This window comes from Streptomyces sp. NPDC048353, assembly GCF_055587165.1.
In genome coordinates this window covers 1-114106 of record NZ_JBVJGU010000010.1, presented here as the reverse complement: position 1 = coordinate 114106, position 114106 = coordinate 1, and the positions used below count along the sequence as shown (strand labels likewise).

101 protein-coding genes (1 of these 101 cut by a window edge) are annotated in these 114106 nt (G+C 72.3%); 73 read left to right on the top strand and 28 right to left on the bottom strand.

What is annotated here, in order from left to right; translation table 11 throughout:
- On the top strand, positions 1-44 hold the end of the coding sequence (locus tag ACZ6RC_RS29835; protein WP_469589056.1) for a flavodoxin family protein. 541 nt of this gene lie to the left of the window's left edge; the window shows 44 of its 585 coding nt (coding positions 542-585); its start codon lies beyond the left edge, outside the window; its stop codon occupies positions 42-44.
- A 70-nt stretch (positions 45-114) separates the two neighbouring features.
- On the opposite strand, the gene ACZ6RC_RS29830 is transcribed toward ACZ6RC_RS29835, so the two are convergent.
- Positions 115-1053, bottom strand: a complete 939-nt coding sequence (locus ACZ6RC_RS29830) for a CAP domain-containing protein (protein WP_469589053.1) — start codon at positions 1051-1053, stop codon at positions 115-117.
- Positions 1054-1222: 169 nt separating this feature from the next.
- On the opposite strand from ACZ6RC_RS29830, the gene ACZ6RC_RS29825 reads away from it, so the two are divergent.
- From ACZ6RC_RS29825 to ACZ6RC_RS29810, 4 genes are all read left to right on the top strand, one after another.
- Complete coding sequence (locus tag ACZ6RC_RS29825; RefSeq protein ID WP_391138859.1) at positions 1223-1504, top strand: acylphosphatase; 282 nt, start codon at positions 1223-1225, stop codon at positions 1502-1504.
- Between the two features lie 403 nt (positions 1505-1907).
- Positions 1908-2123, top strand: coding sequence for a hypothetical protein (locus ACZ6RC_RS29820; protein WP_391138857.1), 216 nt, complete (start codon positions 1908-1910; stop codon positions 2121-2123).
- A 172-nt stretch (positions 2124-2295) separates the two neighbouring features.
- Complete coding sequence (gene smc / locus ACZ6RC_RS29815) at positions 2296-5847, top strand: chromosome segregation protein SMC (protein WP_469589048.1); 3552 nt, start codon at positions 2296-2298, stop codon at positions 5845-5847.
- A 201-nt stretch (positions 5848-6048) separates the two neighbouring features.
- On the top strand, positions 6049-7476 hold the full coding sequence (locus tag ACZ6RC_RS29810) for a sugar porter family MFS transporter (RefSeq protein ID WP_391138852.1): 1428 nt from the start codon (positions 6049-6051) through the stop codon (positions 7474-7476).
- A gap of 49 nt (positions 7477-7525) precedes the next feature.
- Here the strand turns inward: ACZ6RC_RS29810 and ACZ6RC_RS29805 are convergent, their stop codons facing one another.
- Positions 7526-8497 carry an LLM class flavin-dependent oxidoreductase gene (locus ACZ6RC_RS29805; RefSeq protein ID WP_469589044.1) on the bottom strand — a complete coding sequence of 324 codons (972 nt, stop codon included), beginning with the start codon at positions 8495-8497 and terminating at the stop codon, positions 7526-7528.
- 62 nt (positions 8498-8559) lie between these two features.
- Positions 8560-10038 carry a cytosine permease gene (locus ACZ6RC_RS29800; protein ID WP_469589040.1) on the bottom strand — a complete coding sequence of 493 codons (1479 nt, stop codon included), beginning with the start codon at positions 10036-10038 and terminating at the stop codon, positions 8560-8562.
- Between the two features lie 85 nt (positions 10039-10123).
- On the opposite strand from ACZ6RC_RS29800, the gene ftsY reads away from it, so the two are divergent.
- Positions 10124-11356 carry a signal recognition particle-docking protein FtsY gene (gene ftsY, locus ACZ6RC_RS29795; RefSeq protein ID WP_391138846.1) on the top strand — a complete coding sequence of 411 codons (1233 nt, stop codon included), beginning with the start codon at positions 10124-10126 and terminating at the stop codon, positions 11354-11356.
- Positions 11357-11704: 348 nt separating this feature from the next.
- Here the strand turns inward: ftsY and ACZ6RC_RS29790 are convergent, their stop codons facing one another.
- The gene (locus ACZ6RC_RS29790; RefSeq protein WP_391138844.1) at positions 11705-12358 is read right to left on the bottom strand and encodes a bifunctional DNA primase/polymerase; all 654 of its coding nucleotides are present in this window, start codon (positions 12356-12358) and stop codon (positions 11705-11707) included.
- Positions 12359-12752: 394 nt separating this feature from the next.
- Here ACZ6RC_RS29790 and nsdA point away from each other — a divergent pair, with 394 nt between their 5' ends.
- From nsdA to ffh, 5 genes are all read left to right on the top strand, one after another.
- Positions 12753-14252, top strand: a complete 1500-nt coding sequence (nsdA, locus tag ACZ6RC_RS29785) for a transcriptional repressor NsdA (protein WP_469589036.1) — start codon at positions 12753-12755, stop codon at positions 14250-14252.
- A 342-nt stretch (positions 14253-14594) separates the two neighbouring features.
- Positions 14595-15938: an ammonium transporter gene (locus ACZ6RC_RS29780; RefSeq protein ID WP_391138840.1), complete on the top strand. Its 1344-nt coding sequence runs from the start codon at positions 14595-14597 to the stop codon at positions 15936-15938.
- Entirely contained in the window at positions 15935-16273 is a 339-nt protein-coding gene (locus ACZ6RC_RS29775) for a P-II family nitrogen regulator (protein ID WP_006127894.1), read from the top strand. The genes ACZ6RC_RS29780 and ACZ6RC_RS29775 overlap by 4 nt, the downstream gene beginning before the upstream one ends.
- Positions 16274-16295: 22 nt before the next feature.
- Positions 16296-18818, top strand: coding sequence for a [protein-PII] uridylyltransferase (locus ACZ6RC_RS29770; protein ID WP_469589029.1), 2523 nt, complete (start codon positions 16296-16298; stop codon positions 18816-18818).
- A gap of 109 nt (positions 18819-18927) precedes the next feature.
- Positions 18928-20481, top strand: a complete 1554-nt coding sequence (gene ffh / locus ACZ6RC_RS29765) for a signal recognition particle protein (protein WP_469589027.1) — start codon at positions 18928-18930, stop codon at positions 20479-20481.
- A 126-nt stretch (positions 20482-20607) separates the two neighbouring features.
- Here the strand turns inward: ffh and ACZ6RC_RS29760 are convergent, their stop codons facing one another.
- Both ACZ6RC_RS29760 and ACZ6RC_RS29755 read right to left on the bottom strand, forming a co-directional pair.
- On the bottom strand, positions 20608-21399 hold the full coding sequence (locus tag ACZ6RC_RS29760) for a sulfite exporter TauE/SafE family protein (RefSeq protein ID WP_469589024.1): 792 nt from the start codon (positions 21397-21399) through the stop codon (positions 20608-20610).
- 277 nt (positions 21400-21676) lie between these two features.
- Entirely contained in the window at positions 21677-22426 is a 750-nt protein-coding gene (locus tag ACZ6RC_RS29755) for a class I SAM-dependent methyltransferase (RefSeq protein WP_469589021.1), read from the bottom strand.
- A gap of 393 nt (positions 22427-22819) precedes the next feature.
- Here ACZ6RC_RS29755 and ACZ6RC_RS29750 point away from each other — a divergent pair, with 393 nt between their 5' ends.
- From ACZ6RC_RS29750 to ACZ6RC_RS29670, 17 genes are all read left to right on the top strand, one after another.
- Positions 22820-23413: a hypothetical protein gene (locus ACZ6RC_RS29750; RefSeq protein ID WP_391138830.1), complete on the top strand. Its 594-nt coding sequence runs from the start codon at positions 22820-22822 to the stop codon at positions 23411-23413.
- A 228-nt stretch (positions 23414-23641) separates the two neighbouring features.
- Positions 23642-24082, top strand: a complete 441-nt coding sequence (gene rpsP, locus ACZ6RC_RS29745) for a 30S ribosomal protein S16 (protein WP_391138828.1) — start codon at positions 23642-23644, stop codon at positions 24080-24082.
- Between the two features lie 2 nt (positions 24083-24084).
- The gene (locus ACZ6RC_RS29740; protein ID WP_033266910.1) at positions 24085-24324 is read left to right on the top strand and encodes an RNA-binding protein; all 240 of its coding nucleotides are present in this window, start codon (positions 24085-24087) and stop codon (positions 24322-24324) included.
- Between the two features lie 100 nt (positions 24325-24424).
- On the top strand, positions 24425-24988 hold the full coding sequence (gene rimM / locus ACZ6RC_RS29735) for a ribosome maturation factor RimM (RefSeq protein WP_391138825.1): 564 nt from the start codon (positions 24425-24427) through the stop codon (positions 24986-24988).
- Positions 24985-25806: a tRNA (guanosine(37)-N1)-methyltransferase TrmD gene (gene trmD, locus ACZ6RC_RS29730; RefSeq protein WP_469589016.1), complete on the top strand. Its 822-nt coding sequence runs from the start codon at positions 24985-24987 to the stop codon at positions 25804-25806. Before rimM ends, trmD begins: the two co-directional genes overlap by 4 nt.
- 127 nt (positions 25807-25933) lie before the next feature.
- Entirely contained in the window at positions 25934-26284 is a 351-nt protein-coding gene (gene rplS / locus ACZ6RC_RS29725) for a 50S ribosomal protein L19 (protein WP_215066458.1), read from the top strand.
- Between the two features lie 431 nt (positions 26285-26715).
- Positions 26716-27378 (top strand): signal peptidase I, encoded by a 663-nt coding sequence (gene lepB / locus ACZ6RC_RS29720; protein ID WP_469589259.1) that lies wholly within the window; start codon positions 26716-26718, stop codon positions 27376-27378.
- Entirely contained in the window at positions 27371-28435 is a 1065-nt protein-coding gene (gene lepB / locus ACZ6RC_RS29715; protein ID WP_469589256.1) for a signal peptidase I, read from the top strand. The genes lepB (ACZ6RC_RS29720) and lepB (ACZ6RC_RS29715) overlap by 8 nt, the downstream gene beginning before the upstream one ends.
- The gene (lepB, locus tag ACZ6RC_RS29710; RefSeq protein WP_469589252.1) at positions 28350-29315 is read left to right on the top strand and encodes a signal peptidase I; all 966 of its coding nucleotides are present in this window, start codon (positions 28350-28352) and stop codon (positions 29313-29315) included. The genes lepB (ACZ6RC_RS29715) and lepB (ACZ6RC_RS29710) overlap by 86 nt, the downstream gene beginning before the upstream one ends.
- 63 nt (positions 29316-29378) lie before the next feature.
- Positions 29379-30113, top strand: coding sequence for a signal peptidase I (lepB, locus tag ACZ6RC_RS29705; protein ID WP_469589012.1), 735 nt, complete (start codon positions 29379-29381; stop codon positions 30111-30113).
- Positions 30110-30694, top strand: a complete 585-nt coding sequence (locus ACZ6RC_RS29700; RefSeq protein WP_469589009.1) for an NUDIX hydrolase — start codon at positions 30110-30112, stop codon at positions 30692-30694. Before lepB (ACZ6RC_RS29705) ends, ACZ6RC_RS29700 begins: the two co-directional genes overlap by 4 nt.
- Positions 30695-30749: 55 nt before the next feature.
- On the top strand, positions 30750-31058 hold the full coding sequence (locus ACZ6RC_RS29695) for a DUF2469 domain-containing protein (protein ID WP_005311352.1): 309 nt from the start codon (positions 30750-30752) through the stop codon (positions 31056-31058).
- A gap of 250 nt (positions 31059-31308) precedes the next feature.
- On the top strand, positions 31309-31674 hold the full coding sequence (locus tag ACZ6RC_RS29690; RefSeq protein WP_391138816.1) for a YraN family protein: 366 nt from the start codon (positions 31309-31311) through the stop codon (positions 31672-31674).
- Positions 31674-33287: a YifB family Mg chelatase-like AAA ATPase gene (locus ACZ6RC_RS29685; RefSeq protein WP_469589007.1), complete on the top strand. Its 1614-nt coding sequence runs from the start codon at positions 31674-31676 to the stop codon at positions 33285-33287. The genes ACZ6RC_RS29690 and ACZ6RC_RS29685 overlap by 1 nt, the downstream gene beginning before the upstream one ends.
- Positions 33284-34606: a DNA-processing protein DprA gene (dprA, locus tag ACZ6RC_RS29680; protein WP_469589003.1), complete on the top strand. Its 1323-nt coding sequence runs from the start codon at positions 33284-33286 to the stop codon at positions 34604-34606. Before ACZ6RC_RS29685 ends, dprA begins: the two co-directional genes overlap by 4 nt.
- 260 nt (positions 34607-34866) lie before the next feature.
- Positions 34867-35703 (top strand): RNA polymerase sigma factor WhiG, encoded by an 837-nt coding sequence (gene whiG, locus ACZ6RC_RS29675; RefSeq protein ID WP_391138810.1) that lies wholly within the window; start codon positions 34867-34869, stop codon positions 35701-35703.
- Positions 35704-35756: 53 nt separating this feature from the next.
- Entirely contained in the window at positions 35757-36314 is a 558-nt protein-coding gene (locus ACZ6RC_RS29670) for a TetR/AcrR family transcriptional regulator (RefSeq protein WP_453618678.1), read from the top strand.
- 82 nt (positions 36315-36396) lie between these two features.
- On the opposite strand, the gene ACZ6RC_RS29665 is transcribed toward ACZ6RC_RS29670, so the two are convergent.
- A complete protein-coding gene (locus ACZ6RC_RS29665) occupies positions 36397-36864 on the bottom strand; it encodes a M23 family metallopeptidase (protein WP_469589000.1) in 468 nt (155 codons plus the stop codon).
- Positions 36865-37119: 255 nt separating this feature from the next.
- Here ACZ6RC_RS29665 and rpsB point away from each other — a divergent pair, with 255 nt between their 5' ends.
- The 5 genes from rpsB (at position 37120) to ACZ6RC_RS29640 (ending at position 41666) form a co-directional block, all read left to right on the top strand.
- Positions 37120-38040 carry a 30S ribosomal protein S2 gene (rpsB, locus tag ACZ6RC_RS29660; protein ID WP_391138806.1) on the top strand — a complete coding sequence of 307 codons (921 nt, stop codon included), beginning with the start codon at positions 37120-37122 and terminating at the stop codon, positions 38038-38040.
- A gap of 122 nt (positions 38041-38162) precedes the next feature.
- Positions 38163-38999 carry a translation elongation factor Ts gene (gene tsf, locus ACZ6RC_RS29655; RefSeq protein ID WP_391138804.1) on the top strand — a complete coding sequence of 279 codons (837 nt, stop codon included), beginning with the start codon at positions 38163-38165 and terminating at the stop codon, positions 38997-38999.
- Positions 39000-39157: 158 nt separating this feature from the next.
- Positions 39158-39922: a UMP kinase gene (pyrH, locus tag ACZ6RC_RS29650; RefSeq protein ID WP_147979912.1), complete on the top strand. Its 765-nt coding sequence runs from the start codon at positions 39158-39160 to the stop codon at positions 39920-39922.
- A 101-nt stretch (positions 39923-40023) separates the two neighbouring features.
- On the top strand, positions 40024-40581 hold the full coding sequence (gene frr / locus ACZ6RC_RS29645; RefSeq protein ID WP_391138801.1) for a ribosome recycling factor: 558 nt from the start codon (positions 40024-40026) through the stop codon (positions 40579-40581).
- Positions 40581-41666: a phosphatidate cytidylyltransferase gene (locus ACZ6RC_RS29640; protein ID WP_469588997.1), complete on the top strand. Its 1086-nt coding sequence runs from the start codon at positions 40581-40583 to the stop codon at positions 41664-41666. Before frr ends, ACZ6RC_RS29640 begins: the two co-directional genes overlap by 1 nt.
- 83 nt (positions 41667-41749) lie before the next feature.
- On the opposite strand, the gene ACZ6RC_RS29635 is transcribed toward ACZ6RC_RS29640, so the two are convergent.
- Positions 41750-43318: a phytoene desaturase family protein gene (locus ACZ6RC_RS29635; protein ID WP_469588994.1), complete on the bottom strand. Its 1569-nt coding sequence runs from the start codon at positions 43316-43318 to the stop codon at positions 41750-41752.
- A gap of 5 nt (positions 43319-43323) precedes the next feature.
- Positions 43324-43845 carry an SRPBCC family protein gene (locus ACZ6RC_RS29630; RefSeq protein ID WP_469588991.1) on the bottom strand — a complete coding sequence of 174 codons (522 nt, stop codon included), beginning with the start codon at positions 43843-43845 and terminating at the stop codon, positions 43324-43326.
- Positions 43846-43934: 89 nt separating this feature from the next.
- Between ACZ6RC_RS29630 and ACZ6RC_RS29625 the strand changes: the two genes are divergently transcribed.
- Positions 43935-44822 carry a short-chain dehydrogenase/reductase gene (locus ACZ6RC_RS29625; RefSeq protein WP_469588987.1) on the top strand — a complete coding sequence of 296 codons (888 nt, stop codon included), beginning with the start codon at positions 43935-43937 and terminating at the stop codon, positions 44820-44822.
- Positions 44823-44918: 96 nt separating this feature from the next.
- Here ACZ6RC_RS29625 and ACZ6RC_RS29620 read toward each other — a convergent pair whose 3' ends face one another.
- Positions 44919-45179, bottom strand: coding sequence for a hypothetical protein (locus tag ACZ6RC_RS29620; protein WP_391138791.1), 261 nt, complete (start codon positions 45177-45179; stop codon positions 44919-44921).
- A 177-nt stretch (positions 45180-45356) separates the two neighbouring features.
- Here ACZ6RC_RS29620 and ACZ6RC_RS29615 point away from each other — a divergent pair, with 177 nt between their 5' ends.
- The gene (locus ACZ6RC_RS29615; protein ID WP_391138788.1) at positions 45357-46247 is read left to right on the top strand and encodes an AraC family transcriptional regulator; all 891 of its coding nucleotides are present in this window, start codon (positions 45357-45359) and stop codon (positions 46245-46247) included.
- A 386-nt stretch (positions 46248-46633) separates the two neighbouring features.
- Here the strand turns inward: ACZ6RC_RS29615 and ACZ6RC_RS29610 are convergent, their stop codons facing one another.
- Complete coding sequence (locus ACZ6RC_RS29610) at positions 46634-46966, bottom strand: hypothetical protein (protein WP_469588985.1); 333 nt, start codon at positions 46964-46966, stop codon at positions 46634-46636.
- On the opposite strand from ACZ6RC_RS29610, the gene ACZ6RC_RS29605 reads away from it, so the two are divergent.
- The 6 genes from ACZ6RC_RS29605 (at position 46949) to ACZ6RC_RS29580 (ending at position 55297) form a co-directional block, all read left to right on the top strand.
- Positions 46949-47881 (top strand): hypothetical protein, encoded by a 933-nt coding sequence (locus ACZ6RC_RS29605; protein ID WP_469588983.1) that lies wholly within the window; start codon positions 46949-46951, stop codon positions 47879-47881. The two genes, ACZ6RC_RS29610 and ACZ6RC_RS29605, sit on opposite strands and share 18 nt — an antisense overlap.
- 175 nt (positions 47882-48056) lie before the next feature.
- Positions 48057-49970 carry an FG-GAP-like repeat-containing protein gene (locus tag ACZ6RC_RS29600; RefSeq protein WP_469588978.1) on the top strand — a complete coding sequence of 638 codons (1914 nt, stop codon included), beginning with the start codon at positions 48057-48059 and terminating at the stop codon, positions 49968-49970.
- Between the two features lie 171 nt (positions 49971-50141).
- The gene (gene rlmN / locus ACZ6RC_RS29595) at positions 50142-51248 is read left to right on the top strand and encodes a dual-specificity RNA methyltransferase RlmN (RefSeq protein ID WP_391138782.1); all 1107 of its coding nucleotides are present in this window, start codon (positions 50142-50144) and stop codon (positions 51246-51248) included.
- A gap of 226 nt (positions 51249-51474) precedes the next feature.
- A complete protein-coding gene (locus tag ACZ6RC_RS29590; RefSeq protein WP_469589249.1) occupies positions 51475-52554 on the top strand; it encodes a thiamine ABC transporter substrate-binding protein in 1080 nt (359 codons plus the stop codon).
- Between the two features lie 98 nt (positions 52555-52652).
- Positions 52653-54266 carry an ABC transporter permease gene (locus ACZ6RC_RS29585; RefSeq protein ID WP_469589246.1) on the top strand — a complete coding sequence of 538 codons (1614 nt, stop codon included), beginning with the start codon at positions 52653-52655 and terminating at the stop codon, positions 54264-54266.
- A complete protein-coding gene (locus tag ACZ6RC_RS29580) occupies positions 54266-55297 on the top strand; it encodes an ABC transporter ATP-binding protein (protein WP_391138780.1) in 1032 nt (343 codons plus the stop codon). Before ACZ6RC_RS29585 ends, ACZ6RC_RS29580 begins: the two co-directional genes overlap by 1 nt.
- 57 nt (positions 55298-55354) lie before the next feature.
- Here the strand turns inward: ACZ6RC_RS29580 and ACZ6RC_RS29575 are convergent, their stop codons facing one another.
- Positions 55355-56287, bottom strand: coding sequence for a DMT family protein (locus ACZ6RC_RS29575; RefSeq protein ID WP_453618540.1), 933 nt, complete (start codon positions 56285-56287; stop codon positions 55355-55357).
- Positions 56288-56402: 115 nt separating this feature from the next.
- Here ACZ6RC_RS29575 and ACZ6RC_RS29570 point away from each other — a divergent pair, with 115 nt between their 5' ends.
- Entirely contained in the window at positions 56403-57509 is a 1107-nt protein-coding gene (locus tag ACZ6RC_RS29570; RefSeq protein WP_469588974.1) for an NUDIX hydrolase, read from the top strand.
- A 54-nt stretch (positions 57510-57563) separates the two neighbouring features.
- Here the strand turns inward: ACZ6RC_RS29570 and ACZ6RC_RS29565 are convergent, their stop codons facing one another.
- The 5 genes from ACZ6RC_RS29565 to ACZ6RC_RS29545 form a co-directional block, all read right to left on the bottom strand.
- Positions 57564-58670, bottom strand: coding sequence for an LOG family protein (locus ACZ6RC_RS29565; RefSeq protein WP_469588970.1), 1107 nt, complete (start codon positions 58668-58670; stop codon positions 57564-57566).
- A 184-nt stretch (positions 58671-58854) separates the two neighbouring features.
- Positions 58855-59994 (bottom strand): hypothetical protein, encoded by a 1140-nt coding sequence (locus ACZ6RC_RS29560; protein WP_453618534.1) that lies wholly within the window; start codon positions 59992-59994, stop codon positions 58855-58857.
- Positions 59976-60704, bottom strand: a complete 729-nt coding sequence (locus tag ACZ6RC_RS29555) for an ABC transporter ATP-binding protein (protein ID WP_391138770.1) — start codon at positions 60702-60704, stop codon at positions 59976-59978. Before ACZ6RC_RS29555 ends, ACZ6RC_RS29560 begins: the two co-directional genes overlap by 19 nt.
- A gap of 224 nt (positions 60705-60928) precedes the next feature.
- Positions 60929-62308: an aspartate aminotransferase family protein gene (locus tag ACZ6RC_RS29550; RefSeq protein WP_391138768.1), complete on the bottom strand. Its 1380-nt coding sequence runs from the start codon at positions 62306-62308 to the stop codon at positions 60929-60931.
- The gene (locus tag ACZ6RC_RS29545) at positions 62293-62799 is read right to left on the bottom strand and encodes an Lrp/AsnC family transcriptional regulator (RefSeq protein WP_365720598.1); all 507 of its coding nucleotides are present in this window, start codon (positions 62797-62799) and stop codon (positions 62293-62295) included. Before ACZ6RC_RS29545 ends, ACZ6RC_RS29550 begins: the two co-directional genes overlap by 16 nt.
- A 178-nt stretch (positions 62800-62977) precedes the next feature.
- Between ACZ6RC_RS29545 and ACZ6RC_RS29540 the strand changes: the two genes are divergently transcribed.
- The 3 genes from ACZ6RC_RS29540 (at position 62978) to ACZ6RC_RS29530 (ending at position 66353) form a co-directional block, all read left to right on the top strand.
- Positions 62978-64414, top strand: coding sequence for a gamma-aminobutyraldehyde dehydrogenase (locus tag ACZ6RC_RS29540; protein ID WP_391138765.1), 1437 nt, complete (start codon positions 62978-62980; stop codon positions 64412-64414).
- 117 nt (positions 64415-64531) lie between these two features.
- Positions 64532-65716: an extracellular solute-binding protein gene (locus ACZ6RC_RS29535; protein WP_469588965.1), complete on the top strand. Its 1185-nt coding sequence runs from the start codon at positions 64532-64534 to the stop codon at positions 65714-65716.
- Positions 65717-65789: 73 nt separating this feature from the next.
- Positions 65790-66353 carry a hypothetical protein gene (locus ACZ6RC_RS29530; protein WP_391138760.1) on the top strand — a complete coding sequence of 188 codons (564 nt, stop codon included), beginning with the start codon at positions 65790-65792 and terminating at the stop codon, positions 66351-66353.
- Between the two features lie 44 nt (positions 66354-66397).
- Here the strand turns inward: ACZ6RC_RS29530 and ACZ6RC_RS29525 are convergent, their stop codons facing one another.
- The 3 genes from ACZ6RC_RS29525 to ACZ6RC_RS29515 are packed head-to-tail and all read right to left on the bottom strand — an operon-like array spanning position 66398 to position 68917.
- Positions 66398-67183 carry an SAM-dependent methyltransferase gene (locus tag ACZ6RC_RS29525; RefSeq protein ID WP_469588961.1) on the bottom strand — a complete coding sequence of 262 codons (786 nt, stop codon included), beginning with the start codon at positions 67181-67183 and terminating at the stop codon, positions 66398-66400.
- Entirely contained in the window at positions 67180-67872 is a 693-nt protein-coding gene (locus ACZ6RC_RS29520; RefSeq protein WP_391138756.1) for a glycerophosphodiester phosphodiesterase, read from the bottom strand. The genes ACZ6RC_RS29525 and ACZ6RC_RS29520 overlap by 4 nt, the downstream gene beginning before the upstream one ends.
- 19 nt (positions 67873-67891) lie before the next feature.
- Positions 67892-68917, bottom strand: a complete 1026-nt coding sequence (locus tag ACZ6RC_RS29515; protein ID WP_453618526.1) for an adenosine deaminase — start codon at positions 68915-68917, stop codon at positions 67892-67894.
- Between the two features lie 74 nt (positions 68918-68991).
- Between ACZ6RC_RS29515 and ACZ6RC_RS29510 the strand changes: the two genes are divergently transcribed.
- The gene (locus tag ACZ6RC_RS29510; RefSeq protein WP_391138752.1) at positions 68992-69702 is read left to right on the top strand and encodes a DUF4190 domain-containing protein; all 711 of its coding nucleotides are present in this window, start codon (positions 68992-68994) and stop codon (positions 69700-69702) included.
- A 174-nt stretch (positions 69703-69876) separates the two neighbouring features.
- On the opposite strand, the gene ACZ6RC_RS29505 is transcribed toward ACZ6RC_RS29510, so the two are convergent.
- Positions 69877-70419 (bottom strand): NADAR family protein, encoded by a 543-nt coding sequence (locus ACZ6RC_RS29505; RefSeq protein WP_469588957.1) that lies wholly within the window; start codon positions 70417-70419, stop codon positions 69877-69879.
- Positions 70420-70594: 175 nt separating this feature from the next.
- Here ACZ6RC_RS29505 and ACZ6RC_RS29500 point away from each other — a divergent pair, with 175 nt between their 5' ends.
- From ACZ6RC_RS29500 to ACZ6RC_RS29475, 6 genes are read left to right on the top strand one after another with little or no spacing between them, the layout of a single operon-like run.
- Positions 70595-72109, top strand: coding sequence for a gamma-aminobutyraldehyde dehydrogenase (locus ACZ6RC_RS29500; protein WP_469588955.1), 1515 nt, complete (start codon positions 70595-70597; stop codon positions 72107-72109).
- 49 nt (positions 72110-72158) lie between these two features.
- Complete coding sequence (locus ACZ6RC_RS29495) at positions 72159-73406, top strand: ABC transporter substrate-binding protein (RefSeq protein WP_453618520.1); 1248 nt, start codon at positions 72159-72161, stop codon at positions 73404-73406.
- A gap of 42 nt (positions 73407-73448) precedes the next feature.
- Positions 73449-74600: an ABC transporter ATP-binding protein gene (locus ACZ6RC_RS29490; protein WP_391138744.1), complete on the top strand. Its 1152-nt coding sequence runs from the start codon at positions 73449-73451 to the stop codon at positions 74598-74600.
- Positions 74597-75529, top strand: a complete 933-nt coding sequence (locus tag ACZ6RC_RS29485) for an ABC transporter permease (RefSeq protein ID WP_391138742.1) — start codon at positions 74597-74599, stop codon at positions 75527-75529. Before ACZ6RC_RS29490 ends, ACZ6RC_RS29485 begins: the two co-directional genes overlap by 4 nt.
- The gene (locus ACZ6RC_RS29480; RefSeq protein WP_453618515.1) at positions 75529-76323 is read left to right on the top strand and encodes an ABC transporter permease; all 795 of its coding nucleotides are present in this window, start codon (positions 75529-75531) and stop codon (positions 76321-76323) included. Before ACZ6RC_RS29485 ends, ACZ6RC_RS29480 begins: the two co-directional genes overlap by 1 nt.
- Positions 76324-76360: 37 nt before the next feature.
- The gene (locus ACZ6RC_RS29475; RefSeq protein WP_469588949.1) at positions 76361-77782 is read left to right on the top strand and encodes an NAD(P)/FAD-dependent oxidoreductase; all 1422 of its coding nucleotides are present in this window, start codon (positions 76361-76363) and stop codon (positions 77780-77782) included.
- 12 nt (positions 77783-77794) lie between these two features.
- Here the strand turns inward: ACZ6RC_RS29475 and ACZ6RC_RS29470 are convergent, their stop codons facing one another.
- On the bottom strand, positions 77795-80089 hold the full coding sequence (locus tag ACZ6RC_RS29470) for an MMPL family transporter (protein WP_469588946.1): 2295 nt from the start codon (positions 80087-80089) through the stop codon (positions 77795-77797).
- Positions 80090-80369: 280 nt separating this feature from the next.
- On the opposite strand from ACZ6RC_RS29470, the gene ACZ6RC_RS29465 reads away from it, so the two are divergent.
- Complete coding sequence (locus ACZ6RC_RS29465) at positions 80370-80840, top strand: bifunctional DNA primase/polymerase (protein WP_453618512.1); 471 nt, start codon at positions 80370-80372, stop codon at positions 80838-80840.
- 67 nt (positions 80841-80907) lie between these two features.
- Positions 80908-82713: a chitinase gene (locus ACZ6RC_RS29460; RefSeq protein WP_469588941.1), complete on the top strand. Its 1806-nt coding sequence runs from the start codon at positions 80908-80910 to the stop codon at positions 82711-82713.
- 95 nt (positions 82714-82808) lie between these two features.
- On the opposite strand, the gene ACZ6RC_RS29455 is transcribed toward ACZ6RC_RS29460, so the two are convergent.
- Both ACZ6RC_RS29455 and gabT read right to left on the bottom strand, forming a co-directional pair.
- A complete protein-coding gene (locus ACZ6RC_RS29455; RefSeq protein WP_469588939.1) occupies positions 82809-83579 on the bottom strand; it encodes a phosphatase PAP2 family protein in 771 nt (256 codons plus the stop codon).
- A gap of 96 nt (positions 83580-83675) precedes the next feature.
- Positions 83676-85010 (bottom strand): 4-aminobutyrate--2-oxoglutarate transaminase, encoded by a 1335-nt coding sequence (gene gabT / locus ACZ6RC_RS29450; protein WP_391138728.1) that lies wholly within the window; start codon positions 85008-85010, stop codon positions 83676-83678.
- 226 nt (positions 85011-85236) lie between these two features.
- Between gabT and ACZ6RC_RS29445 the strand changes: the two genes are divergently transcribed.
- The 12 genes from ACZ6RC_RS29445 (at position 85237) to ACZ6RC_RS29390 (ending at position 103432) form a co-directional block, all read left to right on the top strand.
- Positions 85237-87657: a type IV secretory system conjugative DNA transfer family protein gene (locus tag ACZ6RC_RS29445; RefSeq protein WP_469588936.1), complete on the top strand. Its 2421-nt coding sequence runs from the start codon at positions 85237-85239 to the stop codon at positions 87655-87657.
- Positions 87658-87845: 188 nt separating this feature from the next.
- Positions 87846-89513, top strand: a complete 1668-nt coding sequence (locus ACZ6RC_RS29440) for a PucR family transcriptional regulator (RefSeq protein ID WP_469588932.1) — start codon at positions 87846-87848, stop codon at positions 89511-89513.
- 293 nt (positions 89514-89806) lie between these two features.
- Entirely contained in the window at positions 89807-90778 is a 972-nt protein-coding gene (locus tag ACZ6RC_RS29435) for an EamA family transporter (RefSeq protein ID WP_469588930.1), read from the top strand.
- 230 nt (positions 90779-91008) lie between these two features.
- Entirely contained in the window at positions 91009-92454 is a 1446-nt protein-coding gene (locus tag ACZ6RC_RS29430) for an aldehyde dehydrogenase family protein (RefSeq protein WP_391138720.1), read from the top strand.
- A gap of 322 nt (positions 92455-92776) precedes the next feature.
- Positions 92777-94702, top strand: a complete 1926-nt coding sequence (locus ACZ6RC_RS29425) for an acyl-CoA dehydrogenase family protein (RefSeq protein ID WP_391138718.1) — start codon at positions 92777-92779, stop codon at positions 94700-94702.
- A gap of 116 nt (positions 94703-94818) precedes the next feature.
- The gene (aroA, locus tag ACZ6RC_RS29420; protein ID WP_391138716.1) at positions 94819-96057 is read left to right on the top strand and encodes a 3-phosphoshikimate 1-carboxyvinyltransferase; all 1239 of its coding nucleotides are present in this window, start codon (positions 94819-94821) and stop codon (positions 96055-96057) included.
- 34 nt (positions 96058-96091) lie between these two features.
- On the top strand, positions 96092-97351 hold the full coding sequence (dxr, locus tag ACZ6RC_RS29415) for a 1-deoxy-D-xylulose-5-phosphate reductoisomerase (RefSeq protein WP_391138714.1): 1260 nt from the start codon (positions 96092-96094) through the stop codon (positions 97349-97351).
- Complete coding sequence (locus ACZ6RC_RS29410) at positions 97348-98652, top strand: M50 family metallopeptidase (protein WP_469588924.1); 1305 nt, start codon at positions 97348-97350, stop codon at positions 98650-98652. Before dxr ends, ACZ6RC_RS29410 begins: the two co-directional genes overlap by 4 nt.
- A gap of 102 nt (positions 98653-98754) precedes the next feature.
- Entirely contained in the window at positions 98755-99912 is a 1158-nt protein-coding gene (gene ispG, locus ACZ6RC_RS29405; RefSeq protein WP_453620119.1) for a flavodoxin-dependent (E)-4-hydroxy-3-methylbut-2-enyl-diphosphate synthase, read from the top strand.
- Between the two features lie 168 nt (positions 99913-100080).
- Positions 100081-100926, top strand: coding sequence for a GNAT family N-acetyltransferase (locus tag ACZ6RC_RS29400; RefSeq protein WP_469588920.1), 846 nt, complete (start codon positions 100081-100083; stop codon positions 100924-100926).
- A 182-nt stretch (positions 100927-101108) separates the two neighbouring features.
- Positions 101109-101669 carry a GNAT family N-acetyltransferase gene (locus tag ACZ6RC_RS29395; RefSeq protein ID WP_391138705.1) on the top strand — a complete coding sequence of 187 codons (561 nt, stop codon included), beginning with the start codon at positions 101109-101111 and terminating at the stop codon, positions 101667-101669.
- Between the two features lie 68 nt (positions 101670-101737).
- Positions 101738-103432, top strand: coding sequence for a proline--tRNA ligase (locus ACZ6RC_RS29390; protein ID WP_469588916.1), 1695 nt, complete (start codon positions 101738-101740; stop codon positions 103430-103432).
- Positions 103433-103769: 337 nt separating this feature from the next.
- On the opposite strand, the gene ACZ6RC_RS29385 is transcribed toward ACZ6RC_RS29390, so the two are convergent.
- The 4 genes from ACZ6RC_RS29385 to ACZ6RC_RS29370 are packed head-to-tail and all read right to left on the bottom strand — an operon-like array spanning position 103770 to position 106803.
- Positions 103770-104789, bottom strand: a complete 1020-nt coding sequence (locus ACZ6RC_RS29385; RefSeq protein WP_469588913.1) for a slipin family protein — start codon at positions 104787-104789, stop codon at positions 103770-103772.
- 52 nt (positions 104790-104841) lie between these two features.
- On the bottom strand, positions 104842-105741 hold the full coding sequence (locus ACZ6RC_RS29380; RefSeq protein ID WP_469588910.1) for an aminoglycoside phosphotransferase family protein: 900 nt from the start codon (positions 105739-105741) through the stop codon (positions 104842-104844).
- Positions 105742-105775: 34 nt separating this feature from the next.
- Positions 105776-106204, bottom strand: a complete 429-nt coding sequence (locus ACZ6RC_RS29375; protein ID WP_453620115.1) for a DUF4439 domain-containing protein — start codon at positions 106202-106204, stop codon at positions 105776-105778.
- The gene (locus ACZ6RC_RS29370; protein WP_469588905.1) at positions 106201-106803 is read right to left on the bottom strand and encodes a hypothetical protein; all 603 of its coding nucleotides are present in this window, start codon (positions 106801-106803) and stop codon (positions 106201-106203) included. Before ACZ6RC_RS29370 ends, ACZ6RC_RS29375 begins: the two co-directional genes overlap by 4 nt.
- 159 nt (positions 106804-106962) lie before the next feature.
- Between ACZ6RC_RS29370 and rimP the strand changes: the two genes are divergently transcribed.
- From rimP to truB, 7 genes are all read left to right on the top strand, one after another.
- Positions 106963-107460: a ribosome maturation factor RimP gene (gene rimP, locus ACZ6RC_RS29365; RefSeq protein ID WP_453620113.1), complete on the top strand. Its 498-nt coding sequence runs from the start codon at positions 106963-106965 to the stop codon at positions 107458-107460.
- 2 nt (positions 107461-107462) lie between these two features.
- Complete coding sequence (gene nusA / locus ACZ6RC_RS29360; RefSeq protein ID WP_391138690.1) at positions 107463-108470, top strand: transcription termination factor NusA; 1008 nt, start codon at positions 107463-107465, stop codon at positions 108468-108470.
- Positions 108471-108591: 121 nt separating this feature from the next.
- Complete coding sequence (locus ACZ6RC_RS29355) at positions 108592-108870, top strand: YlxR family protein (RefSeq protein ID WP_391138688.1); 279 nt, start codon at positions 108592-108594, stop codon at positions 108868-108870.
- A gap of 147 nt (positions 108871-109017) precedes the next feature.
- On the top strand, positions 109018-112119 hold the full coding sequence (gene infB, locus ACZ6RC_RS29350) for a translation initiation factor IF-2 (RefSeq protein ID WP_469588902.1): 3102 nt from the start codon (positions 109018-109020) through the stop codon (positions 112117-112119).
- 140 nt (positions 112120-112259) lie between these two features.
- On the top strand, positions 112260-112553 hold the full coding sequence (locus ACZ6RC_RS29345; RefSeq protein ID WP_019889861.1) for a DUF503 domain-containing protein: 294 nt from the start codon (positions 112260-112262) through the stop codon (positions 112551-112553).
- Positions 112554-112582: 29 nt separating this feature from the next.
- Positions 112583-113035: a 30S ribosome-binding factor RbfA gene (gene rbfA / locus ACZ6RC_RS29340; RefSeq protein WP_391138683.1), complete on the top strand. Its 453-nt coding sequence runs from the start codon at positions 112583-112585 to the stop codon at positions 113033-113035.
- Positions 113035-113931, top strand: coding sequence for a tRNA pseudouridine(55) synthase TruB (gene truB, locus ACZ6RC_RS29335; protein WP_469588898.1), 897 nt, complete (start codon positions 113035-113037; stop codon positions 113929-113931). Before rbfA ends, truB begins: the two co-directional genes overlap by 1 nt.
- Positions 113932-114106: the final 175 nt, after the last annotated feature.

Sequence of the window (114106 nt, the reverse complement as noted above, 5' to 3'; positions counted from 1 at the left end):
CCAGCGTCGCCCGCACCCTCACCGCGGGCCGCGCCGCCGCCTGACCGCCGGTAGGCGAAAGGGCCCCGTCACCGCAGGGTGACGGGGCCCTTTCGCCTACCGGTCAGGCGTGGCTCAGAAGCCGAAGTCCTGGGTCCACCACGGGCCGCCGGACGCGAAGTGGGCACCGACGCCCACCGTCGTGTAGTCGCAGTTCAGGATGTTGGCGCGGTGGCCGTCGCTGGCCATCCAGGACGCCATCACGGCCGCCGCGTCCGCCTGGCCGCGGGCGATGTTCTCGCCGCCCAAGCCGGATATGCCCGCCTTCTCGGCGCGTGCCCAGGGGGTGGCGCCGTCCGGGTCGGTGTGGTCGAAGAAGCCGCGCTCGGCCATGTCCGCGCTGAACGCGCCGGCCAGCTTCGCCAGCTCGGCGTCCGAGCGCACCGGGCTGCAGCCCACCTTCGCCCGCTCCTCGTTGACCAGCCGGACGACCTCCGCCTCGGCGGCCGCCTCGCGGTCGACCGGTGCCGGGGCCTTCGTCGGCGGGGCCGGCTTCGCGGTCGTCGGGGCAGGCTTCGGCGCCGCGGGCCGCTTGGTCCGGGGCGGTGCCTCCACCGTCTTCGACGGCTTCGCGGTCCTCGACGGAGGGGCGGACGGCTTCTTCGGCTTCGGGGCGGCGGTCGTCCTGGAGGGGGTGGGCGTCGGCTTCGCGGACGGCGTGGCCGTCTTCGAGGGGGTGCCGGTGCCCGGCCGCGCCGTCTCCGGGGTGGAGGCGCGGTCGGACGGGGTCGCCGAGGCGCCGCCCTGCGTCGTCAGCCGCGGAACCTGCGGGGATTGCGGCTGCGACCGGGTCTCGCCCGAGCCGACGCTGCCGACGGTGTGGGTCTCCCCGCCCGGAAGCAGGCCGGAGGCGACGGCGACCGCGCCGACCGCCACCGCGGCCGAGACGCCGAGCAGCCCGGTACGGACGGGCCCGCCCCGCTTCTTGCGGCGCGCACCCTGGTGCCGACGGTCCGCGCCGGCCGCGTACTCTTCTGCGGCGGGCGCGGCGCCGGAGCGACGATGGCGTCCCATCTGCTCTGCCTTCCTGACGACCTGTGCTGTGCTCTTTGCTGATCTTTGCTTCTGTGGATCATTCGAACGGGCCGCACTCGTATGGGTGAGCCTCATTCCGTCGGGACTGTACGCCATGCGGCGTGGGGGCGGTGGGCTCCTGCGGCGATTGGTTCGTTAGCGTTCAGTCATGAACGAAGACGTACGGCTCACCGCCTGGGTGCGCGGCCGAGTACAGGGAGTGGGCTTCCGCTGGTTCACCAGGGCAAACGCTCTGGAGATCGGAGGCCTGGTCGGCTTCGCCCTCAATCTCGACGACGGCCGTGTGCAGGTCGTGGCGGAAGGGGCGAGTGAGAATTGCCACCGCCTGCTCGACTGGCTCCGCTCGGCCGACACACCCGGGCGCGTGGACGGAGTCACTGAGATCTGGGACACGCCGCGCGGCGGCTACGACGGCTTCGCCATCCGCTGAGCCAGCCCGGAGCCCTTCGGCGACCCTCCGCCCGGCGGCCCGTGCGCCCACCGGGCGGACGTTCGAGGAACGGCCCGTGAAGGGGAAATGACCTGGTCGTTGCCGAGAAGCTCTTGCCTTGTCCGGCCGGCCGAGGAAGGATGATCTCGACAGCCCCCGAGGCACCGGGTCGAGAGGCGCCGCCGCATGGTCCGCGGCCGCTGCCCGCCGGTTGCCCCTTGATGAGGGGCGTGATCGTGTTGACCGTCAAACTTTTTGGTGAGATTCTGGAAGCCCCGCGCACCTGAGCTGTTCGGCAGTGAGAACGGGCACGACAAGCAGTACCGCCGAGCACCGCGGGTGCGAAATCCCTCACGACCCACACCGCAATCGGTCGGTCACTCAGTGTGGAGGACCATCCATCATGGCAAAGGCGCTTCTCGGTTACGTCGGCGGCTCCGACCCGCGACTCCTCGCCGAGATGCGACGGCTGCAGCAGCGCGTCCAGGACCTCGAGTCCGAGCTTGTACGGATTCAGTCCGAGAACGACGCGCTCAACGCGGCCGCCGCACATCACGGAGACTCGCTGCTTCACGGCATCGACCTCGACGTACCCCAGGCGGAGCCTGCGCTCACCTGACGCGACAACCCGCAAGGGTGAGGTGAGAGACACTCTCGCTGGCACAGCCAGATATGCAAGGGACGCTTCGGCGTCCCTTCTTTCTTGCCTCCCCCAGGGCCCTCTCCCTGAGGGGGGATCTGCCCTTCGCCTTCACCGGTGAAACGCGTGTGCACCGGTAGAGTCCCGGGGCGTGCATCTCAAGGCCCTGACCCTTCGCGGTTTCAAGTCGTTCGCGTCCGCCACCACGCTGCGGTTCGAACCGGGGATCACCTGCGTCGTGGGCCCCAACGGATCCGGCAAGTCCAATGTCGTGGACGCGCTCTCCTGGGTCATGGGCGAGCAGGGCGCCAAGTCGCTGCGCGGCGGCAAGATGGAGGACGTCATCTTCGCCGGCACGACCGGGCGGCCCCCGCTCGGCCGCGCCGAGGTCTCGCTCACCATCGACAACGCCGACGGCGCCCTGCCCATCGACTACGCCGAGGTCACGATCACCCGGATCATGTTCCGGGGCGGCAGCAGCGAGTACCAGATCAACGGCGACACCTGCCGGCTGCTCGACATCCAGGACCTGCTCTCCGACTCCGGCATCGGCCGCGAGATGCACGTCATCGTCGGCCAGGGACAGCTGGACTCCGTCCTGCACGCCGACCCGATGGGCCGCAGGGCCTTCATCGAGGAGGCGGCCGGTGTACTCAAGCACCGCAAGCGCAAGGAGAAGGCGCTGCGGAAGCTGGACGCGATGCAGGCCAACCTCGCGCGCGTGCAGGACCTCACCGACGAACTGCGCCGCCAGCTCAAGCCCCTCGGCCGGCAGGCCGCGGTCGCCCGCCGCGCCGCCGTCATCCAGGCCGACCTGCGCGACGCCCGGCTCCGGCTCCTCTCGGACGACCTCGTACGGCTCCGGGAGGCGCTGAGCGCCGAGGTCGCCGACGAGGCCGCGCTGCTCGCCCGGAAGGAGAGCGCCGAGACGGAGCTGCGGGCCGCGCTCGCCCGGGAGGCCGGCCTCGAGGACGAGGTCCGGCGGCTCGCCCCACGCCTCCAGCGCGCCCAGCAGACCTGGTACGAACTCTCCCAGCTCGCCGAGCGGGTGCGCGGCACCGTCTCGCTCGCCGACGCGCGCGTGAAGAGCGCCACCGCCCAGCCGCCGGAGGAGCGCCGGGGGCGCGACCCCGAGGACATGGAGCGCGAGGCCGCCCGGATCCGGGAGCAGGAGGCAGAGCTGGAGGCGGCTCTGGAGGCCGCCGAGCGGGCCCTGGAGGACACGGTCGCCCATCGCGCCGAACTGGAGCGCGAACTGGCGGTCGAGGAGCGCCGCCTCAGGGACGTGGCCCGCGCCATCGCCGACCGGCGCGAGGGGCTCGCCCGGCTGCACGGTCAGGTCAACGCGGCCCGTTCGCGCGCCGCGTCCGCGCAGGCCGAGATCGACCGGCTGGCCGCCGCCCGCGACGAGGCAGGGGAGCGGGCCGTCCTCGCCCAGGAGGAGTACGAGCAGCTCAAGGCCGAGGTCGACGGGCTCGACGCGGACGACAGCGCGCTGGGGGAGCGGTACGAGACCGCCCGCCGGGACCTCGCCGAGGCGGAGGCGGCGCTCTCCGCCGCCCGGGACGCCGCCGCCGCGGCCGACCGCTCCCGGGCGGCGACCCGGGCCCGCCACGAAACCCTGGCCCTGGGCCTGCGCCGCAAGGACGGGACGGGGGCGCTGCTGGCCGCCCGCGACGACCTCACCGGCCTCCTCGGCCCCGCCGCCGAACTCCTCACCGTCACCCCCGGACACGAGGTCCCGCTCGCCGCCGCCCTCGGCGCCGCGGCGGACGCGGTCGCCGTCTCGGGCCCCTCCACCGCGGTCGAGGCGCTGCGCCTGCTGCGCAAGCAGGACGGGGGCCGGGCGGCGCTGCTGCTCACCGGGGCGCAGGCCCCGGCCGAGACCCCGGTGCCCCCGGAGGTCGCCCGGGCAGCCTCCTTCGTGCGCGGCCCCGAGGAGCTGATGGGCGCGGTACGGCGCCTGCTCGACGGGATCGTCGTCGTCGGAACCCTGGAGGAGGCCGAGGAGCTGGTCCGCGCGCACCCGGGGCTCACCGCCGTCACCGCCGAGGGCGACCTGCTCGGGGCGCACTTCGCGCAGGGCGGCTCCGCGGGGGCGCCGAGCCTGCTCGAAGTGCAGGCGTCCGTCGACGAGGCCGCGGCCGAGCTCGGGGAGCTGGCCGTGCGCTGCGAGGAGCTGGCCGGCGCCCAGCACGAGGCCGGCGAGCGCCGCCGGACCGCCGCCGCGCTCGTCGAGGAGCTGGCCGAGCGCCGCCGCGCCGCCGACCGCGAGAAGTCCGCGGTCGCCCAGCGCCTGGGCCGTCTCTCGGGACAGGCCCGTGGCGCGGCGGGGGAGGCCGAGCGGACCGCCGCGGCCGCCGCCCGCGCCCAGGAGGCCCTGGAGAAGGCGCTGGAGGAGGCCGAGGAGCTGGCCGAGCGCCTGCTCGTGGCCGAGGAGACCCCGGCCGAGGAGGAGCCCGACACCTCCGTGCGCGACCGGCTCGCCGCCGACGGAGCCAACGCCCGCCAGACGGAGATGGAGGCCCGGTTGCAGCTCCGTACCCACGAGGAGCGGGTCAAGGGCCTCGCCGGGCGGGCCGACTCCCTCGACCGGGGCGCCCGCGCCGAACGTGAGGCACGCGCGCGTGCGGAACGCCGCCGTGCCCGGCTGCGTCACGAGGCGGAGGTCGCCCGCGCCGTCGCCGCGGGAGCCCGGCAGCTCCTCGCCCACATCGAGGTCTCCCTGGTCCGCGCCGAACAGGAGCGCGTCCTGGCCGAGTCCGCGAAGGGCGCCCGCGAGGAGGGCCTGGCCGCCGCCCGCGCCCGTGGCCGTGAGCTGAAGGCCGAGCTCGACAAGCTCACCGACTCCGTACACCGCGGTGAGGTGCTCGGCGCGGAGAAGCGGATGCGGATCGAGCAGCTGGAGACCAAGGCCCTGGAGGAGCTGGGCGTCGAGCCGGCCGGCCTGGTCGCGGAGTACGGCCCCGACCAGCTCGTACCGCCGTCGCCGCCGGCGGAGGGCGAGACGCTGCCCGAGGACCCGGACCATCCGCGCAACCGGCCGCGGCCCTTCGAACGCGCGGAGCAGGAGAAGCGGCTCAAGGCCGCCGAACGGGCGTACCAGCAACTCGGAAAGGTGAATCCGCTCGCTCTGGAGGAGTTCGCGGCGCTGGAGGAACGCCACAACTTCCTCTCCGAGCAGCTCGAAGACCTGAAGAAGACCCGGGCCGACCTCCTCCAGGTGGTGAAGGAGGTCGACGTCCGCGTCGAACAGGTCTTCACCGAGGCGTTCCGGGACACCGCCCGCGAGTTCGAGGGCGTCTTCTCGCGGCTCTTCCCCGGCGGCGAGGGACGGCTCGTCCTCACCGACCCCGACAACATGCTGACCACCGGCGTCGACGTGGAGGCCCGCCCGCCGGGCAAGAAGGTCAAGCGGCTCTCGCTGCTCTCCGGCGGGGAGCGTTCGCTGACCGCCGTGGCGATGCTCGTCTCCATCTTCAAGGCGCGCCCCAGCCCCTTCTACGTCATGGACGAGGTCGAGGCGGCGCTGGACGACACCAACCTCCAGCGGCTGATCCGGATCATGCGGGAGCTGCAGGAGTCCTCGCAGCTGATCGTGATCACCCATCAGAAGCGGACGATGGAGGTCGCGGACGCGCTGTACGGCGTTTCCATGCAGGGCGACGGGGTATCGAAGGTCATCAGCCAGCGGCTGCGATAGACCACCTCATTCAAGACTTGTACACAGTGGGGATCAATCACGGCCTCAATTCACAAGAGGGCAAGCCTTGACTTCGAAACTTGAAGGCATAGTCTCTGCAGCGTTACTTTTACCTTCAAGTGGTGGGCGGCGTGAAGTTGTGCGCCACTGGAAGGGCTCGCCCCCCACGCCCCGGCGAAGCCGGAGCCTCCAGGAGTCCATGTGACCAGCACCGCGCAAGCGCCCCCGCCCTCCGAAGGCCGAGCCGCCCACCCGGACCACCTCGGCCACGTCATCTTCATCACGGCGTCCGCCGCGATGGGCGGCTTCCTCTTCGGCTACGACAGCTCCGTCATCAACGGCGCCGTCGAGGCGATCCGGGACCGCTACGACATCGGATCCGGCACGCTCGCCCAGGTCATCGCGATCGCCCTGATCGGCTGCGCCATCGGCGCCGCGACCGCCGGACGGATGGCCGACAAGATCGGCCGCATCCGGTGCATGCAGATCGCCGCCGTGCTGTTCACCATCAGCGCCGTCGGGTCGGCGCTGCCGTTCGCCCTCTGGGACCTCGCCTTCTGGCGGATCGTCGGCGGCTTCGCCATCGGCATGGCCTCCGTGATCGGCCCCGCCTACATCGCCGAAGTCGCCCCCGCCGCCTACCGCGGCCGCCTCGGCTCCTTCCAGCAGGCCGCGATCGTCATCGGCATCGCCATCTCCCAGCTGGTCAACTACGGCATCCTGCAGCTCGCCGACGGCGACCAGCGGGGCGAGATCGGCGGCCTGGAAGCCTGGCAGTGGATGCTCGGCGTGATGGTGGTCCCCGCACTCCTCTACGGCCTGCTCTCCTTCGCCATCCCGGAGTCCCCCCGCTTCCTCATCTCCGTCGGCAAGATCGGCAAGGCCAAGGAAGTCCTCTCCGAGGTCGAGGGCAAGGGCGTCGACCTCGACCACCGCGTCAGCGAGATCGAGCAGGCCATGCGCCGCGAGCACAAGTCCACGATCAGGGACCTGTTCGTGAACGGCAGCCGCTTCAAGCTGCTCCCGATCGTCTGGGTCGGCATCGGACTCTCCGTCTTCCAGCAGCTCGTCGGCATCAACGTCGCCTTCTACTACTCCTCGACGCTCTGGCAGTCGGTCGGCATCGACCCCTCCAGCTCGTTCTTCTACTCGTTCACCACGTCGATCATCAACATCATCGGCACCGTGATCGCGATGGTCCTGGTCGACCGGGTGGGCCGCAAGCCGCTCGCCCTCGTCGGCTCCGTCGGCATGGCGATCGCCCTCGCCGTCGAGGCCTGGGCCTTCTCCGCCGACCTCGTCGACGGCAAACTCCCCGAGACCCAGGGCGTCGTGGCCCTCGTCGCCGCCCACGTCTTCGTGCTCTTCTTCGCCCTCTCGTGGGGCGTGGTGGTCTGGGTCTTCCTCGGCGAGATGTTCCCCAACCGGATCCGCGCCGCGGCCCTCGGCGTCGCCGCCTCCGCGCAGTGGATCGCCAACTGGGCCATCACCGCGAGCTTCCCGTCCCTCGCGGACTGGAACCTCTCCGGCACCTACATCATCTACACGGTCTTCGCCGTGCTCTCCATCCCCTTCGTACTGCGGTACGTCAAGGAGACGAAGGGCAAGGCGTTGGAGGAGATGGGCTAAACCCCGCTGCCCCGCTCCTCGAACACGGATACTGCCCCGGCTCAGGGCCCTATGCCCTGAGCCGGGGCAGTACGTCGTCCCCGAACAGCCGCAGCCCGCGCCACGCCTCCTCGACCGGCATCCCGCCGCACAGCGGATGCAGGACCACGCTCTCCAGACCCAGCGCCACGCACTCGTCCGGCGTCACGATCCGGTACACCCCCTCCGCCCGCAGCTCCTCGACCGTCGAGGCCGCCGACCGCACCGCCGACCGGATGTCCTTCGACTGCCAGGAGGCGTAGGTCCGCGCCTCGTGCAGGAAGTGCTTGCCGTAGAGCGCCCAGCACCGGTCCGGATCCTCCGACAGGTGCAGCAGCGGGGTCTCCCGCGCCGGCATCATCGTCCAGCCCTCCGTGCCGTACTCCGCGCACAGCCGCCGGTAGTGCTCCTCCAGCTCCGGCAGGTGCGCGCTCGGGAAGAACGGCAGGCCCAGCCGGGCCGCCCGCCGCGCCGCCGCCTTCGAGGACCCGCCCACCAGCAGCAGCGGATGCGGCTGGGTGAAGGGCCGCGGAGTGATCCGTACCGTACGGCCCTCGTAGGTGAACGGCTCCCCGGTCCACGCCCGCAGCAGGGTCTCCAGGAGCAGGTCCTGGAGCTTCCCGCGCCGGCCCCAGTCGACCCCGCGCTCCTCGTACTCCTCCGGGCGGTAGCCGATGCCCGCCACCGTCACCAGCCGGCCCCCGCTCAGCAGATCGAGGACCGCGATCTCCTCGGCCAGCCGCAGCGGGTCGTGCAGCGGGCCGATGGCGGCGGACACGGTGACCGCGATCCGCCGCGTCGCCCCGAACACGGCGCCGGCGAAGGCGAAGGGGGAGGGGAGCCAGTTGTCCGCGACACCGTGGTGTTCCTCGGTCTGGACGGTGTCGACCCCCCGCTCGTCGGCGTAGGCCGCCATGGCCAGTGCCGCGCGGTAGCGCTCCGAGAGGGACTCGGGGGTCGCGTCCGGATCGACGAGGTTGAACCGTACGACTGTGAAGGGCATGGCGAGTCCCCCTCCGCGGGCTCGGGAAGCCGGTGCGAAGGGGGACGGTATCTGACGTGACGTCAGATGGAAACAGTCTCGGAGGCGCTCTCCGGAACGGCCCCGCGGGCCCCGGCCGACCCGACGGCCTCCCGCGCGGGCGTCCGCGGCAGCACGGCGTACAGCACACCCGCCACCACGATCGTCGCCGCCCAGCCCAGCCCGTTCTCACCGATCCAGGTGGACGCCAGCGGACCGGAGAACCAGTCGACCTTCGTGAACAGCAGGCCGGCGATCAGCGCCACGGCCCACGCCGTCATCGCCTGCCAGGCGAAACCGCCCCGGTACCAGTACGCACTGGTCCGCGTGGTGTCCATCAGCGCCACCCCGTCGTACGACCGCCGCCGCAGCATGTCGACGCCGAAGACGCCGATCCAGGCGGAGAACGCCACCGCGAGCAGCGTGAGGAACGAGATGAACGAGCCGATGAAGCTCGTCGCCACCACCATCAGCAGGAAACCGAAGACCAGGCTGATCACGGCGTTCACGCTGACCGCCGCCGCACGCGACACCTTGATGCCGAGCGTCTGCGCGGTGAACCCGGCCGAGTACATCGACATGGAGTTGATCAGCAGCATCCCGATCAGCGCGATCACCAGGTACGGCACGGAGATCCAGGCCGGCAGCAGCTCGCCGATGAACGACACCGGGTCCTGCGCCGAAGCCAGACTCGGCGTCCCCACCGCCATCACCGCGCCCATCAGGACCATCGGCAGCACGACGATCCCGGCACCGCCGACCGTCGAACCGACCATCGCCCGGGACGACGCCGTACGCGGCAGATACCGCGTGAAGTCCGGCCCCGACGGCACCCAGCTGATGCCGCCCGCCGCGATGGTGCCGATGCCCGCGATCATCATCGCCGTCGAACCGGCCGGCTTGTCGAAGACCGCCGACCAGTCGGTGTCGGCGACCAGATAGACCAGCACGAGCACGGAGAACGCGCCGAAGAGGTACGTCGACCACGTGCTGCACACCCGCAGCGCGTTGATGCCCAGACCCGAGACCAGGAACGTGCAGGCGACGAAGAGGAGCAGCGTCACCACGATCAGCGGCGTGCTCGACTCCACCCCGAAGAGCAGATCGAGCACCGTCAGCACCGCATAGGCGCCGGTCACCGCGTTGATGGTCTCCCAGCCCCAGCGGGCCACCCAGATCAGCGAACCGGGGAAGAGATTGCCCCGCTGCCCGAACACGGCCCGCGACAGCGCCATGCCCGGCGAACCGCCGCGCTTCCCCGCGATCGAGATCAGACCGACGATGCCGTACGACAGCACCGGAGCCGCGATCGCGACGACCAGGACCTGCCAGAAGTTCAGGCCGTTGAAGACGATCAGGCCGGCGCCCATCGTGAGAAGAAGCACACTGATGTTGGCGGCGACCCAGGTCGGGAAGAGCTCGCGCGCACGGCCCGTGCGCTCGCTGTCGGGGACGGGCTCGAGACCGCGGGTCTCCAGGGTGCCGTCGCTCGTCGCGCCTTCGGCTTCGGAGGCGTGGGGCATGGGGGTACTCCGTACAGATGTGGGGGGACGCACCCACCCTACGTGCTCTCCCAACCGCCGGGTCGTGGCCGATACTGGACGGGTTATGGAACTCATCCTTGCTGTAGTCATCGCTCTCGTCGTCGCGGTCGTCGTGACCAGCGGGCTCGTGATCAGCGGCCGCAAGAAGAAGCAGCTGCCGCCGGCCGAGGCTCCGACCACCCCACCGACCATCACCGCTCCGCCTGCCGAACCGCATGTCGGTGACGAGGCGGAGACACCGCGGGACGAACCACGCCGCACGATCGAGGAGGTCGGCCTCCCGACCGCCGAGGAGGCCGTCGAGACCCCGGCCGCCCTCGAGGACCCGGTCGTCGCGGAGGCGCCCCCCGCCCCCGTGATCGAGGTGCCCGAGCCGACCGCGGGCCGTCTCGTACGCCTGCGGGCCAAGCTCGCCCGCTCGCAGAACTCCCTCGGGAAGGGGCTGCTCACGCTGCTGTCCCGCGAGCACCTCGACGAGGAGACCTGGGAGGAGATCGAGGAGACCCTCCTCACCGCCGACGTCGGCGTCGCCCCCACCCAGGAGCTGGTCGACCGGCTCCGCGAGCGCGTGCGGGTGCTCGGCACCCGCACCCCGGACGACCTGCGCACCCTGCTCCGCGAGGAGCTCGTCACCCTGCTCGGCGACTTCGACCGCTCGGTGAAGACCGAGAGCGCCCCCGGCACCCCCGGCGTCGTCATGGTCGTCGGCGTCAACGGCACCGGCAAGACCACCACCACCGGCAAGCTCGCCCGGGTCCTGGTCGCCGACGGCCGCACGGTCGTCCTCGGCGCCGCCGACACCTTCCGCGCCGCCGCCGCCGACCAGCTCCAGACCTGGGGCGAGCGCGTCGGCGCCCGCACCGTCCGCGGACCCGAGGGCGGCGACCCGGCGTCGATCGCCTTCGACGCCGTCAAGGAGGGCATCGCGGAGGGCGCCGACGTCGTCCTCATCGACACCGCCGGCCGGCTGCACACCAAGACCGGTCTCATGGACGAGCTCGGCAAGGTCAAGCGCGTGGTCGAGAAGCACGGCCCGCTCGACGAGGTGCTGCTCGTCCTGGACGCCACGACCGGTCAGAACGGGCTCATCCAGGCCCGGGTCTTCGCCGAGGTCGTCGACATCACCGGCATCGTCCTCACCAAGCTCGACGGCACGGCCAAGGGCGGCATCGTCGTCGCCGTCCAGCGCGAGCTGGGCGTCCCCGTCAAGCTGGTCGGCCTGGGCGAGGGCCCGGACGACCTGGCGCCCTTCGAGCCCGGCGCGTTCGTCGACGCCCTGATCGGCGACGGCGCCTGACTCTCCCCTCGCACCGCGCCCCGACGGCTCGGGCCGGACCTCCTCAGGGGGCCCGGCCCGAGCCGTCTGCCGTGCGGCCCCGCTCGGCGCGCGAGCAGGACCGGCGGCCTAGGGCGTGTTTCGAAAGTCCCGTCTGGCCGGGGACGCCTGGCACGCACTCCCCCGTAGCCCTTCGGGCACGGGAGGTGCCCCCACGCTGCGTTGTCGGTCGTCGGCGCAGCCCGCTGCGCTCTCTCCCCCTGCGCCTGGCGGCGCGGGAGGTGCCCCCATCCTCCGCCTTGCGATCGCACGCACCAGACGCCCCCTGCCCCGCCCTGCGGGCGGACGACGCTACTTCCGAAACACGCCCTAGAAGTGGGTGCGGTGGCAGATGTACGCCAGGGTCCCGAGCAGCAGCCGGGCCTGCGGCGGCGCCCCCGCCGTGTCCAGCGTCGGCGGCCGCAGCCAGCGGACCGGCCCCAGGCCGCCGAGATCCGACGGCGGGGCGGTGAGATACGCGCCGGCACCCACGCCGTGCAGGTCCAGATCGGCGTCGTCCCAGCCCATTCGGTACAGCAGGCCCGGCAGCTCCGCGGCCGCGCCCGGCGCCACGAAGAACTGCGCCCGCCCCGTCGGCGTCGCGCACACCGGGCCCAGCGGCAGCCCCATGCGCTCCAGCCGGACCAGCGCCCGGCGGCCCGCCGTCTCGGCGACCTCGATCACGTCGAAGGAGCGGCCCACCGGGAGCAGCAGCGCCGCCCCCGGATACCGCGACCACGCCTTGGTCGCGTCGTCCAGGCCCGCGCCCGCCGGGACCGCCTCGGCGAACGGGAGCGGATGCGCCCCCGGGGCCGTACACGACCGGTCGCCGCAGGAGCACTGGCCGGACACGGCCCGGGTGCCGGGGAGCACGTCCCAGCCCCACAGTCCGGTGTACTCGGCCACCGCCGTGCATTCACTGGTGCGGAAGCGGCGGCGCGAGCCGGACCGCATCTCACGCATGCCGCCGATCGTGAAGCCCATGCCCCCTCCAACGGGTCGGACGCGCCGGTGGTTACGACCCGGAACCCCTCCGTCACGCTCCGTCGCGGCCGGCTGGCGCGCGGTGGTGGGTGAGGTGGTGCGGACCGTCGCGCGCGCCTCCTCGCGCTTCGCTCCGCCGACCCCGGTTCGTCGCATGTCAAGTGAATCGTGTTCGGCGGCAGGCGAGTTCATTCGAAGGGGTGGCGAATGGTGGCGTTTCTTGAATCGCCCTCGCCGGACGGGTGATCGTAGGATTACTTTCGGTGCACGAGCCCAAGAGTTCCTTGCGCGCACGGGTATGCCGGAGGCAACTCGGTTTCCTGTTCGAAGGGGTGCAAGTCCCGGACGGAGGACTCGACCGACGGCATTCTGGTAAGGGTTCGCGCAACAAGTCATGGATGAGGATGGGGGCGTTCCCGTGGGCGGCAACGGCGAAGACGGAACGACCGCCGGCAAGCGCCCCAACGAACAGCTGAGTTCGTGGTTCGTGCGCAGCGGCTGGTCGAAGGGCGAGCTCGCACGCCAGGTGAACCGCAGGGCCCGCCAGATGGGCGCGCACCACATCAGCACCGACACCTCGCGGGTACGCCGCTGGCTCGACGGCGAACAGCCCCGCGAACCCATCCCGCGGATCCTCTCCGAGCTGTTCTCCGAGCGGTTCGGCTCCGTCGTCGCCGTCGAGGACCTCGGACTGCGCACCGCCCACCAGGCCCCGTCCGTCTCCGGCGTCGACCTGCCCTGGGCCGGCCCCCAGACCGTCGCCCTGCTCAGCGAGTTCTCCCGCAGCGACCTGATGCTCGCCCGCCGCGGCTTCCTCGGCACCTCCCTCGCGCTCGCGGCCGGACCCGCCCTCATCGAGCCCATGCAGCGCTGGCTCGTCCCCACCCCCGCCGTCGAGACCGACCGCCCTGAGCCGGCCCTCGACACCCGCCGCCCGAACCGGCTCTCCACGGGCGAGCTGGACCTCCTCGAATCCACCACCGCCATGTTCCGCCAGTGGGACGCCCAGTGCGGCGGCGGACTGCGCCGCAAGGCGGTCGTCGGCCAGCTCCACGAGGTCACCGACCTGCTCCAGGAGCCCCAGCCCGCCGGCGTCGCCCCGCGCCTCTTCAAGTGCGCCGCGGAACTCGCCGAACTCGCCGGCTGGATGAGCTACGACGTCGGTCTGCAGCCCACCGCCCAGAAGTACTTCGTCCTCGCCCTGCACGCCGCCAAGGAGGCCGGGGACAAGCCGCTCGGCTCGTACATCCTCTCCTCGATGAGCCGCCAGATGATCCACCTCGGCCGGCCCGACGACGCCCTCGAACTCATCCACCTCGCCCAGTACGGCAGCCGCGACTGCGCCACCCCGCGCACCCAGGCCATGCTGTATGCGATGGAGGCCCGCGCCTACGCCAACATGGGCCAGCCCAGCAAGTGCAAGCGGGCCGTGCGGATGGCCGAGGACACCTTCGCCGACGTCGGCCTGGACGGCGAGCCCGAACCCGACTGGATCCGCTTCTTCTCCGAAGCCGAACTCAACGGCGAGAACTCGCACTCCTACCGCGACCTCGCCTACGTCGCCGGACGCTCCCCGACCTACGCCTCCCTCGCCGAACCCGTCATGGAGCGCGCCGTCCAGCTCTTCGAGAAGGACCCCGAGCACCAGCGGTCGTACGCACTCAACCTCATCGGCATGGCCACCGTGCACCTCCTCAAGCGCGAGCCCGAGCAGTCCGCCCGCCTCGCCGAGACGGCGCTCGTGGTCGCCCGCAAGGTCCGCTCCGAGCGGGTCAACACCAGGCTCCGCAAGACCGTCGACACCGCCGCCCGCGACTTCGGGGACGTCGCCGAGGTCGTCCAGCTCACCGACCGGCTCACCGCCCTGCTGCCCGAGACCGCCGAGGCGGTCTGACCCCCCGCCGGCGCGGCCCCCGACCGCCGCCCCGGCCCCCCGACCCCGGCCGCGACAGCCATCCCGTAACGCCCGACTCGGCTCCCCCGCCGCAAGGTCACACGGATGCTGTCGCGGCCGGCCTCACACCGCCCGGCGGCCCCCGCGCGTTACACGACCGTGACCCGGCGGTTCACAGTCGCGTAACACGCCCCACCCCTTCGTCACTGCGCCGAAACATCGTGCGGCATCGACGGAAACGGCGCTGCGCCAACCTCATGGCGCATAACCGGCCACCCCTCAGGCCGAGCCGCTCTCCGGCCCCGCCCCCGCACAGGCCGCACCGACGACGAGGAGACGCCGATGGCACCAGCCATCACGACCCTGGCAGCAGACGCCCCCGAGCTGTCCGCCGCCAACACCGGGTTCATGCTCATCTGCTCCGCCCTGGTCATGCTGATGACCCCGGCACTCGCCTTCTTCTACGGAGGCATGGTCCGCGTCAAGTCCACCCTCAACATGCTGATGATGAGCTTCATCAGCCTCGGGATCGTCACGATCCTCTGGGTGCTCTACGGCTTCAGCATGGCCTTCGGCACCGACTCCGGATCGCTCATCGGCTGGTCCTCCGAGTACGTCGGCCTCAGCGGCATCGGCGTCACCGAGCTGTGGGACGGCTACACCATCCCGGTGTACGTCTTCGCCGTCTTCCAGCTCATGTTCGCCGTCCTCACCCCGGCCCTCATCAGCGGCGCCCTCGCCGACCGCGTGAAGTTCACCGCCTGGGCCCTCTTCATCGCCCTGTGGGTCACCGTCGTCTACTTCCCCGTCGCCCACTGGGTCTGGGGCTCCGGCGGCTGGCTCTTCGAGATGGGCGTCATCGACTTCGCCGGCGGCACCGCCGTCCACATCAACGCCGGAGCCGCCGCCCTCGGCGTCATCCTGGTCATCGGCAAGCGCGTCGGCTTCAAGAAGGACCCGATGCGCCCGCACAGCCTCCCGCTGGTCATGCTCGGCGCCGGCCTGCTCTGGTTCGGCTGGTTCGGCTTCAACGCCGGCTCCTGGCTCGGCAACGACGACGGCGTCGGCGCCGTGATGTTCGTCAACACCCAGGTCGCCACCGCCGCCGCCATGCTCGCCTGGCTCGCCTACGAGAAGATCCGCCACGGCTCCTTCACCACCCTCGGCGCCGCCTCCGGCGCGGTCGCCGGCCTCGTCGCCATCACCCCGGCCGGCGGCGCCGTCAGCCCGCTCGGCGCGATCGCCGTCGGCGCCATCGCCGGACTCGTCTGCGCCCTGGCCGTCGGCCTGAAGTACAAGTTCGGCTACGACGACTCCCTCGACGTCATCGGCGTCCACCTCGTCGGCGGCGTCATCGGCTCCCTCCTCGTCGGCCTCTTCGCCACCGGCGGCGTCCAGTCCGACGCCAAGGGCCTCTTCTACGGCGGCGGCCTCGAACAGCTCGGCAAGCAGGCCATCGGCGTCGTCGCCGTCCTCGCCTACTCTCTGATCGCCTCCGCGATCCTCGCGCTCCTCATCGACAAGACGATGGGCATGCGGGTCAGCGAGGACGACGAGGTCTCCGGCATCGACCAGGTCGAGCACGCCGAGACCGCGTACGACTTCAGCGGAGCCGGTGGCGGCGCCTCCTCGCGCTCCACCGCCCCCGCCCCCGCCGTCACGCAGCCCAAGAAGGTGGACGCATGAAGCTCATCACCGCAGTCGTCAAGCCGCACCGGCTCGACGAGATCAAGGAAGCCCTCCAGGCCTTCGGAGTCCAGGGCCTGACGGTCACCGAGGCCAGCGGCTACGGCCGCCAGCGCGGGCACACCGAGGTCTACCGCGGCGCCGAGTACACCGTCGACCTCGTCCCCAAGATCCGCATCGAGGTCCTCGTCGAGGACGAGGACGCCGAACAGCTCATCGAGGTCGTCGTCAAGGCCGCCAGGACCGGCAAGATCGGAGACGGCAAGGTGTGGAGCGTGCCCGTCGACACCGCCGTACGCGTCCGCACCGGCGAACGCGGTCCGGACGCACTGTAGACAACGGACAGGGAGCTGCTGGGTGACGACCGTCGATGTGAGTACGCGAGCGGAAGAGCCGGGACCCAGCGGCTACGCGGCGGCCCGACTGCGCCTCCTCGAGGAGAAGGCGCGGTCCGGGCCGCCGCGCCGTACCGCCCTCGCCCGGCTCACCGACACCTGGCTGACCGGCCTCTTCGACGGCGCCCGCCCGCCCCGAGGGGTGGCGCTCGTCGCCGTCGGCGGCTACGGACGCGGCGAGCTCTCCCCCCGCAGCGACCTCGACCTGCTCCTCCTCCACGACGGCTCCACCGACCCCGGCACCCTCGCCACCCTCGCCGACCGCGTCTGGTACCCCGTCTGGGACCTCGGCCTCGCCCTCGACCACTCCGTCCGCACCCCCGCCGAAGCCCGCAGGACCGCCGGCGACGACCTCAAGGTCCAGCTCGGACTCCTCGACGCCCGGCATATCGCCGGCGACCACGCCCTCGCCGCCGACCTGCGCACCACCGTCCTCGCCGACTGGCGCAACCAGGCACCCCGACGCCTCCCCGAACTCCACGAACTCTGCCGCGAGCGGGCCGAACGCATGGGCGAACTGCGCTTCCTCCTCGAACCCGACCTCAAGGAGGCCAGGGGCGGCCTCCGCGACGCCCAGGTCCTGCGCGCCGTCGCCGCCTCCTGGCTCGCCGACGCACCCCGCGAAGGCCTCGACGACGCCCGGCGCCGGCTCCTGGACACCCGCGACGCCCTCCACCTCGCCACCGGCCGGGCCACCGACCGGCTCGCCCTCCAGGACCAGGACGCCGTCGCCGAGCACCTCGGCCTCCTCGACGCCGACACCCTGCTCCGCCAGGTCTACGAAGCCGCCGGCACCCTCTCGTACGCCACCGACGTCACCTGGCGCGAGGTCAACCGCGTCCTCAAGGCCCGCTCCGCCCGCCCCCGGCTGCGCACCCTCCTCGGCGGCCGGGCCGGCGGCGGAAAACCGCCCGTCGAACGCACCCCGCTCGCCGAGGGCGTCGTCGAGATGGACGGCGAGGTCGTCCTCGCCCGGAGCGCCCGGCCCGAACGCGACCCCGTCCTGCCCCTGCGCGCCGCGGCCGCCGCCGCCCAGTCCGGCCTCCCCCTCTCCCCGCACGCCGTACGCCGCCTCGCCGCCACCGCCCCACCGCTGCCGGTGCCCTGGCCCGCCGAAGCCCGCGAGGAACTCGTCACCCTCCTCGGCGCCGGCGAACCCACCGTGCCGGTCTGGGAGGCGCTGGAGGCCGAAGGACTCGTCTCCCGCTTCCTGCCCGACTGGGAACGGGTGCGCTGCCGCCCCCAGCGCAACGCCGTCCACACCTGGACCGTCGACCGCCACCTCGTCGAGACCGCCGTCCGGGCCTCCTCCCTGACCCGCCGCGTCGGCCGCCCCGACCTGCTCCTGGTCGCCGCACTGCTCCACGACATCGGCAAGGGCTGGCCCGGCGACCACTCCGTCGCCGGCGAGACCATCGCCCGCGACGTCGCCACCCGTATCGGCTTCGACCGCGCCGACGTGGGCGTCGTCGCCACCGCCGTACGCCACCACCTGCTGCTCGTCGACACCGCCACCCGGCGCGACCTCGACGACCCGGCCACCGTCACCTCCGTCGCCACCGCCGTCGGCACCCTCGGCACCCTGGAGCTGCTGCACGCCCTCACCGAGGCCGACGCCCTGGCCACCGGACCCGCGGCCTGGTCCTCCTGGCGCGGCTCGCTCGTCGCCGACCTGGTGAAACGGGTCGCCGCCGTCCTCGCCGGCGAGCCCACCCCACACCCCGAGGCCGCCGCGCCCAGCGCCGAACAGGAACGACTCGCCATCGAGGCCCTCCGCACCGGGGAGCCCGTACTCGCCCTGCACACCCGGCCCGAACCGGCGGAAGCCCCCGACCGGACCGACAGCGCGGCCGACCCGGAGCGCGCCGCCGCCGGCCCCTCCGAGGCACCCCCCGGGGACACCGACGGCTCCGAGCCGGTCGGCGTCGAACTGCTCATCGCCCTCCCGGAACGCCCCGGCGTCCTGCCCGCCGTGGCCGGCGTCCTCGCCCTGCACCGCCTCACCGTCCGCGCCGCCGACCTGCGCGCCGTCGAACTCCCGACGGAACTCGGCACCGGCCAGGTCCTCGTCCTGAACTGGCGGGTCGCGGCGGAGTACGGCTCCCTGCCCCAGGCCACCCGGCTCCGCGCCGACCTGGTCAGGGCGCTGGACGGCTCCCTGGACATCCCCGCCCGCCTCGCCGAACGCGAGGCCGCCTACCCCCGGCGGCGCGGGGTGACCGCCCCGCCCCCGCGCGTCACCGTCGCCGCCGCCGACTCCCGCCTCGCCACCGTCATCGAGGTCCGCGCCCAGGACGCCCCCGGCCTCCTCCACCGCATCGGCCGCGCCCTGGAAGGCGCGACGGTACGGGTCAGGAGCGCCCACGTGTCGACCCTCGGGGCCAACGCCGTGGACACGCTGTACGTCACCCGCCCCGACGGCACCCTCCTCCCCGACGCGGAGGCCGCGGACCTGGCGCGCGCCCTGGAGAACGCCCTGCGCTGAGCGGCCGGGACGGGGTCGGGGGAATCGCCGCCCGGGCCGCGCGCCGCACCCGATACCCTGGAGGGCAATCCGTCCACCCGTCCCCGAGACCCGAGGATCCGCGACCGCCGTGTTCGATACCCTCTCCGACCGCCTTGCAGCGACCTTCAAGAACCTCCGCGGCAAGGGGCGCCTGTCCGAGGCGGACATCGACGCCACCGCGCGCGAGATCCGTATCGCCCTCCTCGAGGCGGACGTCGCCCTGCCCGTCGTCCGGGCGTTCATCCGACAGGTCAAGGAGCGGGCGACCGGCGCCGAGGTCTCCCAGGCGCTGAACCCGGCCCAGCAGGTCATCAAGATCGTCAACGAGGAGCTCGTCGGCATCCTCGGCGGCGAGACCCGGCGCCTGCGGTTCGCCAAGACCGCGCCCACCGTGATCATGCTGGCCGGCCTCCAGGGTGCGGGCAAGACCACCCTCGCCGGAAAGCTCGGTCTCTGGCTCAAGGGCCAGGGCCACTCCCCGCTGCTCGTCGCCTGCGATCTCCAGCGCCCCAACGCCGTCACCCAGCTCGGCGTCGTCGCCGACCGCGCCGGCGTCGCCTTCTACGGCCCGCAGCCCGGCAACGGCGTCGGCGACCCGGTCCAGGTCGCCAAGGACTCGATCGAGTACGCGCGCGGCAAGCAGTACGACATCGTGATCGTCGACACCGCCGGCCGCCTCGGCATCGACGCCGAGATGATGCAGCAGGCCGCCGACATCCGTGACGCGGTCAGCCCCGACGAGGTCCTCTTCGTCGTCGACGCCATGATCGGTCAGGACGCGGTCAACACCGCCGAGGCCTTCCGCGACGGCGTCGGCTTCGACGGCGTGGTGCTCTCCAAGCTCGACGGCGACGCCCGCGGTGGTGCCGCGCTCTCCATCGCGCACGTCACCGGCAAGCAGATCATGTTCGCCTCCAACGGCGAGAAGCTGGACGAGTTCGACGCGTTCCACCCGGACCGCATGGCGTCCCGCATCCTCGGCATGGGCGACATGCTCTCGCTCATCGAGAAGGCCGAGCAGACCTTCAGCCAGGAAGAGGCCGCCAAGATGGCCTCCAAGCTGGCGTCCAAGAAGGGACAGGAGTTCACGCTCGACGACTTCCTGGCCCAGATGGAGCAGGTCCGCAAGATGGGCTCCATCTCCAAGCTGCTCGGCATGCTGCCCGGCATGGCGCAGATGAAGGACCAGATCAACAACATCGACGAGCGCGACGTCGACCGCACGGCCGCCATCATCAAGTCGATGACCCCCGGCGAGCGCCATGACCCGACGATCATCAACGGCTCGCGCCGGGCCCGTATCGCCAAGGGTTCGGGCGTCGAGGTCAGCGCGGTCAAGGGGCTCGTCGAGCGGTTCTTCGAGGCCCGCAAGATGATGTCCCGCATGGCCCAGGGCGGCGGCATGCCCGGCATGCCGGGGATCCCCGGCATGGGCGGCGGCCCGGGCCGGCAGAAGAAGCAGATCAAGCAGGCCAAGGGCAAGCGCAAGAGCGGCAACCCGATGAAGCGCAAGGCCGAGGAAGAGGCCGCCGCGGCGCGCCGCGAGCAGGCCCAGGCGGGCGGCGCCTTCGGCCTGCCCGCCGCCGGCCAGGGCCCGCAGGACTTCGAGCTCCCGGACGAGTTCAAGAAGTTCATGGGCTGACCGTTCGACGGCCCCGCCGCTCGGCGGGCTTGAGCGTGTGCGGGTGAGGGGCCCGGGACGGCTGTACGCAGCCGTCCCGGGCCCCTCACCGCTGTCCGGCCCCGTCCTTGCCCGGGGCGGCTCCCGTCAGGCGAGCACCTGGAGCGCGTACGTCGCTCCGACGGCGGTGGCGAGGACGCCGAGGAGGAGCCGCAGGGCGGTCTCGGGCAGGCGGGGCTGGAGACGGGCGCCGAGATAGCCGCCGATCAGCCCGCCGACCCCGCAGGCCAGGCCCAGCCACCAGTCCGGGGCGATGTCGCCCGAGCCGACGAGCGACAGCAGCGCGAACGCGGCGGCGCCGGCCACGGAGGTGACGAACGTGGTCGCGAGCGCCGCCGGGGCGACCAGGGCCATCGGGAGCCCGCGGGCCGCGAGGACCGGCCCGATGAGGGACCCGCCGCCGATGCCGTAGATCCCGCCCACCACCCCGACCGACAGCGCGAGGGCCGTCAGCGCCGCCGGGGACGGCTCCGCCGCCGATCCGGACGGGCCTGCGGAGCGACGGGGGAGGAGGGTGCGGACACACAGCCACAGCCCGAGCGGCAGGAGCAGACCAGCGATCAGCAGCCGGAAGACCCCCGGCCCCGGAAGGACGTGGACACGGATCGCGGCGCCGAGGACCACGCCGGGGAGCGTGCCGGCCACCAGCCGCCGCGTCAGGCCCCCGCGCAGCGCGCCGTCCCGGCGGTACCGCCAGAGCGCCCCGGGCCCCGCCACCACGTTGAACAGCAGGTTCGTCGGAGTGACGGCGGGGTTGGGCACCCCGAAGACGCTCAGATGGACCGGCAGCAGGAACACCGCGCCCGAGACACCGACCGGGGCGGTCACCAGCGCGATCAGCAGACCGGCCACCAGTCCCGCGCCCACCGTCCACTCCACCCGTACCCCTGTCTCCGACCGCGACCGCCGCTGTCTCCGCTGCCTCCGCTCTACGACCGCGGCGCGGTCAGTATGAGGGCCGCCGGGGCGTGGGCGCGTACCGGCAACACAGTGTTCACGCAGCGGCGGCCCGCGTACGGCGCAGGCGCGCCCGGGGCCGCGAGACGCGGCCCCGGGCGGGAGCGAGACGTACGAACCCCGGGCGGGAGCGAGACGTAGGCGCCCCGCGGTCTCCGGTCGCCCGACCGGCACCCGCGGCGGCGACGGTCAGGTCAGGTCAGGGCACGCGGGCGATGAGATAGCGGAAGACGTTCGGCATCCACACCGTCCCGTCCGCGCGGACGTACGGGTCAAGGGCCTCCAGGATCTCCTTCTCCACCTGCGCCGCTTCCGTCGCGCGGATCGCCGCGTCGAAGTCGCCCGTCGAGAGCAGCCCGCGGACCGCGCTGTCCGTGTCCGCGTAACCGAACGGGCACGACACCCGGCCCGAGCCCTCCGGCCGCAGCCCCGAGCGGGAGACCACCTCCTCCAGCTCGTCGCGCGGCGCCGGACCCCCGCCGGCCAGCCGGGCCGCGACCCGCAGGACCGACGCCGTCGCACACCGCTCGGGCGGCCCCCAGCCCGCGAGCACGACCGCCGCGCCCGACTGGGCCGAAGGAGTGACGGCGACCAGCTCCCGGCCGGTCCCCTCGGACGGGTGGAAGGCGGTGATCACGTCGTACGACGGTCCGGACGGATCCCCGGCCTGCGCCGGATCGCCCTCCACGATCGCGTGCCCCCCGCCCGCGGCGAGCCGCTCCCTGGCCAGCTCCACGCGCGCGTGGTCCCCGTCCACGCCGGTGACCCGTGCGCCCCGCGCGGCCGCCATCAGCAGCGCGAGGCCCGAGCCGCAGCCGAGCCCGAGGACCTGGGACCCGGGGCCCAGGCCGAGACGGTCGTACACCGCCTCGTAGAGCGGGACCAGCATGCGCTCCTGGATCTCGGCCCAGTCACGCGCGGGGTGGTGCGGGACGAGCGTAGGTGTCATGGAATGCGCCCCAATCAGTGCCTCGTCGACAGCCCCCGTGTCCAAGTTGCTCCCGCATCCCCCCGTATGCCAGGGAACTGCGCTTCCGTGCCCGCGTCCAGTGCTCGGGCCGCATCACTTCCCTTCGGGTGACGACTTCCCCCACGGGGTGGTGCGCCGTCGCATCCCGGTACCCGGTACTGTCCTGCCAGGCCCCCCGGGCGCGTACGCGACCCCTACGCGCCGGGGCGTATGCGCCGCTACGCACCAGCTTGGCGCCCACTGCGCGGCTTCTCCGCAGTTCGGCGCACTGGCCCTCCTCCGGACGCATGAGCGGCAACTGACGGGTACGTGCAAATTATTTGGGATGCCCCGGAATGGAACCCGGGGGCGTCTCGGCTCGTTGTACGCGACGTGAGCACGACACCACCTGTTCTCGCCGCAGAGCTGGCACAGGCGTGGGCCGACATTCAGCGGCACCACCCCGAGCTGCCCGATCTTGCCGCGCCCGAGTCCCTGATCGGAGAGTCCTCGTCCGCCTGTGGCGCCGAACTCTCCTTCGAGCGACTGCTTCACGAAGCAGTCCACGGCATCGCAGCCGCCCGAGGAGTCCGAGACACCTCGCGCGCCGGCCGCTACCACAACCGCAGATTCCTGGCGATCGCCGAGGAGATGGGCCTCGACCACCCCGAGGAGCCGCACGCGAGCAGCGGCTTCTCCCTGGTCACGCTCAACCCCGAGGCCCGCAGGCGCTACCGCCCCACCATCGAGCGGCTCCAGCGGGCCCTCAAGGCGCACACCGTCGCCACGGCCGCCGACACCAAGCGGTCCTTCCGAGGCCCGGCCGCCCGCCACGGCTCCTCCGGCGGAGGCGTCCGCGTCAAGGCCGTCTGCGACTGCGGGCGCAACGTCCGCGTCGTCCCCTCCGTCCTCGCCCAGGCCCCCATCATGTGCGGCGGCTGCGGCAAGCCCTTCCGCATCCCGGAGACCGTCGGCGCGACCGGCTGAACGAAGGCGCAGGCCGCCTTCCGTGGGCGCGCCCGCGCCGGGTCCGGGTGCTGCCCCTGGCCGGGGTCCGGCGCGCCGCGCGCGTGTGGCACAATGGCTAGCTGTACTCGACAGCCGCATAGGACCCCTCTCTCCTCCGGCTGACGCGTCCATCGGGCACCCGAGTACCGCAACCCCACGTGGCATCTCATGTGCCCAACCACGTCAAGACCAGGAGACACCACTCCAGTGGCAGTCAAGATCAAGCTCAAGCGCCTCGGCAAGATTCGCCAGCCGCACTACCGCATCGTCGTCGCCGACTCCCGCACCCGCCGGGACGGTCGTGCGATCGAGGAGATCGGTCTGTACCACCCGACGTACAACCCGTCGAAGATCGAGGTCGACTCCGAGCGTGCGCAGTACTGGCTGTCCGTCGGCGCCCAGCCGACCGAGCCGGTCCTCGCCATCCTGAAGCTCACCGGCGACTGGCAGAAGCACAAGGGCCTCCCGGCCCCCGCGCCGCTGCTGCAGCCGGCGACCAAGGAGGACAAGCGCGCCTCCTTCGACGTGTTCGCCAAGACCCTCGAGGGCGACGACGCCAAGGGTGAGGCCATCACCCCGAAGGCGAAGAAGGCCGACAAGAAGGCGGACGAGGCCGAGGCCGCGTCCACCGAGTCGACCGAGGCCTGAGCATGCTCGAGGAGGCTCTCGAGCACCTCGTGAAGGGCATTGTCGACAACCCCGACGACGTGCAGGTCGCCTCGCGCACCCTGCGCCGTGGCCGCGTCCTGGAAGTCCGGGTCCACCCGGACGACCTCGGCAAGGTGATCGGCCGTAACGGCCGCACCGCGCGTGCGCTGCGTACCGTCGTGGGCGCCATCGGCGGCCGTGGCATCCGCGTCGACCTCGTCGACGTGGATCAGGTCCACTGACAACAGTCGACCGTTCCACAGAAGATGCGCCGGCAACGGGCCGGGGAGGGCATGACGCCCACCCCGGCCCGTCGTCGTCCGACAGGAGAGTGTGTACGTCGTGCAGCTGGTAGTCGCGCGGATCGGCCGCGCCCACGGGATCAAGGGCGAAGTCACCGTCGAGGTGCGTACCGACGAGCCCGAGCTCAGGCTCGCCCCCGGAGCCGTCCTGGCCACCGACCCGGCCTCCGCCGGTCCGCTGACCATCGAGACCGGCCGCGTCCACAGCGGACGGCTGCTCCTCCGCTTCGAGGGCGTCCGCGACCGCAACGGCGCCGAGGCCCTGCGCAACATCCTGCTCATCGCCGACATCGACCCCGACGAGACGCCGGAGGAGGACGACGAGTACTACGACCACCAGCTCATGGACCTGGACGTCGTACTCGCCGACGGCACCGAGATCGGCCGGATCACCGAGATCTCCCACCTGCCGTCCCAGGACCTCTTCATCGTCGAGCGGCCGGACGGCGTCGAGCTGATGATCCCCTTCGTCGAGGAGATCGTCACCGAGATCGACCTGGAGCGGCAGCGCGCCGTCATCGACCCGCCGCCCGGCCTCATCGACGACCGCGCCGAGATCGTCTCCACCCGGGACGAGGACGCCTCCGGGGACGGCGACGCATGAGGCTCGACGTCGTCACGATCTTCCCCGAGTACCTCGACCCCCTGAACGTCTCCCTCGTCGGCAAGGCCCGCGCGCGTGGACAGCTCGACGTCCACGTGCACGACCTGCGCGCCTGGACCCACGACCGGCACAACACCGTCGACGACACCCCCTACGGCGGCGGCCCGGGCATGGTCATGAAGACCGAGCCCTGGGGCGAGGCCCTGGACCAGACCCTCGCCGACGGCTTCGAGGCGGGCGCCCACGGCCCGGTCATGGTCGTCCCCACCCCCAGCGGCCGCCCCTTCACCCAGGAACTGGCCGTCGAACTCTCCGAGCGGCCCTGGCTGATCTTCACGCCCGCCCGCTACGAAGGCATCGACCGCCGGGTCATGGACGAGTACGCCACCCGCATGCCGGTCTACGAAGTCTCCATCGGCGACTACGTCCTGGCCGGCGGCGAGGCCGCCGTCCTCGTCGTCACCGAGGCCGTCGCCCGCCTGCTGCCCGGAGTCCTCGGCAACGCCGAGTCCCACCGCGACGACTCCTTCGCCCCCGGCGCCATGGCCAACCTCCTCGAAGGCCCCGTCTACACCAAGCCCCCGCAGTGGCGCGGCCACGGCATCCCCGACGTCCTCGTCAGTGGACACCACGGAAAGATCGCGCGCTGGCGGCGCGACGAGGCGTTCCGGCGTACGGCGGCCCACCGCCCCGACCTGATCGAGCGCTGCGACCCGTCCCTCTTCGACAAGAAGGACCGGGAGATCCTCTCGATGATGGGCTGGGCCCCCGAGCCCGGCGGCCGATTTTGGCGCAGGCCCAGCGGCGTGGAAGAATAGGCCGCTGCTGTCTGCCCGGCGTGCGCCCCTGCCACAGGGGGAACGACGCCCGCCCGGCGCGACGGCGCTCCATTCACTTCGAACGTACCGCTGATGACCTGTGGCATCAGCGAGGAAAGAGACCTCCATGGCCTCCCTGCTCGACTCGGTCACCGCGGGTTCGATCCGCACCGACCTCCCCGCCTTCCGCCCCGGCGACACCGTGAACGTCCACGTGCGCGTCATCGAAGGCAACCGCTCCCGTATCCAGCAGTTCAAGGGCGTCGTCATCCGCCGCCAGGGCTCGGGCGTCAGCGAGACCTTCACGGTCCGCAAGGTCTCGTTCTCCGTCGGCGTCGAGCGCACCTTCCCGGTGAACAGCCCGATCTTCGAGAAGATCGAGCTCGTCAGCCGCGGTGACGTCCGTCGCGCCAAGCTCTACTACCTCCGTGAGCTGCGCGGCAAGGCTGCCAAGATCAAGGAGAAGCGCGACAACTGAGCCTCGGCTCACCGTTCGCGCGGAGCTTCGGAACACTGACGCACAGGGCGGCCGGATAGGCTCTGCCCCCGATGGACACCGAAGCACAGCACACGGAGCGCAGCCGCTCCTCCGAGACGGAGGAGCGGCTGCGCTCCGCGCGTATGCCGGGGGACAGGGTGGAGAACGGCGCCGCCGACGGCCCGGAGCAGCGGACACGGAGCGGCCACGCCCGCTCCGCCGGCCGGTCGCCGGAGCCCGCGGCGGGCCATGCCGCGGGGGACGCCGCAGGCGCGGAGACGCGGAGCACGGACTCCGCGGGGAGCGGGAGAGGCGCGGAGACGCGGAGCGGGGACGTGGAGACGCCGATCGGGGACGTCACGGGGGAGGAGCGCTTCGCCACGGCAGGTTCCGCGGCGGACGCGGGGGAGCCGGACGGCCGCGGCGCCGGCCTGTCCTGGCGGCGGACGGGAATCGTCGGCGGCCTCTGCGTCGTCTTCGTCCTGCTGCTCAGCCACTTCGTCCTGCAGCCCTTCCTGATCCCCAGCAGATCCATGGAACCGACCCTCCAGGTCGGCGACCGCATCCTCGTCAACAAGCTGGCGTACCGTTTCGGCGGCGAGCCGCGCCGCGGCGACGTCGTCGTCTTCGACGGCACCGGCTCCTTCCTCCAGGAAGCCCCCGAACAGAACCCCGTCACCGGCCTGCTGCGCGACGCCGGCGCCGCCCTCGGTCTCGCCGAGCCCGCCGAGACCGACTTCGTCAAGCGGGTGGTGGGCGTGGGCGGCGACCGCGTCGTCTGCTGCGACAAGGACGGCCGCCTCACCATCAACGGCGTACGGGTCGAGGAGCGGTACGTGATGCTCGGCGACGCGCCCTCGAAGGTGCCGTTCGACATCGTCGTCCCGCAGGGGACCCTGTGGGTGATGGGCGACCACCGCAGCCAGTCCAGCGACTCCCGCGACCACCTCGGGCAGCCCGGCGGCGGCATGGTGCCCGTCGGCCGGGTGATCGGGCGCGCCGACTGGATCGGCTGGCCGTTCGGACGCTGGTCGGAGGTGCCGGAGAGCGGCGCCTTCGACGCCGTACCCGCGCCGGCCGGTGGCCATGGGTAACCGGGGCAGGCCGCCCGGGCAGCGCGGCGACGCCCGGCTGCCCACCGGCACCCGCCCCACCGACGGCGCGGGCCGCCCCATGCCCGGCCGGGCCGAGCGGCGCAGGCTGGCCCGCAAGGTCAAGCGCCGCAGACAGCGCTCCGCCGTCAAGGAGATCCCCCTCCTGATCACGGTCGCCCTGCTCATCGCCCTCGTCCTGAAGACCTTCCTCGTCCAGGCGTTCGTCATTCCCTCCGGCTCGATGGAGCAGACGATCCGGATCGACGACCGCGTCCTGGTGGACAAGCTCACGCCCTGGTTCGGATCCAAGCCGCAGCGCGGCGACGTCGTCGTCTTCCGGGACCCCGGCAACTGGCTCCAGGACGACGCCGCGCCGACCGCCGACGACCCCGTCGGCGTCAAGCAGGTCAAACAGGCCCTGACCTTCATCGGACTGCTGCCCTCCGCCGACGAGCAGGACCTGATCAAGCGGGTCGTCGCGGTCGGCGGCGACACGGTCGAGTGCTGCGGCAAGGACGGCCGGATCACCGTCAACGGCGTACCCCTCGACGAGCCGTATCTGCACCCCGGGAACGCGCCGTCGACCATCCCCTTCAAGGTGCGGGTCCCGGCCGGACGGATCTTCGTCCTGGGCGACCACCGGTCGGATTCCGCCGACTCCCGCTTCCACCTCAGCGAGAAGGACCAGGGGACGATCTCCGAGGAAGAGGTGGTGGGGCGGGCCGTCGTCATCGCCTGGCCCGTCGGGCACTGGCGACGGCTGGAGGAACCGGAGACCTTCGCCGCCGTCCCCGACCGGCCCGCGGGATCCACGACCGCGCTCGGTGTGTCGCATAGTGTGTCCTCGCGGAATCTGAACGGATTGCCCTGGCTCCCGACCCCTGCGGAACTCCCGCTCGTTATGGGAGTGGTGGGCCTGTCCCTGTTCCGGGACGGGCGATCGCACGGACTGAGGAGTGGATGTGGGGGATTTGGCCGTCGGGGCACGATCCGGACACGACGAGCCCGACAAGCGGCCGGAGAGGCTCGGGGAGTCGTCGGTCGCCATGACGGATGACTCCGCGGACCGCCGGGACGCCGACCCCGGGGATGCCTCCCCCTCGGACGACACCGGGGAGCGCGGAGGGGGCGCGAAGAAGCCGCGTTCCTTCTGGAAGGAACTGCCCCTGCTGATCGGCATCGCGCTCGTCCTCGCGCTGCTGATCAAGACCTTCCTGGTCCAGGCGTTCTCCATCCCCTCCGAATCGATGCTCAACACCCTGCAGAAGGGTGACCGCGTCTTGGTGGACAAGCTGACCCCGTGGTTCGGCTCGGAGCCGGAGCGCGGCGAGGTCGTCGTCTTCCACGACCCCGGCGGCTGGCTGGAGGACCAGCCCGCCACCGATCCCAACGTGGTGCAGAAGTTCCTCAGCTTCATCGGACTCATGCCGTCCGCGGAGGAGAAGGACCTCATCAAGCGCGTCCTCGCCGTCGGCGGCGACACCGTCTCCTGCAAGGAGGGCGGCAAGGTCGTCCTCAACGGCAAGGAGCTGGACGAGACCGCGTACCTCTACCCGGGCTCCGTGCCCTGCGAGAAGTCCTTCGGACCGATCCACGTGCCCCAGGGCAGCATCTGGGTCATGGGCGACAACCGCCAGAACAGCCTGGACTCACGCTTCCACCAGGAGCTTCCCGGCGGCGGCACCGTCTCCAACGACCAGGTCGTCGGACGCGCCATCGTCGTCGCCTGGCCGCTGACCCGCTGGGCGACCCTCCCCGTGCCGGCCACCTTCGACCAGCCCGGCCTCGACAAGGCCCTCGGCACCACCCCGGACGCCCCGACCCCGGCACCGGCCGCGGACGCCGCGGCGGCCCCGGCCGCGATCGGACTCGTCGGCGCGCTGCCGCTGGTGCTGTGGCGCCGGAAGCGGCTCACGGCTCGCCGTACCGCCGAGTAGCACCCCCCGGGTAGGGTGCCGTCCCAGATCGTCGAACCGACCTTCGAGGTGGGGAGCGCTGGGATGAGCGGGACCATACGTACGGAAGACGGCCGCGGCCGTCTCGGCAGCGTGCTGTCGGGACTCGTCGTGGCCGTCGGCTGTGTGCTCTTCCTCGGCGGCTTCGCCTGGGGAGCCGTCCTCTACCAGCCGTACACCGTGCCCAGCGACTCGATGACCCCCACCCTCCAGGTCGGCTCCCGCGTCCTCGCCCAGCGGATCGACGGCGACGAGGTGCGCCGGGGCGACATCGTCGTCTTCAACGACCCCCTCTGGGGCGACATGCCCATGGTCAAGCGGGTCGTCGGCATCGGCGGCGACACGATCGCCTGCTGCGGCGCCGGCGGACGGATCACCATCAACGGCGAACCGATCGAGGAACCGTATCTGCTCCCCGGCTACCCGGCCTCGGGACAGAAGTTCTCCGCCACCGTCCCCGAGGACAGCCTCTTCCTCCTCGGCGACGAACGGCACAACTCCCTGGACTCCCGCGTCCACCTCCAGGAAGCCGGACAGGGCTCCGTCCCGCGCAGCGCGGTCACCGCCAGGGTCGACGCCATCGCCTGGCCCCTGGACGGCGTCCTGGAACGCCCCGCACCCTTCGCGGAACTCCCCGGCGGCGTTTCCCGGCCCGGCCCCGTCAGGCCCCTCTTCTACGCGATCGTCGGCGGGTGTGTACTGGTCCTGGCCGGAGCGGCGTACGGCCCACTCGCACGACGCACGACCGCACGGCCTCGGAAGGACACGGTGGGCGTATGACGGACGGCATCGAGCGCACGGACGCGGCCCAGGGGGCCCCGTCGGGGGCCGGCGGCGGCCTCGCGGACGGCACCGCCCTCCCCGAGGACGTACGGGACCCCGACCTGCGGCGGGTCGCCCGGGTCGTCCTCCTCGACCCCGACGACCGCATCCTCCTCCTCCACGGCTACGAGCCCGACGCCCCCGAACAGACCTGGTGGTTCACGCCCGGCGGCGGCCTGGAAGGCGACGAGTCCCACGCGGAGGCCGCCCTGCGCGAACTGGCCGAGGAGACCGGCATCACCGACGTCGACCTCGGCCCCGTCGTCTGGCAGCGGATCTGCTCCTTCCCCTTCGACGGCCGGCGCTGGGACCAGGACGAGTGGTACTACCTGGCACGAACCACCCAGACCGCGACCTCACCCCGAGGCCTCACCGAGCTGGAGGAGCGCAGCGTCGCGGGGCTGAGGTGGTGGACCTCCGCCGAACTGTCGGCAGCGCGTGAGACGGTGTACCCGACCAGACTCGCCGAGCTGCTCCACACGCTGCTCGACGAGGGACCTCCGAGTGCCCCGGTGGTTCTCGCCCCGGAAATCGTCTAGGGGTGCGAATGGCTGGCGCACAATGGGGGGACGCACGGCTGAAGGGGAACATGCCATGAGCGCCGAGGACCTCGAGAAGTACGAGACCGAGATGGAGCTGAAGCTCTACCGGGAGTACCGCGACGTCGTCGGCCTGTTCAAATATGTGATCGAGACCGAGCGGCGGTTCTACCTCACCAACGACTACGAGATGCAGGTGCACTCGGTCCAGGGAGAAGTCTTCTTCGAGGTCTCCATGGCCGACGCCTGGGTCTGGGACATGTACCGGCCGGCCAGATTCGTGAAGCAGGTCCGCGTCCTCACGTTCAAGGACGTGAACATCGAGGAGCTCAACAAGAGCGACCTGGAGCTTCCGGGGAGCTGAACCGCCCCCGCGAGACGGGCGGGCGCCGGGGAAAGGCGAGCGCTGGTGATCGGCGGGTGCCGATGATCGGCGGCCGGGGGGGCCGGTGGCCGGGGCCGAGGCCGTGGAGCGGCGGGGCGAGGCCGTGGAGCGGCGGGGCGGCGCCGCACCACCCGCACGGGTGACGGAGTTATCCACAGACCGCCGCCCCTCCCCAGCCCCCGGCACGGAGGGTCGCCAGGCGACACAGTCGGTGCCGGAGGTGGTACCGATGAACGCCACGAAAGCCCTCGGACGGTACGGAGAGGAACTCGCCGTCCGCCGACTTACCCAGACCGGCATGACCGTCCTCGCCAGGAACTGGCGCTGCGGGCGGACCGGAGAGATCGACATCGTCGCCCAGGACGGCGACACCGTCGTCATCTGCGAGGTCAAGACCCGTCGCGACGGGGCCTACGAACACCCCATGGCCGCCGTCACCCCCACCAAAGCCGACCGCCTCAAACGCCTCGCCGCTTGCTGGCTCGACCGCCACGGCACCCCACCGCCCGACGGCGGCATCCGCATCGACCTCATCGGCGTCCTCCTGCCCCGCCGCGGCGCACCTCGCCTCACCCACGCCCGCGGGGTGGCCTGATGGGATTCGCCCGCACCTGCTCCGTCGCCCTCGTCGGCGTGGAAGGCGTCGTCGTCGAGGTCCAGGCCGACCTCGAACCAGGAGTCGCCGCCTTCACCCTCGTCGGCCTCCCCGACAAGAGCCTCACCGAGAGCCGCGACCGCGTCAGGGCCGCCATCGTCAACTCCGGCGCCGAATGGCCCCAGAAAAAGCTCACCGTCGGACTCAGCCCCGCCTCCGTCCCCAAAGGCGGAAGCGGATTCGACCTGGCCGTCGCCGCCGCCGTCCTCGGCGCCGCCGAACGCATCGACCCCCGGGTCATCGCCGACCTCGTCCTCGTCGGAGAACTCGGACTCGACGGACGCGTCCGCCCCGTGCGCGGCGTCCTGCCCGCCGTCCTCGCCGCCGCCGAAGCCGGCTACACCCAAGTCGTCGTCCCCGAACAGACCGCCGGCGAAGCCGCACTCGTCCCCGGCGTCTCCGTCCTCGGCATCCGCACCCTCCGCCAGCTCATCGCCCTCCTCACCGACGAACCCGTCCCCGACGAGGAACCCCCCGAGGCAGGCCGCCCCGACGCCATGCTGGCCGGACTCCTCGTCCCCGGCGCCGGCGTCGGCACCGGCCTCGCCGCCGACCCCACCGACGGACCCGACCTCGCCGACGTCGCCGGACAGCACGGCGCCCGCCGAGCCCTCGAGGTCGCCGCCGCCGGCAGCCACCATCTGCTCCTCTCCGGACCACCCGGCGCCGGCAAGACCATGCTCGCCGAACGGCTCCCCGGCATCCTCCCGCCCCTCACCCGCAAGGAATCCCTCGAAGTCACCGCCGTCCACTCCGTCGCCGGCATCCTCCCCCCGGGCGAACCCCTCGTCCGCCGCGCCCCCTACTGCGCACCCCACCACTCCGCCACCATGCAATCCCTCGTCGGCGGCGGCAACGGACTCCCACGCCCCGGCGCCGTCTCCCTCGCCCACCGAGGCGTCCTCTTCCTCGACGAAGCCCCCGAGTTCTCCGGCAAAGCCCTCGACGCACTCCGCCAGCCCCTCGAATCCGGACACGTCGTCGTCGCCCGCGCCGCCGGAGTCGTACGCCTCCCCGCCCGCTTCCTCCTCACCCTCGCCGCCAACCCCTGCCCCTGCGGACGCCACACCCTCCACGGCGCCGGATGCGAATGCCCCGCCTCCCTGATCCGCCGCTACCAAGCCCGCCTCTCCGGCCCCCTCCTCGACCGCGTCGACCTCCGCGTCCAAGCCGAACCCGTCACCCGCTCCGACCTCCTCGCCCAAGGCGGCCGCGGCGAACCCACCGCCGCCGTCGCCGACCGGGTCCGCGAAGCCCGCGACCGCGCCGCCGCCCGCCTCGCCGACACCCCCTGGACCGTCAACAGCGAAATCCCCGGACACGAACTACGCACCCGTTACACCCTCGTCCCCGGCGCCCTCGCTGCCGCCGAACGCGACATCGAACGCGGCATGCTCACCGCCCGCGGCCTTGACCGGGTCCTCCGCGTCGCCTGGACCGTCGCCGACCTCGCCGGACGCGACCGCCCCGACGCCCACGACGTCGACCTCGCCCTGGAACTGCGCACCGGCATCGCCCGCGGCGTGCCCGTGGGAAGCGGAGACCGACCATGACCCCGGACCACGAGCGCCTCGCCCGCGCCGCCCTCACCCGCGTCGTCGAACCCGGCGACGAACACGCCGGCCGCTGGCTCCGGCAGTACGGAGCCACCGGCTTCCTCCACCGCCTCACCGACCCGGACCACGACAAGGGACACCCCAGGGACCAAGACCAGGACAAGGACCGTGCCCCGGACCACGGCGCGGGGGAGGGGCTCGGCCGGGGCGACGGACCAGGGCCGGGGCCCGAAGGAAACGGCACCACGACGGCCACCCTCCCCGGCACCGACGCCCCGACCGCGCCCGACGCCCCCGGCACCCCGTTCCCCGGGACCGGCGCGAAACGGGTCGACAGCTGGCGCCGCCGCGCCGCCCAAGCCGACCCCGAGCGGGACCTCGACGCCATCACCCAGCACGGCGGACGGTTCGTCATCCCCGGCGACACCGAATGGCCCCGCCAACTCGACGACCTCGGCGACGCCCGCCCCCTCGGCCTCTGGCTCCGCGGCCCCGCCGACCTGCGCACCTGGGCGCTGCGCTCCGTCGCCCTCGTCGGCGCCCGCGCCTGCACCCCCTACGGCGCCCACACCGCCACCACCCTCGCCTCCGACCTCGCAGAACGCGGCTGGGTCGTCGTCTCCGGCGCCGCCTTCGGCATCGACGGCGCCGCCCACCGCGGCGCCCTCGCCGTCCAGGGCGCCACCGTCGCCGTCCTCGCCTGCGGAGCCGACGTCCCCTACCCCCGAGGACACGCCCGTCTTCTCAGCCGCATCGCCGAACAAGGCCTCGTCCTCGGCGAACTACCCCCCGGCGCCCACCCCACCCCCAGCCGCTTCATCCTGCGCAACCGCGTCATCGCCGCCCTCACCCGGGGCACCGTCGTCATCGAAGCCGAATACCGCAGCGGCTCCCTCGTCACCGCCCGCCACGCCCAACGCCTCGGCCGCCACACCATGGGCATCCCCGGCCCCGTCACCAGCGGCCTCTCCGCCGGAGTCCACGAACTCCTCCGCGGTGAAGCCACCCTGGTCACCGACGCCGCCGAGGTCGTCGAACTCGTCGGCGACATGGGCCAGCTCGCCCCCGCCCGCCGCGGACCCGTCCTTCCCCGCGACCTCCTCGCCGCCGACACCGCCCGCGTCCTCGAAGCCCTCCCCGCCCGCCACCCCACCCCCCTGACCGAGATCGCCGGACGCGCCGGCACCGCCCCCGACGACACCCTCGCCCGGCTGTACGAACTCCACTCCCTGGGCTACGTCGAACGGAACGGAGGCAACTGGCAGTTGACGAACAGGCACGCCGAAGGGTCGAACGCGCGGCGAGGCGGTCCTTGACCCGGAGCATTCGGGTGAAAAGGTGAGGCGGATGAACGAGGGACTCCTTCCGGCCACACCCGAGGGGCCGGCACGCGCCACCGCACGGGTCCGAAGACATGCCGCCGGGTTTCGAAGATGTGGCCGACCCCGCCCACCCCGACCGGCGCGAACCACCGATGTTCGCGCACCGCGACATCCCAGTCACGCTACGCTCACCAGGATTCCTTACCGGCCACGCTTCCCGACCCACCCCACAGCAGAACGGCTCAAGGCAACGCATGCCCCAGCACACCTCCGGGTCTGACCGCGCTGCGGTGCCCCCAGCAGCCCGGGGCACCGTGCGACCGCCCGCACCGACATCGCTCGACGAGCTGTGGCGGTCGTACAAGGACACCGGCGACGAGCGGCTGCGGGAGCAGCTGATCCTCCACTACTCCCCGCTCGTCAAGTACGTCGCCGGCCGCGTCAGCGTGGGCCTGCCGTCCAACGTGGAACAGGCCGACTTCGTCTCCTCCGGCGTCTTCGGCCTCATCGACGCCATCGAGAAGTTCGACGTCGAACGGTCCATCAAGTTCGAGACGTACGCCATCACCCGCATCCGCGGCGCGATGATCGACGAGCTGCGCGCCCTGGACTGGATCCCCCGCTCCGTCCGCCAGAAGGCGCGCAACGTCGAGCGGGCCTACGCCACCCTCGAAGCCCAGCTGCGGCGGACCCCCACCGAGACCGAGGTCGCCGCCGAGATGGACATCGGCCTGGAGGAACTGCACGCGGTTTTCAGCCAGTTGTCCCTCGCGAACGTCGTCGCGCTCGAAGAGCTCCTCCACGCCGGCGGCGAGGGCGGCGACCGACTGTCGATCATGGACACGCTCGAGGACACCGCCGCCGACAACCCCGTCGAAATCGCCGAGGACCGCGAGCTGCGCAGGCTGCTGGCCCGGGCCATCAACACCCTCCCCGAGCGGGAGAAGACGGTCGTCACCCTCTACTACTACGAAGGCCTCACCCTCGCCGAGATCGGGCACGTCCTCGGCGTCACCGAGAGCCGGGTCAGTCAGATCCACACCAAGTCCGTCCTCCAGCTGCGCGCCAAGCTGGCCGATGTAGGACGCTGACGCCGCGGAGCCGGTCGTACAGTGGAGCCGTGCCCAGGATTCGAGCGGCCTCGGTGGCCGAGCACCGGACGATGCAGCGCGGCGCCCTGCTGGACGCCGCGCGATCCCTGCTGTCCGAAGGCGGTACGGAGGCGTTGACCTTCCCCGCCCTCGCCGAGCGCACGGGCCTCGCCCGCTCCTCGGTGTACGAGTACTTCCGCTCCCGCGCGGCCGTGGTCGAAGAGCTGTGCGCCGCCGACTTCCCCCTCTGGGCCGCCGAGGTCGAAGCGGCGATGGCCCGGGCCGAGACGCCCGAGGGCAAGGTCGAGGCGTACGTCCGCAAGCAGCTGGAGCTGGTCGGCGATCGCCGGCACCGGGCGGTCGTCGCGATCTCCGCGAGCGAGCTGGACGACGGGGCCCGCGAGAAGATCCGCGCCGCCCACGGCGGCCTCGTCGCCATGATCGTCGAAGCCCTCGGACAGCTCGGCCAGGAACAGCCCCGCCTGGGCGCGATGCTCCTCCAGGGCGTCGTGGACGCCGCCGTGCGCCGGATCGAACTCGGAGCGGCCGAGGAGCCGGACCGGATCGCCGAGGCGGCGGTCTCCATGGCCCTGCGCGGCGTCGGGGGCTGACCCCCCCCGCCCCCTCCCCCCCCGCCCCCCTCCCTCCCCCCCCGGCCCCCGCCCCGCTACGGCCGTCGTTCTGCGCCCGTGGCTAGGGGACTCCTGTCACCGGGAGCAGGCGGCTCGGGCCGGGGTGGAGCAGGCGTAAGGGGTTGAGGTAGGTGTCGCCGCGCAGGAGGCCCCAGTGGAGGCAGGAGCGTGGGCAGTGGGGTGTCGTGCGGGCGGGAACGGTGAGGGTGGCGATCGGTTGGCCGCGGGTGACGTGGGTGCCGACGGGGACGAGCGGGGTCACCGGTTCGTAGGTGGTGCGCAGGGGCGGGGTGCCCGTGCCAGGCAGGGTGAGGGTGAGGACGCCGCGGCCGCCGACGGGGCCCGCGAAGGTGATCACGCCGGCCGCGGTCGCGTGGACGGTGGTGCCGGGTTCGGCGGCGAGGTCGAGGCCGCGGTGGCCGGGGGCGTACGGTCCGGCGGGCGGATCCCAGTCGCGGACGATCTCGGGCGGAGGCGGGCCGACGGGCCAGGCCAGGGTGAGGGCGAGGAGCAGGGTCGTCAGGTGCATGGGGGTCACGCTTCCGCAGATCACGCGGCTGTGCCGGTCATGGGCGTGGTCTGTGGACGACGGGCCGGTTGTGGACAGCGCCGTCACCCGGTGGCCCCCGGGTCCCGTACACTTCCTATGGCGATCCGGGTCACCGGGTCGACTTCGCACGCCCCGCCATCACCCTCACCGGTCGTGGCAGCGCCTTTTCGGTCCCTTGTGGCACGGCGCGTCGGGGCGTCAGGACATAACCGAGAAAACCAAGGAGATACGGCCATGGCCGTCGTCACGATGCGGGAGCTGCTGGAGAGCGGCGTCCACTTCGGTCACCAGACCCGTCGCTGGAACCCGAAGATGAAGCGCTTCATCTTCACCGAGCGCAACGGCATCTACATCATCGACCTGCTCCAGTCGCTGTCGTACATCGACCGCGCCTACGAGTTCGTCAAGGAGACCGTCGCGCACGGCGGCTCCATCATGTTCGTCGGTACGAAGAAGCAGGCCCAGGAGGCCATCGCCGAGCAGGCGACGCGTGTCGGCATGCCGTACGTCAACCAGCGTTGGCTCGGTGGCATGCTCACCAACTTCTCCACCGTCTACAAGCGTCTGCAGCGCCTCAAGGAGCTCGAGCAGATCGACTTCGAGGACGTCGCCGCCTCGGGTCTCACCAAGAAGGAGCTCCTGGTCCTCTCGCGCGAGAAGGCCAAGCTGGAGAAGACCCTCGGTGGTATCCGCGAGATGCAGAAGGTGCCGAGCGCCGTCTGGATCGTCGACACCAAGAAGGAGCACATCGCCGTCGGTGAGGCGCGCAAGCTCCACATCCCGGTCGTCGCGATCCTCGACACCAACTGCGACCCCGACGAGGTCGACTACAAGATCCCGGGCAACGACGACGCGATCCGCTCCGTCACCCTGCTCACCCGCGTGATCGCCGACGCCGTCGCCGAGGGCCTCATCGCCCGTTCCGGTGCCGCGACCGGTGACTCGAAGCCGGGCGAGAAGGCCGCCGGCGAGCCGCTCGCCGAGTGGGAGCGCGACCTGCTCGAGGGCGAGAAGAAGGCCGACGAGGCCGAGAAGCCCGCCGAGACCGAGGCCGCCGCCGAGACCGAGGCGCCCGCCGCCGAGGCCCCGGCCGCCGAGACCGAGGCGCCCGCCGCCGAGGCCGAGGCTCCGGCCGCCGAGGCCGAGCAGGCCTGAAGCGACGGCCCGACCCTCACGGGTCCGGTTGTTTCGGACATCGGATGAAGACGGCGGGGGCGCTCGTTGCCCCCGCCGTCCACCCGTAGATCTTTCAGACTTCGAGAGAGAAACTCAGACTCATGGCGAACTACACCGCCGCTGACGTCAAGAAGCTCCGTGAGCTCACCGGCGCCGGCATGATGGACTGCAAGAAGGCGCTGGACGAGGCCGACGGCAACGTCGACAAGGCCGTCGAGGCGCTGCGCATCAAGGGTCAGAAGGGCGTCGCCAAGCGCGAGGGCCGTTCGGCCGAGAACGGTGCCGTGGTCTCCCTGATCGCCGACGACAACACCTCCGGTGTCCTCGTCGAGCTGAAGTGCGAGACGGACTTCGTCGCCAAGGGTGACAAGTTCCAGGCCGTCGCCGCCGCGCTCGCCGCGCACGTCGCCGCCACCTCCCCGGCCGACCTCGAGGCGCTGCTCGCCTCCGAGATCGAGGCCGGCAAGACGGTCCAGGCGTACGTCGACGAGGCCAACGCCAACCTCGGCGAGAAGATCGTCCTCGACCGCTTCGCGCAGTTCTCCGACGGCTTCGTGTCGGCGTACATGCACCGCACCATGCCCGACCTGCCCCCGCAGATCGGTGTTCTCGTCGAGTTCGACAAGGAGAACGCCGAGATCGCCAAGGGTGTCGCGCAGCACATCGCCGCCTTCGCGCCGAAGTACCTCACCCGTGAGGACGTTCCGGCCGAGGTCGTCGAGACCGAGCGTCGCGTCGCCGAGGAGACCACCCGCGCCGAGGGCAAGCCCGAGGCCGCGCTCCCGAAGATCGTCGAGGGTCGCGTGAACGGCTTCTTCAAGGACGCCACGCTCCTCGGCCAGCCGTACGCGCTGGACAACAAGAAGTCCGTCCAGCAGGTGCTGGACGAGGCCGGCGTCACCCTGAAGCGCTTCTCGCGCATCAAGGTCGGCATCTGAGTCCGTACGCAACGGACACCGGACCCCGGTAGGGTCTGAAGCAGTCGTCCGCGTTCGCGTAGGACGACCGCAGATCTGACGAGGAGGCCATTGCCGTAGGGGAAACCGCGAGGACCCACCGGCAATGGCCTTCGTCGTATGTGCACGAGGAGATCTCCATGAACCAGGGCGCCGCACAGGGCGACGACATCCACGGCAAAAAGGCCGGCCGCTTCATGCTGAAGCTGTCCGGTGAGGCGTTCGCCGGCGGCGGCGCACTCGGCGTCGATCCCGACGTCGTGCACAAAATCGCGCGCGAGATCGCCGCCGTCGTCCGCGACGGCGCCGAGATCGCGGTCGTGATCGGCGGCGGGAACTTCTTCCGCGGCGCCGAGCTGCAGGTACGCGGCATGGACCGGGCGCGCTCCGACTACATGGGCATGCTCGGCACGGTCATGAACTGCCTCGCCCTCCAGGACTTCCTGGAGAAGGAGGGCATCGACTCCCGTGTCCAGACGGCCATCACCATGGGCCAGGTCGCGGAGCCGTACATCCCGCTGCGCGCCGTGCGGCACCTGGAGAAGGGCCGCGTGGTCATCTTCGGTGCCGGCATGGGCATGCCGTACTTCTCCACCGACACCACGGCCGCTCAGCGTGCCCTGGAGATCGACGCCGAGGCCCTGCTCATGGGCAAGAACGGCGTGGACGGGGTCTACGACTCCGACCCGAAGACCAACCCCGACGCGGTCAAGTTCGACGCGCTGGAGTACGGCGAGGTGCTCTCCCGCGACCTGAAGGTCGCCGACGCCACCGCCATCACCTTGTGCCGTGACAACACCCTCCCGATCCTCGTCTTCGAACTGCTCGCCGAGGGCAATATCGCGCGCGCGGTCAAGGGTGAGAAGATCGGCACTCTCGTGAGCGACCAGGGCACCCGGGCCTGAGCCTCGGCTCGAACCGGGCACCGCCCCGCGAGGGGATGGACAGAGCCCTGCCGGTCGTACACCGTGCAGGACAAAGACGCGACGACACGCAGGAGCAACTGGTGATCGAAGAGACCCTCCTCGAGGCCGAGGAGAAGATGGAGAAGGCCGTCGTGGTCGCCAAGGAGGACTTCGCCGCGATCCGCACCGGCCGTGCGCACCCGGCGATGTTCAACAAGATCGTGGCGGACTACTACGGTGCCCTCACGCCCATCAACCAGCTGGCGTCCTTCTCGGTGCCGGAGCCGCGCATGGCCGTGGTGACCCCGTTCGACAAGACCGCGCTGCGCAACATCGAGCAGGCGATCCGCGACTCGGACCTCGGCGTCAACCCGAGCAACGACGGCAACATCATCCGTGTGGTGTTCCCCGAGCTCACCGAGGAGCGCCGCCGCGAGTACATCAAGGTCGCCAAGGGCAAGGCCGAGGACTCGAAGATCTCCATCCGCTCCGTCCGCCGCAAGGCCAAGGAGACCATCGACAAGCTGGTCAAGGACGGCGAGGTCGGCGAGGACGAGGGCCGTCGCGGCGAGAAGGAGCTCGACGACACCACCGCGAAGTACGTCACGCAGGTGGACGAGCTGCTCAAGCACAAGGAAGCCGAGCTCCTCGAGGTCTGATGAACGACTCTTCCTGGGGGGCCCCGGCCGCAGCCGGCTTCTGGGGGCCCGCCCAGGGACCTGCCCCGGCGGGTCCCGCATACGATGGAGTGAGGGCGGCGCAGACTCGGCCCATGCCCATCGTTCCCGACGTCCCCGCCGGCGACCACCAGGACGATCATGATCGGGGGGCCGCTCCGCGGAGCGGTCCCCCGTTCCGTGACGAGATGCCGCACGAGCACCCGCAGGAGCCCATGTCCAGCCCGCCCCAGCCCGCCGGCCCGCAGAAGAAGAGTGCGGGGCGGGACCTGGGCGCGGCCATAGGGGTCGGGGTCGCGCTCGGCGCCGTCATCATCGCGTCGCTGTTCATCTGGAAGGCCGCGTTCGTCGGCGTCATAGCGGTCGCCGTCGTCGTCGGCCTCTGGGAGCTCACCTCCCGCCTCCAGGAGCGCAAGGGCATCAAGGCGCCGCTCGTCCCGCTCGCCGTCGGCGGGGCGGCGATGATCGTGGCCGGGTACGTCCGCGGCGTCGAGGGGGCCTGGGTCGCGATGGCCCTGACCGCCCTCGCCGTGCTCGTGTGGCGGATGACGGAGCCCCCCGAGGGCTATCTGAAGGACGTCACGGCGGGCATCTTCGCGGCGTTCTACGTCCCGTTCCTCGCGACGTTCGTGGCGCTCATGCTCACCGCCGACGACGGGCCGTGGCGCGTGCTGACGTTCCTGGTGCTGACCGTGGTCAGCGACACCGGGGCGTACGCGATCGGCTGGCGCTTCGGGAAGCACAAGCTGGCGCCGCGCATCAGCCCCGGAAAGACCCGCGAAGGGCTGCTCGGCGCGGTCACCTTCGCGATGGCGGCGGGCGCGCTCTGCATGCAGTTCATGATCGACGACGGGACCTGGTGGCAGGGGCTGCTCCTCGGTCTCGCGGTGGCGGCGAGCGCGACGCTCGGCGACCTCGGCGAGTCGATGATCAAGCGGGACCTCGGCATCAAGGACATGGGCACGCTGCTCCCCGGACACGGCGGGATCATGGACCGGCTCGACTCGCTGCTCCCCACCGCGCCGGTGGTGTGGCTGCTGCTCGTGGTCTTCGTCGGAACGACCTGACCGCACCCGGGCCCGGCCCCTGCGGTACGTACGGAAGGGCTCGCCGTCCTCGGACGGCGAGCCCTTCGGCGTCCTCCCACCCCCTAGGTGCGGCGGATCAGACGGCCGCGCAGCGCCGCACGGGCCGCGTTGGCGCCGGGGGCGCCGTGGACACCGCCGCCCGGGTGGGCCGAGGCCGAGGCGAGATACAGGCCCCTGACCGGCGTCTCCGGGCGGCCCGTGCCGGGCGTGGGACGGAACACGAGCTGCTGGTGCAGCGCGGCCGTACCGCCGTTGAGGGCGCCGCGGCGCAGGTTAGCGTCCATCGACTCCAGGGTCGGCGGGGTGAGCACGCGGCGCGCGCGGATGCGGTCGCGGAAGCCGGGGGCGTAGCGCTCCACCTGTGCCTCCACGCGGTACGCCATCGCCTCGCTCTCCCGCTCGTCCCACCGGCCGGTGATGCCGTCGGGGCCCGCGTCGCCGCGGATGCGCTGGGGAAGATGCGTGTACGCCCACGCGGACTCGGTCCCGGCCGGTGACCGCCCGGCGTCCGCCGTGGTCATCTGCCCGAAGAGGACGAACGGCTCCTCCGGGACCAGCCCCGTCGCGATCTGCGCGGCGAAGCGCGTGAGGCCGTCGACGCCGTCCGCCAGGTGCACGGTCCCGGCCTGCGACGCGGCCCGCGCCGTCCACGGCACCGGGGCGTCGAGCGCCCAGTCGACCTTGAAGGTGGCGAAGTCCCACTGGAAGCGCCGGAGGTCCCGCAGCAGACGGTCGGGCAGATGCGCCGGGTCGACCAGGCGCCCGAAGAGCGCCGGGGCCGACACGTCGGCGAGGACCGCGCGCCGGGCCGGTACCCCCTCTCCGGCCGCGGTGCGGACTCCCACCGCGCGGCTGTTCCGTACGACCACCGACGCGACCCGTTCCCCGCACCGCACGGCCCCGCCGCGGCTCTCCAGGCGCCGGACCAGCGCGTCGGTCAGGGCCCCGGCGCCACCGACCGGCACCGGGAATCCGTGGCTCTGGCCGAGCATCGACATCAGCCAGCCGTAGCCGCCGCTCCCCGCCGCCTCGGGGGCCAGATCGGCGTGCAGGGCGTTGCCGGCGAGCAGCAGGCGCCCCCCTTCGCCGTGGAACTCCTCCTCGCCCAGGCGGCGCACGGGAAGGGCGAGGTTCCGGGCCAGGCGCAGCGCGGCGGGCGGGGTCAGCCGGGTGGCGAGGCGCAGGGCGGAGCGCACCGGCGGGAACGGTGTGAACAGCGCGCGCAGGATGTCCCCGCCGATGCGGTCCCACATCCGGCACATGCCCTGCCAGGCCTCCCCGTCACCGTCGGCGAACGCCTCCAGGCTCGCCGCCGTGCCGGCCGCGTCGCGGGCCAGTACCGCGCACCGCCCGTCGCGCAGCGGGTGCGCCAGCACATGGGGGGCGTGGCTCCAGCGCAGCCCGTGGCGTGCCAGGTCGAGGCCGGCCAGTACCGGGGAGGCGGCGGCCAGCGGGTAGAAGGAGCTGAAGAGGTCGTTGACGTAGTCGGGATGGACGCCGCGGTCGCTGCGTACCGCACCGCCGGGCTCGGGCTGTTCCTCCAGGACCTCCACGCTCCAGCCGGCGTCCGCGAGGAGGTTGGCGGCGACGAGGCCGTTGGGGCCGGCCCCGATCACCACGGCGTCCGGCACGGCGGTCACACCGCCCGGGGCCGGGGGCGGCCCGCGCGCCCCTCGCCGTGCGCCTTCGCGCCCTTGGCGTCCTCCGCCTCCGTGTCCTTCGCTTCCGTACCGTTTTCGACGGTCCGGGCGAGGCGGGCGAGCATGTCCCGGTGGCGGAGCTGGATCACCGCGTCCGAGAGGGTGTTGTGCCAGCGCCCGCCGAGGCCGCGCAGCGGGTGTTCGTCGCAGACGACCAGGGACTCCTCGCCCCAGGGGCGGACCTCCAGGGCGATCCGCGCGGTGCCGAGGGCGCCGGCGACGGCCTCCAGTTCCAGGACCTTCCCCGGTTCGCAGAGGCGCACGATCGTCTCACCGTCGCCGGACCACGGCCCGATCCGTACGGTGTACCGCAGGCGGGACCCCACCTGCGGCCAGTCGTCGTCGAGGGGGTCCGAGTCGGAGGTCCCCACCACCCAGTCGCTGTAGCGTGCGGGGTCGGCGAGGACCGCCCAGACGGCCTCGGGCCTCCGGCGGATCAGCTGGTGTCGTACGGCCATGGGGTCCTCCGTGTGAGAAGTGGGTCTCCCGCCTGCGGGTTCCCCGTCGCGCGCGGGACATCCGCCCCCCATGTGCCTACCGTGGACCCATGGGCGGAGTCTCACCACTGCACGGCCGGACGGCGGTCGTCACGGGCGCGGCCCGGGGCGTGGGGGAGCGGGCGGCCCTGGCGCTCGCCCGGCGGGGGGCGCGCGTCGCCCTGCTGGGGCACGAGGAGGCGGAACTCGCCCGCGTGGCCGACCGCTGCCGGGAGGCCGGGGCCCCGGCCCACGCCTGGCCGGCCGACGTGACCGACGACGCCCGGATGGCGGAGGTGGCCCGGGACGTCGAACGGCGGATGGGGCCCGCGTCGGTCGTCGTCGCCAACGCCGGGATCGCGGCCGCCGGACCGTTCGAGCGGACCGCCCCCGACAGCTGGCGGCGGATCGTCGAGGTCAACCTCGTCGGCAGCGCCGTCACCGCCCGCGCCTTCCTGCCGGCGCTCCTCGCGACCCGCGGCTACTACCTGCTCGTCTCCTCCCTCGCGGCGCTCTCGCCGGTGCCGCTGATGACGGCGTACGGGGCGTCGAAGGCGGGCGCCGAGGCGTTCGCGGCGGGGCTGCGGGCGGAGCTCGCCCACCGCGGGGTGGCGGTGGGCGTGGCCAGGCTGAGCTGGTACGACACCGACCTGATCCGGGCGGCCGACGACCACCGGGTGATGCGCGAACTACGGCGCCACCTGCCGTGGCCCGCCGACCGCGTCCATCCGGACGACCGGGTCGGCGAACTCCTCGCCCGGGGCGCCGAGCGCCGCCGCCCCGTCCTGCACCTCCAGCCCTGGCTCCGCCTGGTCCCCGCGCTCGGACCGCTGCTGCCCGCCGTGGTCGCCCGCGGCGCCCGGCAGGCCCTGTCCCGCCTCGACGAGGACGAGACGATCCTCGCCCCCACCGGCCTCCTGGGGCCGGGCGGCGAAGCGGACGAGGCCGCGGGGGCCTGACGCCCCGCTCGTCACCGGTCCCGCTCGTCACCGGTCCCGCTCGTCACCGGTATCGCTCGTCACCGGTCCCGCTCGGTCGTCGGCGGTGGTGCGGAGTCAGGCCGCGCCCGCCGCCCGGTCCCGGTCGCCTCGCGCCGCCGCCCGCTCGGCCCGTACCAGCTCGCGCAGCTCGGCCCGGCCGGCCGTGGGGAGGGGAAGGCGCCAGTACGGGTGGAAGCAGATCTCCGCCGAGAGCCGCAGCAGCCGTCTGCGCAGCGGGGTGGGGCGGTCCTGGCCGGGGCGGGCGAGTTCTTCGTAGGTCGCGGACCAGGAACGCTGGGCGGTGACGAGGTCGTCGGGGAAGGGGTGGTGCCTCATGGAACGATTAGAGCACTTGTTCGAATATCTGCGCCAGGTCGACTGCCCGGTGCCGCGCGGCGGGACCGGCTCCACCCGGCCGACCGGCTCCACCCGACCCGATCGGGCACAGGATGTCGGGTCCGGCAGGATGCCCGCTGCCTAGCGTGGAGACCGTCAAGAGGAAGGGGACCGGGAGTGCTGGACCGTCTGAACGAGGCCCTGGAGTACATCGAGCAGCGTCTCGACCAGCCCGTCGACAACGCCGAGCTGGCGCGGGTCGCGGCCACCTCGGAGTACCACCTGCGCCGGATGTTCTCCGCGCTCGCGGGGCTGCCGCTGTCGGAGTACGTCCGCCGGCGCCGGCTCACCGTGGCGGGTGCCGAGGTGCTCGACGGGAGCGCGTCCCTGCTGGACGTCGCGGTGCGGTACGGATACGGCTCGGGCGAGGCCTTCGCGAGGGCGTTCCGCGCCATGCACGGCGTCGGGCCCGGCGAGGCCCGGCGTACGGGCGCCGCGCTCGTCTCCCAGCCCCGGTTGACCTTCCGTCTCACTGTCGAAGGGAGCAGCAGTATGCGTTATCGCGTCGTGGACAGGCCGGACTTCACCGTCGTCGGCTTCAAGGCACGGGTCCCGCTCGTGCACGCGGGGCCGAACCAGGCGATCATCGATTTCGTCCGCGGGATCGACCGGACGCTCGTCGAGCGGCTGGCGAAGCTGTCGGACCAGGAGCCGCACGGGATCGTCGCGGTCTGCGACGACCTGGACCCCAGCCGGGCCGAAGGCACCGAACTCGATTACCTCCACGCGGTGATCACGTCGGCGACGGCCTCGGACGGGCCGCCGGAGGGCGCGCCCGAGGGGGTGGCGGTGCTCCCGGTGCCGGCCGGTACGTGGGCGGTGTTCACCGCCTCGGGTCCCGTACCGCAGGCCATCCAGGAGCTGTGGCGGGACGTCTTCACGGAGTGGTTCCCTTCGAACCCGTACCGCAGCCGTCCCGGGCCGGAGATCCTGCGGACCCGGATGTCGGCGGAGATGACCGAGGCGGACGCCGAGTTGTGGCTGCCGGTGGAGCGGGAGCTGGGCTGAGCGACGGGCGGCGCGCCACGCGCCGCCCGCCGTTGTCCCCCGTGGCGTGCGGGCGTTCGCCCATGGTGCGCAACGGAAGTGACGGCTCGTCGCGGTGAGGGGTCGGCGGGCGTGCCGTCCTGCCTCCGCATGGAGAGCCCTGTTGAACGCTGAAGCAACTGCACCGCGTTAGAAGCCGAGTTGCGGGACGCGTCGAAGGGGCGAAGAATTTTGTGTGGAATGCCAGTGCACCGTCGAGCCGTGCGGCTCCGGTGGCCAAGGACCCGCTCACGGGTCACGCCCACGAGGCAGAGCGATACACCACGAGCGCATCTGGAATCGTCATGGCCAAACTTGCCCGACGAAGGATCTCCCGCATGCTCGGCGCCTCATGTCTGGCCGCGTCACTAGCGGTTCCGGTCGGCATGGGAACGGCGGCGGTGGCGTCGGCCGATGCGCCCACCCAGGCCACGGCGGCCGGCCCGCTCGATCCCCCCGACCCGCCGCCCCAGCAGGAGGAACAGCAGCCGCCGGAGCCGCAGCCGGAGGAAGAGCAGCCGCCGCAAGAGGAACAGCCTCCACAGGAAGAGCAGCCGCCGCCAGAGGAACAGCCTCCGCCGGAGGAGCAACCGCAGGAGGAGCAGCAGCCCCAGGAGGAGCAGCAGCCCGAGGAACAGCAGCAGGAACCCCAGCAGGAACAGCAGGACGGGCAGCAGCAGTTCGTGACGCCTCAGCAGCAACAGCAGGTCAAGCAACAGGCCGCAAAGGCGCCCGAACAGGTGAAGGCCGAGCTGAACGCGGTCCTGGCCGAGGCGCTGAAGGTGATCAACAGCCCGACCGCGTCCGCCGACGACAAGGCGATCTACGGCTACATCGTGGCGGACATCAGCAGGACGTTGAACGCCATCGACAGCCCGGATACGTCCCCGGAGGACAAGGCCACCTACACGAAGTTCCTCCAAGGGATCACCGGAGCGCTGAAGATCGCTCAGGACCCGACCAAGTCGACGAACGAGCGGCTCGCCTACCGTGACATCGCCGATGACCTCGCCGCGTACGTGTCGATCATGCAGAATCCCAATGTGTCGCCGGCGGACAAGGCGTACTACAAGGCGAACGTGGAACTGCTGAGTGACGCGATGATCGCGCTCTCGAAGCCGAAGGGCCCGCCGAAGCCCCCGGTGGAGCAGAAGAAGATCGAGAAGGGCGTGAAGAAGACCCTCGGCGCCCTGAAGTCGATGCAGAACCCGAACACCAAGCCCAAGGACGCGAAGGACCAGGCCCAGATCAAGCAGATCATCGACACCAACAGCAAGGCGCTGGTGACGGTCCAGAACCCGGACGCCTCCGAGCAGCAGAGGAACGACGCGCAGAAGACGGTCGACTCGCTCGACAGCGCCACGCAGAACCCGCAATACAAGGAGTTCCTGCAAGAGGTGAAGCGCCTCGGCGCGCCCGCCGCTTGTGTGAACTCGATCCAGGACCGCACGAACGAGGCCGGCTGGCCCGAGGGATCGCTCTGGGGTCTCTCCGCCTCGTCCTGTGAGGACACGGTCGCCGCGGGCGCCGACGACGGCAGCAAGTGGTCCCCGGTGTTCGACTGCGTGGCCAACAAGCCGTTCTCCGAGTGCGTGGCGACCATCCCCAAGGACTGACCCCGGGGACTCCCACCCTCCGAACCCCCGACGGACCGCACACGGCCCCCGCGACGAGGACGCGGGGGCCTTCCCCTGCGCCGGACTGCCCACGAGGCGGCACCGACAGCCGAGGCGATCACCTGTTCGAGTAACGTTCGTCTTTCTTTCATGTCACCCATCAGGGGGGGGTTCCATGCGAACATCCGGGCTGTTCAAAGCCCTGTTGGCCACTCTGGCCTTCCTGTGCGCGGCCACACTGCCGACCGCGCCCCCGGCGCGGGCGGACACGGTGACGCCGTCGGCCGCACCGCCCGTCAGGACGTACACGTACAACCTCTGCGGCAGCGGCGGCACGACGGGATGCCTGGTCACCGCCGCGGAGAACAAGGCCCGCGTCGACACGATCGTGGCGGAGACGGGGGGCGCCTGGAACGCCGACTACATCTTCCTCGTCGAGGTCTGCCGCTATCAGTACGACGACCTGAACGCCGCTCTCAAGCCCCGTGGCTACACGGGCCGGTACGTCCAGACCGTCGCCCAGAGCGCCCTCAAGGGCTCGAACGGCCGGCAGCTGTGCGTCGACACCGGCGGCAGCACCACGCCCAGCTACGGCATGGCCCTGTTCGTCCGGGGGTACCACGTCGAAGGGGCCGACCTCACCCTGGACACGAAGGCCGCCATCCAGGACACCGTCGACGACGTGGCGATCGGACCGGTCGGAGCCGAGGACATCAAGGCCCCCTGCATCAAGGCCTGGGTCCAGAACCGGCTGACGTGGTCCTGCTCCGTGCACCTGTGGTGGGGCACGCCGAACGCCCCCGTCCGCCCCACGCCCCCCGCCCCGCCGGCCACCCCCGAGCAGACCGCGAAGTACAACGCCGATCTCGCGACGTACAAGGACCGGGCGGCGCGCCACCAGGTCATGGTCCGGGAGGCCAAGGTCCTCACCGACAAGGCACGGGAGTGGGAGGACGCCGGCATCCCCGTGATCCTCGGCGGTGACTTCAACTCCTCGCCGTGGGGAGACGTGCTGAACGGCTTCTACGCGGCGCCCACCGGCGACGGCGCGCACGGCGGGTTCATCGAGGCCGACGAGACCGACATCAGCCGCACCGCCGGCTTCGGCAACTGCCAGACCCCGGGGATCACGCGCTGCCGCATGGGCGCGCTCACCATGTTCGACGCGGCCCATCAGAACCGGGTGCAGAAGCTCGACTACACCTTCTTCAGCTCCCGCTTCTTCCGCGGCGCGGTCGGCGACGTGCCCGCCGAGCCCACGACCCCGACCGGTCAGTGGATCTCCGACCACCTGCCCCTGCGGGCCGCCGCCTACTGGTCGGACTGCGGCCCCTACGGTGACACCCCCGGTGCCGTCCACCGGCGGGACGCGGCCGGCGGTCTGTACCGCTACGAGGGCCGGGCGAACGGCGACAGCGCCGCTCTGGCCAAGCCCTGCAAGGTCGGCTCAGGCTGGACGGGCATGAAGCACGTCGCCCGGCACGGCACCACCCTCGCCGCCGTCGACGCCGCCGGAAACCTCTGGCACTACCCGGCCGCCGCGGTGGACGGCTCGTACTCCGGCGGCACCCGCCGCCTGGCCGGTACGGGCTTCCAGGACGACACCCTGCTCCTCGCCCCGGGCGACTTCGACGGCGACGGAACCGCCGACCTGATCACCCGGGACACCACGGGCGGCCTCTGGCTCCACCACGGCACCGGCCCGGACGGCTACGCCCCGCGTACGCCGCTCGCCGCCACCAGCGGCGACTGGGTCATGTACCCGTCGGTGATCGCCGGGGACTTCGCCCATTCCGAGGGCACGGACCCGGGGACCCCCGACCTCATCGCCATCGACGAAGTCGGCTCCCTCTGGCTCCAGGAGGGCACGGGCCACGGCACCCTCACCGAGCGCCGGCAGATCGGCCACGGCTGGGGCGTCTACGACACCCTCGCCGCCCCGGGCGACCTGAACGGCGACGGCAAGCCCGACATGGCCGCCCGCGAGGCCGGCGGCGACCTCTACTACTACAAGGGCGACGGCGCCGGCGGCTACGCGCCCCGCGTGAAGATCGGCTCCAGCTTCCCCGCTGGAGAGCTGCTCTTCTGACGCGAGCCTGAGGGAAACCCGCACGGAGAAGGCCCGGGGGAGACGCACGGATCCCCCGGGCCGTCCCCGGGCCGTCCCCGCGCCCCCGCCGGAAGCCATCCGCGCCCCGCCCTTGGGCCGTCCCGTGACCGCCCCAGGCCACCGCCCCGCGTCTGCGACACTGGTAGAACCATGCCCAAGCCCGGAGAACTCACTTTCGTCGCCCCCCGCGGAGCCAAGCAGCCCCCGCGGCACCTCGCCGACCTCACGCCCGCCGAGCGCAAGGAAGCCGTCGCCGCGATCGGCGAGAAGCCGTTCCGCGCCAAGCAGCTGTCCACGCACTACTTCGCGCGGTACGCCCACGACCCCGCCGAGTGGACCGACATCCCCGCCGGCTCCCGCGAGAAGCTGCAGGGCGAGCTGCTGCCCGACCTGATGTCCGTCGTCCGGCACATCTCCTGCGACGACGACACCACCCGTAAGACCCTGTGGCGGCTGCACGACGGCACGCTCGTCGAGTCCGTGCTCATGCGCTACCCCGACCGAGTCACCATGTGCATCTCCTCACAGGCCGGCTGCGGGATGAACTGCCCGTTCTGCGCCACCGGCCAGGCCGGTCTCGACCGGAACCTGTCGACCGCCGAGATCGTGCACCAGATCGTCGACGGCATGCGCGCCCTGCGCGACGGCGAGGTCCCCGGGGGCCCGGCGCGGCTGTCCAACATCGTCTTCATGGGCATGGGCGAGCCGCTCGCGAACTACAAGCGCGTCGTCGGTGCGATCCGCCGGCTGACCGACCCCGAGCCGGACGGTCTCGGGCTCTCCCAGCGCGGGATCACCGTCTCCACCGTCGGCCTCGTGCCCGCGATGCTGCGCTTCGCCGACGAGGGCTTCAAGTGCCGGCTCGCCGTCTCCCTGCACGCCCCCGACGACGAGCTCCGCGACACCCTCGTGCCCGTCAACACGCGCTGGAAGGTCCGCGAGGTCCTCGACGCCGCCTGGGAGTACGCGGAGAAGTCCGGCCGCCGGATCTCCATCGAGTACGCCCTCATCCGGGACATCAACGACCAGGCCTGGCGGGGCGACCTGCTCGGACGCCTCCTCAAGGGCAAGCGCGTCCACGTCAACCTGATCCCGCTCAACCCCACGCCCGGCTCCAAGTGGACCGCCTCGCGGCCCGAGGACGAGAAGGCGTTCGTCGAGGCCATCGCCGCCCACGGCGTGCCGGTCACCGTCCGTGACACCCGCGGCCAGGAGATCGACGGCGCCTGTGGACAGCTCGCGGCCACGGAGCGCTGACCTTGTAGTCTGAGCTCGAACACATCTCCATATTCCGACAGGGGAGCGCCACAGCGCTGAGAGTGCGGTCATCGGACCGCAGACCCTCTGAACCTCGCCCAGGTCATTCTGGGTAGGAAGTTCGGGCGTTACTCGAGCTGTTGCGCCCTGCCCACCCCCCGCGGGGTGGGCAGGGCCGCGTCTCTTCCTGGTCATACCCAGGAGGAATCCAGTGAGCACCAAGAAGATGGGCGCCGCCGCGCTCGTCGCCGCGCTGGGCGTCACCGCCCTCACCGCGTGCGGCACCGACGACGTCAGGGACGCGGCGGGCAAGAGCGGCGATCCCGCGCCGAAGACCGTGACCCTCGTGAGCCACGACTCCTTCAACGCCTCCAAGGAGGTCCTGGCCCAGTTCACGAAGCAGACCGGCTTCACCGTCAAGGTCCTCAAGAGCGGCGACGCCGGCGTCGCCGTCAACAAGGAGATCCTGACCAAGGGCTCCCCGCAGGGCGACGTCTTCTTCGGCGTCGACAACACCCTCCTCTCCCGCGCGCTCGACAACGGCATCTTCGTGCCGTACGAGGCGAAGGGCCTGGACGCGGTCGCCGACGGCGCGAAGGTCGACAAGGAGCACCGGGTCACCCCGATCGACACCGGCGACATCTGCGTCAACTACGACAAGAAGTACTTCGCCGACAAGAAGCTCAGCCCCCCGCAGACCTTCGACGACCTGGCCAAGCCGGCGTACAAGGACCTGCTCGTGGTCGAGAACCCCGAGAAGTCCTCCCCGGGCCTCGGCTTCCTGCTCGGCACCGCCGCGCGGTACGGCGACGACGGCTGGCAGGACTACTGGAAAAAGCTCAAGGCGAACGGCGTGAAGACCGTCGACAGCTGGGAGCTCGCCTACAACCAGGAGTTCTCCGGCTCCGCCGGCGGCAAGAAGGCCAAGGGCGACCGGCCGCTGGTCGTCTCGTACGCCTCCAGCCCGCCCGTCGAGGTCCTCTACTCCGAGCCGCAGCCGAAGGACGCCCCCACCGGCGTCGCCACCGGCACCTGCTTCCGGCAGATCGAGTTCGCCGGACTGCTGAACGGCGCGAAGAACCCCGAGGGCGGCAAGGCGCTGATCGACTTCCTGATCTCCCAGCGCTTCCAGGAGGACATGCCGCTGCAGATGTTCGTCAACCCGGTCACCGACGGCGCCCGGCTGCCCGAGCTGTTCACGAAGCACGGGGTCGTGATCGACAAGCCGCTGACCATGGCGCCCGAGAAGATCGCCGACAAGCGCGAGCAGTGGATCCAGTCGTGGTCCTCGACCGTCCTGAGGTAGACCGCGAGCACCGCCACGGCGGTGCCGGCGGCGTACGGGGCGCAGACCCCGTACGCCGCCGGTGGGACGTGCGGGGAAGCGCGGCGCGACTCGGCCTGATGGCCGTGCCCGTCGCCTTCTTCGCGCTCTTCTTCGCCTGGCCCGTCGCCTCGATCGTCGAGCGCGGGCTGCGGGTGGACGGCGCCTGGCACCTCGGCCGCTTCGCCGAGACGCTGAGCCGGCCGGAGATCCTCGACGTCCTCTGGTTCACGCTGTGGCAGGCCCTCGCCTCCACCGCGCTGACCCTGCTGGTCGCGCTGCCCGGCGCGTACGTCTTCGCCCGCTTCGACTTCCCCGGCAAGGCGCTGCTGCGTGCCGTCGTCACCGTCCCCTTCGTGCTGCCCACCGTCATGGTCGGCACGGCCTTCCTCGCGCTCGTCGGCCGCGGCGGGCTCCTCGACGAACTGTGGGGCGTCCGCCTGGACACCACCGTCTGGGCGATCCTCCTCGCGCACGTCTTCTTCAACTACGCCGTCGTCGTGCGGACCGTCGGCGGCCTGTGGGCCCAGCTCGACCCGCGCCAGGAGGAAGCGGCCCGCGTCCTCGGCGCCTCCCGCTGGACCGCCTGGCGGACCGTGACCCTGCCCGCCCTCGGCCCGGCCGTCGCCGCCGCCGCGCTGATGGTGTTCCTCTTCACCGCCGGCTCCTTCGCGCTCGTCCAGATCCTCGGCGGACCGACGTACTCCACGCTGGAGACGGAGATCTACCGCCAGACCGTCAACCGCTTCGACCTCACGACCGCCGCCGTCCTCACGCTCACGCAGTTCGTCGCCGTCGGCGCCGTCCTCGCCGTCCATGCCCGGACCGTGCGGCGACGGGAGACGGCCCTGCGGCTCGTCGCGCCCGAGCGGACCGCGCACCGGCCCAAGGGCCCCGGCCAGTGGGCGCTCCTCGGCGGGGTGCTCCTCTCGGTCGGGCTGCTCCTCGTGCTGCCCCTCGCGGTCCTCGTCGAGCGCTCCTTCGACACCCCGCGGGGGTACGGGCTCGACTACTACCGGGCCCTGTGGACCGTGGACGCCTCCGGCACCTTCCTCGTCCCGATGGCCGACACCATCGGGAACTCCCTGCGGTACGCCCTCGTCGCCACCGCCATCGCCCTCGTCGTCGGGGGGCTCGCCGCGGCGGCGCTCACCCGGCGCGCCGGGCGGTTCGTCCGCGGTTTCGACGCCCTGCTGATGCTGCCGCTGGGCGTCTCCGCCGTCACCGTCGGCTTCGGCTTCCTCATCACCCTGGACGAACCACCGCTCGACCTGCGGGCGAGCTGGATCCTGGTCCCCCTCGCGCAGGCGCTGGTCGGCGTGCCCTTCGTCGTCCGGACGATGCTGCCCGTGCTGCGGGCGGTCGACGAACGGCTCCGGGAGGCGGCCGGCGTCCTCGGCGCCTCGCCGCTGCGGGCCTGGCGCGAGGTCGACCTGCCGCTCGTGTGGCGGGCGCTGCTCATCGCCGCCGGGTTCGCCTTCGCCGTCTCGCTCGGCGAGTTCGGCGCGACCGTCTTCATCGCCCGGCCCGACAACCCGACGCTGCCGGTCGCCGTGGCGCGCCTGCTGTCCCGGCCCGGCGAGCTGAACTACGGCCAGGCCATGGCCCTTTCGACGATTCTGATGGTGGTGTGCGCGGCGGCTCTGCTGCTGCTCGAACGGCTGCGCACCGACCGGACCTCCGGGGAGTTCTGATGCTGACGCTCGAGGACGCGACCGTACGGTTCGGGGAGCGCGCCGTGCTCGACTCGGTGGACCTGGAGGTCACCGAGCACGAGATCGTCTGCGTCCTCGGCCCCAGCGGCAGCGGCAAGTCGACCCTGCTGCGGGCCGTCGCCGGGCTGCAGGCCCTGGACGGCGGGCGGGTGCTGCTCGGCGGCGCCGACCAGGCCGGGGTGCCGGTCCACCGCCGTGGGGTCGGCCTGATGTTCCAGGACCACCAGCTCTTCCCGCAGCGGGACGTGGCCGGGAACGTCGCCTTCGGGCTGCGGATGCACGGCGTCGGCCGCGCCGAACAGGCCGCCCGCGCCACGGAGCTGCTGGAGCTGGTCGGACTGCCCGGCGCGGGCCGGCGGGCCGTCGCCTCGCTCTCCGGCGGCGAGCAGCAGCGGGTCGCGCTCGCCCGGGCGCTCGCCCCGCGGCCCCGGCTGCTGATGCTGGACGAACCCCTCGGGCAGCTTGACCGGGGGTTGCGGGAGCGGCTCGTGGTCGAGCTGCGGCAGCTCTTCGGACGGCTGGGTACGACGGTCCTCGCCGTCACCCACGACCAGGGCGAGGCGTTCGCGCTGGCCGACCGGGTCGTCGTCATGCGGGACGGCCGGATCGCCCAGTCCGGCACACCGCTGGAGGTCTGGCAGCGGCCGGCCTCGGAGTTCGTGGCGCGCTTCCTCGGCTTCGACAACGTGGTGGCCGCGACGGTGAGCGGCGCCGCCGCCGACACCGCGTGGGGGAAGGTCCCCGTCCCGTACGGGACCCCGCAGGGCGCGGCGCGCCTCCTCGTCCGCCCGGCCGGCGTGCGCCTCGGCGCCCCGGCGGACGGCCTGCCCTGCGTCGTCGAGGCCCGCACCTTCCGCGGCAGCCACGTCGCCGTCCTCCTGCGCCCCGCCGACGGCCCGCCCCTGGAAGCCGAGTGCCCCCTCCGCGACGCCCCGGCCGAGGGCGCGACGGTGGGCGTGACGTTCACCCCGTCGGACGTGGTGGCGCTGGCGGGGGAGGAGCGGGGCTGACGGGGGGCGCCGATCGTTCCGGCCGCCCCGCGGTCCGGGCGGGCGCTCCGGGCGCCCCTACGGCAGGCCGGCCGGCTCCGGCTTCTCCTCGCGTACGGGAGTCTCCCGCGCGGGATCGGCGGCCGGGTCGCCCTCCGGGGCGCCGAACCAGGCCACCGCCACCGCGCCCGCGACCGCGAGGAGGAAGCCGGTGACCGCGAGCCAGCCGAAGCCGGGACGGGAGGCGTCGCCGAGCCACCAGACGCCGATCATGCCCGGGAGGACGGTCTCGCCGACCACCAGCGCCGCCGTCGCGCCGTTCACCGAGCCGATCTGGAGCGCGACCGTGTGCAGGTACATGCCGCCGACCCCGGCCACCAGGATCGCGTAGAGCGCCGGGTCCCCGAGCAGCGCGGCCGGGTCGAAGGGGTCGATGCCGTTCAGGATCCGCACGCCGACGCCGAGCGCGCCGAAGCCGAGGCCGGACAGCAGGCCCGCCAGGATCGCGGCGCGCGCGCCGAGGAGCCGTACGACGACCGTGCCGCCCACCATCAGCAGCAGCGAGACCGCGAGCAGCCACCAGTGCGTGGCGATCGGGGTGTGGCCGCTGCCCTCCGGGCCCGCCGCGCTCGCCAGCAGCACCAGCGCCGAGCAGACCACGCCGATCGACGTCCACTCCGCGCGGGTCAGCCGGATGCCGAGCAGCCGCACGCTCAGGACGGCCGTGACGACGAGATTGGCGCTGATCACCGTCTGCGACAGGAACAGCGGAAGCAGCCGCGCGGCCAGCGCGCCGAGCCCGAAGCCGACGAAGTCCAGGATCGTGCCGACCACGAACTCCCACGTCATCGCCGCCTTCGCGGTCGACGACAGGCTCGGGCCGCCCCGCTCCGTCACCATCCCGGCCGCCGCCTCGCGGCGCGCGGACTTACGGGACCCGACGGCCTGGAGCACCGAGCCCGTGCCGTAACAGATCGAGGCGACGACGGCGGTCAGCAGTCCTATGAGCACCGGGAGGCTCCGTTCGGGTTCCTGGGGATTCGTTCCGTCTGCCAGACGAGGATTCGACCGCCGAAGTTGCCTCTCCCACCCCGCGGCGTTGATCAACTGCCCTACGCTGGCGCGGGTGAGCGGAATAGACGTGGGCAACGGCGTGGTCGGCGCCATCCTGGGCGTGGTGTTCGCCACCCTGTTCCAGCAGTGGACGCAGGACGTGTGGTTCCGGATCCGGCGTCGCTCGGCGGGCGTGGTCCGCAGCCTCACCTTCCGGGCGCAGGCCGGGCCGGCCTGGTCCACCTTCTCCCTCGGGCCCCTGCACACCTCCGCGCTCATCGTCGAGGGCGACGGCGACCGCGCCATCGCCGCCGAGTCGATCCACGTCCAGGTCCTCGACGGCGAGGTCGCGCTGCCGGACCACATGGCGGATTGGCATGCGGAGATCGAGGCCGAGGAGGCCCGTGCCCGGGAAGAGGGCGACCGGGCCCCGGTGTGGAACGGCCCCCGCTACGCGGTGGAGAGCCTGGAGGTCTCGCGGACCGCCCTCGACGAACAGTCGGAGGTCCATCTGCGGCTGCGGCCGACCGACTACTACACCTTCCTCGCCGCCCAGCAGCTGGACCGGCGCCTCCCGGACGGCTCCACCCCGCGGACCCGCTACCTCGACCCCGAACAGCCCCTCGCCGCGCCCGCGTTCCTCCAGTGCAGCTTCGCCGTCAACGTCGCCGTCGTGACCGCCGACCACCTGCTCGTCGTGAGCCGGCGCAGCAACCGGGTCCGCATGGCGCCGGGCGTGTGGAACTCCTCCGTCAACGAGGGGCTCTCCCGGCACATCGACTCCTCCGGCCGCAACGCCCCCGACCTGCACGCGGTCGCCCGGCGGGGCATGCGGGAGGAGATGGCCCTGGAGCCGAACGAGTACACGCTCTCCCTGCTGGCCTTCGTCCTCGACGTCCACAAGCGCCACTGGAGCGCCCACTTCTACGCCCGGCTCACCGACATGACGGGCGACCGGCTGCGGGACCGGATGGGCAGGGGCGTCGCCGACCGCTGGGAGCACGACAGCGTCGAGTACGTCCCCTTCCGCTCGGCCGACGTCTCCCGGTACCTCCTGCGGCCGGACCGGATCCACCGCTGGGCGCCGCTCGCGCCCGCCCTCTTCCACCTGGCGCTCGTGCACGTCCACGGCAGGGCCTCCGTGGAACGGGCGGAGGCGCAGGCCGTCCGCAGGCTGTAGCGGCCGCTCAGTGCGCGGAGGCTGCCGAACCGCGGCCGGCAGGGACCCGTGCGACTACCGCGCGGCCGTCAGGCGACGCAGCGCCTCCGGGGCCTCGTCGATGGAGTCGACCAGGGCGATCCGGGCCGCCATCGGCCGGTCCGCCGCCAGGGCGCACAGCAGCGGCCAGGCGGGCAGCCGCTCCGTCCAGTGGGCGCGGTCGACCAGCACCATCGGGGTCGGCTCGCCCCGGGACTCGTAGTAGTTCGGCGTCGCGTCGTCGAAGATCTCCTGGACCGTGCCGGCCGCGCCCGGCAGGAAGACCACCCCGCCGCCGCACCGCGCGAGCAGCCCGTCCTCGCGGGTGGCGTTGGCGAAGTACTTCGCGATGTGACCGGCGAAGGCGTTCGGCGGCTCGTGGCCGTAGAACCAGGTGGGGATGCCGACCGAGTCGCCGCCCCGCGGCCACCGGGCCCGCACCTCGAACGCGGCCCGCGCCCACTCCGTGACCGACGGCGTGAACGACGGTGCCTTCGCGAGGAGTTCGAGCGCCTCGTCGAGGACGGGGTCGGCGAGCGGCGCGGTGTACGCCCCCAGGTTCGCGGCCTCCATCGCGCCGGGGCCGCCGCCGGTCGCCACGGTGAGGCCGGTGCGGGCCAGCGCCCGCCCGAGCCGGGCGGCCCCGGCGTACGCGTCCGTGCCCCGGGCCATCGCGTGGCCGCCCATCACCCCGACGACCCGGGCGCCGGCGAGGAGCTCGTCCAGCGCGTCGGAGATCGCGTCGTCGTGGATCGCGCGCAGCATCGACGCGAAGACGTCGCCGTCCGCCTTCGTCCGCTGGAACCACGCGTACGCGAGGGCGTCGGGGGTCGCCTCGTACCCCTCCTCCTCGACGCCGGCGAAGAGACCGTCGGGGGAGTAGAGCCGCGCGCGGTACGGGTCGAACGGGAGGTCCGGTACGGGCGGGAAGACCAGGGCCCCTTCCGCGCGGACCTTGGCGGCGGCGTCGGGCCGCATCGGGCAGCCGAGGAAGACCGCGCCCGTGGCCGGGACGGACAGCAGTGCGGCCGTCTCCCCGGTCAGGTCGAGCGACTGGATCCGGTGGCCGACCAGGGAGCCGCGCGCGACGGCGTCGGCGAACTCCCGGTGGTCGTGGATCTCGAGCGAGTGGGGACGGGCCATGGCCCCACGATAGGCGGGCCCACCCGGCGCTCTCCCCGGGGCCCCGCCGCACCCGTACGGGGAACGCCCGGACCACGCCCGTACGGGGAAACCCCGGGACCGCGCCCGTACGGGACCCCGCACCCCGCCCCCCCCGGCAGGAACGATTACTCGGGTTCCCCGGACGTCGGGCGCGCCGCCGGGGTCACCGCAGCGGGACCGCCGCCAGTTCGGCGATCAGCCAGGTCAGGGGGAGGAACACCGCGAGCAGGACGCCCGCGCGGAGCAGTGCCGCCGTGCGGAGCACCGTCGGCGGGGCGCCGAGGCGCAGCAGGGCCGCGGTCGTGTGGGCGCGGCACTGCTTGGACTCGAGGGCAGCCGTCAGCAGCGTCGCCGTCGTGCAGGCGATCACGAGGCCGGCGCCCAGGCCCGTGAGCAGTCCGAAGTCGCCCGTGCCCGCGTCGTACAGCGTGGCCGCCGCGAGGCCGCCGGAGCCCACCGCGCAGACCACGCCCAGCGGCCGCCCGATCCGGCGCGACTCGTCCATCAGGACCCGGCCGGCCAGCAGCCGGACCGCGCCCGGGCGGACGGACTGGAGGAGCCGGCCGCACCAGTGGGTGATGCCCGGTCCCGCCATCGCCAGGCCGACCGCGGTGAGGATCCAGCCGGCGAGCACGCCCCCGGGGCTGCCCTCGAAGCGTCCGGGCAGGGGGAACGCCCGGTCCCCGTCGCCCTGCCCGGCGTACGTCTCGACCGCGAGGCCCACGGCGAGCAGCGCCACGCCCCAGGGCAGGCCGGACGGCGCCGTCCTCGGCGCGCCCTCCGTGACGACCTCCTTCCTCGGCCGCAGGGCCAGCGCGGCCGCCGTCGAGGCGGTCACCGGCAGGATCGCGAGGAGGGTGAGCGCGGCGGCCACCGGGAGCGGCTGCCCGGCGGCCAGCAGGTCGGCGGCCGCCCCGTCGAAGGGCAGCCCGGTGATGTCGCCGCGCAGGTGCAGGAAGAACAGCAGCGCGACCGCCGAGCCCAGCGTGCAGGCGACCGCCGTCGACGCGGCGGCCACGGCCGTCAGCCGGGCGGGGCCGAGCCCGATCGCGGAGAGTCCGGGCCGGGGCCGGGTGCTGGGGTCCGTACGCGCCACCGCCACCGCGAAGTACACGGTCGCCGCCAGGGGGATCACGCACCACAGCAGGCGCAGGGTGGAGGCGGCCGAGTCGGCGGGGTGGCCGAGGGCGTACCCCAGCGTGCACAGCAGCAGGAAGCCGACGCCCGCGGACGCGGCGGCGACCAGGAGCCGCCGCAGCAGGACGACGGGGTGCGTTCCGCGGACTAGACGGAGAGCGAGCACGTGGTGACGCCCTCCGCCCCGGTCGTGGGCTCCGCGCCGTTCACCCGGCGCCCGTCGAGGAGGGCGACCGAGCGGTCGGCGAGGGCGGCCACCTCGGTGTCGTGGGTGGCGAGCAGCACGGTGATGTCGTGCGAGCGGGCCGCCGCCGTCAGGGTGCGCAGCACCTGCGACCCGTCGGCCTGGTGCAGGGCGGCGGTCGGCTCGTCGGCGAAGAGCACCGAGGGGATGGTGACCAGGGCCCGGGTGATGGCGATCCGCTGGCGCTGCGACTGGGTGAGGGCGTGCGGGCGCTTGCGCGCGCACATGCCGATGTCGAGCCGCTCCAGCCACTCCAGGGCGGTGGTCCTGGCCGTCCGGTGCGAGACGCCGCGCAGCAGCAGGGGCAGGGCGGCGTTCTCCCAGGCGGTGAGCTCGGGGACCAGGCCGGGCTCGGGTCCGATCCAGCCGAAGCGTTCCCGCCGCAGCCGCTCGCGCTGGGCCTGGTTGAGGGTGTGCACGGGGCTGCTGTTGAACCAGACCTCGCCCTGCTGGGCGACGGCCTGGCCGGAGAGGCAGTGCATGAGGGCCGTCTTGCCGCTGCCGCGCGGGCCGACCAGGGCGAGGATCTCGCCCTCGCGGACCCCGAGGGAGACGCCGCTGAGCGCGGTGGAGCCTTCCAGGGAGTAGTGCAGGGAACGCGCCCAGAGCACGTCGTTGTCCGGTGGGGCCATCGCGTACACCTCGAGGTCGATCGAAGTCGGATCTGATGTCTGGTCCCCCGTGTTCCCCCGTACGGGGGAACGAAAGGACGGCCTTCGGGTCACTGGGCACCGTAAGGATTCAGATCCGTTTGTACGGACAGCACGCGGCCCGGGCCGCCGCCATCCACTCGGATGGCGGCACGCCCGGGCCGGAGGTCACGCCGTGAGGGCGGCGTGAGGTCCCGCGGGGAGGCTCAGAGCTTGGTCCAGGCCTCGGTGAGCACCGCGCGCAGGATGCCCTCGATCTCGTCGAAGGTGCCCTGGTCGGCGATGAGCGGCGGGGCCAGCTGGATGACCGGGTCGCCGCGGTCGTCGGCCCGGCAGTACAGGCCGTTCTCGTAGAGCGCCTTGGAGAGGAAGCCGTAGAGCACGCGCTCGGTCTCCTCGTCCGTGAAGGACTCCTTGGTGGCCTTGTCCTTCACGAGCTCGATGCCGTAGAAGAAGCCGTTGCCGCGGACGTCGCCGACGATGGGCAGGTCGTGCAGCTTCTTCAGCGTGTCGAAGAAGTTGCCCTCCTGGTCCAGCACGTGCTGGTTCAGGCCTTCCTTGTCGAAGATGTCGAGGTTGGCGATCGCGACCGCCGACGACACCGGGTGGCCACCGAAGGTGTAGCCGTGCAGGAAGGTGTTGTCGCCCTTGTAGAACGGCTCCGCGAGGCGGTCCGAGACGATGCAGGCGCCGATCGGGGAGTAGCCCGAGGTCATGCCCTTGGCGCAGGTGATCATGTCCGGGACGTAGCCGAACTTGTCACAGGCGAACATCGTGCCGAGGCGGCCGAAGGCGCAGATCGTCTCGTCGGAGACGAGGAGCACGTCGTACTGGTCGCAGATCTCGCGGACCCGCTGGAAGTACCCGGGCGGCGGCGGGAAGCAGCCGCCGGCGTTCTGCACCGGCTCCAGGAAGACGGCCGCGACGGTCTCGGGGCCCTCGAAGAGGATCTGCTGCTCGATCTGGTCGGCGGCCCAGCGGCCGAAGGCCTCGGGGTCGTCGCCGTGGATCGGGGCGCGGTAGATGTTGGTGTTCGGCACCTTGTGCGCGCCGGGGACCAGCGGCTCGAAGGGGGCCTTCAGGGCCGGCAGGCCGGTGATGGACAGGGCGCCCTGCGGGGTGCCGTGGTAGGCCACCGCGCGCGAGATGACCTTGTACTTGGTGTGCTTGCCCTGCAGCTTGAAGTACTGCTTGGCGAGCTTCCAGGCGGTCTCGACGGCCTCGCCGCCACCGGTGGTGAAGAAGACCTTGTTCAGGTCGCCCGGGGCGTAGTGCGCCAGCCGCTCGGCGAGCTCGACGGCCTTGGGGTGCGCGTACGACCACACGGGGAAGAACGCGAGCTCCTGGGCCTGCTTGTACGCGACCTCGGCCAGCTCCTGGCGGCCGTGTCCGGCGTTGACCACGAAGAGGCCCGCGAGACCGTCGAGGTAGCGCTTGCCCTTGTCGTCGAAGATGTAGGTGCCCTCACCACGCACGATGGTGGGGACGGGCGAGTTCTCGTACGACGACATGCGGGTGAAGTGCATCCACAGGTGGTCGTACGCGGTCTTGGAGAGGTCCTTGCTCACGGCTATCGGGTTCCCCACATATAGGTCTGCTTCTTGAGCTTGAGGTAGACGAAGCTCTCGGTGGAGCGCACGCCGGGGAGGGTGCGGATGCGCTTGTTGATCACATCCAGCAGGTGGTCGTCGTCCTCACAGACGACCTCCACCATCAGGTCGAAGGAGCCCGCGGTCATCACCACGTACTCGCATTCGGCCATGGCAGTCAGCGCGTCGGCGACCGGATCGAGGTCGCCCTCGACGTTGATGCCGACCATCGCCTGCCGCCGGAACCCCACGGTGAGCGGGTCGGTGACGGCGACGATCTGCATGACGCCCTGGTCGAGCAGCTTCTGGACGCGCTGCCGGACGGCCGCCTCGGAGAGGCCCACGGCCTTGCCTATGGCGGCGTACGGACGGCGACCGTCCTCCTGGAGCTGCTCGATGATCGCCAGGGATACGGCATCGATCGTCGGGGACGAACCGGATGCGGTCCTGGAGTTCGTGCTTTGACTGGCCACAACCTCACTGTGCACCGAGACTCGTCTGTCTGGCAAGCCGTGAGCGATGTAATTCGTTGTTTCGACTTGCGCAAGGCACTGAATCCGAAGTTGCGAGCGGGTGGGCCTGTCGAAAGCGTCCGCCGAGCGACTACTGTGGTGGTGTCTCATCCATCGGGACAGATCGAACTCTGAACGACAGGAGGGGTGGCAAGTGACCACCGAGCTGCGCCGGCTGCGTAACTACATCAACGGGGAGTTCCGGGACGCCGCCGACGGGCGGACCATCGAGGTGGTCAACCCGGCCACGGGCGAGGCCTACGCCACGTCCCCGCTCTCCGGTCAGGCGGACGTCGACGCCGCCATGGAGGCCGCCGCGGCCGCGTTCCCGGCCTGGCGCGACACCACGCCCGCCGAGCGCCAGAAGGTCCTCCTCAAGATCGCGGACGCCTTCGAGGAGCGCGCCGAGGACCTGATCGCCGCCGAGGTCGAGAACACCGGCAAGCCGGTCGCCCTCACCGCGAGCGAGGAGATCCCGCCCATGGTGGACCAGATCCGCTTCTTCGCGGGCGCCGCCCGGCTGCTCGAAGGCCGCTCGGCCGGCGAGTACATGGAGGGTCTGACCTCCATCGTCCGCCGCGAGCCCGTGGGCGTCTGCGCCCAGGTCGCGCCGTGGAACTACCCCATGATGATGGCCGTCTGGAAGTTCGCCCCGGCGCTCGCCGCGGGCAACACGGTCGTCCTCAAGCCGTCGGACACGACCCCCGCGTCGACCGTCGTCATCGCCGAGATCATCGGCAAGATCGTCCCCAAGGGCGTCTTCAACGTCGTCTGCGGCGACCGCGAGACCGGCCGCGCGATGGTCGAGCACCCGACCCCGGCGATGGCCTCCATCACCGGTTCGGTACGCGCCGGCATGCAGGTCGCCGAGTCGGCGGCCAAGGACGTCAAGCGGGTCCACCTGGAGCTGGGCGGCAAGGCCCCGGTCGTCGTCTTCGAGGACACCGACATCGCCAAGGCCGTCGAGGACATCTCCGTGGCTGGCTTCTTCAACGCCGGCCAGGACTGTACGGCCGCGACCCGCGTCCTCGTCCACGAGTCGATCCACGACGAGTTCGTCCAGCAGCTCGCCAAGGCCGCCGCCGACACCAAGACGGGGCAGCCGGACGACGAGGACGTGCTGTACGGCCCGCTGAACAACGCCAACCAGCTGAAGCAGGTCTCCGGCTTCATCGACCGCCTCCCGGCCCACGCCAAGGTCGAGGCCGGCGGCCACCAGGTCGGCGACAAGGGCTACTTCTACGCCCCGACCGTCGTCTCCGGCCTCAAGCAGGACGACGAGATCATCCAGAACGAGGTCTTCGGCCCGGTCATCACGGTGCAGTCCTTCCGTGACGAGGAGCAGGCCCTGGAGTACGCCAACGGCGTCGAGTTCGCCCTCGCCTCCTCGGTCTGGACGAAGGACCACGCGCGCGCCATGCGCATGTCCCGCTCGCTGGACTTCGGCTGCGTCTGGATCAACACCCACATCCCGCTCGTCGCGGAGATGCCGCACGGCGGCTTCAAGAAGTCCGGCTACGGCAAGGACCTCTCGGCGTACGGCTTCGAGGACTACACGCGCGTCAAGCACGTGATGACGTCCCTGGGCTGATCGTCACGATCCCGGCCCGCGGCCCCGGCACCCCGATCGACAGGGTGTCGGGGCCGCGGTCGTTGTGTCGACGGACCGTCCATTGTTCCGCCGGGGCCCGCCCGCGATGCTGCTCGGATGAGAGCGACAGCGAGGAAGAACGTGTCCCGCCGGTCCGTGCTGCGCGGGATGGGCGGCGTCGGAGCCGGGGCCCTGCTCGCCGGATGCGGGGTGCCGTCCGCCTACGTCGAGCCGGGGGAGCGGGCCGGCCGGGACCTGTCCGCGCGCGACCGCTCCCTGGACTTCGCCAACTGGCCGCTCTACATCGACACCGAGGACGGCACCCAGCGGCGGCCCACCCTCGACGCCTTCTCCGCGCGGACCGGGATAGCCGTCCGGTACACCGAGGAGATCAACGACAACGACGAGTTCTTCGGCAAGATCGGCCCCGCCCTGATGAACCATCAGGAGACCGGCCGGGACCTGATCGTCGTCAGCGACTGGATGGCCGCCCGCTTCGTCCGCCTCGGCTGGGCGCAGCGGATGGACCGGGCGAAGCAGCCGAACGTCTCCGCGCACCTGGACCCGCAGCTGCGTTCCCCCGCGTTCGACGAGGGCCGGCTGCACACCGTGCCCTGGCAGTCCGGGATCACCGGCATCGCGTACGACCGCAGGAGGCTCGGCCGGGAGATCCGGTCCACGAAGGACCTGTGGGCCGACGACCTGCGGGGCAAGGTCACGCTCCTCTCCGGGCTCGACGAGTCCTTCGCGCTGCTGATGCAGGGGAACGGCGTCGACGTGACCCGCTGGACCGGCGACGACTTCCACGCGCTCTGCGAACAGGTCGAGGGGCTGCTACGCAGGAAGCACATCCGGCGCTTCACCGGCAACGACTACATCAAGGACCTCTCCAGCGGGGACGTCCTGGCCTGCCAGGCGTACTCCGGCGACGTCGTCCAGCTCCAGGCCGACAACCCCGACATCGAGTTCGTCGTCCCCGAGGAGGGTGCCGAGCTGTGGGCGGAGTCCCTGCTGGTCCCCAACCTCGCCGCGCACAAGGCCAACGCCGAGGCGCTGATCGACCACTACTACCGGCCCGAGGTCGCCGCCGAACTCGCCGCCTGGGTCAACTACGTCTGCCCGGTCCCGGCGGCCCGCGACCTCCTCGCCGACTCCGGCGACGAGGAACGGGCGGCCCTCGCCGAGGACCCGCTGATCTTCCCCGACGACGCGATGCGGGCGCGGCTCGCGATCGCCCGGGACGTCACCTCCGAGGAGCGGTCGGAGTTCGCGAAGCGGTGGAACGCGATCGTCGGCCTCTGAGGGGCCGCCGTCGCGCCGGGGCGACCGGTCACCCCGTTTTTGAACGCGTTCATGGCGGGCGTAGGGTGTTGTCATGAACGAGGCCAAGGGACCGAGAGCCCTTCTCAGGCGTATCCGTGTGTGGCTGGTCGTCTTCATCGTCTGCCTGGTGCTCAGCGGGCTCACCGCCTTCCCGCTCGTCACCGAACTCCGCCTGGCCGAGGAGGCGCTGACCTCCTGGGCGGCGCCGGTCGCGGAGCTCTTCCCCGGGCTCCTGGAGTGGATCCAGCGCGTTCGGGACGGGCTCGACGCCGCCGACGCGGCGTACCCGTTCCTGCTGTACGGCACCGACTGGCTGGCCTTCGCACACCTCGTCATCGCCGTCGCGTTCTACGGCCCTTACCGCGATCCCGTACGGAACATCTGGGTGATCGAGTTCGGGATGATCGCCTGCGCGGGGATCATCCCGCTCGCCCTGATCTGCGGCCCCGTCCGGGGCATCCCCTTCTGGTGGTCGGTCATCGACATGGCCTTCGGGGTGTTCGGTGTGATCCCGCTGCTCGCCGTACGAAGGATGATCAAGCGCCTCGAAGCGGCGCAGGCGGCGCAGGCGGGGGCGGCCGGGGCCGAAGCGCCTCAGGCCGTCGGCGCTCCGTAGGCCGCCACCAGCAGGGCCGAGGCGCTCCCCGTCCCCCCGCCCCCCTACGGCTTGCGGCCCACCGCGCCGAACTGGGCCACCTCGCTCGCCGGGGCGAAGCGCCAGCTCGCGCACGAGACGATGCCGGGCTCCAGGATCTCCAGGCCGTCGAGGAAGGAGGCGAACTCGGCGCGGGTGCGGGCGGTGATCGGCGGGGTGGCGTTCTCGTTCCAGAACTCCATCGCCGCCGCGTTGCCCTCGCCGCCCAGCTCCGGCTCCAGGGTCGGGTGGGTCAGCACGAGATGGCTGCCCGACGGCATCGCGTCCATCAGCGTCCGGACGACGCTCCGCGCCTCGTCGGTGTCCAGGACGAAGTTGAGGATTCCGAGCATCATCACCGCGACCGGCTCACCGAGGTCCAGCGTCCTCGCCGCCGCCTCCAGGATCCGCTCCGGCTGCCGGGCGTCCGCGTCGACGTACTCGGTGGCGCCCTCAGGGGAGCTGGTCAGCAGCGCCCGGGCGTGCGTGAGCACGATCGGGTCGTTGTCGACGTACACCACCCGGGCGTCCGGCGTCAGCCGCTGGGCGACCTCGTGGGTGTTGTCGGCGGTCGGCAGCCCCGTACCGATGTCGAGGAACTGGCGCACCCCCGCGTCGGTGGCCAGATGGGTCACGACCCGGCCGAGGAACGCCCGGTCGGCGCGCGCCACTTCGCCGATGCCGGGATAGAAGCCGGTGACCTGGTCGCCGACCGCGCGGTCCACCGGGTAGTTGTCCTTGCCGCCCAACCAGTAGTTCCACACCCGGGCGTTGTGGGCGATGTCCGTACGGATTCTCTCGATGCCGGTCACCTGGGGGCATCCCTTCGCAGTTCGGCGGCGAGCGCGTCCACACGGTTCGTGGTGATCGAGTCCACGCCGTGGGCGATCAGCTTACGCATGCTGCGCCGGGTGTCCGCGGTCCAGGCGGAGACGAGGTGGCCGTTCCGGTGCACCGCGTCCACCAGCTCCCGACTCACCAGGCCGAAGCGGAAGTTGAGCCAGCGCGGCGTGACCGCTTCGAGCAGGGCGGGGCGCGGCGGGGCGAGCGAGTTCCAGGTCAGCGCGATTTCGGCGGACGGGTCGGCGGCCCGCACCTGGAGCATGGCGACCCCGCCCGCGCAGTAGTAGACGCGCTCGGCGGCGCCGCACTCGCGGACCGTGCCGACGATCGTGCGGACCGAGGCCTCGTTCCCGCCGGGCAGATCGAGCATCAGCCGGTGCGGCCCGGCCGCGATCAGCGCCTCGCGCAGGGTCGGGACCCCGTCGGCGGTCAGCTCGCGCAGCTCGGCGTGGGAGAGCGCGGAGAGCGGCCGGTCGTGCCCCCACAGCCGCTTGAGGGTGTCGTCGTGCAGGAGGACGGGGACACCGTCGCCGGTGAGCCGTACATCGATCTCGACGGCGTCCGCACCGGCCTCGATCGCCGAGACGATCGAGGGCACGGTGTTCTCGCGGACGCGGTACGGGTCGCCCCGGTGGCCTACGACAGTGACGTGATCCATGGGCCCATTGTGGCGGCTGTCAGCGCCCCAGCCAGGTGGCGGTGTACGTGTCGATCTCGGCGCTGATCCGGGCCTTGCCGGCCGCGTCGAGGAAGGACGCCTCCACCGCGTTCTTGGCGAGGGCGGCCACCCCGCGCTCGTCGAGTTCGAGGAGCCGGGCGGCGACGGCGTACTCGTTGTTCAGGTCGGTGCCGAACATCGGCGGGTCGTCGCTGTTGATCGTGACGAGGACGCCGGCGGCCACCATCTCCTTGAGGGGGTGCTCGTCCAGGTGCGCGACGGCGCGGGTCGCGATGTTGGAGGTCGGGCAGACCTCCAGGGCGATCCGGTGCTCGGCCAGGTGCGCGAGCAGCGCCGGGTCCTTCACCGCGCTGGTGCCGTGGCCGATGCGCTCGGCGCGCAGGTCGTTCAGGGCGTCCCAGATCGTCTGCGGTCCGGTCGTCTCGCCCGCGTGCGGGACGGAGTGCAGACCGGCCGCGATGGCGCGGTCGAAGTACGGCTTGAACTGCGGGCGCGGCACGCCGATCTCCGGGCCGCCGAGACCGAAGGAGACCAGGCCCTCCGGGTGCAGGTCGACGGCGAGCCGGGCGGTCTCCTCGGCGGCGGCGAGGCCGGCCTCGCCGGGGATGTCGAAGCACCAGCGCAGGACGACGCCGAGCTCGGCCTCGGCGGCCTTGCGGGCGTCCTCGATCGCGGCCATGAAGGCCTTCTCGTCGATCCCGCGGCGGGTGGAGCTGTACGGCGTGATCGTCAGCTCGGCGTACCGGATGTTCTGCCGGGCCATGTCGCGGGCGATCTCGAAGGTCAGCAGCCGGACGTCCTCGGGGGTGCGGACGAGGTCCACGACCGAGAGGTAGACCTCGACGAAGTGCGCGAAGTCGGTGAAGGTGAAGTAGTCGACGAGCGCCTCGGGGTCGGTGGGGACCTTGGAGTCGGGGTGGCGGGCGGCCAGCTCGGAGACGATCCGCGGGGAGGCGGAGCCCACGTGGTGGACGTGCAGCTCGGCCTTGGGGAGCCCGGCGATGAAAGGATGCAGGTCGGTCATCGGATCATCGTAGGCGGGCCGTTCCGCGGTCGACGCGAGGTCGTAGCATGGCGGCACCACGATGGGGGAGGCCCATGTCTGACAACAGCGACCAGCCGCAGGGCGGGTACGACCCGGCGGACCCGTGGGCTCCGCCGAACCGCGACGGTGTGGAGCTGGGCAAGCCGGCCACCCCGCCGGTGCACGACCGTCCGCCGGTCCACGACCAGCCGACGATGACGGCGATGCCGACGGGGGAGGACGGCGCCGGACAGGTGCCGCCGCCTCCGGTCGCGCCCGGCGGTCCCGCGGCCGCGCCCGGGACGTACGGCTACCCCACGGCGCCCACCCCGCCGACGGCCCCCGGCGGCACGGCCGCGTACGGCTACCCGGCCTACCCGGCGTACGGCTCCACCGGCTACGGCCAGACCGCCTACGGTCAGGCCCCGTACGGCGCGGGGCCCTACGGCGCGACCGGCTGGCAGCAGGCCCCTTCCAACGGCATGGGCACGGCGGCGCTGGTGCTCGGCATCATCTCGGTCGTCGGGATCTGTCTGTACGGCATCCAGGGCATCCTCGGCATCCTCGCGCTGATCTTCGGGATCATCGGCGTGAAGAAGGCGGGCCGGGGCGAGGCGACCAACCGGGGAATGGCGATCGCGGGCATCGTGCTCGGCTCGATCGGGATCCTGATCGCCGCGGCCTTCCTGGTCTTCTTCGTCTGGGCGATCCAGCAGGACCCCTCGACCTTCGAGGAGGACCCGTCGGACCCGTTCGCGACCAGCCTGGTGACCGACGGGCGGTAAACGCGGGGCGGGCCCGGTACGGGCGCGGCACAGGGGCGGCTCCCACCGGGGGCCGCCCCCGCCGCGTTCCCGCCCCCGCCGCGTTCCCGGCCCCGCCCCCTCCCGCGCCGCGGCTTCCCCCGCCCGCGGCGCGTCCCGGCCCCCTCCCGCGCCTGCCTCGGCGCGTCGGGCCCCTCAGGCCAGCCGGTCGCGCGCCTCCATCAGGGCGAAGCCCAGCAGGTTCAGCCCGCGCCAGCGGGACGGGTCCTGGGCGCGGGCGTCGTCGGCGGCCAGGCCGATGCCCCAGATCCGGTCCAGCGGGCTCGCCTCGACCAGCACCCGCCCCCGCGTGCCCAGCAGGAACCACCGCAGCCGGTCGTCGGAGGAGAACTTGTGCACGCTGCCCTCCACGACGATCCCGAAGCGCTCCCGCTCCCACACCGCGTCGTCGAAGCCGCGCACCAGGCGCCCCGCCTTCTTCGCCTCGGCGGGCGTGGCGGCGGCCAGCGCGGCCCGCTCGGCGTCCGCGTCCCCGAAGAGCCTCGCCTTGGCGGCCATCATCCAGTGCTCGGCGGTGGCGTACCGCACCCCGTCGACCTCGAAGGGTGACGGCCACCACTGACTCAGACAGCTCGCCGAGAGCTCCCCGTCCGGCCTCGGCCGGTGCCCCCAGAAGTGCAGCCACTTCACCCGGTCACCACTGCTGACCTGCTGTGTCAATTCCTCGATGGTCCCCATGCATGCGAGTCTGGCAGTCGCCACGGACATTCCGTACGGGTATTCCCCGGGTCCCTCGACACATGGTCGACCGATTCCGTCGCGTAACCAAAAGGCAACAACGGAATCCCTTGTTGGCTACGTAGTCCTCTGTCAGGATCGGCACTCAATTCGAGCTGGAACAACGGAGAGCGTCATGGGCAACCGCTTCCAGGTGACGGACCGCTTCGCGGCCGGCGCACAGTACATCGGCGGGCGACTGCGGCCCGGAACCTCGGGCGAGGAGCACAGCGTCGTCGACCCGGCCACCGGCGAGAGCGTGTACACCTACGCCCTCGCCTCCACCGCGGACGTCGACGCCGCCGTCGCCGCCGCCAAGGACGCCTTCCCCGGCTGGGCGGGGGCCACCCCCGGCGAGCGCTCCGACGCGCTGCACCGCTTCGCGGGCGTCCTCGCCGAGCGGGCCGAGGAGATCGCCCACGCCGAGTCCCTCCAGTGCGGCAAGCCGATCAAGCTCTCCACCGAGTTCGACGTCCCCGGCACGATCGACAACACCGCCTTCTTCGCCGGGGCGGCCCGCCACCTCCAGGGCCAGTCCGCCGGCGAGTACAGCGGCGACCACACCTCGTACGTACGGCGCGAGCCCATCGGCGTCGTCGGCTCCATCGCCCCCTGGAACTACCCCCTCCAGATGGCCGCCTGGAAGGTTCTGCCGGCCATCGCCGCCGGCAACACGATCGTCCTGAAGCCGGCCGAACTCACCCCGCTCACCTCGCTGATGTTCGCCCAGGCGGCGAGCGAGGCCGGCATCCCCGACGGAGTCGTCAACATCGTCACCGGCGCCGGACGGACCGCGGGCGAACACCTCGTCGGCCACCCGGACGTGGCCATGACCTCCTTCACCGGCTCCACGCCGGTCGGCAAGCGGGTCGCCGAGATCGCCACCTCCACCGTGAAGCGGCTTCACCTCGAACTCGGCGGCAAGGCCCCCTTCGTCGTCTTCGACGACGCCGACCTGGAGGCCGCCGCCCACGGCGCCGTCGCCGCCTCGCTCATCAACACCGGCCAGGACTGCACCGCGGCCACCCGCGCCTACGTCCAGCGCCCCCTCTTCGACGCTTTCGTCGCCCGGGTCGCCGCCCTCATGGAGAGCGTCCGCCTCGGCGACCCCTTCGACCCCGCCACCGACCTCGGCCCGCTGATCAGCCACGCCCAGCGCGACCGGGTCGCCGGCTTCGTCGACCGCGCCCGCGGCTACGCCACCGTCGTCACCGGCGGCGAAGCCCCGGGAGGCGGGCTGAAGAACGGGGCGTACTACCGTCCGACCCTGATCACCGGCGCCGCGCAGGACAGCGAGATCGTGCAGTCGGAGATCTTCGGACCGGTCCTCGTCGCCCTGCCCTTCGACAGCGACGACGAGGGCATCCGGCTCGCCAACGACACCCCCTACGGCCTCGCCGCCTCCGCCTGGAGCCGCGACGTCTACCGGACCGGCCGCGCCACCCGCGAGATCAAGGCGGGCTGCGTCTGGGTCAACGACCACATCCCGATCCTCAGCGAGATGCCGCACGGCGGCTACAAGGCGTCCGGCTTCGGAAAGGACATGTCGGCCTACTCCTTCGAGGAGTACACGCAGGTCAAGCACGTGATGTACGACAACACCGCGGTGGCGGCGAAGGACTGGCACCGCACGATCTTCGGGGACCGATAGCAGCCTGCCGTCCGACCGGCGGCGAAACCATCCCGAAAGGGCACAGCGCATGGAGCAGTACGAGCCCGACCGCCTCTCCGCCGCCCAGCTCGCGGCGGCGCGGCGCAGCCTGACGAGCGGCCGGGGCGCCCTCAGCCGACGTTCGATGCTGCGCGCCGGAGGCGTCGGCGCGCTCACGGTCGGCGGCCTCGCCTCCCTGAGCGCCTGCGGTATCCCGCCGGCCAAGCGGGAGGGCCAGGGCCCCGCGTCCCTCGACGTCTCGGCCAAGGAGAAGCAGCTCAGCTTCTCCAACTGGACCGAGTACATGGACGTCAGCGAGGACGAGAAGTCCCGCCCCACCCTCACGGCGTTCACCGGGCGCACCGGGATCAAGGTCAAGTACACCGAGGACATCAACGACAACGTCGAGTTCTTCGGCAAGATCAAGCCGCAGCTCGCGGCCGGCCAGGACACCGGCCGCGACCTGATCTGCGTCACCGACTGGCTCGCCGCCCGGATCATCCGCCTCGGCTGGGCGCAGAAGCTCGACCCGTCGAACCTCCCGCACGCCTTCGCGAACCTCTCCGCGCAGTTCCGCACCCCCGACTGGGACCCGGGCCGCGCCTACTCCTATCCGTGGACCGGCATCTCCACCGTCATCGCCTACAACTCCAAGGCGACCGGCGGGAAGAAGGTCGACTCCGTCACCCAGCTCCTGGACGACCCCACCCTCAAGGGCCGGGTCGGCTTCCTCACCGAGATGCGCGACTCGGTCGGCATGACCCTGCTCGACATGGGCAAGGACCCGGGCGCGTTCACCGACGCCGACTACGACCAGGCCATCGGCCGGCTGCAGAAGGGCGTCGACAAGAAGCAGATCCGGCGCTTCACCGGCAACGACTACACCTCCGACCTGGACAAGGGCGACCTCGCGGCCTGCCTCGCCTGGGCCGGTGACGTCATCCAGCTGCAGGCCGACAACCCGGACATCAAGTTCGCGATCCCCTCGGCCGGTTACATCACCTCCAGCGACAACCTCCTGGTCCCGGCCGGCGCCCGGCACAAGACCAACGCCGAGAAGCTCATCGACTACTACTACGAGCTTCCGAACGCCGCCCAGCTCGCCGCGTACATCAACTACGTCTGCCCGGTCGACGGGGTGAAGGACGAGCTCGCCAAGATCGACCCGGAGCTCGCGAACAACACGCTGATCCTCCCCGACAAGGCCATGGCCGCGAAGTCGCGCGCCTTCCGCTCGCTGACGAGCCAGGAAGAGACGGCGTACGAGGAGAAGTTCGCCAAGCTCATCGGTGCGTGAGCAACCGTCGTCCACCTCTTACGAACACCGGGACCGCAACCCATGACTGACACCCACTCCGGCGGCGACGTCCGTCTCACCGGCATCAGCAAGACGTACGGCTCCTTCACCGCCGTCCAGCCGCTCGACCTGACCGTCCCCCAGGGCTCCTTCTTCGCCCTCCTCGGCGCCTCCGGCTGCGGGAAGACCACCACCCTGCGCATGATCGCCGGTCTCGAGGACCCCACCACCGGCACCGTCTTCCTCGGCGACAAGGACGTCACCGACCTCCCGCCGTACAAGCGGCCGGTCAACACCGTCTTCCAGTCCTACGCGCTCTTCCCGCACCTGGACATATTCGAGAACATCGCCTTCGGCCTGCGGCGGCGCGGCGTCAAGTCCGTGAAGAAGCAGGTCGGCGACATGCTCGACCTCGTCCAGCTCGGCGACAAGGCCAAGCACAAGCCGCACCAGCTCTCCGGCGGCCAGCAGCAGCGGGTCGCCGTGGCCCGCGCGCTCATCAACCACCCGCAGGTCCTCCTCCTCGACGAGCCGCTCGGCGCCCTCGACCTCAAGCTGCGCCGCCAGATGCAGCTGGAGCTCAAGCGGATCCAGACCGAGGTCGGCATCACCTTCGTCCACGTCACTCACGACCAGGAGGAGGCCATGACCATGGCCGACCAGGTCGCGGTGATGAACGGCGGCCGGGTCGAGCAGCTCGGCGCGCCCGCCGACCTCTACGAGAACCCGCGCACCACCTTCGTCGCCAACTTCCTCGGCACCTCCAACCTCATCGAGGCCGAGGTCGCCGAGACCGGCGCCGCCGACCTGGTCGTGACGGCCGGCGGCGGCAAGCTCCGGCTGCCCGCCGACCGGTGTACGGCGCCGGTCCGCACCGGCGGCAAGGTCCTCGTCGGCGTCCGCCCGGAGAAGATCGCCCTCACGCACGCCGACGACGCCGGCACGATCGCCGACGGCCGCAACAGGGTCACCGGCCGGATCGTCGACTCCTCCTTCATCGGCGTCTCCACCCAGTACGTGGTGGACTCGCCGGCCGGCGCGGAGCTCCAGGTGTACGAGCAGAACGTCGAGCGCGACGCGCGCCTGACGCCCGGCGCCGAGGTCGTCCTGCACTGGAACCCGGCCCACACCTTCGGCCTCGACGCGGCCCAGGCCATCGACGCCGGCGTGAAGACGCTGGAGGACGCCGGATGAGCACCCCCACCCTGACGAAGGAGGAAGCCGCACCGGCCGGGGAACCGGTCACGCGCAAGCCCTCCGCCCGCAAGCGGCTCGTCCCCTACTGGCTGCTCCTGCCCGGCATCATCTGGCTGCTCGTCTTCTTCGCGCTGCCGATGGTCTACCAGGCCTCGACCTCCGTGCAGACCGGCTCCCTGGAGAAGGGCTTCGAGGTCACCTGGCACTTCCCCACCTACTGGGACGCCTTCCAGGAGTACTGGCCGCAGTTCGTCCGCTCCCTGCTGTACGCCGGTACCGCCACGCTGCTGTGCCTGCTGCTCGGCTACCCGCTGGCCTATCTGATCGCCTTCAAGGCCGGCCGCTGGCGCAACCTGCTCCTCGTCCTGGTCATCGCGCCCTTCTTCACCAGCTTCCTCATCCGGACCCTGGCGTGGAAGACGATCCTCGCCGACGGCGGCCCGGTCGTCGACGTCCTCAACACCCTGCACGTCCTCGACGTGACCAGCTGGCTCGGCTGGACCGAGGGCGACCGGGTCCTCGCCACCCCCCTGGCGGTGGTCTGCGGCCTCACGTACAACTTCCTGCCCTTCATGATCCTGCCGCTCTACACCTCCCTGGAGCGGATCGACGGCCGGCTGCACGAGGCGGCCAGGGACCTCTACGCCTCGCCCGTCACCACCTTCCGCAAGGTGACCTTCCCGCTCTCCATGCCGGGCGTGGTCTCGGGCACCCTGCTCACCTTCATCCCGGCGAGCGGCGACTACGTCAACGCCGAACTCCTCGGCTCGACCGACACCAAGATGGTCGGCAACGTCATCCAGTCGCAGTTCCTCCGGGTGCTCGACTATCCGACGGCGGCCGCGCTGTCCTTCATCCTCATGGCGATCGTGCTGATCATGGTCACCGTCTACATCCGCCGTGCGGGAACGGAGGACCTGGTCTGATGCGCTGGATACGACGCAACCTCGTCGTCATCGCGGGCCTGCTGACGCTCGCGTACATGATCGTGCCGAACATCGTCGTGATGGTGTTCTCGTTCAACAAGCCGAACGGGCGCTTCAACTACGCCTGGCAGCGCTTCTCCCTGGACGCCTGGAAGGACCCCTGCGGCGTCGCCGACCTGTGCGGCTCGCTGACCCTCTCGCTCCAGATCGCCGCCTGGGCCACCCTGGGCGCCACGGTCCTCGGCACGATGATCGCCTTCGCGCTGGTCCGCTACCGCTTCCGCGCCCGGGGCGCCATCAACTCGCTGATCTTCCTGCCGATGGCGATGCCCGAGGTCGTCATGGCCGCCTCCCTGCTCACGCTCTTCCTCAACATGGGCGCCGAGCTGGGCTTCTGGACGGTCCTGATCGCCCACATCATGTTCTGCCTGTCGTTCGTCGTCACCGCCGTCAAGGCCCGCGTGATGTCGATGGACCCCCGCCTGGAGGAGGCCGCCCGCGACCTCTACGCGGGCCCGGTGCAGACCTTCGTACGGGTCACGCTGCCGATCGCCGCCCCCGGTATCGCCGCCGGAGCGCTGCTCGCCTTCGCGCTCTCGTTCGACGACTTCATCATCACCAACTTCAACGCGGGCTCGACCGTCACCTTCCCCATGTTCGTCTGGGGTTCGGCCCAGCGGGGAACGCCCGTGCAGATCAACGTCATCGGCACCGCGATGTTCGTCATTGCCGTCCTGGTGGTCGTCGTCGGTCAGATCGCCGCCAACCGGCGGAAGAAGACGGCGACAAGCTGAGTACGACCCTGAGCAAGCCCTGAAGGAGTTGGAAACCATGGCCCCAGTCGCCATGCGTAGTGCAGCCGCTCGATCTCTCTCCGAGGCCCGGCCCGTCCCCTTCTGGCTGGAAGACCCGGGCAAGCCGGAGGCCCTGCCCGCCCTCACCGGCACCGAGCGGTGCGACCTGCTGGTGGTGGGCGGCGGGTACAGCGGACTGTGGACCGCGCTCCTCGCCAAGGAGCGGGACCCGGACCGGGACGTCGTCCTCATCGAGGGCCACGAGGTGGGCTGGGCCGCCTCGGGCCGCAACGGCGGCTTCTGCGCCGCCTCCCTCACCCACGGCTTCGGCAACGGGCTCGCCCGCTGGCCCGGCGAACTCGCCACCCTGGAGCGGCTCGGCGCACGCAACCTCGACGCCATCGAGGAGGCGGTCGCCCGCTACTCCCTGGACTGCGACTTCGAGCGCACCGGCGAGATCGACGTGGCCACCGAGCCGCACCAGGTCGACGAACTGGCCGAGATGTACGAGGAGGCACGCGGGCTCGGCCTCGCGGACGGACTGGAACTCCTGGACCGCGAGGCGGTCCGCGCGGAGGTCGACTCGCCGACCTTCCTCGGCGGCCTCTGGGACCGCCGGGGCGTGGCCATGCTCCACCCGGCCAAGCTGGCCTGGGGCCTGAAGCGGGCCTGCCTCGACCTGGGCGTACGGATCTTCGAGAACACTCCCGGCCTGGAGCTGGTCTCCCTCGCCGCCGGCATGGGGGTCCGCACCCCCTACGGCAGGATCGTCGCCCGCCGGGTCGCGCTCGGCACCAACGTCTTCCCGTCGCTGGTCAAGCGGGTCCGGCACTACACGGTCCCCGTCTACGACTACGCCCTGACGACCGAACCGCTCACCCCGGAGCAGCTGGCCGCCGTCGGCTGGAAGAACCGCCAGGGGCTCGGCGACAGCGCCAACCAGTTCCACTACTTCCGGATCACCGCCGACCACCGGATCCTGTGGGGCGGCTACGACGCGATCTACCGCTTCGGCGGCCGGGTCAGCGCCGAGATGGACCACCGCCCGGAGACGTACCTCACGCTCGCCGAACACTTCTTCCGCTGCTTCCCGCAGCTGGAGGGGGTGCGCTTCAGCCACGCGTGGGGCGGGGCGATCGACACCTGCTCCCGCTTCTCCGCCTTCTTCGGCACGGCGTACCAGGGGAAGGTCGCGTACGCGGCCGGCTTCACCGGCCTCGGCGTGGGCGCGACCCGCTTCGGCGGCGACGTGATGCTCGATCTGCTGGCGGGCGAGCGCACGGAACGCACCGAGCTGCGGATGGTCCGCTCCAAGCCCCTGCCCTTCCCGCCCGAGCCGCTGGCCTGGGCCGGCATCGGCCTGACCAAATGGTCCCTGGCCCGCGCGGACGAGAACGCCGGCCGCCGCAACCTGTGGCTGCGGACGATGGACCGCCTGGGCCTCGGCTTCGACAGCTGACGGCGGCCGGGGTCACGGAGCCTTCCGTGGCCCCGCCGTCCCGTTCCCGGCCACGTCCGCCAGCGCGCCCTCGCCCTCGGTGTCCAGGTGCGGCAGGATCCGGTCCAGCCAGCGAGGGGTCCACCAGGCCTTCGGCCCGAGCAGCGTCATCACGGCGGGCACCAGCAGCAGCCGGGCGACCGTCGCGTCGATGAGCACGCTCGCGGCCAGACCGAGGCCCATCATCTTGATGACGATGTTGTCGCTGACGATGAAGGCCGCGAAGACGCTGACCATGATGAGCGCCGCGCAGGTGATGACGCGGGCCGTGATCTCCAGGGCGTGGGCGACGCTCGCCTTCGCGTCGCCGGTGCGCAGCCAGGCCTCGTGGACGCGGGAGAGCAGGAAGATCTCGTAGTCCATGCTCAGACCGAAGACGATGGCGAACATCATCATCGGCACGTAGCTCTCGATCGGGACGTCTCCGGAGACGCCGAGCGCCGGCCCTCCCCAGCCCCACTGGAAGACGGCGACCACCACGCCGTAGGAGGCGCCGATCGAGAGCAGGTTGAGGACGGCGGCCTTGGCGGCGACGAGCGGCCCGCGGAAGACGATCAGGATGACGAGGAACGCCAGGGCCACGACCACGGCGATGATCAGCGGCAGCCGGCTGGAGACGATGTCGAGGAAGTCGACCTGCGCGGCCGTGGTGCCGGTGACGTACGTGGAGGCCTGGGTGCCGGTCACGGCCTGGGGGAGGACGTCGTCGACGAGGTGGTTGTTCAGCTCCGTCGTCCGCTCGTCCTGCGGCGCCGCGACCGAGTAGGCGGTGGCGAGCAGGACGTCCCCGTCCGAGGTCGGCGTCAGCGGGGTGATCAGAGCGGCGTTCGGGACGCCGCTGAGCGCCTTCTGGGCCTGTGAGGCGAGAGCGGACCGGTCGGAGGCGGGCACCGAGGTCTGGTCGATCACCAGGGTCAGCGGCCCGTTGGAGCCGGGTCCGAAGGCCGAGGACATCAGGTCGTAGGCGCGCCGGTCGGTGAACGACTTCGGGTCGGCGCCGTCGCCGATGTGCCCGAGCTGCATGAAGAACATGGGAATGGCGAGCACCACGAGCACGACGACGCCCGCGGCCAGGAACCACCAGGGCCGCCGCTCGACGCGCAGCGCGTAGCGGTGCCAGGTTCCGTGCTCCTCGCCCTCCTGGACGTCGGTCTCCGCGATGGGGGCGCGTACCCGCAGGGTGTCGATCCGCCGGCCGATCAGCCCGAGCATCGCCGGGACGAGCGTCAGCGCGCCGAGGACGGCGGTGACGACGGTGGAGGTCGCGGCGAGGCCGAGCAGGCCGATGAAGGTCAGCCCGGAGACCCACAGGCCGGAGAGGGCGATGATGACCGTGCAGCCCGACACGAGGACCGCCCGGCCGCTGGTGGCGGTGGCCGCTCCGGCGGCCGTGACCGGATCGACGCCGTTCATCAGCAGCTGGCGGTGGCGGGTGATCAGGAAGAGCGCGTAGTCGATGCCGACGCCGATGCCGATCATCGTCGCCAGGGTCGGGGAGACGGTCGCGAAGGTCCACGCGGCGGCGAGCAGCCCGAGCAGCGCGAGTCCGCAGAGGGCCGCGAACAGCGCGGTGACCAGCGGCAGGGCGGCCGCGAGCACGCTTCCGAAGCCGATCAGGAGCACCACGATCGCGACCCCGAAGCCGATCGCCTCGCTGAGCCGGTCGTTCGCCTCCGGGCGGGCCAGCTCGCCCAGCGTGCCGCCGTACTCGACCTCCACCCCGGCGGCGCGCAGCGGCTCCACGGCGGTGTCGACACCGTCCAGGTAGGAGTCGCCGAACGTCGAGGGCTGGACGCTGAAACGGATCGTGATGTAGCCGGTCTTGCCGTCCGTGGAGAGCGGGCCGGGGTTCGGCGTCCCCGCCGGGACGCTCGGCGGCGTGGCGCCGGGCGCCGGGAGCGGGCTCTGGGCGCTGAGGACGTCCGGCAGCTTCCCGAGGGAGGCGACGGCTTGGGAGACCTGGTCGCTCACCTCGGTGAGCGGCTTCGCGGAGTCGTGCAGCACCACCTGGGCGCTGTAGCCGCCGGCGGCCGGCTCGTGCGCGCGGAGCACGTCGAGCCCCTCGGCGGACTGGGTGCCGGGGAGCGAATAGTTGTCCGAGTACTCGCCGCCGAACGCGTGCTCGAGGGCCAGCAGGCCGGCCAGGGCGACGATCCACCCGACGATCACGAGGACGAAGTGGCGTGCCGACCATGCGCCGAGCCGCCACAGCACGCCCTTCTTGCGAGAGCTTCCGGTCACGTGACCCGGGGACGGCGGGATCGGCATGGGGACACTCCCGGGGTGGTGGGCGCGGTGCGGAGGCCCATACGACCATGTGGGAGACGGCGGACCACGGAAGCCGCCGACCCGGTCCCCGGCTGTCCACCCGATCGGGCGCGCCCGACGGGTACCGGTGCGCCGGGTGTGCGCCCCTCGCGCACACCACTCGCCGCCCTGTGACCCACTTCACTACCGGTCGGCGGCCCGAACCCGCGTAATGATCGTCACCGACCCCGCTCTCTGCGTGTGGACGACGTGTCCGTACATGGAAGGGAGGCCGTTGGCCATGACTGGTTCGGGGGCGGCCAAGACCGCGGTGGAGTGGCTGGCGTCGGCGGCGCCGGATCCCGGTGCCTGCCGGTGGCAGTGGGAGCGCAACCCGCTCGGCATCGCCCTGCTGCCCGCCGGGAAGCGGTGGGACGTGCTGATCCTGCCCCGGGAGCTGGGTCGCCCCACGCTCGACGTGCTGGGCCGGCTGGTGGACCGGCCGGGGCCGGTCCTCGCCGACTTCGGCGACGCCCGGACGGGCTTCTTCGTGCCACCGGGCACGGCCTCGCGCTGGCTCGGGACGGGGGTGCGCGGCGCGGGCCGCGGCACCTGGATCGTGGTGCCCCACCCGGGCCGCGCGGTCGGCGGGGTGCGCTGGCTGGTGCCGCCGGACGGCAGTGGCACGCTCAACGACGCCTCGCTCCTGGAACTGGCGATGCACGAGGCGGCGGGCCGTCTGGCGCGGAGGGAAGGGGGTCAGAGGTCTTGACCACTCGATTGGTCTGGACCATGCTGTGGCGCGCTCCCCCTCGATTCCCCCCTATCCGGAGGCAGTTGTGGCCCGCACCAGACCTCTCACGCTCCTGCTGGCGGGCGCGCTCGCCGCCTGCGGACTCGTCGCCCTCACCCCCGCGGCCCAGGCCGCCGACGCCGACCTCGCACGCAACGGCGGCTTCGAGTCCGGCCTGGACGGCTGGAGTTGCACGGCGGGCAGCGGCGCCGTCGTCTCCTCGCCCGTGCACGGCGGCAGCAAGGCGCTGCGCGCCACCCCGGCCGGCAGCGACAATGCCCGGTGCTCCCAGACCGTCGCCGTCCAGCCGAACTCCGCGTACACGCTCAGCGGTTGGGTCCAGGGCGGGTACGTCTACCTCGGCGCGTCCGGCACCGGCACCACCGACGTCTCCACCTGGACGCCGTCCGCCGCCGACTGGCAGCGGCTGACGACCACGTTCCGGACCGGCGCCGCCACGACCGCGGTGACGGTCTACACCCACGGCTGGTACGGCACCGCCGCCTACCACGCCGACGACCTGAGCCTGGTCGGCCCCGGCGGCACGCCCGTCGAACTCCCGGCCGCCCCCAGCGGTCTGACGGCCGGGACGCCCACCTCGTCGAGCGTCCCGCTGACCTGGTCGCCGGTCCCGGGCGCCACCTCCTACCACGTCTACCGCGGCGGCTCCCGGATCCTCACCGTCGCGAGCCCCGCGGCCACCGCGACCGGCCTGACGCCCGCCACCTCGTACGGCTTCCAGGTCTCGGCCGTGAACAGCGCGGGCGAGTCCCCGAAGTCGGCGACGGTGACCGCGACGACCGCCACCGGCGGGGGCGGCAACCCGGGCGGCCAGCTGCCCGCGCACGCCCTCGTCGGCTACCTCCACGCCAGCTTCGCCAACGGTTCGGGCTACACCCGGATGGCCGACGTCCCCGACTCCTGGGACGTCGTCAACCTCGCCTTCGGCGAGCCCACCTCGGTGACCTCGGGCGACATCCGCTTCAGCCTGTGCCCGGCGACGGAGTGCCCGAACGTCGAGTCGCCGGCCGAGTTCAAGGCGGCGATCAAGGCCAAGCAGGCGGCGGGCAAGAAGGTCCTGATCTCCATCGGCGGCCAGAACGGCCAGGTCCAGCTCTCGACCACGGCCGCCCGCGACACCTTCGTCTCCTCCGTCTCGAAGATCATCGACGAGTACGGGCTCGACGGTCTGGACATCGACTTCGAGGGCCACTCCCTCTCGCTCCAGACCGGCGACACCGACTTCCGCAACCCGACCAGCCCGGTGATCGTCAATCTGATCCAGGCGGTCAGGACCCTCAAGGCGAAGTACGGCTCCGGCTTCGTCCTGACGATGGCCCCCGAGACCTTCTTCGTGCAGCTCGGCTACCAGTTCTACGGCTCCGGCCCCTGGGGCGGCCAGGACCCCCGCGCCGGCGCCTACCTCCCGGTCATCCACGCCCTGCGCGACGACCTCACCCTGCTGCACGTCCAGGACTACAACTCGGGCCCGATCATGGGTCTCGACAACCAGTACCACTCCATGGGCGGCGCGGACTTCCACATCGCGATGACCGACATGCTGCTCACCGGCTTCCCGGTCGCGGGCAACACCGACCGCGTCTTCCCGGCCCTCCGCCCCGACCAGGTCGCGATCGGCCTCCCGGCCTCGACCCAGGCGGGCAACGGCCACACGGCCCCGGCCGAAGTGGCCAAGGCCCTGGACTGCCTGACGAAGAAGACGAACTGCGGCTCGTACCAGACCCACGGCACTTGGCCGGCGCTGCGCGGCCTGATGACGTGGTCGATCAACTGGGACCGCTTCAACGCCTGGGAGTTCAGCCGGAACTTCGACGCGTACACCTGGAGCTGACGACCGGGAGAGGAACCGCGGTCAGGAGGCCGACGGGGACACGGCCGGCCGCGCGGATGCCCGCGCGGCCGGTTCCCGTGCTCCGCGCGTCGCGGTCACTCGCGTGACCGGGCGGCGTGCCGCGCCGCGAGGGCGGGCCAGGTGAGCAGGGGGAGGCAGAGGGCCACCGAGGCGAGGACGTCCAGGGGCCAGTGGTAGCCGCGCAGGATCAGGGCGGTGCCGGTCAGGGCCGTGAGGAGGGCGGCGAGCGGGATCAGGCGGCGCGACACCAGGAAGGCGGCGCTGACGTAGGCGACCATCGCCGTCGCCGTGTGGCCGGAGGGGTAGTAGCCGGCGGCCCAGGGTTCCAGCGGGCCCGGGCGGGCCGTCCACTCCTTCAGGGGGATGACCAGCAGCGGCACGAGAGCCATCGTGAGGCCCGCCGCCAGGGCCTGGGAGCGCCGGCCGCGCCGGAACGCGTACGCCATCGCGGCGCCGAGGACGGGGAGCGCGACCGTCATGTTGCCGAGGTCGGCACCGAGCTCGGAGAGCCGGCGGGGGACCAGGTCGACGAGGGAGCGCGAGAGGCGCTCGTCGAGGCGGGCGAGCGAGCCCGCCGCGACGACCTGCCAGGTGATGACGGCGAACAGAACGACCGCCGAGAAGACAGCCGACCTCCCCGGAACAGGGGGGGTTGTTCCGGGGAGGTCGGCCTGACCGGGCTGCCGCGCGCCCCGGGGGGTGTGGGGCGGGCGGCCATCCGATCGGTGAGGAGTTCCGGAGCGCGAGGCTCCAGCGGTGTGCGCGAGGGCACGGTCAAGGCGGGGCTGGGGAGGCTCCGCCCTGTTGTCGCCCGCAGTCTCCTGCGAGCGGGGTGTTTCTCTCATCTGCAGAAACCGTACGCCACGGAATGGGGGGCCGACAGCCGGATTCCCATCCCGCCATCGGCCCCCCACACCTTCTTCACACCAGGTGTCGAACGATCAGATTCCGGCGAACGCGTTCTCGATGATGTCGAGGCCCTCGTTCAGCAGGTCGTCGCCGATGACCAGCGGCGGAAGGAAGCGGAGCACGTTGCCGTAGGTGCCACAGGTCAGCACCAGCAGGCCCTCGGCGTGGCAGGCCTTGGCCAGCGCGCCGGCGGCCTCCGGGTTCGGCTCCTTGGTGGCGCGGTCCTTGACCAGCTCGATCGCGATCATGGCGCCGCGGCCGCGGATGTCACCGATGGAGTCGAACTTCTCGGCCATCGACGACAGGCGCGCCTTCATGACCGACTCGATGTTCTTCGCCTTGGCGTTGAGGTCGAGCTCCTTCATCGTCTCGATGGAGCCGAGCGCGCCGGCGCAGGCCACCGGGTTGCCGCCGTAGGTGCCGCCCAGACCGCCGCCGTGCACGGAGTCCATGATCTCGGCGCGGCCGGTGACGGCGGCGAGCGGCAGGCCGCCCGCGATGCCCTTGGCGGTCGTGATCAGGTCGGGGACGATGCCCTCGTCCTCGCACGCGAACCACTGGCCGGTGCGGCAGAAGCCGGACTGGATCTCGTCGGCGACGAAGACGATGCCGTTGTCGTTGGCGAACTTCACGATCTCCGGCAGGAAGCCCTTGGCCGGCTCGATGAAGCCGCCCTCGCCGAGGACCGGCTCGATGATGATCGCGGCGACGTTCTCGGCGCCGATCTGCTTGCTGATCTGGTCGATCGCCTGGGCGGCGGCCTCGGGGCCGCAGTTCTCGGCACCGGTCGGCCAGCGGTAGCCGTAGGCGACCGGGACGCGGTAGACCTCGGGGGCGAACGGGCCGAAGCCGTGCTTGTACGGCATGTTCTTGGCCGTCAGCGCCATGGTGAGGTTGGTACGGCCGTGGTAGCCGTGGTCGAAGACGACGACGGCCTGGCGCTTGGTGTACGAGCGGGCGATCTTGACCGCGTTCTCGACGGCCTCGGCGCCCGAGTTGAAGAGCGCGGACTTCTTGGCGTGGTCGCCCGGGGTCAGCTCGGCCAGCGCCTCGCAGACCTCGACGTACCCCTCGTACGGCGTGACCATGAAACAGGTGTGCGTGAAGTCGGCGAGCTGCGCGGCGGCGCGGCGGACCACGGCCTCGGCGGAGGCGCCGACGGAGGTCACGGCGATGCCGGAGCCGAAGTCGATCAGCCGGTTGCCGTCGACGTCCTCGATGATGCCGCCGCCGGCCTTCGCCGTGAAGACGGGCAGCACGGAGCCCACGCCACCGGCCACGGTGTCGAGGCGGCGGGCCTGAAGCTCCTGCGACTTCGGGCCGGGGATGGCGGTGACGACGCGCCGCTCCTGCGGGACAGCGTTCATGCGGGGCTCCTGGGATGTTCTGGACGCACTTGTGGTTTCTTCGCAGGCTAGGTGCGGGGGAGGGCGGCGGGCATGCGCCGATAGGGAGTGTTGCGGGGTGTGTCGTTGTCCGTCGCGGACATAGGCGCCCGCGCACGACACCGGCGCGAGTCGCTGAACTCACTCCCGTGGGGGCACTAGATTGACCGTGCACAGGCGGGCCTGGCTGGTCAGGGGGCAGCGGTTCATGGATTCCGAAGGCACATTCGACGCACGCGGCACACGGGCGAATCCCGTGCCCCGCCCGGCGGCGCCCCCGCGGATGCCGGCCGCGCCACCGGGGGCGGCCGACGGCTCCGGCGCGCACCCGTCCCCGCCGCACCCGCATCCGGACCCGAACGCCGACGCGGACGCGAACACGGAGCCGGGCCCGCACCACCCGCACCCCCACGCGCTCGCCACGCCGCCCGCCGGCTCGCCCTCGATGCCCCGGCACGCCCCGGTCACCCGCCCCGCCGTCGCCGACTGGCTGCGCGTGCCCCGGCCCGCCGCCGCCCCCGGCGTCTGGCGGCTCGGCCACCGCGAGCGCCCCGAGGAGGAGCCGGACCTCGTGCCCGGCCGGCAGCTCCTCACCGGCGCCTTCGTCGCCTACCTCTGCGGCTGGCTGCTCTGGTCGCTCCTCTTCAACGGCTATCTGGAGGGGTGGTGGATCTTCGTCGACGACTGGTGGCTGCTGCCGATGACCCTCCTCGTCCCCGACGCGTGGCAGTCGCAGCACAGCCCCCACGTCCAGTGGTTCGCCGCCGCCACCTACCTCTGGGACGCCGTCGTCCTCGCCCTCCTCGCCGTCGGTTTCGGCCGGATCGGCAACTGGCGCGAGGTCTGGCTGCGGTACGGCGTACCCCTCTGGCCGCTCTTCGTCCTCGTTCAGGGCGTCTGGAACGACATGCCCCGCGACGTCGTGACCTGGCTGACCTGGGCCTCCAACCTCTACTACGTCCTCCTCGCCGTGGCCGTCGCCGCGGCCGTCACCCGGGTCGGCACCTGGCCCGCCGTCCGCCGCCGCCTCGGCACGGCCGACCCGGCCGACGAGCCGCCGCCCCCGCCCGCCGCCGACCCCGCCGAGTGGCCCGAGCTGCGCGAGGCCGGACTCACCGAGGCCGCGAGCACCCTCGCCGACGCCACCCGCCGGGGCATCCTCGGCGATGTCGACTACGCCCGGATCCGACGCGCCTGGCAGGGCGTCCGCGCCCGGCCCGAGCGGCTCGCCGCCTTCGCCGACGCCGTACGCACCCGGGGCGCCGCCGCCTGCGCCCACCCCTCGGGCGTCCGCGACCTGCCCGTCCGTACCGCCACGCACGACCTCGCCACCGCGCAGGTCCTCATCGGCACCGCCGCCGACCACCCCCGCAACCCCTACGCCCGCCGCACCACGGGCGTCGCCCTGGAGCCGGGCCTCCTCGGCACCTCGCTGCTCGCCGTCGGTCCCGCCGGGTCCGGGAAGACCGTCCGCCTCGTACGGCCGGTGGTGGAGTCCCTCTGTCTGCAGGCCCTGGCCAACCGGGCGGCCGTCATCGCCGTCACCGCCCACGGCACCGCCGTCGGCCCCGACGACGCGTTCGACGTGGTCGTCGCCGTCGGACGCCCCGACTCCACCCACGACCTCGACCTGTACGGCGGAGCGGACGACCCCGACGAGGCGGCGCGGATCCTGAGCGAGGCGCTCGTCGGCGACCTGGCCGCCGACAGCCGCCGGGCCGCCACGGCGCTCGCCCAGCTCCTCGGCCCGTTCCACAGCGCGTACCGCCGCTTCCCCGCCGTCCCCGAGCTGCGCGAACTGCTGGCCGGTACACCCGACGCCCTCGACGCCCTGCGCGAAGCCGTCGCGGACGACCCCGCCCAACTGCGCGAACTCGACGCCCGCGCCCGCCAGGCCACCCGCGGCGACGACGTCGGGGTCCTGCTCGCCGAGCGGATCGCCTTCCTCGACCGGCCGGCGTTCGCCCGCTTCTTCCGTACCGACGGACAGGAACGGCAGTTCTCCCTCCGGGCCGTCGAGCACCCGCTCCGCGTCCGCGTCGACCTGCCCGAGCGCGGCCACGCCGAGGCCTCCCGGATCGTCTCCCGGCTGCTGCTCGCCCAGTTCGCCGAGGCCGCCCTCGCCCGCCGCGACCGGTCGCTCTTCGCCTGCCTGATCCTGGACGACGCCTCGTACACCGTCACCGGCGAGTCGGTCCGGGCGGTGCAGCGGCTGCGTTCGGCCAACGCCGGGGTCGTCCTCGCGCTGCGCAGCCTGGAGGAGGTCCCCGAGACGCTGCGCGGCGCGCTGCTCGGCGCGGTCGGCTGCCGGATGGCGTTCGCCGGGATCGCCCCGTGGGACGGCGGGCGGTTCGCGGAGACCTGGGGCACCGAATGGGTGCAGACCAGGGACGTCACCAACCGGCAGATCATCTCCGACGAGCCCCTCACCAAGGCCCTGCACTTCATGCGGCGGGTGGTGACCGGCAAGGCGGCGACCGCCGAGGCCGTGACCGTACGGGAAGTGGAACGCGAGCGGTGGTCGGCCTCCGACCTGGCCCACGCGGTCCCGGCCGGCCACGCCGTGCTCTCCCTCGCGCACGTCCGGGGGGAGCACACGCCACCCCTGCTGGTGGACCTGCGCGGCTGAGGCGGCGGCGCGCGGGCGGTACGGGAGCGGGCGGTACGGAAGGCGCGCCGGGCACTCCCGTCGTGCCTTCCGGCCGTCCGGCGGCGGGTCGGCGCCGAGCCCACGCGGGACCCGGTGGGCCCTGGCACAATCGGGAGGCGCCGCTCGGCTGAGCGGCCTCCCCTCGCTCAAAGGTCCGACGGTCCCCAATGCCGCCCACCCTCGCCTCACTCGTCCAGCACTCGGCGCTCAAGCTCACCGTCCGAGCCGGTGAGGACCGGCTCGACACCCCCGTGCGCTGGGCCCATGTCAGCGAGCTCGCCGACCCCGTCCCCTACATGGAGGGCGGCGAACTGCTGCTCACCACCGCGCTCACCCTCGACGCCGAGGACCCCGCGGCGATGCACCGCTATGTGCGGAGGCTGCTCGCCGCCGGGGTCGTGGGGCTCGGCTTCGCCATCGGGGTCAACTACGACGACATTCCCGAGGCGCTCCTCGACGCGGCCCGCGCGGAGGGGCTGCCGCTCCTGGAGGTGCCCCGGCGGACCCCGTTCCTGGCGATCAGCAAGGCGGTGTCGGCGGCGATCGCGGCGGACCAGTACCGGGCCGTGACCGCCGGCTTCGAGGCGCAGCGCGAGCTCACCCGGGCGGCGCTCGCGGAGGGCCCGGACGCGGTCGTGGCGCGGCTGGCGGCGCACGTGGACGGATGGGTGGCGATGTACGACACCTCGGGCACCGTCCTCGCCGCGTCCCCCGAGTGGGCGGCCCGCCGGGCCGCCCGGCTGACACCCGACGTCGAGCGGCTGCGGGACCGGCCGGCGCCCGCGAGCGCGGTGGTCGGGGGCACCGACGACCGGGTCGAACTGCAGTCGCTCGGCACCGGACGGCGGGTGAGGGGCGCGCTGGCGGTCGGCACGGGGGCGCCGCTCGGGACGGCGGAACGGTACGCCGTGCACTCCGCCATCGCTCTGCTCACGCTCACGACGGAGCGCTCGCGCTCCCTGCAGGCGGCGGAGGGGCGGCTCGGCGCCGCCGTGCTGCGGATGATGCTGTCGGGGCAGCCGGACCACGCGCGGGCCGTCGCGGGCGACTTGTACGGAGGACTGCTCGACGCCCCCTTCCGGCTGCTGATCGCGGAGGTGTCCAGCGGGTCGGGCGGGTCGGGCGGGTCCGGTGGTTCCGGCGGATCGGCCTCGACCAAGGCGACCGGGTCGACCAGGGCGACCGGATCCACGAAGGCGACGGGATCGGCCGGGGAGCCGGAGAAGGAGCCGCCGCTTCCGGCGCTCGCCGACGCGCTGGAATCGGCGGCGGCCCGGGCGGGCGAAACGGTTCTGGCGGTACCGGAGAGCGAGGGCCGGCTGGTCGTCCTCGCGGGGGACGGCGGAGCGGTCGTGATCGCCTGCGCGGCGTACGCGGAACGGGAGGCGGAGGACGCGGGCGTCGTCGTCGGCCTCTCGGCCCCGACGGGGCCGATCGCCGCGGGCGCCGCGTACAAGCAGGCCGAGCAGGCGCTCTCGGTGGCCCGGCGGCGCGGACGGGCGCTGGTCGAGCACGAGGACCTGGCGGCGGGCTCGGTCCTGCCGTTGCTCGCGGACGACGCCGTCCGCGCCTTCGCGGACGGCATGCTCCGCGCCCTGCACGAACACGACGCCACCGGCCGCGGCGATCTGGTCGCCTCCCTCCGCGCCTGGCTCTCCCGCCACGGCCAATGGGACGCGGCGGCCGCGGACCTGGGCGTCCACCGCCACACGCTCCGCTACCGCATGCGCCGGGTCGAGGAGATCCTGGGCCGCTCCCTGGACGACCCCGACGTCCGGATGGAGCTCTGGCTGGCCCTGAAGGCGACGGGCGCCGACGCACCGGAGACGCGCTGAGGGGAGGGGCGCCGTTCACGGCGGGCCCGGCGCCGTCGGTGCCCTCAGCGCCCGCCCACCATCGCCCGTCTCAGGGCCGCCCGGGCCCCTCGCCCCCGTCGGGGCTCTCAGCGGCCGTCCACCTCCGGCCCCGCCTCAGGCCCCCGGGCCCCTCGGCCCCCCTCGGGGCTCTCAGCGGCCGTCCACCTCCGGCCCCGCCTCAGGGCCCCCGACCCCGTCAACACCCCGCCCCCCTGCCCGATGCCGGGCAGAATTCCTGGCACTCAGGGCAGGAAGTGCCTAATCTCCTGCTCATGACAAGCCCCGCCGTCGATCCGGCCTCCGAGGTCCAGACGTCCGCCTCCGGCGCCCCCCACGCCCCCGCCCCCCGTCCGCCCCGCCGGATCTCCGGTGCCGTGTGGGTCGCGCTCGGGATCGTCTACGTCGTCTGGGGCTCCACGTACCTCGGGATCCGGATCGTCGTCGAGACGATGCCGCCGTTCCTCTCCGCGGGCGCCCGGTTCGTCACCGCCGGGCTGATCCTCGCCGCGCTCATCGCCTGGCGGCAGGGGCCCAAGGCCCTCAAGGTCACCCGGCGGGAACTCGCCTCCGCGGTCGTCGTCGGTCTGCTGCTCATCCTCGGCGGCAACGGCCTCGTCGTGCTCGCGGAGACCACCATCCCCTCCGGCCTCGCCGCCCTCCTCATCGCCGTCGTGCCCGCCTGGGTCGTCGTCCTGCGGGCCGCGTACGGCGAGCGCCCCGGGGCCGGTGCCGTCACCGGCGTACTCCTCGGTCTCATCGGCCTCGCCGTCCTCACCCTCCCCGGCCTCAGCGGCGACGTCCGGATCAGCGGCGTCCTCCTGGTCATCGTCGCCACGGTCATGTGGTCCGTCGGGTCCTTCTCCTCCGCCCGGATCCCCATGCCCGCCAACCCCTTCACCGCCAGCGCGTACGAGATGGTGGCGGGCGGTCTCGGGGGCCTCGCCCTCGGGCTGGTCCGCGGCGAACAGCAGGGCCTCGACCTCGCCGCCGTCTCCACCCGCTCCTGGACCGCGCTCGCCTACCTGATCGTCTTCGGCTCCCTGATCGCGTTCACGGCGTACGCCTGGCTCCTCCAGTCGGCCCCGCTCTCGCTCGTCGCCACCTACGCGTACGTCAACCCCGTCGTCGCCGTCCTCCTCGGCGCCCTCGTCCTGGACGAGGCGCTGACCTGGCCCATCGCCCTCGGCGGCGCCGTCGTCGTCGCGGGCGTCTGCCTCATCGTCACCACCGAGCGACGGTCGTAGCGGAGGCCGTGGCGAGGGGCGCGGCGCGAGCCCGGCCGGAGCCCCGGCCCCGCCGCACGACGCCCCGCACCACGACCCGCCGGCGCCCCTTCCTCCAAACCGTCGACCCCCCGCCCCCCACCACTCCACCACGGACAAACGACGCCCCGGCTCCTCGGCCCTAACGTGGCACGCAGACACGTCAGCGACACCCACTGGCGGACCAACCGATACGAAAGGGCCGGGACGCAATGACTGCCACCCACGCCTTCTGGCTCGCCGGCCGCGAGGCCACCGGCGAGGCCACCTTCGACGTCACCTCCCCCTGGGACGGCCGTGTCGTCGGCACGGTGAGCGTTCCCACCGAGGCCCAGGTCGAGGAGGCCGTCGCCGCCGCGCACGCCGTCGTCGACGAGTTCGCCGCCACCCCGGCGCACGTGCGGGCCGCCGCCCTGGACCACGTATCGAAGCGTCTCGTCGAGCGCACCGAGGAGATCGCCCAGCTGATCTCCGCCGAGAACGGCAAGCCCATCAAGTGGGCCCGAGGCGAGGTCGGCCGCGCCGTCTCCGTCTTCCGCTTCGCCGCCGAGGAGGCCCGCCGCTTCAACGGCGGCGAGGCCCAGCGCCTCGACACCGACGCCGGTGGCGTCGGCCGCCTCGCGATCACCCGCCGCATGCCCAAGGGCGTCGTGCTCGGCATCGCGCCGTTCAACTTCCCGCTGAACCTCAGCGCCCACAAGGTCGCCCCGGCCATCGCCGTCGGCGCCCCGATCATCCTCAAGCCGGCCCCGGCCACCCCCATCTCGTCGCTCGTCCTCGGCGAGCTGCTGGCCGAGACCGACCTCCCGGCCGGCTCCTGGTCCGTCCTGACCGTGCCGAACGACCGGATGCCCGCCCTCGTCCAGGACGAGCGCCTCCCCGTCATCTCCTTCACCGGCTCCGACAAGGTCGGCTACGCCATCCAGGAGTCCGTGCCCCACAAGCACTGCACCCTGGAGCTCGGCGGCAACGCCGCGGCCGTCGTCCTCGGCGACTGGGCCTCCGAGGCCGACCTGGACTGGGCGGCGACCCGCATCGCCACCTTCTCCAACTACCAGGGCGGCCAGTCCTGCATCTCCGTGCAGCGGGTCATCGCCGACGCGTCGGTCTACGACCGGCTCGTCCCGAAGGTCGTCGCCGCCGTCGAGGCGCAGGGCACCGGCGACCCGTCGGACGACACCACCGACGTCGGCCCGCTCGTGAGCGAGGACGCCGCCAAGCGCGTCGAGGCCTGGGTCGACGAGGCCGTGAAGGACGGCGCCGCCCTCCTCACCGGCGGCAAGCGCGAGGGCGCGACCTACGCCCCCACCGTGCTCGCCGACCTGCCCGCCGGCACCACCCTGGCCTGCGAGGAGGTCTTCGGACCGGTCCTCACCCTCACGAAGGTCGACGGCGAGGCCGAGGCCTTCGCCGCGGTCAACGACTCGAAGTTCGGCCTCCAGGCCGGCGTCTTCACCCACGACCTGCAGACCGCCTTCCGCGCCCACCGCGCGCTGGAGGTCGGCGGCGTGATCGTCGGCGACGTCCCGTCCTACCGCGCCGACCAGATGCCGTACGGCGGCGTCAAGCAGTCCGGCGTCGGCCGTGAGGGCGTCAAGTACGCCATGGACGACTACACCTACGAGCGCGTCCTGGTCCTCACCGGCCTCGCGCTGTAGCAACCGCCCCACCCGCGGCCGTACGCGTCCCACACCCGTACGTCCGCCCGCAGCCGTACGACCGTCACACCCGTACGGCCCAAGACCGACGGCCGGAGCCCACTGTGCGGGGGCTCCGGCCGTCTTCGCGTCCCCGCGGCCGCCCGCGCCCGGGCACCCGGCCCCCGGCGGCCCGGGTACGGGCGCCGGCCGGCGGTCCGCGCCGGGTCCCGGGCGGGGGTCCGGGCCGGCGCTCGTGTTTCCTGACGCCGCGAAATCGGGTACGACGGACGGGTAGCCACAAGCCCCACGAGCCCCCGATGAGCGGCGAGGTGAGCTCCGCATGTCCGCACCCACCCAGCGGCCCAAGGTCACGGAACGAGAAGCGCGTCAGGTCGCCGAGGCCGCGCGCGAGCAGGACTGGCGCAAACCCAGCTTCGCCAAGGAACTCTTCCTCGGACGCTTCCGCCTGGACCTGATCCACCCCCACCCCATGCCCGCGCAGGAGGACGTACGGCGCGGCGAGGCGTTCCTCGCCAAGCTGAAGGACTTCTGCGAGACCCGGATCGACGGCCGGCTGATCGAACGCGAGGCCCGCATCCCCGACGAGGTCGTCGCCGGCCTCAAGGAGCTGGGCGCCCTCGGTATGAAGATCGACCCGAAGTACGGCGGGCTCGGTCTCACCCAGGTGTACTACAACCGCGCCCTCGCCCTCGTCGGCACCGCGAGCCCCGCCCTCGGCGCCCTGCTCTCCGCCCACCAGTCGATCGGTGTGCCGCAGCCGCTGAAGATCTTCGGCACGCAGGAGCAGAAGGCGACGTTCCTGCCGCGCCTCGCCCGTACCGACATCTCCGCCTTCCTGCTCACCGAGCCGGACGTGGGCTCCGACCCCGCCCGGCTCGCCACGACCGCGGTCCCGGACGGCGACGACGCCTACGTCCTGGACGGCGTCAAGCTCTGGACCACCAACGGCGTCGTCGCCGACCTGCTCGTCGTCATGGCCCGCGTGCCGAAGTCCGAGGGCCACAAGGGCGGCATCACCGCCTTCGTCGTCGAGGCCGACTCGCCGGGCGTCACCGTCGAGCACCGCAACGCCTTCATGGGCCTGCGCGGCCTGGAGAACGGCGTCACCCGCTTCCACAGTGTCCGGGTGCCCGCCGCGAACCGGATCGGCCCCGAGGGCGCCGGTCTCAAGATCGCGCTCACCACCCTGAACACCGGCCGGCTCTCCCTCCCCGCCATGTGCGTCGGCGCGGGTAAGTGGTCGCTGAAGATCGCCCGCGAGTGGGCGTCCGTACGCGAGCAGTGGGGCAAGCCGGTCGCCCGCCACGAGGCGGTGGGCACGAAGATCTCGTTCATCGCGGCCACCACGTTCGCGCTGGAGGCCGTCGTCGACCTGGCCTCGCAGATGGCCGACGAGGACCGCAACGACATCCGCATCGAAGCGGCCCTGGCCAAGCTCTTCGGCTCCGAGATGGGCTGTCTCATGGCCGACGAGCTGGTCCAGATCCGCGGCGGCCGCGGCTACGAGACGGCGGACTCCCTCGCGGCGCGCGGCGAGCGGGCCGTCCCGGCCGAGCAGCTCCTGCGCGACCTGCGGATCAACCGGATCTTCGAGGGCTCGACCGAGATCATGCACCTGCTCATCGCCCGTGAGGCGGTGGACGCCCACCTCTCCGTGGCCGGCGACATCATCGACCCCGACAAGTCCCTCTCCGACAAGGCCCGCGCGGGCGCCCGGGCCGGCGGCTTCTACGCCCGCTGGCTGCCCCAGCTCGTCACCGGGCAGGGCCAGGTGCCCGGCGCGTACCGCGAGTTCGGCGAGCTGGCCACCCATCTGCGGTACGTGGAACGGACGTCGCGGAAGCTGGCCCGGTCGACGTTCTACGCGATGTCGCGGTGGCAGGGCCGGATGGAGCTGAAGCAGGCCTTCCTCGGCCGGATCGTGGACATCGGCGCGGAGCTCTTCGCGATGAGCGCGGCGTGCGTACGGGCCGAGTCCCTGCGGGCGACGGGCGACCACGGCCGCGAGGCACACCAGCTCGCCGACGTGTTCTGCCGGCAGTCGCGGCTGCGCGTGGAGGAGCTGTTCGGCCGCCTGTGGTCCAACACGGACGACATCGACCGCAAGGTGGTCGAGAGCGTCCTCGCGGGAGCATACGGATGGCTGGAGGACGGCATCGTCGACCCCAGCGACGACGGCCCCTGGATCGCCGACACCCCGCCGGGCCCGTCCACCCACGAGAACGTCCACCGCAAGATCCCCTGAGCGGCCGGGGCCGGACCCCGACCCGCACGGCGTGCCCGCGGCGGCGGGGGGGCGGGGCCCCCCCCCCCCCCCCCCCCCCCCCCCCCCCCCCCCCGTCCGCCCGGCACCATGGGCCCGTGACCGTCATCGACATCCCCGGCTCCAAGTCCGTCACCGCGCGCGCCCTCTTCCTCGCGGCCGCCGCGCGCGGGACGACGACCCTCCTCAGGCCCCTCGTCTCCGACGACACCGAGGGCTTCGCCGAAGGGCTGAAGACCCTCGGTTACGCGGTCCGCCAGGAGGCCGGGGCGTGGCACATCGAGGGGCGGCCCGAGGGCCCCGCCCGGGAGAGCGCCGAGGTGTACTGCCGCGACGGCGCCACCACCGCCCGCTTCCTGCCCACCCTCGCCGCCGCCGGGCACGGCACCTTCCGCTTCGACGCCTCGCCCCAGATGCGCCGCCGCCCCCTCGGCCCCCTCTCCACCGCCCTGCGCACCCTCGGCGTCGACCTGCGGCACGAGGAGAAGGAGGGCCACCACCCCCTCACCGTCGCCGCCCGCGGCATCAAGGGCGGGGCGCTCACCCTCGACGCCGGCCAGTCCTCCCAGTACCTCACCGCGCTGCTGATGCTCGGCCCGCTCACCGCCGAGGGCCTCACCGTCACCGTCACCGACCTGGTCTCGGAGCCGTACGTCGAGATCACCCTCGCGATGATGCGCGCCTTCGGCGCACGGGTCACCCGGGAGGGCCGTACGTACACCGTCGAGCCCACCGGCTACCGCGCCGTGCGCTACCCCGTCGAGCCCGACGCCTCCACCTCCTCGTACTTCTTCGCCGCCGCCGCGCTCGAACCCGGCCGGACCGTCACCGTCCCCGGCCTCGGCACCGGCGCCCTCCAGGGCGACCTCGCCTTCGTCGACGTCCTGCGCCGGATGGGCGCCGAGGTGGAGATCACCGACACGGCCACCACCGTCCGCGGCACCGGCACCCTGCGCGGCCTCACCGTGAACATGCGGGATATCTCGGACACCATGCCGACCCTCGCCGCGCTCGCCCCCTTCGCCGACGGGCCGGTCCGCATCGAGGACGTCGCCAACACCCGGGTCAAGGAGTGCGACCGGCTCGACGCCTGCGCGGAGAACCTCCGCCGCCTCGGCGTCACCGTCACCACCGGCCCCGACTGGATCGAGATCCGGCCCGGCACCCCGGCCGGCACCGGCGTCGAGATCGCCACCCACGGCGACCACCGCATCGTCATGTCCTTCGCCGTCACCGGCCTGCGGACCCCCGGCATCACCTTCGACGACCCCGGCTGCGTCCGGAAGACGTTCCCCGACTTCCACCGGGTCTTCGGAGCGTTCACCCGTACCCCGTGAAGGGCGCGCGGTCTTTGCGGCAAGAATGGGGGGCATGAGCGACCGCCCCTCTCCTCTCGCCGATCCGCACATCGCCTTCGACCCAGCCGAAGGCCGCCGGGACATCGTCGTCCTCGGCTCCACCGGATCCATCGGCACCCAGGCCATCGACCTGGTCCTGCGCAACCCCGACCGCTTCCGGGTCACTGCCCTCGCCGCGTCCGGCGGCCGGGTCGAGCTGCTCGCCGAGCAGGCGTACAAGCTGAAGGCGGCGACGGTCGCCGTCGCCCGCGAGGACGTGGTGCCCGCGCTCCGCGAGGCGCTGCGGCGGTGGTACGGCTCCGAGACCCTCCCCGAGGTCCTCGCCGGCCCCGACGCCGCCACCACGCTGGCCGCCTCCCCGTGCCACACCGTGCTCAACGGCATCACCGGCTCCATCGGCCTCGCGCCCACGCTCGCCGCCCTCGAAGCCGGCCGCACCCTCGCCCTGGCCAACAAGGAGTCGCTGATCGTCGGCGGCCCGCTGGTCAAGGCCCTCGCCGAGCCCGGCCAGATCATCCCGGTCGACTCCGAGCACGCCGCGCTCTTCCAGGCGCTCGCCGCCGGCACCCGCGCCGACGTCCGCAAGCTGGTCGTCACCGCCTCCGGCGGCCCCTTCCGCGGCCGTACGCGCGAGGAGCTGGCGCACGTCACCCGCGAGGACGCCCTCGCCCACCCCACCTGGGCCATGGGCCCGGTGATCACGGTGAACAGCGCCACCCTGGTGAACAAGGGTCTGGAGGTCATCGAGGCGCACCTCCTCTACGACATCCCCTTCGACCGCATCGAGGTCGTCGTCCACCCCCAGTCGTACGTCCACTCGATGGTCGAGTTCACCGACGGCTCCACCCTCGCCCAAGCCACCCCGCCGGACATGGGCGGCCCCATCGCCGTCGGCATCGGCTGGCCCCGGCGCGTCCCGGACGCCGCCCCCGCCTTCGACTGGACCAAGGCCTCCACCTGGGAGTTCTTCCCCCTCGACACCGAGGCCTTCCCGTCCGTCGGCCTGGCCCGCCACGTCGGCGAACTCGGCGGCACCGCCCCCGCCGTCTTCAACGCCGCGAACGAGGAGTGCGTCGAGGCGTTCCTCGCCGGAAGGCTGCCGTTCAACGGAATCATGGATACGGTCACGGCAGTCGTCACCGAACACGGCACCCCCGCCCGGGGAACCTCACTGACGGTGTCGGACGTCCTCGAAGCGGAGACCTGGGCCCGCGCCCGGGCCCGCGAACTGGCAGTAGTCGCAGCGAAGGCAACCGCGGAGGCGCGCGCATGACCGTACTTCTCACCCTCCTCGGCATCGCGCTGTTCGCGCTCGGCCTGCTCGTCTCCATCGCCTGGCACGAGCTGGGCCACCTCTCCACCGCCAAGCTCTTCGGCATCCGCGTGCCGCAGTACATGGTCGGCTTCGGCCCCACGATCTGGTCGAAGCGGAAGGGCGAGACGGAGTACGGCATCAAGGCCATCCCGGCCGGCGGCTACATCCGCATGATCGGCATGTTCCCGCCCGGCAAGGACGGCCGCATCGAGGCCCGCTCCACCTCGCCCTGGCGCGCCATGATCGAGGACGCCCGGGAGGCGTCCTTCGAGGAGCTCCAGCCCGGCGACGAGAAGCGGCTCTTCTACACGCGCAAGCCGTGGAAGCGCGTCATCGTGATGTTCGCCGGCCCGTTCATGAACCTGATCCTCGCCGTCCTGCTCTTCTTCGGCAGCGCGATGGCCGTCGGCTTCGAGACCCAGACCACCAAGGTCGCCGGCGTCACCAACTGCGTCATCGACCAGAGCGAGAAGCGCGACTCCTGCGTGCCGGGCGACCGCCCCTCGCCCGCCAAGGCCGCCGGGCTGCTCGAGGGCGACCGGATCGTCGCCTTCAACGGCGAACGCGTCACGGACTGGAACACCCTCTCCGACCGCATCCGCGCCACCACCGGCCCCGCCACCGTCACCGTCCAGCGCGGCGGCGAGGAGCTGGAGCTCCGGGCGACGCTCCTGGAGAACAAGGTCCTGAAGAAGGACGCCGACGGCAACGTCGTCCAGCCCGCGCAGTACGTCTCCGCCGGCTACCTCGGCTTCGAGTCCGGCCGCGAGGTCGTCCCGCTCACCTTCGGCGAGTCCGCCTCCCGGATGACCGACCAGCTCCAGGCCGGATTCGAGTCCGTCCTCGCCCTGCCCGGCAAGATCCCCGACCTCTGGGACGCCACCTTCGGTGACGGCGAACGCAAGCAGGACTCACCCGTAGGCGTCGTCGGCGCCGCCCGCATCAGCGGCGAGCTGATGAACATCGACGCGCCCCCGCAGACCATCCTGGTCTTCTTCCTGCAGCTGGTCGTCATGTTCAACGTCTCGCTGTTCCTGTTCAACATGCTGCCGCTGCTCCCGCTCGACGGCGGGCACATCGCGGGCGCCCTGTGGGAGTCCGTACGCCGCCACACCGCGCGGATCTTCCGGCGTCCCGACCCCGGCCCGTTCGACGTGGCCAAGCTGATGCCGGCCGCCTATGTCGTCGCGGGCGTGTTCGTCTGCTTCACGCTCCTCGTCCTCGCCGCCGACATCGTCAACCCGGTGAAGCTGACGTGACCGTTCGGCGGCCGGAGCCCCGGGGTGTCCGGCCGCCCGCCGCCGGGGCGGTAATCTCGAAGACCTGAGCCCGATGAACCACACCTTGGGGTTGTACAGCTGATGACCGCGATTTCTCTCGGTATCCCGTCCGTTCCGACCCGGCTCGCCGAGCGGCGCAAGAGCCGCCAGATCCAGGTCGGATCGGTCGCGGTGGGCGGGGACGCGCCCGTCTCGGTGCAGTCGATGACGACGACCCGCACGTCCGACATCGGCGCCACGCTGCAGCAGATCGCCGAGCTGACGGCCTCCGGCTGCCAGATCGTGCGCGTGGCCTGCCCGACGCAGGACGACGCCGACGCGCTCGCCGTCATCGCGAAGAAGTCGCAGATCCCGGTCATCGCCGACATCCACTTCCAGCCGAAGTACGTCTTCGCCGCGATCGACGCCGGCTGCGCCGCCGTCCGCGTCAACCCCGGCAACATCAAGCAGTTCGACGACAAGGTCAAGGAGATCGCGCACGCCGCCAAGGCCGCGGGCACCCCGATCCGGATTGGCGTCAACGCGGGCTCGCTCGACGCCCGGCTGCTGAAGAAGTACGGCAAGGCCACCCCCGAGGCGCTGGTCGAGTCCGCGCTGTGGGAGGCCTCCCTCTTCGAGGAGCACGGCTTCGGCGACATCAAGATCTCGGTCAAGCACAACGACCCGGTCGTCATGGTCAACGCCTACCGCCAGCTCGCCGCCCAGTGCGACTACCCCCTGCACCTCGGCGTCACCGAGGCCGGCCCCGCCTTCCAGGGCACCATCAAGTCCGCCGTCGCCTTCGGCGCGCTGCTCTCCGAGGGCATCGGCGACACCATCCGCGTCTCGCTCTCCGCGCCGCCGGTCGAGGAGGTCAAGGTCGGCAACCAGATCCTGGAGTCGCTGAACCTCAAGCCGCGCCGTCTGGAGATCGTCTCCTGCCCGTCCTGCGGGCGCGCCCAGGTCGACGTCTACAAGCTGGCCGAGGAGGTCACCGCGGGCCTGGAGGGCATGGAGGTCCCGCTGCGCGTCGCCGTCATGGGCTGCGTCGTCAACGGCCCCGGCGAGGCCCGCGAGGCCGACCTCGGCGTCGCCTCCGGCAACGGCAAGGGCCAGATCTTCGTCAAGGGCGAGGTCATCAAGACCGTCCCCGAGTCGAAGATCGTCGAGACCCTCATCGAAGAGGCGCTGAAGATCGCCGAGCAGATGGAGAAGGACGGCGTGACGAGCGGCGAGCCCGAGGTCCTCACCGTCGCCTGACCCCCGGCCCCGCCGCCCCAGGCCCGGCCCGCCCAGTACGTACGTCACGAAGCCCCGCCGCACCCGTGCCGCGGGGCTTCGCCGTACCCTTCCGGCCGCACGCCGGACACCTCGCCGACGCGCCAGGTACAGTGCGGAGATCAGCAGACCGCATGGTGAGGCCCCCTCGTGTTGACGCAGACCACCACCCGGGTCCTCGAACCCGCCGACCTCGGCGCCGCGCTCGCCGTCCTGGAGAGCGCCCCCGTCGAGAACGCCTTCGTCACCGCCCGCGTCCAGGCGGCCGGACTCGACCCCTGGCGCCTCGGCGGCGAGATGTGGGGCTGGTACACCGACGGACGGCTGCGCTCCCTCTGCTACTCCGGCGCCAACCTCGTCCCCATCTGCGCCACCCCCGAGGCCGTCCGCGCCTTCGCCGACCGCGCCCGCAGGACCGGTCGCCGCTGCTCCTCCATCGTCGGCCCCGCCGAGGCCACCGCACGGCTCTGGCAACTCCTCGAACCCGGCTGGGGCCCCGCCCGCGACATCCGCCCCCACCAGCCCCTGATGGTCACCGACCGGCCGTCCGCGGACGTCGTGCCCGACCCCCTGGTCCGCCGGATCCGCAAGGACGAGATGGAGGTGATCATGCCCGCGTGCGTGGCCATGTTCACCGAGGAGGTCGGCATCTCGCCGATGGCCGGCGACGGCGGACTGCTCTACCAGGCCCGCGTCGCCGAACTCGTCGGCTCCGGACGCTCCTTCGCCCGTATCGAGGACGGCAAGGTCGTCTTCAAGGCGGAGATCGGCGCCGCCACCCCCCAGGCCTGCCAGATCCAGGGCGTCTGGGTCGCCCCGGAACACCGCGGCAAGGGCCTCTCCGCGACCGGCATGGCCGCCGTCCTGCGCTACGCCCTCGCCGACGTCGCCCCCGTCGTCAGCCTCTACGTCAACGACTACAACACCCCCGCCAGGGCCGCCTACCGCCGCGTCGGCTTCCGCGAGGTCGGGGCCTTCATGAGCGTGCTCTTCTAGGGTCTGTCGTTCGGATCATGCCGGGCTCGCGGGCCCTGGCACCGCACCTCGCCGCGTTGTCGTCGGTCGCCGACGCTCCGCGTCGACTCCCTCCTCCGCCTTGCGATGCACAGCACCAGACCCCGCTCCCTGATCCGGCATGATCCGAACGACAGACCCTCGCGCGCTTGTAGGGTGCGCGCATGGATGACGACGCCCCGGTCACGATCGGACCGGTCGACCTCGCCGCGCGCGTGGACGACGCCCTCGCCGTACAGGCCCTCGCCTTCGGGCTGAGCGAGGACGAGATCGTCGTACGACGCCATATCGTCCTGCGCCACCTGCTCGACCCAGGCGCCCGCGCCTACGGCGCCACCACACCCGACGGCCGGCTCGTCGGCTTCGTGTACGGGATGCCCAACGACCGCGTCCACTGGTGGTCGAGCGTCGTGGAGCCCTACCTCCGCGCCAACGGCACCGAGGAGTGGCTCGACGACTCCTTCGTCATCACCGAACTCCACGTCCACCCCGCCCACCAGGGCCGCGGCGTGGGCCGGACGCTCATCACCACCATCACCGACCAGGCCGAGCAGCCCCGCTCCATCCTCTCCGCCATCGACACCGAGAGCCCGGCCCGCGCCCTCTACCGCGCCCTCGGCTACACCGACCTCGCCCGGCAGGTCCACTTCCCCAGCGCACCCCGCCCGTACGCCGTCATGGGCGCCCCGCTGCCGCTGCTGCGCAAGCCCTCCCGACGGAACTGATTTCCGCCCGCACGGGCCCCAGGGCTAACCTCCTAGCCATCACACTTTTCACCGCAGGAGAGATCCCCATGGCCCAGGTCCAGCGCATGTCCCGGTTGATGGTCAAGACACTGCGCGACGACCCGGCGGACGCCGAGACGCTCAGCCACAAACTGCTCGTCCGCGCCGGTTACGTCCGCCGCAACGCCGCGGGCATCTGGTCCTGGCTGCCGCTCGGCATGAAGGTCCTGGAGAACGTCTCCCGCGTCGTCCGCGAGGAGATGGACGGCATCGGCGCGCAGGAGGTCCTGCTGCCCGCGCTGCTGCCCAAGGAGCCCTACGAGGCCTCCGGCCGCTGGGAGGAGTACGGCGCCGAGCTGTTCCGCCTCCAGGACCGCAAGGGCGGCGACTACCTCCTCGGGCCCACGCACGAGGAGATCTTCACCCTGCTGGTCAAGGACCAGTGCACGTCCTACAAGGACCTGCCGGTGATCCTCTACCAGATCCAGTCGAAGTACCGCGACGAGGCGCGCCCCCGCTCGGGCATCCTGCGCGGCCGCGAGTTCCAGATGAAGGACTCGTACTCCTTCGACACCACCGACGAGGGCCTGGCCGAGGCGTACGCGCTGCACCGCGCCGCCTACATCCGGATCTTCGACCGGCTCGGCCTCGACCACAAGATCGTCTCGGCGGTCTCCGGCGCCATGGGCGGCTCCGCCTCCGAGGAGTTCCTGGCCCCGGCCGCGGCGGGCGAGGACACCTTCGTCCACTGCTCGAACTGCGCGTACGCCGCCAACACGGAGGCCGTCACCTTCCGCACCGAGCCCGAGGACGCGAGCGCCCACGGCCCGGCCGAGGACGTCGAGACCCCCGACACCCCGACCATCGAGGCGCTCGCCGCGTACCTGGACGTGCCGGCCTCCCGCACGCTGAAGAGCCTGCTGGTCAAGGTCGACGGCGAGATCGTCGGCGTCGGCGTGCCCGGCGACCGCGAGGTCGACCTCGGCAAGCTGGAGGACCACCTGGCCCCGGCCGTCGTCGAGCTGGTCACCGCCGAGGACTTCGAGGGCCGCCCCGACCTCGTCCGCGGCTACGTCGGGCCGCAGGGCCTGGAGAAGGTCCGCTTCATCGCCGACCCGCGCATCGCCCCCGGCACCGCCTGGATCACCGGCGCCAACAAGCCCGCCACGCACACGCGGAACGTCGTCGCCGGCCGCGACTTCCAGGTCGACGACTACCTCGACGTGGTCGTCGTCGAGGACGGCGACCCGTGCCCGAACTGCGGCATTGGCCTGACGATGGACCGCGCGATCGAGATCGGGCACATCTTCCAGCTCGGCCGCAAGTACGCCGACGCCTTCCAGCTCGACGTCCTCGGCCAGAACGGCAAGCCCGTCCGGGTCACCATGGGCTCGTACGGCATCGGCGTCTCGCGCGCCGTCGCCGCCCTCGCCGAGCAGCACGCCGACGACAAGGGCCTGTGCTGGCCGGCCGAGGTCGCCCCGGCCGACGTCCACGTCGTCGCCGCGGGCAAGGCGCTCCAGACCGAGCTGGCGCTCGAGGTGTCCGAGAAGCTGAAGGACGCCGGCCTGCGGGTCCTCGTCGACGACCGCGCGGGTGTCTCCCCGGGCGTGAAGTTCACCGACGCGGAGCTGATCGGCGTCCCGAAGATCCTGGTCGCCGGGCGCCGCTCGGCCGAGGGCGTCGTGGAGCTGAAGGACCGCCGCACGGGCGAGCGCGAGGAGCTCACCGTCGACGAGGCGATCGCCCGCCTCGGCGCGTAGGGGGTGTCTTGCCGATCTTGCCGGGGTCGCGGCGTCCGGCACCGCCCCTCGCCGCGTTGTCGTCGGTCGCCAACGCTCCGCGTTGACTCCCTCCTCCGCCTTGCGAACCACGGCACCGGACGCCGCTCCCTGATCCGGCCTGATCAGCAAGACACCCCCTAGGACCCTACGACGACGTCCGCCGCGAACGCCCGCTCCGGCGGGTCGTGCACGGCGGACGTCGTCGTATCGGGAACCTGCGGGGCCGGGACGCGTGGCCGCAAGCGGCCGGAGCCCGGCGGCCGCGACCGTCCGGGCGCCCCGCGCGGCTCCGCCCGTAGGGTGTCGGCGCCCGGGGTCAGACCACCGTGCCGTCCCGGGGCTCCGGGTCGACCGGAGGGCCGGTCAGGGTGTCGTCCACCGGCTCCCGGAGCACGGGCTCCGGGACCGTCAGAGAGCGCCCCTCATCCGGCAGCGGCGGCGGCGGCTCCTCGAACGTCTCGGTCGGGGCGACCGGCGGATCCGCGACCAGCGGGGACACCGGGGCGGCCGGCGCCACCGGCGCCGGCGGCTTCGCGGCGGGCTCGGTCCGCCCGGCCTGCGCCGGGTCCGGCTGGTTCTGGGCCGCGCGCTCCAGGAACCGCAGCAGCTCCACCGGGAACGGCAGCACCAGCGTCGAGTTCTTCTCCGCCGCCACCGCCACCACCGTCTGCAACAGCCGCAGCTGCAGGGCGGCCGGCTGGTCCGACATCACCCCGGCCGCCTCGGCCAGCTTCTTCGACGCCTGGAGCTCCGCGTCCGCGTTGATCACCCGCGCCCGCCGCTCACGGTCCGCCTCCGCCTGCCGGGCCATCGACCGCTTCATCGTCTCGGGCAGCGACACGTCCTTGATCTCGACCCGGTCGATCTGCACCCCCCAGCCGATCGCGGGGGAGTCCAGCATCAGCTCCAGCCCCTGGTTGAGCTTCTCCCGGTTCGACAGCAGGTCGTCGAGGTCGCTCTTGCCGATGATCGACCGCAGCGAGGTCTGCGCCATCTGCGAGACCGCGAAGCGGTAGTCCTCCACGCGCACCAGCGCCTCGGCCGCGTCGACCACCTTGAAGTACACGACCGCGTCCACCCGCACCGTCACGTTGTCCCGGGTGATGCCCTCCTGGGCGGGCACCGGCATCGTCACGATCTGCAGGTTCACCTTGTGGAGCCGGTCGACCACCGGAACGATCATCGTGAATCCGGGGCCGCGCACACCCTCGCGCAGCCGCCCGAAGCGGAAGACGACACCCCGCTCGTACTGTTTCACCACGCGCGCGGCGGTGGCGGCGTAGACCGCGGTGGCTACGCCCACCCCGGCGGCGGCCGAGAGCAGTTCCTCGATCATGACGGCCCCCTGCGGTTCGAGCCGGTCAGAACGTTACGAAAAGGGTATTCCCCTACAGCCAGTCCGCGAACTCCAGCAGCAGCTCCGCGTCCTGCCGCCGCCCCGCCGCCAGCGCGCGCGTGCCCGACTCCACGGCCCGGAACAGCGTCCAGCCGCGCAACCGCTCCCGGTCGAGCTCCAGCGAGTCCGCCAGCTTGTTGACCCGGCGGCGCGCCGCCGAGGCCCCCGCCGAGGCCGCGACCAGGTCCTCGACCCGGTCCCTCACCAGCCGCGCCAGGTCGAAGGCGCGCTCGCCCACCAGCGGCTCGGGCCCGACGGCCAGCCACGGCGTCCGGTCCCCGCCGAGGACCTTCCCCTGGCGGAAGCAGCCGTGCAGCAGCAGCGCCTCCGGCGGGTCGGCGACCAGCGCCTCGCGCGCCTCCAGCGCCGCCGCCGTCAGCGCGCCGGCCACCGCGTCGCCCCGGTAGGGCTCCATGACCGCCGCCTGCCGGGCGGTGCGCTCCGCGACCGACTCGAATCCGTGCCCCGCGGGGGGCTCGACCCACAGCCGCCGCACGGTGCCGGCCGCCTCCAGCAACGCCTTCGCCTCCGGCAGCGAGCGCAGCGACACCTCCGGGTGCAGCCTCTCCAGGACCAGTGCCCCGTCGCCGGCCTCCCCGAGCAGCCGCACCGCGCCCCAGCCGTTCCAGTGCGCCAGGGCGTCCCGCTCCAGCTCGGGGCGGGCGAACGCCGGGCCGACCTTCAGCGCCGCAGGGGAGCCGTCCGGCTGCCGTACGAGCACGACCAGGCTGCTCCGGCCGCCCGGCGCCATCGTCCGTTCGGCGGCCAGGGAGGCGCGGTCCAGCGCGTCGCGGGTCAGCTCGGGGAGCCGGGCGAGCCACTCGGCCGCGACCGCGTCCCCGTACGTCTCGCCCAGCGTCCGCACCAGTCGCTGCGGCGGTTCGAAACCCATGCGTGCGTTGTTCCTTCTGCCGTTCGGAGCCTCGTCAGGGCCGGGCGGGTGCGCGCTCGGCGAGCCCAGGAAAGGTTACGTCCCCGCCGCGCCAGCGGGCGGCCCGTACCGCCGCCTCGCGCAACGCGGCGGCCGCGTCCCGCCGCAGCGGGCCGCGCGCCGCCCGGACCAGGTCGGAGTACACCCCGGCCACCCGGTCCTCCAGGAAGGCCGCCAGACGCACCGCCGCGGCGCTGTCCGGCACGGTGAAGGGCAGCTCGTACGCCGCCGCCGCGACCGCCGGTTCGCCGCCCAGGTCGCGTACGGTCCGGCGCAGCACGTCCCGTCGGGCCCGGTGCCCGTCGTACGCCGCCACGGCCTCCGCGCGCCGCCCGGCGCCGACCCGGCCGCCGACGACGCCGTAGCCGTACACCGCCGCGTGCTCGGCGGCGAGGGCGGCCTGCGCGGCTTCGAGGGCGCTCATGCCCGGGCTCCTTCGGTCAGCAGGTACGCGTGCGCCGCACCGGCCGCCGCGACCGAGGCGAGCAGCCGGGCGTATTCGGGCGGGGCGTCGAGCAGGGCGGCCGTGTGGGCGTCGGCGGTGGCGCGGACCGCCGCGGTCAGCTCCCGCAGCGCCGCGGCCGGATCGGCCGGCACGACGGGGGCGGCGGCGGACGCCGACGGGCGCGCGCCGCCGGGGGACCGCCCGCCCGGGCTCGCGTCCTGGCCGTGCGGGTCCCGCGCGGCGGCGGGACCGACGCCCGGAGCGGACGAGGCGGCCGGGTCGCCCGTCCCCCCGTCGCCCAGCGCCGTGGTGTGCGCCGCCACCGAGGCCCGCAGCGGCGCCAGCCGGGCGGCCAGCGACGGATGGGCGGTGAGGACCGCGTCGAATCGGGTCAGCAGGGCGCCGCTCGCCGCCGCCGACCTGCGGCGCAGCGCCTCCTCGGCGCGCGCCGCCCGCTCGGCGGCCGACGGGGTGTGCGGGCCGTCCGGGCCGGCCCCGGAGGTGCAGCCGGCCAGGGTCACCGCACCGGCGCCCGCCGCGAGGAGCGCGCGCCTGCCTACCGTCCCCGTGCGCCCCACGTTCGCTCCCTCTGCCTCGATCCACGATCCCGAAGATCACCGCAGGCGAGCGTACCCGCGGCCCGGCCCCATGGACGGCAACACCCCTTGGGACCGGATACCCTTTGGTCTGACACGCGACGAAATCACAACAGCACACGCGGCCGAGGAGTCACCCGGATGAGCACCACCCAGAGCGACAGGCTGCGCGGACTCCTGGAGCCGCTCGTCCACGCGAAGGACCTCGATCTCGAAGAGATCGAAGTGTCCCGGGCCGGCCGCCGAGGACTGCTGAGGATCATCGTCGACTCGGACGAGGGCGTCGAACTCGACACCTGCGCCGAGCTGAGCCGCGCCATCTCCGAGAAGCTCGACGAGACGGACGCGATGGGCGAGGGCGAGTACGTCCTCGAGGTCAGCTCGCCCGGCGCCGACCGTCCGCTGACCCAGCACCGGCACTACGTCCGGGCCACCGGCCGTCTGGTCAAGCTGCAGCTGCACGAGGGCGACGACGTGATCGCCCGGATCCTGACCGTGGACGACGACGGCCTCGACCTCGAGGTGCCGGGCGTGAAGGGGCGCAAGCCCACCGCCCGCCGGGTCGAGTTCGCCGACATCGCCAAGGCGCGTGTCGAGATCGAGTTCAACCGCAAGGACAAGAAGGAAGAGGAGGCGTAGCCGTGGACATCGACGTGAAGCTCCTGAAGGGCTTGGCACAAGAGAAGGAGATCTCCTTCGACCTGTTGGTCGAGGCGATCGAGTCGGCCCTCCTCATCGCCTACCACCGCACCCCCTCGGCCCGCCGCCACGCGCGCGTGGAGCTGAACCGGCAGACCGGTCACGTGACCGTGTGGGCGAAGGAAGACCCCTCCGACCTCGAAGAGGGCCAGGAGCCCAAGGACTTCGACGACACCCCGTCGGACTTCGGCCGGATCGCGGCGAGCACCGCCCGCCAGGTCATCCAGCAGCGGCTGCGCGACGCCGAGAACGACGTCACCTTCGGCGAGTACGCCCGCCGGGAGGGCGACATCGTCGCCGGCCAGGTGCAGCAGGGCAAGGACCCGAAGAACGTCCTCGTCAAGCTGGACGACAAGCTGGAAGCCATCCTTCCGGTGCAGGAGCAGGTGCCGGGCGAGGACTACACGCACGGTCTGCGGCTGCGTACGTACGTCGTCCGGGTGGCCAAGGGCGTCCGCGGCCCGTCCGTCACCCTCTCGCGCACCCATCCCAATCTGGTGAAGAAGCTCTTCGCCCTGGAGGTGCCCGAGATCGCGGACGGTTCCGTCGAGATCGCGGCGATCGCCCGTGAGGCCGGTCACCGTACGAAGATCGCGGTGCGCTCCACCCGGTCGGGTCTGAACGCCAAGGGCGCCTGCATCGGCCCGATGGGCAGCCGTGTCCGCAACGTCATGGCGGAGCTGCTCGGCGAGAAGATCGACATCGTGGACTGGTCGGACGACCCGGCCGAGATGGTGGCCAGCGCCCTGTCCCCGGCCCGGGTCTCCAAGGTCGAGATCGTCGACCTGGCCGCCCGCTCGGCCCGGGTGACCGTGCCGGACTACCAGCTCTCCCTCGCCATCGGCAAGGAAGGGCAGAACGCCCGGCTCGCCGCCCGCCTCACCGGCTGGCGCATCGACATCCGTCCGGACACCGAGCAGCCGGCGGGCGACGACCGCGACCGCGACTGATCGTCCGGGTGAGGGAATAGATCACGCCGTGGTGACGTTCCGCTACGACGAGATCACGACAAACGACCGTTCGACTTCTGCCCTGAACGGGTGAGGTCGCTACGGGGAGGTAGACTTAAACGTGTCTGGCCGGACGCATGCCCGCGTATGCCCTGAGCGAACCTGTGTGGGATGCCGGGAGCGAGCGGCCAAGAGCGATCTGCTGCGCATCGTGGCGGTCGAGGGCGCATGCGTCCCCGATCATCGCGGTACGCTGCCCGGCCGGGGTGCGTATCTGCACCCCGCCTTGGTCTGTCTCGACCTGGCGGTCCGCCGCAGGGCGTTCCCGAGGGCCTTCAAGGCCCAGGGACCGTTCGAAACGGCGTCGGTACGACAGTTCGTCGAGCAGGCGGCACCGTAAGAAGAAGTACGGCACGGATCACCGTGCGGTCAGGTACCTCGCGAGTTGGAAGTAGGTCGAGATTGCGATGAGCACTCGATGAGTACGCGATGAGTACGCCCATGAAGTAGCGACGGTCCGGCGGTAACCGGACCTAAAAGGAGCGAAGTGGCTAAGGTCCGGGTATACGAACTCGCCAAGGAGTTCGGCGTGGAGAGCAAGGTCGTCATGGCCAAGCTCCAAGAACTCGGTGAATTCGTCCGTTCGGCGTCCTCGACGATCGAGGCGCCGGTCGTGCGCAAGTTGACTGATGCACTGCAGGGGCCCGGCGGCAACGCCGGCAAGTCCGCTGCCAAGCCGGGCGCGCCTCGCAAGGCCGCCCCCTCGAAGCCCGCTGCGCCGTCTCCGGCCGGCGCGGCACGTCCCGCTGCCCCCAAGCCCGGCGCCCCGGCTCCCAAGCCGGCCCCCGCCGCGCCCGCCACCCCGGCCGCCCCGGTCACCCCGGCGGCTCCGGCGAGCAGCACCCCCTCTCCGGCTCCGGCCGCCTCGGGCCCCCGCCCGGGCCCGAAGCCCGCGCCCAAGCCGGCCACGCCGGCTCCGGCCACCCCCGAGTTCACCGCGCCTCCGTCGGCTCCGGCCGCCGGTCCGCGTGCCGGTGGCGGGACCCCCGGTCCCCGCCCCGCGGGTGGTGCCCGTCCGGGCCAGCAGGCTCCGCGTCCGCAGGGCCAGGGTGCCCCGCGTCCGCAGGGCCAGGGCGCTCCGCGCCCCGGTGGCTCCCGTCCGGCCGGTCCCCGTCCGGGCAACAACCCCTTCACCTCGGGTGGCTCCACCGGAATGGCGCGCCCGCAGGCGCCCCGTCCCGGCGGCGGCGCTCCCCGTCCCGGCGGCCCCGGTGCCGTTCCGGGTGCCCCGCGTCCGCAGGGCGGCCCCGGCGGCGCCCCGCGCCCGCAGGGTCAGGGCGGCGCCCGTCCCACCCCCGGTGGCATGCCTCGCCCGCAGGCTCCCCGTCCGGGCGGCGCGCCCGGCGGTAACCGTCCCAACCCGGGCATGATGCCGCAGCGTCCCGCTGCCGGCCCGCGCCCCGGTGGCGGTCCCGGCGGCCGTGGCCCCGGTGGCCCCGGTGGTCGTCCCGCCGGTGGCGGCGGCGGTCGTCCCGGTGGCGGCGGCGGCTTCGCCGGCCGTCCGGCCGGTCCCGGCGGTGGCGGCGGCGGCTTCGCCGGTCGTCCCGGCGGTCCCGGCGGTGGCGGCGGCGGTCGTCCGGGTGGTCCCGGCGGTGGCGGCGGCTTCGGCGGTCGTCCCGGCGGCTTCGGCGGCCGTCCCGGCGGCCCCGGTGGCCGTGGTGGCACGCAGGGCGCCTTCGGTCGCCCCGGCGGTCCCGCGCGTCGCGGTCGCAAGTCGAAGCGGCAGAGGCGCCAGGAGTACGAGGCCATGCAGGCCCCGTCGGTCGGCGGCGTGATGCTGCCCCGCGGCAACGGCGAAGCCATTCGCCTGTCGCGCGGTGCCTCCCTCACCGACTTCGCCGAGAAGATCGGCGCCAACCCGGCGTCGCTCGTCGCGGTGATGATGAACCTCGGCGAGATGGTCACGGCGACGCAGTCGGTCTCCGACGACACGCTGACGATGCTCGGCGAGGAGATGAACTACACCGTTCAGATCGTCTCGCCGGAGGAAGAGGACCGCGAGCTCCTCGAGTCCTTCGACATCGAGTTCGGCGAGGACGAGGGCGGCGAAGAGGCTCTGGTCTCGCGTCCGCCGGTCGTGACCGTCATGGGTCACGTCGACCACGGTAAGACCCGACTGCTCGACGCCATCCGCAAGACGAACGTCATCGCGGGCGAGGCCGGCGGCATCACGCAGCACATCGGTGCCTACCAGGTCGGTACCGAGGTCAACGGCGAAGAGCGTCGCATCACCTTCATCGACACCCCGGGTCACGAGGCGTTCACCGCCATGCGTGCCCGTGGTGCGAAGTCGACCGACATCGCGATCCTCGTGGTCGCGGCCAACGACGGCGTCATGCCGCAGACGATCGAGGCGCTCAACCACGCCAAGGCCGCCGGCGTTCCGATCGTCGTCGCGGTCAACAAGATCGACGTCGAGGGTGCCGACCCGACCAAGGTCCGCGGTCAGCTGACCGAGTTCGGTCTGGTGGCCGAGGAGTACGGCGGCGACACGATGTTCGTCGACATCTCCGCCAAGCAGGGTCTGCACATCGACTCCCTGCTGGAGGCCGTCGTCCTCACCGCCGACGCCTCGCTCGACCTGCGGGCCAACCCGAACCAGGACGCGCAGGGCATCGCGATCGAGTCCCACCTCGACCGCGGTCGCGGTGCGGTCTCGACCGTCTTGGTCCAGCGCGGAACGCTGCGCATCGGCGACACCGTGGTGGTCGGCGACGCGTACGGCCGCGTCCGGGCGATGCTCGACGACAAGGGCAACAACGTCGAGGAGGCGACCCCGTCGACTCCCGTCCTGGTGCTCGGTCTCACCAACGTGCCGGGTGCCGGCGACAACCTCCTGGTCGTCGACGAGGACCGTACGGCCCGTCAGATCGCCGAGAAGCGCGCCGCGCGTGAGCGCAACGCCGCCTTCGCCAAGCGCGTCCGCCGGGTGTCCCTCGAGGACCTCGACAAGGTGCTCAAGGCCGGTCTGGTCCAGGAACTCAACCTCATCATCAAGGGCGACGCGTCCGGTGCGGTCGAGGCTCTCGAGGCCTCGCTGCTCCAGCTCGACGTCGGTGAAGAGGTCGACATCCGGGTCCTGCACCGCGGTGTGGGTGCGGTCACCGAGTCCGACATCGACCTGGCCATGGGTTCCGACGCCATCGTCATCGGCTACAACGTCCGGGCTGCCGGCCGTGCGGCCCAGATGGCGGAGCGCGAAGGCGTCGACGTCCGGTACTACTCGGTGATCTACCAGGCCATCGAGGAGATCGAGGCGGCTCTGAAGGGCCTCCTCAAGCCGGAGTACGAAGAGGTCGAGCTCGGTACGGCGGAGATCCGCGAGGTCTTCCGCTCGTCCAAGCTGGGCAACATCGCCGGTGTCCTCATCCGCTCCGGCGAGGTCAAGCGCAACACCAAGGCGCGCCTCGTCCGCGACGGCAAGGTCATCGCCGAGGACCTCACGATCCACGGTCTGCGCCGCTTCAAGGACGACGTCACCGAGATCCGCGAAGGCTTCGAGGGCGGTATCAACCTCGGAAACTTCAACGACATCAAGATCGACGACGTCATCGCGACGTACGAGATGCGCGAGAAGCCGCGCGCCTGAGGGCAGCGGTAGGCAGGGGCCGGTCGGCGGAAGTTATTCCGTCGATCGGCCCCGGCCGTTGCGTGTACGGTTCTGGTGTCCCTGCCAAGCGATGGCGTGGCAGGCCACCGAACCCGAACCGGCGGGACATCCGGCACCGCATGTACGTGGGGACTCTGTCCTTCGATCTGCTCCTCGGCGATGTTCATTCGTTGAAGGAGAAACGCTCCGTCGTCCGGCCCATCGTCGCCGAGCTCCAGCGCAAGTTCTCCGTGAGCGCGGCCGAGGTGGGCGACCAGGACCTCCACCGCAGGGCCCGGCTGGGCGTCGCGCTGGTGTCCGGGGACCCGGGGTTCGTATCGGACGTACTGGACCGCTGCGAGCGGCTGGTGGCGGCCAGACCCGAGGTGGAGCTGTTGTCGGTGCGACGACGGCTCCACACTGATGAAGACTGAACGAGCAAGGCGAAGAAGGAGAAGGACCAGTGGCCGACAACGCGCGGGCGAAGAAGCTGGCGGACCTCATCAGGGAGGTGGTCGCCGAGAAGCTGCTGCGCGGCATCAAGGACCCGCGCCTGGGTACGCACGTGACCATCACGGACACCCGCGTCACCGGTGACCTGCGGGAGGCCACGGTCTTCTACACGGTCTACGGCGACGACGAGGAGCGGGCCGGCGCGGCCGCCGGTCTGGAGAGCGCCAAGGGCGTGCTCCGTTCCGCGGTCGGCCGGGCGGCGGGCACCAAGTTCACGCCCACCCTGACCTTCGTCGCGGACGCCCTCCCCGAGACCGCCAAGACCATCGAGGATCTCCTCGACAAGGCGCGCGCCTCCGACGCGCAGGTCCGCGAGGTCTCCTCCGGCGCGCAGTACGCCGGCGGGGCCGACCCGTACCGCAAGCCCGAAGAGGACGAGGACGAAGAGGGCACCACCGCCTGATGAGCACCGCAAAGACGCCCGACGGCCTTGTCATCGTCGACAAGCCGTCGGGCTTCACTTCGCACGACGTCGTGGCCAAGATGCGCGGGATCGCCAAGACCCGCCGCGTCGGCCACGCGGGCACGCTCGACCCCATGGCGACGGGCGTCCTCGTCCTCGGTGTGGAGCGGGCGACCAAGCTGCTCGGTCACCTCGCGCTGACCGAGAAGGAGTACCTCGGCACCATCCGCCTCGGCCAGACGACGATCACCGACGACGCCGAGGGTGAGATCACCGCCTCCGTGGACGCCTCGAAGGTGACCCGCGAGGGGGTCGACGCGGGTGTGGCGGAGCTGACCGGCGCCATCATGCAGGTGCCGTCGAAGGTCTCGGCCATCAAGATCGACGGCAAGCGGTCGTACGCGCGGGTGCGCGGCGGCGAGGAGTTCGAGATCCCGGCCCGCCCGGTGACGGTCTCGTCCTTCCAGGTGTACGACATGCGCGAGGCCGTCGCCGAGGACGGCACGGCCGTCGTCGACCTGGTCGTCTCGGTGGTCTGCTCCTCGGGGACGTACATCCGCGCCCTCGCCCGTGACCTGGGCGCAGGCCTCGGCGTCGGCGGTCACCTGACCGCGCTGCGCCGGACCCGGGTCGGGCCGTACAAGCTGGACGCGGCCAGGACCCTGGACCAGCTCCAGGAGGAGCTGACGGTCATGCCGGTCGCCGACGCGGCCTCGGCGGCGTTCCCCCGCTGGGACGTCGACGAGCGCCGGGGCGGGCTGCTGCTCAACGGCGTCCGCCTGGAGATGCCCTCCTACCCGGCGGGGCCGGTCGCGGTCTTCGGACCGGAGGACCGGCTGCTGGCCCTGGTGGAGGAGCAGAAGGGCAAGGCGAAGAGCCTCGCCGTCTTCGGCTGACCCGACCGCGAGGGATGCTTCGCGAGCGAGGGCCTTACCGTGGAGGGGGGGCCCCCCCCCGGCCCCGCCCCCCCCCCCCCCCGGGGGGGGGGCCCCCCCCCCCCCCCCCCCCCCACCCCCGCCGCCCGGCCCGCCGGCGGGTAACGCGGGGGACACCGGGGCGCCGGGGGCGGCC

Excerpts from the sequence above, each read along its gene's own strand:
- ACZ6RC_RS29440 (WP_469588932.1), top strand. The coding sequence starts at position 87,846 with ATGCCGCCCACCCTCGCCTCACTCGTCCAGCACTCGGCGCTCAAGCTC.
- nsdA (WP_469589036.1), top strand. The coding sequence starts at position 12,753 with ATGGATGAGGATGGGGGCGTTCCCGTGGGCGGCAACGGCGAAGACGGA.
- ACZ6RC_RS29630 (WP_469588991.1), bottom strand. The coding sequence starts at position 43,845 with ATGGCCGTACGACACCAGCTGATCCGCCGGAGGCCCGAGGCCGTCTGG.
- ACZ6RC_RS29600 (WP_469588978.1), top strand. The coding sequence starts at position 48,057 with ATGCGAACATCCGGGCTGTTCAAAGCCCTGTTGGCCACTCTGGCCTTC.
- ACZ6RC_RS29375 (WP_453620115.1), bottom strand. The coding sequence starts at position 106,204 with ATGAGCGCCCTCGAAGCCGCGCAGGCCGCCCTCGCCGCCGAGCACGCG.
- ACZ6RC_RS29490 (WP_391138744.1), top strand. The coding sequence starts at position 73,449 with ATGACTGACACCCACTCCGGCGGCGACGTCCGTCTCACCGGCATCAGC.
- ACZ6RC_RS29500 (WP_469588955.1), top strand. The coding sequence starts at position 70,595 with ATGGGCAACCGCTTCCAGGTGACGGACCGCTTCGCGGCCGGCGCACAG.
- ACZ6RC_RS29830 (WP_469589053.1), bottom strand. The coding sequence starts at position 1,053 with ATGGGACGCCATCGTCGCTCCGGCGCCGCGCCCGCCGCAGAAGAGTAC.
- ACZ6RC_RS29695 (WP_005311352.1), top strand. The coding sequence starts at position 30,750 with ATGAGCGCCGAGGACCTCGAGAAGTACGAGACCGAGATGGAGCTGAAG.
- ACZ6RC_RS29780 (WP_391138840.1), top strand. The coding sequence starts at position 14,595 with ATGGCACCAGCCATCACGACCCTGGCAGCAGACGCCCCCGAGCTGTCC.
- ACZ6RC_RS29690 (WP_391138816.1), top strand. The coding sequence starts at position 31,309 with ATGAACGCCACGAAAGCCCTCGGACGGTACGGAGAGGAACTCGCCGTC.
- ACZ6RC_RS29640 (WP_469588997.1), top strand. The coding sequence starts at position 40,581 with ATGAACGACTCTTCCTGGGGGGCCCCGGCCGCAGCCGGCTTCTGGGGG.
- gabT (WP_391138728.1), bottom strand. The coding sequence starts at position 85,010 with ATGAACGCTGTCCCGCAGGAGCGGCGCGTCGTCACCGCCATCCCCGGC.
- ACZ6RC_RS29410 (WP_469588924.1), top strand. The coding sequence starts at position 97,348 with ATGACCGTACTTCTCACCCTCCTCGGCATCGCGCTGTTCGCGCTCGGC.
- ACZ6RC_RS29700 (WP_469589009.1), top strand. The coding sequence starts at position 30,110 with ATGACGGACGGCATCGAGCGCACGGACGCGGCCCAGGGGGCCCCGTCG.
- truB (WP_469588898.1), top strand. The coding sequence starts at position 113,035 with ATGAGCACCGCAAAGACGCCCGACGGCCTTGTCATCGTCGACAAGCCG.
- ACZ6RC_RS29505 (WP_469588957.1), bottom strand. The coding sequence starts at position 70,419 with ATGGGGACCATCGAGGAATTGACACAGCAGGTCAGCAGTGGTGACCGG.
- ACZ6RC_RS29775 (WP_006127894.1), top strand. The coding sequence starts at position 15,935 with ATGAAGCTCATCACCGCAGTCGTCAAGCCGCACCGGCTCGACGAGATC.
- ACZ6RC_RS29790 (WP_391138844.1), bottom strand. The coding sequence starts at position 12,358 with ATGGGCTTCACGATCGGCGGCATGCGTGAGATGCGGTCCGGCTCGCGC.
- rplS (WP_215066458.1), top strand. The coding sequence starts at position 25,934 with ATGGCCTCCCTGCTCGACTCGGTCACCGCGGGTTCGATCCGCACCGAC.
- ACZ6RC_RS29470 (WP_469588946.1), bottom strand. The coding sequence starts at position 80,089 with ATGCCGATCCCGCCGTCCCCGGGTCACGTGACCGGAAGCTCTCGCAAG.
- ACZ6RC_RS29555 (WP_391138770.1), bottom strand. The coding sequence starts at position 60,704 with ATGGCCCCACCGGACAACGACGTGCTCTGGGCGCGTTCCCTGCACTAC.
- ACZ6RC_RS29580 (WP_391138780.1), top strand. The coding sequence starts at position 54,266 with ATGCTGACGCTCGAGGACGCGACCGTACGGTTCGGGGAGCGCGCCGTG.
- ACZ6RC_RS29430 (WP_391138720.1), top strand. The coding sequence starts at position 91,009 with ATGACTGCCACCCACGCCTTCTGGCTCGCCGGCCGCGAGGCCACCGGC.
- ftsY (WP_391138846.1), top strand. The coding sequence starts at position 10,124 with ATGGAACTCATCCTTGCTGTAGTCATCGCTCTCGTCGTCGCGGTCGTC.
- ACZ6RC_RS29565 (WP_469588970.1), bottom strand. The coding sequence starts at position 58,670 with ATGGCCCGTCCCCACTCGCTCGAGATCCACGACCACCGGGAGTTCGCC.
- ACZ6RC_RS29395 (WP_391138705.1), top strand. The coding sequence starts at position 101,109 with ATGGATGACGACGCCCCGGTCACGATCGGACCGGTCGACCTCGCCGCG.
- trmD (WP_469589016.1), top strand. The coding sequence starts at position 24,985 with ATGAGGCTCGACGTCGTCACGATCTTCCCCGAGTACCTCGACCCCCTG.
- ACZ6RC_RS29685 (WP_469589007.1), top strand. The coding sequence starts at position 31,674 with ATGGGATTCGCCCGCACCTGCTCCGTCGCCCTCGTCGGCGTGGAAGGC.
- ACZ6RC_RS29800 (WP_469589040.1), bottom strand. The coding sequence starts at position 10,038 with ATGCCCCACGCCTCCGAAGCCGAAGGCGCGACGAGCGACGGCACCCTG.
- ACZ6RC_RS29510 (WP_391138752.1), top strand. The coding sequence starts at position 68,992 with ATGTCTGACAACAGCGACCAGCCGCAGGGCGGGTACGACCCGGCGGAC.
- ACZ6RC_RS29805 (WP_469589044.1), bottom strand. The coding sequence starts at position 8,497 with ATGCCCTTCACAGTCGTACGGTTCAACCTCGTCGATCCGGACGCGACC.
- dprA (WP_469589003.1), top strand. The coding sequence starts at position 33,284 with ATGACCCCGGACCACGAGCGCCTCGCCCGCGCCGCCCTCACCCGCGTC.
- ACZ6RC_RS29755 (WP_469589021.1), bottom strand. The coding sequence starts at position 22,426 with ATGACACCTACGCTCGTCCCGCACCACCCCGCGCGTGACTGGGCCGAG.
- ACZ6RC_RS29485 (WP_391138742.1), top strand. The coding sequence starts at position 74,597 with ATGAGCACCCCCACCCTGACGAAGGAGGAAGCCGCACCGGCCGGGGAA.
- ACZ6RC_RS29495 (WP_453618520.1), top strand. The coding sequence starts at position 72,159 with ATGGAGCAGTACGAGCCCGACCGCCTCTCCGCCGCCCAGCTCGCGGCG.
- ACZ6RC_RS29820 (WP_391138857.1), top strand. The coding sequence starts at position 1,908 with ATGGCAAAGGCGCTTCTCGGTTACGTCGGCGGCTCCGACCCGCGACTC.
- ACZ6RC_RS29455 (WP_469588939.1), bottom strand. The coding sequence starts at position 83,579 with ATGAGAGAAACACCCCGCTCGCAGGAGACTGCGGGCGACAACAGGGCG.
- ACZ6RC_RS29475 (WP_469588949.1), top strand. The coding sequence starts at position 76,361 with ATGGCCCCAGTCGCCATGCGTAGTGCAGCCGCTCGATCTCTCTCCGAG.
- ACZ6RC_RS29480 (WP_453618515.1), top strand. The coding sequence starts at position 75,529 with ATGCGCTGGATACGACGCAACCTCGTCGTCATCGCGGGCCTGCTGACG.
- ACZ6RC_RS29445 (WP_469588936.1), top strand. The coding sequence starts at position 85,237 with ATGGATTCCGAAGGCACATTCGACGCACGCGGCACACGGGCGAATCCC.
- tsf (WP_391138804.1), top strand. The coding sequence starts at position 38,163 with ATGGCGAACTACACCGCCGCTGACGTCAAGAAGCTCCGTGAGCTCACC.
- ACZ6RC_RS29585 (WP_469589246.1), top strand. The coding sequence starts at position 52,653 with ATGGCCGTGCCCGTCGCCTTCTTCGCGCTCTTCTTCGCCTGGCCCGTC.
- ACZ6RC_RS29515 (WP_453618526.1), bottom strand. The coding sequence starts at position 68,917 with ATGACCGACCTGCATCCTTTCATCGCCGGGCTCCCCAAGGCCGAGCTG.
- ACZ6RC_RS29425 (WP_391138718.1), top strand. The coding sequence starts at position 92,777 with ATGTCCGCACCCACCCAGCGGCCCAAGGTCACGGAACGAGAAGCGCGT.
- whiG (WP_391138810.1), top strand. The coding sequence starts at position 34,867 with ATGCCCCAGCACACCTCCGGGTCTGACCGCGCTGCGGTGCCCCCAGCA.
- ACZ6RC_RS29435 (WP_469588930.1), top strand. The coding sequence starts at position 89,807 with ATGACAAGCCCCGCCGTCGATCCGGCCTCCGAGGTCCAGACGTCCGCC.
- pyrH (WP_147979912.1), top strand. The coding sequence starts at position 39,158 with ATGAACCAGGGCGCCGCACAGGGCGACGACATCCACGGCAAAAAGGCC.
- ACZ6RC_RS29590 (WP_469589249.1), top strand. The coding sequence starts at position 51,475 with ATGGGCGCCGCCGCGCTCGTCGCCGCGCTGGGCGTCACCGCCCTCACC.
- ACZ6RC_RS29345 (WP_019889861.1), top strand. The coding sequence starts at position 112,260 with ATGTACGTGGGGACTCTGTCCTTCGATCTGCTCCTCGGCGATGTTCAT.
- lepB (WP_469589256.1), top strand. The coding sequence starts at position 27,371 with ATGGGTAACCGGGGCAGGCCGCCCGGGCAGCGCGGCGACGCCCGGCTG.
- ACZ6RC_RS29380 (WP_469588910.1), bottom strand. The coding sequence starts at position 105,741 with ATGGGTTTCGAACCGCCGCAGCGACTGGTGCGGACGCTGGGCGAGACG.
- ACZ6RC_RS29465 (WP_453618512.1), top strand. The coding sequence starts at position 80,370 with ATGACTGGTTCGGGGGCGGCCAAGACCGCGGTGGAGTGGCTGGCGTCG.
- rlmN (WP_391138782.1), top strand. The coding sequence starts at position 50,142 with ATGCCCAAGCCCGGAGAACTCACTTTCGTCGCCCCCCGCGGAGCCAAG.
- ACZ6RC_RS29825 (WP_391138859.1), top strand. The coding sequence starts at position 1,223 with ATGAACGAAGACGTACGGCTCACCGCCTGGGTGCGCGGCCGAGTACAG.
- ACZ6RC_RS29385 (WP_469588913.1), bottom strand. The coding sequence starts at position 104,789 with ATGATCGAGGAACTGCTCTCGGCCGCCGCCGGGGTGGGCGTAGCCACC.
- ispG (WP_453620119.1), top strand. The coding sequence starts at position 98,755 with ATGACCGCGATTTCTCTCGGTATCCCGTCCGTTCCGACCCGGCTCGCC.
- ACZ6RC_RS29625 (WP_469588987.1), top strand. The coding sequence starts at position 43,935 with ATGGGCGGAGTCTCACCACTGCACGGCCGGACGGCGGTCGTCACGGGC.
- ACZ6RC_RS29740 (WP_033266910.1), top strand. The coding sequence starts at position 24,085 with ATGCTCGAGGAGGCTCTCGAGCACCTCGTGAAGGGCATTGTCGACAAC.
- ACZ6RC_RS29390 (WP_469588916.1), top strand. The coding sequence starts at position 101,738 with ATGGCCCAGGTCCAGCGCATGTCCCGGTTGATGGTCAAGACACTGCGC.
- ACZ6RC_RS29530 (WP_391138760.1), top strand. The coding sequence starts at position 65,790 with ATGAACGAGGCCAAGGGACCGAGAGCCCTTCTCAGGCGTATCCGTGTG.
- ACZ6RC_RS29665 (WP_469589000.1), bottom strand. The coding sequence starts at position 36,864 with ATGCACCTGACGACCCTGCTCCTCGCCCTCACCCTGGCCTGGCCCGTC.
- lepB (WP_469589012.1), top strand. The coding sequence starts at position 29,379 with ATGAGCGGGACCATACGTACGGAAGACGGCCGCGGCCGTCTCGGCAGC.
- rimP (WP_453620113.1), top strand. The coding sequence starts at position 106,963 with ATGAGCACCACCCAGAGCGACAGGCTGCGCGGACTCCTGGAGCCGCTC.
- dxr (WP_391138714.1), top strand. The coding sequence starts at position 96,092 with ATGAGCGACCGCCCCTCTCCTCTCGCCGATCCGCACATCGCCTTCGAC.
- ACZ6RC_RS29535 (WP_469588965.1), top strand. The coding sequence starts at position 64,532 with ATGAGAGCGACAGCGAGGAAGAACGTGTCCCGCCGGTCCGTGCTGCGC.
- rpsB (WP_391138806.1), top strand. The coding sequence starts at position 37,120 with ATGGCCGTCGTCACGATGCGGGAGCTGCTGGAGAGCGGCGTCCACTTC.
- ACZ6RC_RS29620 (WP_391138791.1), bottom strand. The coding sequence starts at position 45,179 with ATGAGGCACCACCCCTTCCCCGACGACCTCGTCACCGCCCAGCGTTCC.
- ACZ6RC_RS29520 (WP_391138756.1), bottom strand. The coding sequence starts at position 67,872 with ATGGATCACGTCACTGTCGTAGGCCACCGGGGCGACCCGTACCGCGTC.